Here is a 112,129-nt window from a genome sequence, read left to right as displayed (position 1 = left end):
ATCGCATGCGCATGCCGCCGCCATCGTTGTTGTCGTTGCTGCTGCTGGTCGCAGCCCCCGCCGCGCAGGCGCTGACGCCGCCGACGCTGCTGCCGATCGGGCAGTTGCGCCCGGGGCCGCAGGCGCAGGGCGTGGTGTTCGAGGGCGTGGTCACCGCGCGGGTGGAAGCCGGCGGCAGCGGCTACCTGGTGCAGGATGCCGGCGACGACGATCCGCTGACCGCCGACGCGCTGCTGGTGCGCGGCGATGCCGAGCGCGTCCTGGCACCGGGCGACCGCGTGCGGGTGTGGGGCGAGCTGGCGCCGCAGGCCGCCGCGTCGGCCAAGGCCGGCACGGCTTTCGTCGGGCGCAGCGTGCTGGAGCAGGGGCATACCGTGCTGGCACGGGCGCAGCCCTTGCCGCTGCAGGTGCTCGACGCGGCGCCGGCCGACTGGTCGGCGCTGGCCGGCATGCGCGTGCGCATCGCCGCGCCGCTGACCGTGGTCGACAACGATGCGCTGGGCAAGACCGGCGAACTGGGCGTGGCCTTCGGCGGACGCCTGTGGCAGCCCAGCGAGGTGGCCGCGCCCGGCAGCGCCGAGCAGGCGGCGGTGGTGGCCGACAACGCGCGGCGCGGGCTGCGCCTGGGCACGCTCGGTGCGCCGACGCCGACGCCGACGCCGACATCAACATCGGCAACGGCAACGGCAAAACTTCCGGACTATCTGGGGAGTGCCGCTGCACCGCCGCGCGCGGGCAGCACGGTCCAGGACGTGGAGGGCATCGTCGGCGGGGTGATCGATGGCGTGGCACGGCTGTACCCGACCGCCGCGCTGCAGCTGACGCCGCCGCCGGAACCGGCGCCGCCGCAGGTCGACGGCACCTTGCGCATCGCCGCCTTCAACCTGGAGAACTTCTTCAACGGCGACGGCCGTGGCGGCGGGTTCCCGACCTTGCGCGGCGCGCGCACGGCGGCCGAGTTCCAGGCGCAGCTGCGCAAGCTGGTGGCGACGATCCGCCCGCTGCAGGCCGACGTCGCCGCACTGATGGAACTGGAGAACGACGGCTACGGCCCGACCTCGGCGATCGCCAGCCTGGTCGACGCGCTCAATGTCGGCGGCGGCGACTGGCGCTTCGTCGACGCCGGGCGCGGCCCCGGCGACAACCCGATCCGGGTCGGGCTGATCTACCGCGCCTCGCGGGTGAGCCCGGTCGGCAAGCCGGCGATGCTGGAAGGCGGCCCGTTCGCCGAGCACAGCCGGGTGCCGCTGGCGCAGGCCTTCCGTCACGGCAGCGGCGCGCCGTTCGTGGTGGTGGCCAACCACTTCAAGTCGAAAGGGTGCGGCGAAGCCAGTGGCGACGATGCCGACCGCGGCGACGGCCAGGGTTGCTGGAACGCGACCCGCACCGAGTCGGCGCGCCGCCTGGACGCCTGGCTGCGCAGCGACCCCACCGGCACCGGCAGCACGTCCAGCGTGCTGCTCGGCGATTTCAACGCCTATGCGATGGAAGATCCGCTGCGCCTGCTGCGCGACGCCGGCTGGCGCGATGCGCTGCAGGAGGCGCGTGTCGCGCAGCCCTACAGCTTCGTCTACCGCGGCCTCAGCGGCCGGCTGGACCATGCCTTGCTGAGTCCGGCCCTGGCAGCGCGGTTGCGCGGCGCCGCCGAATGGCACGTCAACGCCGATCTGCCCGACAGCGACGGCTACCGCGAGCGCGATCTGCCCGGCCCGTGGCGCAGTTCCGATCACGATCCGTTGTTGCTGGGGTTTGATCTGTAGGCTGGGAGTGGGGAACTGGGAATGGGGAATCGGAAAAGCCGATTGTCGGCCTTCCTTTCCCCGTCCTCGATGTGTGGGACATTCCTGCTGGAGGCTCACGTCCTTCGCGAGGCGCACGACCGCCTGTTGTGAGTAGATGTGCTGTGTTTCAGGCCGGTCGCAGTGAGTGTCCGGTCTTACGCTTCACTGCCATCTCTTGAACGTTGCTTCTGTCCATTGTGCGCTGGTCGCACATGTGGCTTGGTGCTGGCCGAAGCTGTGAGATGTGGGTGTTCTCGCGCTAAGAAAGGCGACAGCCTTGTTGCTGTTGCTGTTGCTGTTGCTGTTGCTGTTGCTTTGGCATTTGCCGTTGTTTCTGCTGTTGCCGTTGCTTTGGCTTTTGATTTACCGGGTTCCCTTCCGCAGCGGCGGATGGACCGGGGAAACACCCGAAGGGCGGCGTACATGGATGTACGCCGTTCGCGGCAGGGGCAGGATGCCCCTTCCGCGAATCCCCGGTGCATCCGCGGACCCGGAGCGCGCAGCGCGGAGGGCGCAAGGCAGGGCGCGCTTTCTTTTGGTTACTTTTCTTTGCGCGAGCAAAGAAAAGTAACTCGCCCGAAAGGGCGAAAGCCTTTGCTGTTGCTCGAAGTTTGTGTGTCAGGCGAGAAGGTCTGTAGGAGCGGCTTCAGCCGCGACCAACGTAATCGGTCATGCATGTCGCGGCGTAAGCCGCTCCTACAATCCAGCGGCAGCCGCAGTAGCAGCAAATGCAAGAGCAAAGCTTTCGCCTTGCGGCGAGTTACTTTTCTTTGCTTGTGCAAAGAAAAGTAACCAAAAGAAAGCACACCCTGCCTCGCGCCCTCCGCGCTAACGCGCTCCGGGTCCGCGTCCATCACGGGGATCCGCGGAAGGGGCATCCTGCCCCTGCCGCGGACGGCGCACGTCCCTGTGCGCCGCCCCTTCGGGGTTTTTCCCCGCGATGGCCGCCGCTTCGGAAGGGAACCCGGTAAGTCAAAAGCCAGAGCAACAGCAACGGCAACAGCCAGCGCAACAGCCAAAGCCACGCTGCATCGCACCCTGATCGCCTCGAGCGAAGCGCGCTACACAGCGCGCCCCATGCTCAATGCCGACAACGCCGCCGGTGCCTGCGCCAGTTCCACATATGCGCACCGGCCAGGGCCAGACTGCCGCTCACCGTCATCGCGGTCTCGCTGGCCTCGTCGGGAATGCCGAAAGCGCCGGCCAACAGACCGAGCAGGCCCAGTGCCGCCAGCGTCCACAGCGGCCAGGGCAGCGCGTCGCGCCGGTGCCCGCGCCACAGCGCCAGCCCCGCCAACGGCGCGGCGATCGCCACGAACACCACGTGCACCCACTCGGCCTCGGCCCAGACGCCGAACAACGGCAGCGCCGCGGCCAGCAACGGCAACGCCAGGCAGTGCAGCAGGCACAGCCCGGACAACACCATCGCCGAGGCGTCGAAGAAGGATTGCGGCAGGGATTTCATGGACGGTCACTCCAATGCACAAAGTGTTATATAGTAACATTTCTAGCCCGCCACGCCTCCGCGCCGATGCCCGCCATGTCCACGTCCGCCGTTTCCGATTCCCGCCTTCCCGTCACCGTCCTGTCCGGCTTCCTGGGCGCCGGCAAGACCACCCTGCTCAACCGCGTGCTGCACAACCGCGATGGGCGCCGGGTGGCGGTGATCGTCAACGACATGAGCGAGGTCAACATCGACGCGGCGCTGATCCGCGACGGCGGTGCCGCGCTCAGTCGCACCGAAGAGACCCTGGTCGAGTTCAGCAACGGCTGCATCTGCTGCACCTTGCGCGACGACCTGCGCCAGGAGGTGCAGCGCCTGGCCGAGAGCGGGCGCTACGACTACCTGCTGATCGAATCCACCGGCATTTCCGAGCCGATGCCGGTGGCGGCGACCTTCGCCGTGCGCGACGCCGACGGCCGCGGCCTGGCCGACGTCGCGCGCCTGGACACCATGCTCACCGTGGTCGACGGGGTGAGCTTCCTGCGCGACTTCGGCTCGGCCGAGCGCCTGGCCGACCGCGGCCTGCAGGCCGGGGACGACGACGAGCGCGGGCTGGTCAACCTGCTGGTGGAGCAGATCGAGTTCGCCGACGTGATCGTCATCAGCAAGGCCGACCTGACCGATACGGTCACGCTCGACCGCACCCGCGCGGTGCTGCGCGCGCTCAACCGCGATGCGCGCATCGTCGAGGCCAGCCGCGGCGACGTGCCGCTGGAGCTGGTGCTGGACACCGGCCGCTTCGACTTCGTGCGCGCGCAGCTGGCGCCGGGCTGGATGCAGGCGCTGCGCGGCGAGCACGCGCCGGAGACCGAACAGTTCGGCATCGAAAGCTTCGTCTATCGCGCGCGCCGGCCGTTCCATCCGCTGCGCTTCGCGCGGCTGGCGCAGCGCGGGCTGCGCGACGTGATCCGCAGCAAGGGCTTCTTCTGGCTGGCCAGCCGCATGGACTGGGTCGGCGAGCTGTCCATCGTCGGTGCGGCCACCCAGACCCAGGCCGCCGGCTTCTGGTATGCGGCGCGCGAGCGCGTGGATCGCGGCCTGCTGGATACCCCGCTGGCGTTGCCGCCGTCGCCGCTGCCGTATACCGAGCTGGGCTGGCAGCGCCAGCAAACCGCGTGCTGGAACGCGCCGCCGCCGCAGGCCGAGGAGGTCGGCGATGCGCGCGAGTACGCGGCGCTGCGGGCGATGTGGCATCCGCTGTGGGGCGATCGCCGCCAGGAACTGGCGGTGATCGGCGTCGGCCTGGACGAGGCGCGGGTGCGTGCCGAACTCGATGCCTGCCTGCTCGACGACGCCGAACTGCGGCAGGGGCCGGTGGTGTGGCAGGGCTTGGAAGATCCGTTTCCGGTGTGGCGGCGCTGATGAGCCGGGAGTGGGGAATCGGGACTGGGGAATCGTGAGAGCGCGGTGCGGGCGCTGAGCGTTAGCCGCCTGCGCCCATCGCGATCAGGACGATCGCCGGCACCGCCAGCAGCAGGCCGAGGCGGTTCCAGCGGTTGGTGCGTTCGCCGAACACGGCGATGCCGAGCAGGGTGCCCAGGCCGATCACACCCAGGTTCATCGCCGCGAACACGCTGGCCGGGCTGTCCGGCAGGGCCTGGTGCGCGCGCACGTAGAACAGGATGTTGCCGAAGTTGAGCGCGCCCAGCAGCAGGCCGGCGCCGAGGTTGCGCCAGGACAACGGGGCGGTGCCGCGCAGGTGGCGCCACAGTTGCACGCCCAGCAGCAGCACGAAAGCCAGCGCGAAGGCGACCAGCAGCGAGGCGGCGAACGGCGTGCCGGCCTGGGCGATGCGCTTGAGCAGCACGTCGATCGCGGCGAAGCCGACCCACACCAGCAGCAGCCACGGCGTGGTGCGCGCGGTGCTGTGCGCGGCCGCCTGCGGCCGCTGCACGATGCCGACGATCGCCAGCAGGCCCAGCGCCAGGCCGGCCAGCTTGGCGCCGTTGGCGCGTTCGCCGAACCAGAGGAAGGCCGCCGCCAGCGACAGCAGCAGCGACAGCCGCTGCGCCGCGTCGGTGCGCACGATGCCGGCGTTGGCCACCGCGCGGCCCAGCACCAGGAACAGGCTCGGCAGCAACACGCCCAGCGCCAGCAGCGACACCCACGGCGTGTGCGCATCGCCCAGTGCGGCCAGCGGCGGCTGCAGCAGGGCGGCGCACAGCAGCAACGCCGCCAGGTAGTTCCAGGTCACCGCCTGGGCCAGGTCGATGCGCCGCTGCGGCGCCAGCTTCAGCAGCGCCGAGACCAGCACGCTGCACACCACACTCAACAGGACGAAGACCACACGCAGGATCCGGATCGGGAGGAAAAAGAACGCTGCGTGCACCGCTTCGGCATGTGGCCGCGACCCAGCCCCGCTATTATGACCGCATGACCTCTCCCGCTTTCCCCACCGCTTCCGGCGCGCTGACGCTGCAAGGCCCCGCCGGCCCGATCGAGGCCGCGGTCGATCTGCCCGACGCCGACGTCGCCGCGCTGCCGGTCACCGCCATCGTCTGCCATCCGCTGTCCACCGAGGGCGGCAGCATGCACAACAAGGTGGTAACGATGGTCGCGCGCGCGCTGCGCGAGCTGGGCGTGCGCGTGGTGCGCTTCAACTTCCGCAGCGTCGGCGCGTCTGCCGGCAGCTTCGACCACGGCGACGGCGAGCAGCAGGACCTGGCCGCGGTGGCCGCCTGGGTGCGCGATCAGCGTCCGCACGACGCGCTGTGGCTCGCAGGTTTCAGCTTCGGCGCCTACGTCTCGCTGCGCGCCAGCGCCGCGTTGCAGCCGCAGGTGCTGATCTCGATTGCGCCGCCGGCCGGGCGCTGGGATTTTTCCGGCATGGCGCCGCCGCCGCAGTGGCTGGTGATCCAGGGCGAGGCCGACGAGATCGTCGATCCGCAGGCCGTGTACGACTGGCTGGAGACCCTGGAGGCACAGCCGGAACTGGTGCGCATGCCCGACACCAGCCACTTCTTCCATCGCAAGCTGATCGACCTGCGTGGCGCGTTGCAGCACGCGGTCAAGGCCTGGCTGCCGGCGGCACAGGTGTGAGCGCGGCGGCATTGCCGTCGCAGCGCTACGCCGAGGGCGTGGCGCGCGGCGACTGGCGCGACGATCCGGCCCAGCACGCGGCGCTGGCCGAACTGGACCGCATCCATACCGCGATCGTGGACGGCGACCAGGAGGGCTGGCTGGACCGGCTGTCGGCGTTCTGGAAGAAGCCCGAGCCGGTGCGCGGCCTGTACTTCTGGGGCGGGGTCGGCCGCGGCAAGACCTTCCTGGTCGATCTGTTCTACGACGGCCTGCCGATCGCGCGGAAGTACCGCACGCATTTCCACCGCTTCATGCGCGGCGTGCACGAGCGCCTGCGCGAACATGCCGGGCAGAGCGATCCGCTGGCAAAGATCGCGCAGGAGTGGCGCAGCCGGCTGCGCGTGCTGGTGCTGGACGAGTTCTTCGTCACCGACATCGGCGATGCGATGCTGCTGTCGCGCCTGCTCGAGCGCCTGTTCGCCGAGGGCGTGACCCTGGTCACCACCTCCAACACCGCGCCGCAGAACCTGTACCTCAACGGCCTGCAGCGCGAGAGCTTCCTGCCGGCGATCGGCCTGCTGCAGACCTATTGCGTGGAGCTGTACGCCGAGGGCACCGAGGACTACCGCATGCGCGCGCTGACCCGTTCGCCGGTGTACCGCGCGCCGCTGGCCGAGGACAGCGATGCCTGGCTGGGCGAGCGCTGGGGCGCGCTGACCGGCAATGCCGAGGCGCGCCGCGGCAACATCGAACTGGAAGGGCGCAAGATCCCGGTGCGCGCGCGCGGCAAGAGCATCGTCTGGTTCGATTTCGTCGCCTTGTGCGAAGGCCCGCGCGGTCCCAGCGACTACATCGAGATCGCGCACGAGTTCACCACCGTGCTGCTCGGCGGCATCCCGCACTTCGACCGCATGAACGAGGACGCGGCGCGGCGCTTCGTCAACCTGATCGACGAGCTGTACGACCGCCACGTCAACCTGGTCTGCACCGCGCAGGATCCGCCGCCGCTGCTGTACACCGGCGAGCGCCTGGCCGGTGCGTTCGAGCGTACCGCCTCGCGCCTGATCGAAATGCAGAGCGCCGAGTACCTGGCGGCGGCGCACCGGGTCTGAGCGCAGGAGCGTCTGCGGACGCTCAGCGCACCGCGCCGGGCGCACACAGCCCGGCGACGAAGCGCGGCATCAGGCCCGCGCCGGCGATCTCTTCCAGATAGGCGGCCGCCGGGCAACTGGCGCCGCCTGCGCTGTGTGCGCAGCGGGCCGGCCCGGACGCGCCGTCCTGCGGCAACTGCCGGTCCATGGCCTGGCGCTGCGCCGCGGACAGCCCATCGCGAAACGTCTCCTCGGCATCGAGCAGATCGGCCGGGGTGAGCCGGTCGGTCGGCACGCCGGGGCACTGGCGACGGGTTTCCCGGACCAACGCGTCGGCGCCGGCACCGACCAGCACCGGGCCGTCGGGCAGGGTGTTGGGCACGGCCTTGGGCATGATGGGGGCAGCGCCGAGCGCGGCCAGCAGCAGGAACGATGCGCGCATGCGGAAGCTCCTCGAGTTGCGCGCAGCTTAGTCCTGCGTCGCTGTCAGCACGAGGGGAAGGGCGGCGCCCGCTTCAGCCAGGAGTCGGCAGGGCATAAATATCGCTTGCTATTGAATCGCGCGCTATGTAATGTAGTGCCCATGGACCGTACCTCTGCCCCCGACGCCACCGCCCTGCTGAAGCTGGATACCCAGCTGTGCTTCGCGCTGTATTCGGCCAACCTGGCCATGCACAAGCTCTACCGCGGGCTGCTGCGCGACCTCGGCCTGACCTATCCGCAGTACCTGGTGATGCTGGTGCTGTGGGAGCAGGACCAGCGCAGCGTCTCGGACATCGGCGAGAAGCTGTTCCTGGATTCGGCCACGCTGACCCCGCTGCTCAAGCGCCTGGAGGCGATCGGTCTGCTGACCCGCAGCCGCGCCGCCGAGGACGAGCGCCGCGTGCTGATCGCGCTGACCGCTGACGGCCAGGCGCTGCGCGCGCGCGCGCAGGCGGTGCCGGAAGGCGTGCTGTGCGCGGTCGCCTGCGACCTGCAGCAACTGACCCGGCTCAAGCACGACCTGGAAGAGGTCCGCGGCAAGCTGCAGGCCGCGGCCTGACCGATTCCCGTCCCGATCGCGCATTTCCCTCTACGCATTTCCCTCTACCCCATGGCGCCGCGGCGCCGCCCTCGAAGGAGAACCACCATGGCTTCACCGACCACCATCGCCTACACCGCCACTGCCACCGCCACCGGGGGCCGCGACGGCCGCGCCGCCACCCCGGACAAGGCGCTGGACGTCAAGCTGTCGACCCCGCGCGAACTCGGCGGCGCCGGCGGCGACGGCACCAACCCGGAGCAGCTGTTCGCGGCCGGCTACTCGGCCTGCTTCATCGGTGCGCTGAAGTTCGTCGCCGGGCAGGAGAAGGTGGCGCTGCCGGCCGAGACGAGCATCGAGGGTCATGTCGGCATCGGCCAGATCCCGGGCGGCTTCGGCATCGCCGTGGAACTGCGCATCGCCGCGCCGGGCCTGGAGCGTGCGACGCTGGAATCGCTGGTGGAAAAGGCGCACCAGGTGTGCCCGTACTCCAACGCCACCCGCGGCAACATCGACGTCAAGCTGGTCGTGCTCGACTGAGCCAGCGCGATGTCCGGGCCGGCGCCTGCGCCGGTCCAGGGCGACACACGACGGGCGGCCACTGGCCGCCCGTTCGCGTTGTGGGCGCCGCGCGTGTTGCCACGCACATTGAGACCACCCCGCGGGGGTGCAATAGTGTGAGCTTGATCAAATCGGGCGCGCCATGCTCAGTTCCGCCTACAACGCCGAGACCGTCGCCGCCTTCATCCAGGGCGCACGCCGTCTGCTGGTGCTGACCGGTGCCGGCATGTCCGCCGAGAGCGGGGTACCGACCTTCCGTGGCCAGGACGACAGCCTGTGGTCGCGCTTCGATCCCGAGCAACTGGCCACCGAGGACGCCTGGCGTGCCGACCCCGCCCTGGTCTGGGGCTGGTACCGCTGGCGCATGGCGATCGTGGCGCAGGCCCAGCCGCACGCCGGGCACCTGGCGCTGGCGCGCCTGGCCGAGGTCCGCCACACCACCCTGGTGACCCAGAACGTGGACGACCTGCACCAGCGTGCCGGCAGCGAGGTCGCCGCGCACGTGCACGGCCGGCTGTCGGCGCTGCGCTGCAGCGACTGCGGCCAGCCCTGGCGCGGCTTGCTGCCGCCGATCGACGTGCACACGCCCAGCCAGCGCCTGGTGCCGCCGGTGTGCGCGGCCTGCGGCGGCACGGTGCGCCCGGGCGTGGTGTGGTTCGGCGAGGCGCTGCCGGCGGCGGAGTGGGCGCGCGCGCAGAGCGCTGCCGACGCCGCCGACCTGGTGCTGGTGATCGGCAGTTCCGGCCTGGTCTATCCGGCCGCCAGCCTGCCGCTGCAGGCCAAGGAGCGCGGCGCCTGCGTGGTCGAGATCAATCCCGAACCCAGCGCGCTGTCGGCGCGCGCCGACCTGCACTGGCGCGACAGCGCCGCGGTGGCGCTGCCGTTGCTGCTGCAGCAGTGCATGGTGACCTGAGCGCGTTGCTGGCCGCAGTAACCACGCGCGGCGCTCAGCGCAGCGTGTGCAGGAACGCGTCCACCGCCGCGGTGTAGGCCGAGGGCAGGCCCAGGTCGCGGTTGATCTCGGCGTGGCTGGCATCCTGCGGCAGCACCTCGACGCGGATGCCGCGGGCGCCGGCCTTGCTGGCCAAGTGGCGCGCCTGCGCGCAGGCGTCGGCGCGGCGGCTGGAGCACACCGCCAGCAACGGCGGCGCGCTGGCGCCCATGACGTGGTAAGGCGAGGCGGCGATCCAGTCGCTGCGGACGCTGCCGAAGGCGCGGTCGTACAGCGGCAGATGCCGTTGCTGCATCACCTGCTCCACGTCCATCGCCGCACTGTCCAGCGCCACCGTGCCCAGCGGGCGGCGCGCCCCGGCCTGCGCCAGCAGGTCCGGCGACAGGTCCAGCAGACTCACCAGATGCGCGCCGGCCGAATGGCCCATCAACACCAGGCGCGCCGGGTCGGCGCCCCACTGCGGCGCCAGTTGCTGGATGCGCGCGACCGCGCGCGCCACGTCTTCTGCCTGCGCAAGCGGCGTGGCCTGCGGCAGCAGGCGGTAGTTCACCGACACCAGCACATGGCCCTGCGGCAGCCAGTGCGCGACCTTGTTGGCGGCCACGCCGGGGTTGTCCTTGTCGCCGTCGGCCCAGCCGCCGCCGTGCACCATCACGATCAGCGGCGCCTGACGTGCGCCGGCCGGCAGGTACACGTCCATGCGCTGCGCCGGGTCCGGGCCGTAGGCGACGTCGCGCAGCACCTGCGCGCCGGCGGGCAAGGGCGCGCGTGCGCCGTCGGCGCCGTCGCGCGTGGCCAGGCGCTGCAGCAGGCGGGCGCGCAAGCGCCCGTCCTGGGCGTGGACGGGGACGGCGAGCAACGGCAGCAGCAACATCAGGGCGAGCAGGCCGTGGGTGGGCGAGGGGCGTGACAGGCGCATGGGCGGATCACTCCATGGAGGACGGAGAGGAGGGGCGTGGCGCGGCCGACGCGTGCGGGCGTCGGCGCACGCCGGGTTCAGGCCGGGCGCAGATGCAGGATGGCGCACAGACCGTGTGGGGCGATGGGCTGCAGCAGCAACGCGCCGCGATGCTGGCGCGCGACGCGCTCGACGATCGCCAGGCCCAGTCCGCTGCCGCCATGGCCGCCGTGCACGAACGGCTGCGGCGCGCGTGCGGCCAGCGCCGGGTCCAGGCCGGGGCCGTGGTCGCGCACCTCGATGCGCCAGCCATCGCCGCCGTCGCCGTGCAGGCGCAACTGGAACGGCGCGGCGCCGTGCCGTTCGGCATTGCCGACGAGGTTGCCGAGCGCGCGCTGCAGCGCCAGCGGCCGCCCGTGCAGCGGTGCCTGCGCGGGCAGGACGGCCTCCCAGCCGGGCTGCGCCGCGCCCAGCGTCTGCCGGCAGAGGTCGGCCAGGTCCAGGGCCACGGCCGGTTCGTCGCGGCCGTCGCGGGCGTAGGCGATGAACTGCGCCAGGATCGCGTCGATCTCGCCGATGTCGCGCTCCATGCCCTCGCGCAGTTCCGGCTCCACCTGCGGCAGCAGCGCCAGCGCGTACTGCAGCCGGGTCAGCGGGGTGCGCAGGTCGTGGGAGATGCCGGCCAGCAGCAGCGCACGCTCGGCCGCGGCGTGGCGCACGTCGGCGCTGGCCGCGGTGAGCGCCTGCGCCAGCGCGGCGACCTCGCGCGGACCGCCGGTGGCGATCGGTGCGGCCTGTTCGCCGCGGACCAGGTGCGGCGCGGCCTGCGCCAGTTGCCGCAGCGGCCGCACCAGGCGCCGCGCGACCAGCGCAGCGGCCAGCCAGACCAGCAGCGCGCAACCGGCCAGCATCGCCACCGAGAACCGGCGCAGGCCGTGCTCGCGCGGCTGGCTGGAGAACGCCACCCACAGCGGGGTCGGCGTGGCCAGTTGCAGCCACAGGGTGCCGTCGGCATCGCGGCGCAGCGCGCGCCCGGGGCCGAGCTGATCGGCCGCGCGGCGCTGCATCGCGTCGGCCAGCGGGCCGGCGGCGCTGGCGGTGGGCGGCGCGCTGCGCAGTTGCAGGCCGGCCTCGCGCAACGCCGGCGTCAGCGCCGCGGCGGCCGGCGAGCGCTGCAGCGCCTCGGCGACATTGGCGAAACCGTGCAGCACGCGCAGTTGCTGCTGCGCTGCCGGCCGCAGCGCCAGTTCGCGGCCGAGCAGCAGCGCCAGCAGGCCGGCGCCGGCCAGCACCAGCGCGATCACCAGCGCCAGTTGCCCGAACAGGCTGCGCGGCCAGCCGCTGGCGCGGGAGGCAGGCGCGCTCATGCCTGCGGCCCCGGCGGCACGTACACGTAGCCCACGCCCCACACGGTCTGGATCAGCCGCGGCGTGCGCACGTCGTCCTCCAGCAGCTTGCGCAGCCGCGCCACGATCACGTCGATGCTGCGCCCCAGCGGCTCGTGTTCGCGGCCGTGCGCCAGGCTGGAGAGGCGGTCGCGGCTCAGCGGCTGCTGCGGGTGCCGCAGCAGCACCGACAGCACCGCGAACTCGGCGGTGGTGAGTTTCAGCGGTTCGCCGTCGCGGCGCAGCTCGCGCCGTCCCAGGTGCAGGCGGAAGCGGCCGAAGCCGATCTCCCCGCCGTCCGGCTGCGGCGCGCCGGCCCCGCCCGGGCGGGTACGGCGCAGCACCGCGCGGATCCGCGCCAGCAGCTCGCGCGGGTTGACCGGCTTGGGCAGGTAGTCGTCGGCGCCGATCTCCAGGCCGACGATGCGGTCGATCTCGTCGCCCTTGGCGGTCAGCATCACGATCGGGGTGGCGTCGCCCTGGCCGCGCAGGCGCCGGCAGATCTCCAGGCCGTTCTCGCCGGGCAGCATCAGGTCCAGCACCACCAGGTCGTAGTGGCCGCGCGCCAGCGCCTGCTGCAGCTGCACGCCGTCGGCCACCGCCTTGACCGCGAAGCCCTGGCTCTCCAGGTAGCGGCACAGCAGGGCGCGCAGGCGGTCGTCGTCGTCGACCAGCAGCAGGCGGGGAGCGGGCGCGGCATCGTCCATGGACGCCACTATCGGTTGCGCCGCGGCCCCGCGGCAACGGCCGCCGCGGCGCAACTGTAAGCGGATGTTTCCGCCGCGGCGTTCGGCAACATTTGCTGGCCGATGCGGCGCCCGCGGCGCCGGCGCCATGGCTACGGTGACGCTCGGCAGCACGCCGCTGCCGTCACCGGAGAACGCCATGTCGCTGTCCTGTCGCATCACTCCCTTGCTGCTGGCGCTGGCCGCCGGCGTCCTGGTCGCGCCCAGTGCACCGGCACGCGAACACACACGCACGCGCACCGCCGGCGGCACCGACGGCGTCCGCCACGCCGCCGTGCAGGCCAGCGCCAGCGGCGCGCACGGCAGCGTGCAGCGCGCCCGCCAATGGCAGGCCGACGGCCAGGGCAACGCCAGCGCGCGCAGCGCCGCTACCCGCACGACCGCCGCCGGCGGCAGCGCCACGCGCCAGGGCAGCGCCGAGCGCAACGCCGACGGCAGCGCCAGCCGCCAGGGCAGTGCCAGCGTCCAGCGCGCCGACGGTGCCAGCGCGAGCAGCAGCGGCAGCCTGGCCCGGGCCGCCGACGGCACGCTCAGCGGCAGCCGCCAGAGCAGCGTCGATGGCACGCGGGGCAGCTACCAGGGCAGCACCAGCGTGCAGGACGGCAGTGTCGTCCACACCGGGACCTGCACCGATGCGAGCGGCATCTTGGTGCCGTGCCGGCCGTAGGCGAGGGTGCGGTGTCGGGGGATGTTCGGGGGCAGGAATGCCCCTGTCCGCGGCCGACTTCACGACCCCGTCACGGCCGCGAACGGCCGCCGCGGCGGGACCGGAATCGGCCGTCGGCGGCAAACCGTTGCCAGGCTTAGGTTTTCGTAATTTCACCCATATTTAGCGTTGACGTCGCCGACCGACCCCACTATCTTGGGGTGGTCGGTTCCGGCGGCCCCAAGCCGCGGGATCAAAAGGGAAGCCGGTGCGGCGTGCCAACGCCAACTCCGGCGCTGCCCCGCAGCGGTAATTGGGAACGAACCCGTCATCCGCACTGAGGCGCCCGCCTTGGGAAGCGACGGGCTAGGAACCGGCCACGGCCGTTGCCCATCAGCCCGAAGACCTGCCGACAGCCGCGCGAAGCACACCGCGCGGCGCCGACCGCGCGCTCTCCGGGGGGAGAGGGTCGGTGCAGCGATGACCGCCCGCAGGCCCGGTGCCTGCGCCGTTTGCAGTCTTCGCGACACCGCCCGCCACCTGCGAACCCGGTCGGACCGCTGCCTGCGAGGGTCGGGCGGCCGCGTGCACCACGCTTGGAGACCTTCATGAGCCAGACCCACAGCCTGCCGGCCACCGCGTCCGTCGACGCCGCCGTCGACCCCACGACCGCTGCCGCCACTGCCCAGCCTGAGCCGACGGCCAGCAGCGAGCCGAGCAACGACCAGCGCGCCGTGACCTGGATCGTCAAGGACGGCGGCAACCGCCGCATGGCCTTCGACCGCTCGCGCCTGCAGCGCACCCTGGACCGGATCCACGCCGAGTTCCCGCAGCTGGACGTGAGCGACTACGAGCGCAAGGCCTTCGCCTTCATCGAGAAGAAGGAAAGCCTGTCGGCCGACGACATGGTCGACTACCTGATCCGCGAGGCCGAGTCGCGCGTGGACATCGCCACGCCGGAGTGGGAGTACTTCGCCGCGCGCCTGTACCTGGACCGCCTGTACAAGCGCGCCAGCAAGAACCGTTTCTACGATGCCGGCGAGAAGTACGGCTCCTACGTCGGCCTGCAGGAAAGCCTGGCCGACCGCGGCGTGTACTCGATCGACATCCTCAAGAACTACTCCAAGGACGAACTGGCCGAAGCCGGCCGCATGATCGATCCGGAGCGCGACAAGCTGTTCGCCTACAACGGCCTGTACCTGCTGGCCACGCGTTACCTGGCCACCGACAACTCGCGCAAGGTCTACGAACTGCCGCAGGAGCGCTGGCTGACCATCGCCCTGTACCTGATGCAGGACGAGAAGCCGCGCGAGCGCCGCATGCAGCTGGTCGGCGAGGCCTACTGGGCGCTGTCCAACCTGTACATGACCGTGGCCACGCCGACCCTGGCCAACGCCGGCAAAATCGGCGGGCAGCTGTCGAGCTGCTTCATCGACACCGTCGACGACAGCCTGCAGGGCATCTACGACTCCAATACCGACGTGGCGCGCGTGTCCAAGCACGGCGGCGGCGTCGGCGCCTACCTAGGTTACGTGCGTTCGTCCGGCTCGGCGATCCGCGGCGTGAAGAACTCCAGCGGCGGCGTGGTGCCGTGGATCAAGCAGCTCAACAACACCGCCGTGTCGGTGGACCAGCTCGGCCAGCGCAAGGGCGCCATCGCCGTGTACCTGGACATCTGGCACCGCGACATCGAGGCGTTCCTGGACCTGCGCCTGAACAACGGCGACCAGCGCCTGCGCGCGCACGACGTGTTCACCGCGGTGTGCGTGCCGGACATCTTCATGGAAGCGGTGGAGCGCCGCGGCGAGTGGTACCTGTTCGACCCGCACGAGGTGAAGGAGGTCAAGGGCTGGTACCTGCAGGACTTCTTCGACGAGAAGCGCGGCGAAGGCAGCTTCCGCGCCCGCTACGAGGAAGTGGTGGCCGACGAGCGCATCGGCCGCAAGGTGGTCAAGGCCATCGACATGTTCAAGCGGATCATGGTCAGCCAGCTGGAGACCGGCAATCCGTTCATGTTCTATCGCGACGAAGTCAATCGCATGAACCCGAACAAGCACCAGGGCATGGTCTATTCCAGCAACCTGTGCACCGAGATCCTGCAGAACATGAGCCCGACGCGGGTCATCCAGGAGATGATCAGCGGCGACCAGATCGTCACCACCAAGCAGGCCGGCGACTTCGTCGTGTGCAACCTGTCCTCGGTGAACCTGGGCCGCGCGGTCACCGCGCAGCCGGACCTGCTGTCGCCGGACATCCTGGAGCGGCTGATCCGCGTCCAGGTGCGCATGCTCGACAACGTCATCGACCTCAACGAGCTGCCGGTGCCGCAGGCCACCATCACCAACCAGAAGTACCGCGCGATCGGCCTGGGCACCTTCGGCTGGCACCACCTGCTGGCGCAGAAGGGCATCGACTGGAATTCGCCGGACGCCGAGGCGTACAGCGATTCGCTGTACGAGCGCATCAACTACCTGACCATCCAGGCGAGCCTGGCGCTGGCCAAGGAGAAGGGCGCGTACAAGGTGTTCAAGGGCAGCGACTGGCAGAACGGCGAGTACTTCACCAAGCGCGGCTACGACAGCGCCGAGTGGCAGGAACTGGCCGCGCAGGTGAGCGTGCACGGCGTGCGCAACGCCTGGATGGTGGCGGTGGCGCCGAACATGAGCACCGCGCAGATCGCCGGTTCCACTGCGTCGATCGACCCGATCTACAGCGCGTTCTACTACGAAGAGAAGAAGGACTTCCGCCGCCCGGTGGTGGCGCCGGGGCTGACCGTGGACACCTATCCGTATTACGAGAAGGGCGCCTACAAGGTCGACCAGTTCGCCAGCGTGCGCCAGAACGCGCGCCGCCAGCGCCACGTCGACCAGTCGATCAGCTTCAACTTCTACGTGCCCAGCGGCATCCGCGCCAGCACCCTGCTGGACCTGCACATGACCGCGTGGAAGGAAGGCCTGAAGACCACCTACTACGTGCGCTCCAACGACATCGACATCAGCGAGTGCGAGTGGTGCTCGAGCTGATCGCCGGCGTCTGACGCCCGCGCCGCGCGGCAGGCCGGTCCTGCCGCGCGCGTCCCGCATTCCCGCGCCGCCCGCCGGCGCCGTTCACCCGACTATCGAAGCACATCCATGGCCATCGCGCTCGACCGCATCAAGATCCTCGAACCGCTGCACCCCAACCGTTCCACCGGCATCATCAACGGCACCACCAGCGGCATCCTCAACTGGAACGACATCCCGTACCCGTCCTTCTACCGGGCGTACAAGGAGCTGTCGACCAACTTCTGGATCCCCGACGAAGTGGACATGAAGGGCGATGCCAAGCAGTACGGGGAGCTGTCGGCGCGCGAGAAGAACGCCTACGACTCGATCATCGGCCTGCTGGCCACGCTGGATTCGCCGCAGACGCGCTTCATCTACAACGTCGCCGAATACATCACCGACCCGGCCGCGCACGCCAACGCCGCGATCATCGGCCAGCAGGAAGTGATCCACAACGAGAGCTACTCGTACGTGCTGGCCTCGATCGCCGGCCTGGCCGACCAGAACCGCGTGTTCGAGATCGCGCGCACGCATCCGACCATCATCGCGCGCAACCAGCCGATCATGCAGGCCTACGACGACTTCATGCGCGAGAAGACCGCAGAGACCCTGCTGCGCTCGCTGATCCAGTCCTCGATCCTGGAAGGCATCAACTTCTATTCCGGCTTCGCGTATTTCTACAACCTGGTGCGGCAGAACCGCATGACCGGCACCGGCAAGATCATCAGCTTCATCAACCGCGACGAGCTGGCCCACACCAAGTTCATCAGCGAGCTGATCCGCGCCATCATCGGCGAGAACGCCGAGTTGCAGACCAACGAACTGACCGACTACGTGCACCAGGCCTTCGAGCATGCGATCCGCCTGGAGACCGAGTGGTCCTCGGAAGTGCTCGACGGCATCGAGGGCATCGACGTGGACGAGATGATCCAGTACGTGAAGTACCGCGCCAACAAGATGTCCGGCATGCTCGGCATCGAGAAGCTGTACAGCGGCGCCAGCGACAACGTGATGCCGTGGATCAAGGCCTACGCCGACAACTTCACCGAGACCAAGACCGACTTCTTCGAGATGCGCAACGCCAGCTACAAGAAGACCAACTCGGACAACGGCTTCGACGATCTGTAAGGAGCCGGGATTGGGGAATCGGGAATGGGGATTGGCAAAAGCAAACCCCGCCCTGACGAATCCCGAATCCCCATTCCCGAATCCCCGCCCCATGCACATCCTGCTCGCCTACGCTTCGCTCAGCGGCAACACCCGCGACGTCGCCCGCCGCGTGCATGCGCAGTGCGAGGCGGCCGGGCACGCGGTCACCTGGATCCACACCGACCTGCAGACGTTGCAGGGCGCGCTCGGCGACGCCGCGCGTGCGGCGGACTTCGACCTGCATCTGCTCGGCAGTTGGAGCGACAACGCCGGGCGCACGCCGGCGGAGATGAAGCGCTATATCGCCGAGCTGGTCGAGGCGGCCGGCAAGACGATCGAGGTGGCGGCGTTCGGCACCGGCGAAACGCAGTGGGGGCTGGAATACTACTGCGGGGCGGTCAAGCGCATCGCGCGGTTCTTCGACAGTGTTTATCCATTGCTGGAGATCGAGCAGATGCCGCATGGCGACCGCGACAACGCTGCGATCGACGCGTGGTGCGCGCAGGTGCTGGCGTTGCGCGCGGCGCGCGCGTCATTGGCAGGCGCAGTGCCGGTGGCCGCTGCCGAGCCGGTTTCCGCGGGCGCGGCTGGCTTCGCTGCGAGGGTATTGCCGTTGCCTGGCAGCGGCTGACGCCGTCGTCGTTCATCCGTTTTCCTGGCATCGCCGGCGTCCCCATCGCACGCCGGGCTTCTTCCGACATCAGACAAGGTTTCGTTCCATGCTCACCACCATCACCGTCTCCAGTGCCGAACAGTTCGCCGATGCCCTCGCCGCGCACCCGCGTGTGCTGGCCGATTTCAACAAGGACAACTGCCCCGGCTGCCGCATGCTCGACAAGTCGCTGGAGCGTTTCGCCGAGGGCGAGAGCGCGCAGGGCGTGACCCTGCTCAAGGTGAAGATGGAAGACGTGGGCGAGGAGTTCTTCCGCGCGCAGGGCCTGCGCCAGACGCCGACGCTGATGCTGTTCCGCCAGGGCGAGGAAGTGGCGCGGGTGCCAGGCTTCGTGCCGCCGGCCAAGATCGACGAAGCGGTGCGCACGCATCTGGGCTGAGCGCGTCGCGTTCCTCGTACCTCGTATCTCATAGGAGCGGCTTCAGCCGCGACGGGCTTCACCGATAGAGCTTATCGCTGCCAAAGCTCACTCTTGCGGTTGTGCTTGTCCGACGCGTAAATCAAGCAGCAACAGCAATAGCAATAGCAATAGCAACGGCTTTCGCCTTGCGGCGAGTTACTTTTCTTTGCTTGTGCAAAGAAAAGTAACCAAAAGAAAGCGCGCCCTGCCTTGCGCCCTCCGCGCTGCGCGCTCCGGGTCCGCGGATGCACCGGGGATTCGCGGAAGGGGCATCCTGCCCCTGCCGCCCTTCGGGTTTTTCCCCGGTCCATCCGCCGCTGCGGAAGGGAACCCAGTAAGTCAAAAACCAACGCAACATTAATAGCAAAAGCTATTGCGGATACCGCGCATACATACGTCATTGCATGGTGATGCGCCTGACCTCGGCACGCCGGCACAGCCACCTGTAAGCCACGCACAACCGCGCCTGCAGCTTCTTCGAAAACCAACGTCGTTGCGTGTCCACCGCGATCAACAGCCGACATGGGCTACCACGCGGAGCGCATTCGCTGGCGGACACTGGAATGACGCGGGCGTGCACTGCAGCGGCAGTCGCTTCGGCCTTTGCTGTTGCTTCGGCTTTTGACTTACCGGCCGGTTCCCTTCCGCAGCGGCGGCCAGTGCGGGGAAACACCCGAAGGGCGGCGTACATGGATGTACGCCGTCCGCGGCAGGGGCAGGATGCCCCTTCCGCGGATCCCCGTGCTGGACGCGGACCCGGAGCGCGTAGCGTGGAGGGCGCGTAGGCAGGGTGTGCTTTCTTTTGGTTACTTTTCTTTGCACAAGCAAAGAAAAGTGACTCGCCGCAAGGCGAAAGCCTTTGCTGTTGCTGTTGCTGCTGCTTGATTTACACGTCGGACAAGCACAGCCGCACGAGTGAGCGTTAGCAGCGATAAGCTCTATCGGTAAAGCCCTTCGGGGCTAAAGCCGTTCCTGCATTGCTGCTAGGGGAGTGCAGCCCCCTACCCACGCCTGCCCGCCGCATGCCCCTGCGCCAACTGCCACAGGTGGCGCACGATCGGCATCGCCTGTGCGGTGGCCGGCAGCGCGGCCAGGGCCAGGCGCGCCATCGGCACGCGGCCTTCGATGTCCAGGTAGCGCACGCCGGGCAACTGCACCTGCGCGGTCGAGGCGGGGACCACCGACACGCCCAGTTCGGCGGCCACCAGGTTGACGATGGACGACATCTGCGGCGCTTCCTGTTCGATCTTCAGCTCGAAGCCGGCCTGGCGGCAGGCATCGAGGATCTCGTCGTACAGGCTGGTGCCGAAGCTGCGCGGGAACAGGATGAACGGTTCGCCGGCCAACGCCGACAGCGGCGCGCGGCGGCGCCTGGCCAGGCGATGCGCCGCCGGGACGGCGATCTTCATCGGCTCGTCGGGCAGCTTGAGCAACTGCAGTTCCGAGGGCGTGGCCACGCTGTAGCGGATGAAGGCCGCATCCAGCCGCCCCTGCAGCAGCGCGGCGAGCAGGCCGGCGGTGTTGGTCTCCTCCAGCGCCAGGGTCACCGCCGGCCAGCCGCGGCGGAAGCCGCGTACCAGGGTCGGCACGATCGGGTTGAACGCGGCCGAGGCGGTGAAGCCGAGCCGCAGCACGCCGCTCTCGCCGCGTGCGGCGCGGCGTGCGGCATCGCCGGCGCGTTCCAGGTCGGCGAGCACGCGCCGGGCTTCGGTGCGGAAGGCGCGGCCGGCATCGGTGAGTTCGGCGCCGCGCGGCGTGCGCACGAACAACGGCGTGCCCAGTTCCTCCTCCAGTGCGCGGATCTGCTGGCTCAGCGGCGGTTGTTGGATGCCCAACTGCGCGGCGGCGCGGGTGAAGTGCCCGGCCTCGGCCACGGCCAGGAAGTAGCGCAGGTGGCGCAGTTCCATGTCATATCCAGAACATATGGAGAGTGGGGCGATCATATATTGGACGCCGGGTGACGGCAGGCGAATACTGGCCATCCGTTTTCCGCCGCGACCCACACCGTGAACGCCTCCAGCCAATGCCCGCCGGTGCACGCCGTGGACGATGCGCCGCTGTTGCGCATCCGCCTGGCGCTGTTCCTGGCCGGCTTCGCCACCTTCTCGCTGCTGTACAGCGTGCAGCCGCTGTTGCCCGAGTTCGCACGCGAGTTCGGGCTCAGCGCGGCGGCCAGTTCGCTGCCGCTGTCGCTGGCCACCGGCGGCCTGGCGATCGCGATCTTCTGCGCTGGCGCGGTGTCGGAAACGCTGGGACGGCGCGGGCTGATGTTCGTGTCGATCGCGCTGGCCGCGCTGCTCAACCTGCTGGCGTCGTGCCTGCCGCACTGGGGATCCCTGGTGGTGGTGCGCGCGCTGTCCGGCATCGCCCTGGGCGGCGTGCCGGCGGTGGCGATGGTGTACCTGGCCGAGGAACTGCCGGCGAGCCGGCTCGGCGCTGCCACCGGGCTGTATGTGGCCGGCAATGCGTTCGGCGGCATGGTCGGCCGCATCGGCATGAGCATGCTCACCGACCACTTCGACTGGCGCGTCGCGCTGGCCACGCTGAGCACGGTGGATCTGCTGGCCGCGGTCGGCTTCGTGTGGCTGCTGCCGCCGTCGCGGCACTTCGTGCGCCGCCAGGGAGTGAATCTGCGCTTCCACCTGCGCGCCTGGGGCGGGCATCTGCGCGATCGCCACCTGCCGTGGCTGTTCGCGATCCCGTTCCTGGCGATGGGCGTGTTCGTCAGCGTCTACAACTACGCCGGCTTCCGCCTGGGCGGGCCGGAGTTCGGGCTGAGCCAGAGCCAGCTCGGCATGATCTTCAGCGCCTACGTGTTCGGCATCGTGTCGTCCTCGGTCGCCGGCGCCGCGTCGGACCGGTTCGGCCGCGGCCCGGTGGTGCTGGCCGGCATCGCCATCGCGGCGCTCGGCGTGGCGCTGACGCTGGCGCATGCGCTGGTCCCGGTCATCGCCGGCATCGTGCTGCTGACCATCGGCTTCTTCGTCGCGCATTCGGCGGCCAGCGCCTGGGTCGGGCGCCTGGGCGGGCAGTTCAAGGGCCATGCCGCGTCGCTGTACCTGCTGGCGTACTACGCCGGCGCCAGCGTGATCGGCTCGCTCAGCGGCGCGGCGTGGCAGCACGGCGGCTGGAGCGCACTGGTCGCGTGTTGCCTGGTGTTGCTGGGCATCGGCCTGGTCGCCGCGCAGGTGCTGCGCCGCGGCGCCGACGACAGCCGCCCCTACGGCCGCTTCGGGCCGCATCCGCCGCGCGGCGAGTGAGCCGCCCTCCAACGAGCATTCCGCAATGCAGATCGACCATCTCGACCATCTGGTCCTCACCGTCGCCGACATCGACGCCAGCTGCGCGTTCTATGCGCAGGTGCTGGGCATGCGCGTGGTGACCTTCGGCGAAGGCCGCAAGGCGCTGGCGTTCGGCGCGCAGAAGATCAACCTGCATCGGCATGGTCACGCGTTCGACCCGAAGGCGCGGGTGCCCACGCCGGGCTCGGCCGATCTGTGCTTTCTCACCGCCACGCCGCTGGCGCAGGTGGCCGAGGAACTGCGCGCTGCCGCCGTGCGGATCGAGGACGGGCCGGTGCAACGCACCGGCGCCCGCGGCCCGATCCTGTCGCTGTACTTTCGCGATCCGGACGGCAACCTGATCGAGGTCGCCAACCCGTTGTGATGGGAGCCGCGTTGGCACCAGACCTGTGCCGTCCGCGCGCTGCCTGACCCTGACCCTGTGCCGCCGCCGGTCCGTCGTTCGTGCCGAGCGCTGTCCACACCTGCGGCAATCACAGGCCTTGTGTTGCCGGCCAGCACGCACTACATACAGCGGCACGGCCGCCGCAATGGCGCGCGCCTTCACACCGACGGGAGCCGCCTGATGTCGCAGTTGCTGCAGGATCACCCCGCGTCCGCACAGCCAGCGGCGTCCGCGCTGGAAGCGTTCGTCGACCGCCATCGGCGCCTGTTCGTGCTGACCGGTGCCGGCTGCAGCACCGACTCGGGCATTCCCGACTACCGCGACGCCGCCGGCGACTGGAAGCGTGCGCAGCCGGTGACCTACCAGGCCTTCATGGGCGAGCTGGCGACGCGGCAGCGCTACTGGGCGCGCAGCCTGCTCGGCTGGCCGCGCTTCGGCCATGCCCGGCCCAATGCCACCCATGCCGCGCTGGCGCAGCTGGAAGCGCGCGGCCAGGTCGAAGTGCTGCTGACCCAGAACGTGGATGGCCTGCACCAGGCCGCCGGCAGCCGCGCCACCATCGACCTGCACGGGCGTCTGGACGTGGTGCGCTGCATGGGCTGCGAGCGGCGCATGCCGCGCGAGGCGTTCCAGCAGCACCTGCTGCAGCACAACCCGCAGTGGGCGACGTTGCAGGCCGCGCCGGCGCCCGACGGCGATGCCGACCTGGAGGGCGAGGATTTCGCCAGCTTCGTGGTGCCGGCCTGCACGCACTGCGGCGGCGTGCTGAAGCCGGACGTGGTGTACTTCGGCGAGAACGTGCCGCGCGAGCGTGTGGCCAGCGCCTTCGCGCATCTGCAGCGCGCCGACGCGGTGCTGGTGGTGGGTTCGTCGCTGATGGTCTATTCCGGCTTCCGCTTCGTGCAGGCCGCGGCCAAGGCCGGCCTGCCGATCGCCGCGGTCAACCTGGGCCGCACCCGCGGCGACGATCTGCTGAGCCTGAAGCTGGAGCAGCCGTGCGCGCAGGCGCTGTCCTTCCTGCTGCCGGCGGCGGCGCGCGTTCCGAATCCCGGCACGAACTGATCCATCGGCAGTGGTTGATCGCGCCGCATGGCAGGAGTGCAATGGTCGCTTGCCGCGCCGCGCGCGGCGTTTCCATGGATCCGTATCGTGAGTCACTTGTTCTCGCCCCTCGCGCTGGGGCCGCTGTCGCTGTCCAACCGCATCGTGATCGCGCCGATGTGCCAGTACTCGGCCGAGGACGGCCGTGCCAGCGACTGGCATGTGCAGCATCTGGGCCAACTGGCGCAGTCCGGCGCCGGGTTGCTGATCCTGGAGGCGACCGCGGTGGAGCCGCGCGGGCGCATCAGCTACGCCGATCTGGGCCTATGGGACGACGCCACCGAGGCGGCGCTGGCCACGGTGTTGCGTTCGGTGCGGCGTTGGTCGCCGATGCCGCTGGGCATCCAGCTCGCGCATGCCGGGCGCAAGGCGTCCACGCACAAGCCCTGGGACGGCGGCGGCGCGATCGCGCCCGAGCAGCCGAACGGCTGGCAGACGGTGGCGCCGTCGGCGCAGGCATTCGCCGACGACGGCCCGTCGCCGCAGGCGCTGGACCTGGCCGGCATCGACGCCATCGTCGAGGCGTTCGTGGCGTCGGCGCGGCGCGCCGAGCGACTCGGCTTCGAGCTGATCGAATTGCATGCCGCACACGGCTACCTGCTGCACCAGTTCCTGTCGCCGCTGAGCAATCAGCGCGCTGATGCCTATGGCGGCAGCCTGGAGAACCGCATGCGCCTGCTGCTGCGCGTGCATGCGGCGGTGCGCGCCGCGGTGGCGCCGAGCATCGCGGTGGGCGTGCGCATCTCCGCCACCGACTGGGTCGACGGCGGTTGGGACCTGGCGCAGAGCGAGGCGCTGGCGCAGGCATTGCAGGCGCAGGGCTGCGATTATCTGCACGTATCCAGCGGCGGGCTGGACCGGCGTCAGCGCATTCCGGTGGCGCCCGGCTACCAGGTGCCGCTGGCCGAGGCGCTGCACCGCGCGGTGCGCATGCCGGTGATCGCAGTGGGCCTGATCACCGAGCCGCAGCAGGCCGAGGCCATCCTCGCCGAGGACCGTGCCGATGCCATCGCGCTGGCCCGCGGCATCCTCTACGATCCGCGCTGGCCGTGGCACGCGGCCGCCGCGCTGGGCGCGCGGGTACGCCCGTCGCCGCAATACCTGCGTTGCGAGCCGCATGCGGCGCGCGGCGTGTTCGACGCCTGACCGGCGCGCCGCGCGCGCTGGTGGCGTCCTCCATTTCGATTCCTTCAGGGAGCCTGCAATGACGACGATTGGATTTCTCGGCCTGGGCACGATGGGCCAGCCGATCGCGCTCAACCTGCTGCGCGCCGGCCATGCGTTGACGGTCTGGAACCGCAGCGCCGCGGCGGCGCAGCCCCTGCTCGAGGCCGGCGCGCAGCAGGCCGCGCAACCGGCCGATGCGGTGCGCGGGCCGGTGCTGTTCTCGATGCTGGCCGACGACACCGCGGTGCGCGAAACCCTGCTCGATCGCGGCGCGCTGGACGCGCTCACCGCCGGCAGCGTGCACGTCAACATGGCCACCATCTCGGTGACGCTGGCGCGCGAACTGCACGCGCTGCATGCCGAGCGCGGCGTCGCCTACCTGGCGATGCCGGTGCTGGGGCGGGTGGAGGTGGCCGCGGCCGGCCAGCTCAATTTGCTCGCCGCCGGCGACGCCGCGGCACTGGCGCGGGTGCAGCCCTTGCTCGACGTCATCGGACGCAAGACCTGGTATTTCGGCGCCGCCCCGGAACAGGCCAACGCGGTCAAGCTTGCCGCCAACCTGTGCCTGGCCAGCGCCATCGGCACCATGGCCGAGGCGTCGGCGCTGGTGCGCGGGCACGGCGTGGAAGCGGCCGATTTCCTCGACATGCTCACCAGCACCGTGTTCGCCGCCCCGGCCTACCAGACCTACGGCGGCATGATCGCCGAACAGCGCTACAGCCCGGCCGGCTTCAAGGCCACGCTGGGCCTGAAGGACGTGCGCCTGGCGTTGAACGCCGGCGAGACCCGGCACGTGCCGATGCCGCTGGCGGCGGTGCTGCGCGATGCCTTCATCGAGGCGATCGCGCACGGCGACGGCGACCTCGACTGGGCGGCACTGGCCAAGGTCGCCGCGCGCCGCGCCGGCCAGACCTGAAGCGCCGACGGATCTTCAGCGGACCTTGGCGGCGCATGCCGCACACTGCGCACCCGCTTGAGCCTGGCGCGCGCTTGCCGCTAAGGTGCGGCGATTTGCTGGCGCATCACAGGAGGATGCCATGAGTCCGAATTCGTCCGATCCCGGCGACAGAGCCCCGATCCAGCCACCGCGCGCGGTGGTGCGCGAGCCCGTGCCCGGGCCCGATCACCCGGAGCATCCGGACCATCTCCTGTACGCGCAGATCCGCGAGGGCGTGCATGCGCTGGACGCCGCCTGTGGGCGCGCGCCGGACGCGATCAGCGAGCGCATGGTGGCGCGGCTGCTGCCGCTGGCCAAGGAATACGGTTTCGACCAGGTCGACCACGTGGTGCTCAGCCGCGAGATCGGCGACGTGGAGGATGGTGAGAACGTGTTCCTGGTGCGCGGCGACCTGGACGATCCGGCGCACCTGCGTGCGCACATCACCACCCACGAAGCGGTCGGCATGTCGGTGGAGGATTCGCTGGCGCGCCTGGAGAAGGTCAACCGCCGTTTGGCGCTGCGCCTGCGCCCGGAGTGAGCGCAGGCGAGTGAGCAGCGTCCTGGGTGAGGCGTCAGCTTCGATCCTGTTTCCGGGTAAGCATGGCTGAGCCCCTCTCTCTCCGGGAGAGGGGTTGGGGTGAGGGTCCGGGCGCGCAGCGCATGCGGTGTTTCGACTGCACGAGGCTTCGCCCGAACCCTCATCCGCCCCTTCGGGGCACCTTCTCCCGAAGGGAGAAGGGAGCAATAAGCCCCTCTCCCCCGGGAGAGGGGTTGGGGTGAGGGTACGGGTCCCCTATCATCCGCAGATGCGCCATGACTACATCCTGACCCTGTCCTGCCCGGACCGCACCGGCATCGTCTACCGCGTCAGCGGCCTGCTGTTCGAGCACGGCTGCAACATCCTCGACGCGCAGCAGTTCGGCGACGAGGAAAGCGGCCGCTTCTTCCTGCGCGTGCACTTCGACGTGCCGGCCGACGGCGTCGTCGCCGCGGTGAAGCTGCAATTGGAGCCGCTGGCCGCCGACTACGCGATGGACTGGCAACTGCACGACGCGCGCCGCCGCGCGCGCCTGTTGGTGCTGGTCAGCAAGCAGGGCCACTGCCTCAACGATCTGCTGTTCCGCGCGCACAGCCGGCAGTTGCGGGTGGACATCGCCGCGGTGGCCTCCAACCATCCCGACTTCGCCGCGCTGGCCGGGTCCTACGGCGTGCCGTTCCACCACCTGCCGGTGAGTGCCGCCAACCGCGCCGAACAGGAAGCGCAGTTGCTGGCGCTGGTCGAGCGCGAACGCATCGACCTGGTGGTGCTGGCCCGCTACATGCAGATCCTGTCGCCGACCCTGTGCGCGGCCCTGGCCGGACGCGCGATCAACATCCACCACAGCTTCCTGCCCAGCTTCAAGGGCGCGCAGCCGTACCACCAGGCGCACGCACGCGGGGTCAAGATCATCGGTGCCACCGCGCACTACGTCACCGGCGACCTGGACGAAGGCCCGATCATCGAGCAGGACGTGGCCCGGGTGGACCACGCCATGACCCCGCGCGAACTGGTGCGCCTGGGCAGCGACACCGAGTCGCAGGTGCTGGCCCGCGCCGTGCGCCGTCACGTCGAGCATCGCATCCTGCTCAATGGGCATCGCACGGTCGTATTTCGGTGAGGCGGGGAGTGGGGATTCGGGAATCGGGAATGGGGAGCAGCAACAGCAACAGCAACAGCGGCTAAGCACCGGCTTGCCCTAATCCATGGTCGCGGTGCCGACCGTCTGCATCGACGATCATCCCCGCTCTCCAGTCACTGCACGGTGGCATTTCCGATGAAGCTGGGAATGGGGGTCGGGAATAGGGAAGGGGACCATCAGCAGCCGCAGCGCGGCGTTCGCTCTGCCGATTCCCCATTCCCGATTCCCCATTCCCAGCCCTCAACGCGCCGCGTTGGCGTTCATCGTCGCGTTGCGGCTGGCGTCCAGGTACTGCGCCGGATCGCGCATGCCGGTGGTGTGGCACTGGCCGGTGGTGTGGCCGCGGTTGACGCCGCCCGGCAGCTGGCCGTTGACCTGCTCCACGGTGCCGTCCTCCGGATCGCTCAGCACCAGGTCCGAGGCCGCATTGCAGTAGTCGTTGGTGTACCAGTTGGTCTTGGCGAAGGAGGTGGTGTAGTAGTTCACCAGCGCCCGCGCCGAGTTGGGGATGCCGGCCAGCCAGGCCTTGGCGCCGTCGTAGGTCAGGTCGTTGTTGGTGCCGCAGCCCACGCCGAACCACGAGCCCACCGTGGCCAGGATGCCGGCCAGGTTGGTGCCCTGGTAGGGGGTGCCCACCGACTGCATCACCCGCCCGCCGCTGGCGTTGTCCAGGCCGCTCCAGTAGTACACGTACAGATGCAGCGCGGCCATGCCGCCCTGGCTGTGCGCCACCGTGCCGAACGAGTTCCACTGGCTGCCGAACTGCGCCAGGCGCTGCGCGAACTGGTCGTTGCTGCGGTTCTGGTTGACGTCCAGGAACGCGGAGGCATTGGTGAACTGCGCCACCGGCCACACGCCGCCCGAGCAGTAGCCGTGCACCAGCACCAGGCGCTTGCCGGTGGCCTGCGCCTGCATGTCGGTGGTGGCGGCTGTGCTCAGCTGCGCCGGGCGCTCGCCCATGCGCATGCTCTCGTCGATCGCGCCGGTGCTACGCGCCACGCTGCTGCGGCGCAGCGCCGGCAGGGTCAGCGGCAACGTCGCGCGCGTGGCCAGCGGCACGAAGTTGTCCGGATCCTCCACGCGCAGGTTGCGCAGGGTGAACGGCGCACGCGCGCCGGCGCGGACGATCCAGCGTTCGTCCACGCTCAGCGGCAGGCGTCCGTCCTGCGGCGCGAGCATTCCGCCGAGCCAGGCCACCGGCACCGCGCTGCCGTCGCGGCCGGTGCCCCACAGTTCGCCGAGCACGCGGTAGTGCGTCGGCGCCTGGCCGCCGCCGATGCGCACCGGGATCGGCAGGGTCAGCCGGGTGCCGGGCTGTGCGCTGGCGACGACGGCATCGGCGGTGATGCGCAAGGTGGTGTCCAGCACCGGCAGCACGTGCTCGCTGGTGCGTACGAACGCCTGGCCGCCGGCGTCGTGACCATGCACCACCACCTGCGCGATGTAGGTGCCGGTGGCGGTCGCCGGGAAGTCGCCGGCATACACGCCATCGCCCGCGGCGCCGTCGCCGTGGCGGCCGTCGTCGGCCATCGGCCACTGGCTGACGGAGCCGTCCGGCGCGATCACGCGCAGTTGCGCGGTGTCGATGCGGCCGCTGCCGGCGCTACGCGCCAGCGACACGCCGCCTTGCGCATCGATGCCGCCGAGCAGGGCGGTCAGGCCGATGCGCTGGCCGCGCTGCAGTTGCGCGCGGTCGCTGGGATAGGACGCCAGTTGCGTGCGTGGATCGCCCTCCATCAGCACGTAGCCACGCTGCGCCGTGCTGCTGCCGTCGGCCTGCAGGGTCAGGGTCCAGTCGCCGTTGGCGGCGCTGTCCACGCGGTACTCGCGAGCCGGCAGTGCGGCGCCGCCGGCGCCCAGTTGGGTGGCCTTGGCGCTGGGCGCGAGCAGCGGCGTCGTGGCGGCGGTGCCCATGCGTGCGCTGGCCGTGGCCGGTGCGTTCAGCCGCGGCTGCCAATCGTGGTCGCCGGACAGCACCACGAAGCGCAGCTTGCCGTTCTCCACCGGCAGGGTGGTGTGCCATTGCGCCGGGCCGCCGCTGCGCGCGGCGGAGAATTCCACCGGCAGCAACGCGCTCTTGGACAGGATCGCCGCTTCCGCCGGGGCGGGTGCGCGCATCTGCGCGAACTCCTCGGGCGGTCCGGCCAGTTGTTTGGGAATCAGTTCGGCCGCGTGCAGCGCGGCGGCGGGGACGACGAGACACAGGACGCAGACGGCGGACAGGTTCGACAGCTTCGGCATGACGCGCTCTCCCTGGCGGTGCTGAGAAGCAGACGCACATGCCGGAGACCGCGACGCAGTGCGCCGCCGGCAGCACGTCGGCGAGGACGCAGCGCCCCCTCGCCACGCGTTCGCCTGCGGTTATAGCCAGCGCACATTGCCGGACAAAGACGCAATGCAGCAATGCGCGCCGAACTGGGATGCCGGACATGCTGCAAGCGCAGCGATGCCCGACGCACGTGGCGCCGGGCATCGCCAGGTCACGCCGCCTGCGCGTGCTGGCTGCGCAACTGCTGCGCCGCCGCCACCATCGCCTGCAGCGCGTTGCGGGTTTCCGCCCAGCCTCGGGTCTTCAGCCCGCAATCCGGATTGACCCACAGTTGCTGCGGATCCAGCACCGCACGCGCCTTCTCCAGCAACGCCACCATCTCCTGCGTGCTCGGCACGCGTGGCGAGTGGATGTCGTACACGCCCGGCCCGATCGCGTTCGGGTAGCGGAAGCGCACGAAGGCATCGAGCAGTTCCATGCGCGAGCGCGAGGTCTCGATCGAGATCACGTCCGCGTCCATCGCCGCCACCGCCTCGATGATGTCGTTGAACTCCGAGTAGCACATGTGGGTGTGGATCTGCGTGGCATCGCGCACGCCGGCCGCGGCGATGCGGAAGCATTGCACCGCCCAGTCCAGGTACGCCTGCCAGTCGGCGCGGCGCAGCGGCAGGCCTTCGCGTATCGCCGGCTCGTCGATCTGGATCACGCCGATGCCGGCCGCCTCCAGGTCGCGCACCTCGTCGCGCAGCGCCAGCGCGATCTGCCGGCAGGTCTGCGCGCGCTCCTGGTCGTCGCGCACGAACGACCACTGCAGCACCGTCACCGGCCCGGTCAGCATGCCCTTCATCGGCCGCTCGGTCAGCGACTGCGCGTAGGTGGTCCAGCGCAGCGTCATCGGCGCCGGGCGCTGCACGTCGCCGTAGATGATCGGCGGCTTCACGCAGCGCGAGCCGTAGCTCTGCACCCAGCCATGACGGGTGAAGGCGAAGCCGTCGAGCTGCTCGCCGAAGTATTCGACCATGTCGTTGCGCTCGAACTCGCCGTGCACCAGCACGTCCAGGCCCAGTTGCTCCTGCGCACGCACGCAGCGTTCGGTCTCGGCGGCCAGGAACGCGTCGTAGGCGGCATCGTCGAGCTTGCCGGCCTTGTGCTGCGCACGCGCCTGCCGCACCTGCTCGGTCTGCGGGAACGAGCCGATCGTGGTGGTCGGATACAGCGGCAGCCGCAGCGCCGCCTGCTGTGCCTGCCGGCGCTGCGCGTACGGCGACTGCCGGCGGCCGGCGTCGTCGGTCAGCGCGTCCACCCGCCGCGCCACCTCGGCGCGATGCACGCGCGCAGAGGCGCGACGGCTGGCCAACGCATCGCGCGCCGCGTCCAGCCCCGCCTGCGCCTGCGGCTGGTCGTCCAGCGCATCGGCCAGGGTGCGAAGTTCCTGCAGCTTCTGCCTGGCGAAGGCCAGCCAGCCGACCAGTTCGCGGTCCAGCTTGGTCTCCTGCTGCAGATCCACCGGCACGTGCAGCAGCGAGCACGATGGCGCCAGCCACAACCGCTCGCGGCCGACATGGCCGGCGGCGTAGCGTGCCAGGGTCAGCGCGTTGTCCAGCGGCGTGCGCCACACGTTGCGGCCGTTGACCAGGCCGGCCGAGAGCACGCGTCCGGCCGGCAAGGCCTGCAGCACCGCGTCCAGTTGCGCCACGCCGCGCACCAGGTCCACGTGGATGCCGTCCACCGGCAGCGCCATCGCCAGCTCGAGGTTGTCGCCCAACTCGCCGAAGTAGCTGGTCAACAGCAGCTTCGGCCGCGGCGCCTGCGAAAGGAAATCATAGGCGCGGCGATAGGCAGCGCGTGCGGCCTCGTCCAGGTCCAATACCAGCGCCGGTTCGTCGAGCTGCACCCAGCCAGCGCCGGCCGCATGCAGGCGCTGCAGCAATTCGGCATACACCGGCAGCAGGCTGTCCAGCAACGCCCAGCGGTCGCTGCCGTCCACGGTCTTGGACAGCGCCAGAAAGGTCACCGGCCCGATCAGCACCGGCCGGGTCTGGATGCCCTGCGCCTTGGCTTCCAGGAACTCCACCACCGGCTTGTCGCCGCGCAGGCGGAAGTGCTGGCGCCGCGCCAGCTCCGGCACCAGGTAGTGGTAGTTGGTGTCGAACCACTTGGTCATTTCCAGCGCGTGCAGGTCCAGGCCGTGTTCCTGCGTGCCGCGCGCCATCGCGAAGTAGCCGGCCAGCGGATCGGCATCGGCCAGCGCGCGGTAGCGTTGCGGGATCGCATCGAACAGGAACGCGGTGTCGAGCATCGCGTCGTACAGGCTGAAGTCGTTGCTGGGCGGCACGTCCACCCCGGCCTCGCGTTGCAGTTGCCAGTGGCGCAGGCGCAGCTCGCGTGCGGTGTCCTGCAGTTGCGCGCCGTCGATGTCGCGGCGCCAGTAGCGTTCCAGCGCCTGCTTGAGCTCGCGCCGCGCACCGATGCGCGGGAAGCCCAGATTGGTCACGATCGTCATGTTGCGTTTCCTCATTGCGTTCAAGGGCATTGAGGAACGAAGGAACCGCGCGCCGCGCGTCCCGTTCGCACGGACCGCCCGCCACGCCAGCGACCTTCGCCCCCGCGGGCGAACCGGTACCGCGCGGGCAGGCGGACGGCGCGGCGCGGCGCAAGGCCGGGTCGCGGTCCGGCCGCCTCCCCGCGGAGGCGCCAGGTCGAATCGGAGGACGCACGGTCCTCCGGCCGGGGCCGGTATTCGGGCTGATGGACACGCGCACCACGTTGGCTGCGCACCTACTGTCCGTCGCTTCCCAGGCCGGCATGCGCCGGCCCAGTGCCATTGACGGAGGTCGTTTCCATTCACCGCTGCGGGGCAGCTCCGGAATGGGCAGGCGCTTGCGGCGCCGGCCGTCACCGGATTCCCGTTTAAATTCATCCCTTCATCCGAATGAAGCGATGAATACCTTCGGCGAGCGCACGATAGGCCGGATGCGGCGGCGGGTCAAGCGCCAGTGCGTTTTTGTCGCTAGGTCCCGGCAGCGTCCATGGCGAACGTGTAAGCTGTTGATCCCTAAGCCAATGACTTGGCGCTGCGGCGAATGCCGGTGGCGCCCGTCCGCCGTGCCGATGACGCTTCCGCTCCCCGCCGCCGATCTCCCCGCGCGCTACGCCGCCTCGCTGCGCCTGTCCGTTGCGCCGATGATGGACTGGACCGACGGCTCCCGAATTCCTTTTGTTGGCGGGTAGTTACGGCATCCGTCGTTCGCCATTTTGCAAGCAGGTTGTGTCGCCCCCCTGTCTCCGCTTAGTCCGCTCGCCTTATAGTGACCTGAGGGGAGACCGCCATGACGAGTGCCGTTGCCAGCAACCTTGGGGATCAGGTAAGCCAGACAGCCGGAAGGTGCAGCGGCTTTGAGCCGACTGACGGGCAGGCATGAACGACTCGTCTCCGCTCCTGACCGAAGCCGACACCTGCCGCGAGTTCGTGACGCCGGCGCTGCAGCGGGTCGGATGGACGCAGGCGCCCTACGCCATCGGCGAGCAGCACCAGATCACCGCCGGTCGCATCCTTCTGATCGGTGGCAAGGCTCGTCGCGCCAAGCAGCGCCGTGCGGACTATCTGCTGTACTACCGCCGCGACTTCCCCATTGCCGTCGTCGAGGCCAAGGAGGCTGGCTTGCCAGCCGAGAATGGCGTCCAGCAGGCCCGCGAGTACGCCGAGATGCTCGGCCTGCGCTTCGCCTACGCGACCAATGGTCGCCGCATCATCGAAATCGACTACACCACCGGCACCGAGCGCGAGGTCGACCGCTATGCGACGCCCGATGAGTTGTGGAAGCGCCTGAACGGTGCGAATGGTCTTCCGGCCCTTGCCCAAGAGAAGTGGCTGGAACCCTACAACCTCACCTCCGGCAAGATCCCTCGCTACTACCAGGACGCGGCCATCCGCAGCGTGGTGGAGGCCATCCTGTCTGGCCAGAAGCGGGTACTGGTGACCCTGGCCACCGGTACGGGCAAGACCAGCGTGGCCTTCCAGGTCTGCTGGAAGCTCTGGAACAGCCGCTGGAACCGCGTGGGTGAGTACCGTCGCCCGAAGATACTGTTCCTGGCCGACCGCAACATCCTCGTCGATGATCCCAAGGACAAGGACTTCATCCATTTCGGTGATGCCCGCCACAAGATCTCCAGCGCCGACCCCAGCCAGGCGCGGGACATGTACTTCGGCATCTACCAGGCCCTCACCACGGCCAACGAAGACGTGTTCCGGCAATACGCCCCGGACTTCTTCGACCTGATCGTGATCGACGAGTGCCACCGCGGCTCCGCCCGCGACAGCAGCAATTGGCGCAAGGTGCTGGACTACTTCGCGCCGGCCGCGCATTTCGGCATGACTGCGACCCCGCTGCGCGAAGAGTCCCGCGACAGCTACGAGTACTTCGGCAACCCGGTCTACACCTACAGCCTGCGTCAGGGCATCGAGGACGGCTTCCTCGCCCCGTATCGCGTGCACCGGGTCATCACCACCGCCGATGCCGCCGGCTGGCGGCCGAGCAAGTATGAGTTGGATCGCTTCGGCCGCGAGATCCCGGACGAGGAGTACCAAACCAAGGACTTCGAGCGCGTCGTGGCTCTGCGTGCCCGCACGCAGGCAATGGCCAAGCACCTGTCGGACTTCATGCGTGGCACCGACCGCTTCGCCAAGACCATCGTCTTCTGTGTCGATCAGGAGCACGCGGCCGAGATGCGCCAGGCGCTGGTGAACCTCAACGCCGATCTCGTGCGCGAATACCCGGATTACGTCTGCCGCGTGACGGCCGATGAGGGCGCGATTGGGCTCGGCCACCTGGCCAACTTCCAGGATATCGATAAGCCCACACCGGCGATCCTGACCACCTCCCAGCTGCTGACCACGGGCGTGGATGCCGAGACGGTCAAGAACGTGGTCTTGGTCCGCGTGGTCGGCTCCCGGCCGGAATTCAAGCAGATCATCGGTCGTGGCACCCGCCTGCGCGTGGACTACGGCAAGGAGTTCTTCAACATCATCGACTTCACCGGAACCGCGACCCAGCACTTCGCGGATCCGGACTTCGACGGTGATCCTGCACGCATCGAGCAGGTGACCATCGACGACCAGGGCGAGGTTGTGGCCAGCGACGTGACTGAAGCGGAGCCGCCGCCGGAATACCCGCCCGTCGAGTCCGAGGATGATCCCGAAGCCGCCGAGATCATCGGTGAAGAATCCGATGAGCCGCGCAAGTTCTACGTGGACGGCGGCAAGGTCGAGGTCATCGGTCATCTCGTCTATGACCTGGACGCCGACGGCAAGAAGCTCCAGGTCGTGCGCTATACCGAGTACTCAGCACGCACGGTGCGTTCGTTGTTCCCGAGCCGCGACGAGCTGCAGTCGAAGTGGGCCCGTCCGGATACCCGTATCGAGGTGCTGCGCGAGCTCGCCGAGCGCCATATCAGCTTCGACGAGCTGGTCGCCTCTACCGGCTACCAGGACGCAGACGCCTTCGATCTGTTGTGCCATCTGGCGTGGAATGCTCCGCTGCTGACCCGCCGCCAGCGGGTCGAGCGGGCTCGCAAGCAAACCGAAGACCTGTTCTCGAGGTATGGCGAAACCGCTCGCGATATTCTGCGCTTGCTGCTCGACCGCTATGTCGAGCGCGGAGTCATCCAGTTCAACCGTTTGTCAGAGTTGTTGAAGGTGGATCCCTTCGACCGCTACGGCACCCCTTCCGAAATCGCAGATCGCCACTTCGGCGGCGTGCCCGCGCTGCGCGAGGCCGTCACCCGGTTGCAGGCGACGCTGTATCAGTAAGCAGAAGACGCAATGCGCCGTACCAAGAAAGCCAAGCCAGCCCAGACCACCGCCCAGCAACTTTCCGCTCTCATCAAGTCCGTGCGTCAGATCCTGCGCAAGGACAAAGGCCTAAATGGCGACGCCGATCGTCTGCCGCTGCTCACCTGGGTGATGTTCCTGAAGTTCCTCGATGACCTCGAAACCCGCAAGGAGGAAGAGGCGACGATGGACGGCATCGCCTATGAACCGCTGATCGAGGCACCCTACCGCTGGCGCGATTGGGCGGCACGGCCGGACGGCATCAACGGCGACGAGCTGCTGGCCTTCCTCAACCAGGACAAGGCGCCCGGCCCGGACGGCAAGCGCCGACAGGGCCTGTTCGCCTACCTGCGCTCCCTGGCCGACCGCGAAACCAACGGTGGGCAGCGCCGCGTCATCTCCAATGTGTTCAAGGGCGTGCAGAACCGCATGGTCAGCGGCTACCTGCTGCGTGACGTGATCAACAAGATCAACCAGATCCACTTCAACAGCAGCGAGGAGGTTCACACCCTCTCGCACCTGTACGAGTCGATGCTGCGCGAGATGCGCGACGCCGCGGGCGACTCGGGCGAGTTCTACACGCCGCGCCCGGTGGTGCGCTTCATGGTGCAGGTCACCGATCCGCAGTTGGGCGAAACCGTGCTGGACCCGGCCTGCGGCACCGGCGGCTTTCTGGTGGAGGCCTTCGACCACCTGAGTCAGCAGGTCAAGGGCGACACGAAGAAGCGCGAGCTGCTGCACCAAGCCACCCTGTATGGCCAGGAAGCCAAGCCGCTGCCCTACATGCTTGCGGAGATGAACTTGCTGCTGCACGGGCTGGAGGCGCCGCAGATCGCCTATGGCAACACCTTGGCACAGCGGCTCAACGAGATCGGCCATAACCAGCGCGTGGATGTGATCCTGACCAACCCGCCGTTCGGCGGCGAGGAGGAAGCGGGAATCAAGGCCAACTTCCCGCCCGACAAGCAGACCAGCGAAACCGCGCTACTGTTCCTGCAGTACATCATGCGCATGCTGCGCCACAAGGATGCACCCGTTTCTGCCCATGGCCGCCTGCGCAAGGCTGGTCGCGCCGAGCAGGGTGGTCGTGCCGCGGTGGTCGTGCCCAACGGCACCCTGTTCGGCGACGGCGTGGCCGCGCTGATCAAGGAGCAGTTGCTCAAGGAGTTCAACCTCCACACCATCGTTCGCCTGCCGCAGGGCGTGTTCTCGCCCTATACCGACATCCCGGCCAACCTGCTGTTCTTCGAGCGCGGCGGGCCGACCAAGGACATCTGGTACTACGAGATTCCGCTGCCGGAAGGCCGCAAGAAGTACTCGAAGACCGCGCCCATGCAGTTCGAGGAGTTCGACGCCTGCCGAAAGTGGTGGAACAAGCGCAAGGAGGGGCCGCAGGCGTGGAAGATCAAGGCCGCCGAGATTGCCAAGCGTGGCTACAACCTCGACCTAAAAAATCCGAATGCGAAGCAGGGGCTGGAGCATGTGGCTCCGGCCGAACTGGTCGCACGCATGCGGGATCATGATGGCGAAGTGCAGAAGCTGCTGAGCGAGATCGAGGCGCTGGTGGGCGAGGTGGGGGCGTGAGCGAGTGGCTCTGCGTGCCGCTGGGTGAGTTGCTATGCCGATCGGATGAACCTGCGGCACTCGTACCCAATGCTGAGTATCATGAGGTCACAATCCGCCTTTGGGGAAAGGGTGTTGTTAGTCGCGGGCTTGTTCGCGGCTCAGATGTGACTACCCCTCGTCGACTCGTACGCGCAGGGCAGTTGATCCTCTCGAAGATCGATGCCCGCAACGGGGCTCTCGGCATTGTCCCCCCCGAACTTGATGGCGCCGTAGTGAGCAATGACTTTCCGTCATACTCGATTGTCAACCCCGAACGATGCCTGCCGGAATTCCTCGGCATCCTGGTAAAGTCGCGGTCCTTCGTCGAACTGTGTAAAGCCTCCAGTGAGGGCACCACGAATCGGGTGCGGCTCAAGGAGGATCGCTTTCTTCGAAAAGGTATCGCACTGCCGCCGCTGCCCGAGCAACGGGCCATTGTCTCCCGCCTCGACACCCTGGCCGACAAGACCCGTCAACTGACGGCCCACCTTGATGCTGCCGAGGCCGATGCCGACCGCCTACTCGCCCAACAGTTCCGTGCCGCCATCGCCAACGCACCGCGCCGGGCGATGGCCGAGGTTGCGCCCTTGAAAAAGCGTCAGGTCGTGCTAGAGACCAGCAAGCGCTATCGCGAGGTGGGCGCACGTTCTTTCGGGAAAGGTCTGTTCTTCAAGCCTGACTTCGATGCCGCGGAGGTGACCTGGGAGAAGCCTGTCTGGATCAAGGCCGGCGACGTGGTTTTCAGCAATATCAAGGCATGGGAGGGCGCCATCGCGTTGGCCGGCGATGAGCATGACGAAGTTATCGCATCGCATCGCTACATCACCTGCGTGGCCAACCCTGAGCAACTGTTGAGTAGCTTCCTGCTCTATTACTTGCTTAGTCCAGAGGGCCTGGAAAAAATCGGTGAGGCGTCCGCAGGTACAGCAGATCGCAACCGTACCCTGAGCCTCAAGAAGCTCGCCAAGATCGAAATGCCCGTTCCCTCGCTTTCCACCCAGCAGGCCTTCGTGGATCTGCAAGCCATCGTCTCGGCGATCAAGGCCCGCCATGCCGCGATCCGCGAGGCCAATGCAGTCCTGTTGCCAGCGACTTTGGAGAGACTGTTTCCCGCTGAAGATCGCAGCCCGTGAGAACGGCTTCATGAACATGACAGTGCAGGAGAGGCGATGAGTAGGTCCCCGGAAGTGCTGCAGACATCATTGTTCGAAGAAGACTACCTGCTTCGCGAGCTCGGGCAGGTTGCTCACGTGCCTCAGGTGGCTTTGACCGAGCTGGTGGCCAACGCTTGGGATGCGGGTGCGTCGAGTGTCAAGGTCATACTCCCTTCCGAGATCGGCGGGACGCTTACGGTCGAAGACGACGGCCATGGTATGACGCCGGATCAGTTCAAGCGGCGATGGATGACCCTCGGCTACGACCGCGTAAGGCATCAGGGTGTGAACGTCGAATTTCCGCCTGGAGGGCCGGCACGGCCGCGCAAAGCCTATGGCCGCAACGGAGTAGGGCGGCACGGGATGCTTTGCTTCGGCGATGAATACGAAGTCGAAACATGGCGCGACGGAGTTCTGTCGATCTTCACCGTTGGCACTGAGTCCGGCCCGAGCCCATTTGTACTTCGCCGGGAGGACTCCGGTGTGCGCAGGGGAAGCGGCACTAGGTTGTCCGTGCAAGTGGCCCGCAAGTTGCCGAATGCGGACGAGATTCTGACGGTCCTGGCCGCAAGATTTGTCCATGACCCGGAGTTTGAGGTCCAAGTCAACGGAGTGGCTCGGACTGTGGCGGAGATTGAGGGCAAGGTCAGCGAGGAAAAAATCTCGCTTTCTGGTGGTCGCTCTGCCACGGTCATTGTGATCGACTCGACGCTTCTCAACCACTCATCAGTGCACCAGGGAATTGCCTTCTGGGTGCAGCATAGACTCGTCGGGACCCCTTCTTGGGCGATAGGTTCGGTAGCCAGCTTCGACGGGCGCACACGCTTTGCACGGCGCTACAAGATCATCGTGGACACCCACGGCTTAGATGATTACGTTGAGCGCGATTGGACAGGATTCAAGCGCGCTGAGCCGGTCGGCGAGCTGTTCAAGGCTACGGCCGGGCATATCGAACGGATAGCTCAAGACCTCGCTATAGAGGTCGTGGAGGAATCAACTGCCGATGCTCTCTCGCAGAACCGAGTTGCTTTGACATCTTTGGGGCGTGGTGCCCGAATGGAGGTCGCTGAGTTCACCAAGGCGATTGCGCAGGAGCATCCTACCGTTGCACCAGAGTTTTTGTCTGCTGCAGTCAAGGCGGTCATCAATCTGGAAAAGTCAAAGAGCGGTGCCGCGTTGCTTCAGAAGTTATCGACCCTCCCGCCGGATGATGTTGCGGGGCTTGATCAGCTTCTTGCCGAATGGTCGGTCAAGGACGCAATGCGAGTGCTCGACGAGATCGACAGCCGGCTGAGTGTCATTGAGACGATCAGAAGAGTGGCCGACGATCCGGACACAGACGAACTGCATACGTTGCATCCGCTTGTGCTGCGGTCACGCTGGTTGTTTGGTCCGGAGTTCGAATCAGAGGAATTCTGCTCGAATGCAACACTGCAGACGGTTGCTAAGCAACTGTTTCATAAGTCGGGAGGCCAGTTCATCAACGAGAAGAACCGGCCGGACATCGTCGTACTACCGGATAAGGTCACACTCCAGCTTGTAGGGATTGAGGCGTTTGATCCAATGGATCCGTCGCTTGTGAAGCTGCAGCATATTCTGTTGATTGAGCTGAAAAAAGGCGGGTTCAAGCTGACACGAAATGAGGTGTCTCAGGCCGATGGTTATGTGCAGGACATCGCCGCATCTGGCACCGTTGCGGGAACTCCGTTCGTGTCTGCCTGGGTTGTAGGGCAGTCAATTGCAGCCGGCGTGGCGACGGAAAAGAAGGTTGGTGATGCTAATCGCGATTACGGGCTCGTGCGTGCGACAACGTTTGCGGCCCTGGTCGATACGGCTAACCGTCGAATGATGAAGCTGAGAGACACTTTGGCGGCCCGCTATTCGGAGATTTCTACCGATGCGCTGATTGAGCGCGTGCTGGGGCAGCCAGACCAGACTGAGTTGGACGTTTTGCCGGCGGCATCGAGCAAGGCCAAGATCGCGTGATAACGATGGCCACGTCAGACTCGTGTCGGAAGCTGGAAGCTGGAAGCTGGAAGCTGGAAGCTGGAAGCCGGAAATGAACAGCCAGGAAAACGAAGCTTTCACGAAGCTCCTGCGAAGTGCCGTCGGCGAAGCGGAGAAACTCAAGTACCGCCCGACGCAGTTCAAGAAAATGCTGGATGCCTATGGCGGCTTTGATACGGTCAATCGGGTGCTGGCCAGCGGCAAGCCGTCGGACGGGTTTGCCCGACTCTGGGAGTTGGGCCACCTTGAGCTGACCTGCGAAGCCATCATCGTCGAAACTGAGTGGCGCAGGTACTTCGATGACGGTCTGGTGGCACGGGCCGAGAAGCTGTTGCGGGATGCGCACTATCCGTTCAAGCGCTTCAAGAGTACGGCTCGCGACGAGAAGCCCGGCGAAGAGACGCAGCAGGCGGCTTCAGCTTCGGAGACGGAAGATCAGGACTCGGACGAATCAGTTTCCGGGCCGTTGCCCGTCTCGAGCATGCGTATCAACGCTTTCTTTCGCGATGTGTTGCATGCGCCCGTTGCCAATGCTCGTTGGTCCTGGGGTTCGGTCGATGAGCGTACCCGTCGGGTTTTTCTTCGACTCTGGCGCATTGATATCGCCAGCTTCGATAGCCACCAGGTTATTCGAGTGTTGGGGCGCCTCTGGGCCACGCGTCCGGGGTGGAGTGAGCGGGTACGCCACCTCAAGCTGATCAGGAGCGGCTATGCCGCTTACGCCGTGGTGTGCGAAAAGGACAGTCCGGAAGCTGGCACGATTCGTGACTTTGATCACGCGAGTCTTCTGCGTCTCGGACGGGTGATCGACAAGGACGGCATGGTCTATCTGGAAATTGTCGAGGCCATCCCTGCCGCATCTATCACGGTTACCGGCGACCTCCCCGGCACGATCAGTGCGGATCTTCGGGAGGTCGAGGAAGCCGAAGTTAGCGCCACTACGCGTTCGGCACTTGTCGATGCCCGTTTGGGGCAGGGGAGGTTCCGCCGCGAACTCCTGCGGCGCTGGAACGGAGCGTGCGCTGTCACTGGTTGCCGGGTGGGCGCCGTGCTGCGTTCCTCACATTGCAAACCGTGGAGCGAATCAGACAATCGAGAGCGCCTCGACTCGAATAACGGGCTTGTCCTATCGGCAAATCTCGATGCACTTTTCGATGCTGGCCTGATCAGCTTCGACGATTACGGGAAAATGCTGCTGGCAGACGTACTCACCACGCAGGAGCGGAAGCAGTTAGGGTTGCCGGCAAGCCTCCTGAGAGCACCAGGCACCAAGCTAAGAATCTATCTGCAGTACCACCGAGACCATGTCTTCTTGAAGTAGTCGCGGTGATGGAGGAGGGGGGCACGTTGGATGTCCTCCAGCGTCCGGATCATGCTAGCGGCTAGTTCATCGATTGGCGAGCTCGAAGCCCTCTTCTCCAAGTCCGAAGTCTGATCTGCCGGCGGTGTGCTGTGGGCCTGCTCGGGTGGGTGTTTCATCATTGGGATGGCTCCTAGCGAATCACATCTACAGGTCGTTTCCCTTTACATAGAGCAGCATGAAGTACTTGAGCTCTTTTAGGCGTTCTTTTCTTGATGGTAAAACCCAAAGGAGCGATGAACGCACAGAAAAGAGCAAGCCACGCGGTGGCTTGTATTGCTGCCTTGGGTTCCAACCCCTTCGCCCATGCAACAGCTGAGGCTGTGACCACACCCGACGCAAAGATCAGGAATTTCTTGGCTGTTTCATTGCGGTGGTTTTCCAGGTCGATCTTCGCATCGATGAGATCGAAGAGGTTTTCGACATGATTTGGGGTCACAGACGCATCGGTAAGCCTTTTCTTAAACATCAAGAATCTGCTTTCCCGGTACCACTCCTTCTCTGGCGGGCCCAGCACGGTGCTGGCATCGCCATATTCCGATCTGAAGACGCGGCCTTTCATTTCTTCAATGATTAGGAAGAAAAAAAATTGCGCGAGCAGAATTGCTGCCATTGATTGCCAGTCGTCCAGGTGACGATGTGCCACCCGTGAGGTCGCGGCAATGAACGCCATCGCAGCAACGATGAAGCCAACACGCAACTTTATGCTCGAGAGGCGCCAGAGTTCCTTTGCATAGCTTCGCCGACTCGAGTGTTTAAAGAACGTCTCCCAGGTGATCTTCCATGCGTTCATTTGCTAGCTCCTAGTCATCAAGCCTTGAGGTTACGTCGGGTTGATCTCATGGGCTGCGCCATAGATCGGATCTGTCTCTCTGCCGAGACAGTTCTAAGTACCTCAATCTGCGGTCCCATCTGTGCATTTCTCAGGGGCTTATAGCCGCGCGAGCGCGATCCCCTCAGCGGGGTATACCTGCGGAAAACGGTCGTTCTCGCTGCACCATTTCGCGGCCGGCGGCGACAGTCACTCAATTAGCTCTATGATTCGGGCGTGATGCTTGCGGAGATCCCAGCCAAGGATCGGTTCGTGGTGCGCGATACGGTTACGTAGAACGCGGATTGGCGTGAGCGGCCCAGAGAAGCTTTTTTCGCTTCAATCCTTTAGGTGCAGTTGGGTCGGCGATCCTGTGGAGGGTCTGTTGCCACAGGGTTTCGTAGTCCTTGTTGAACATCGCCGTCCAGAAGCTGAAAGTGAGGCTGGCGACCACGCCACCCGCGGTCACGGGTTTCCCCGCCTGGACCAACTCCTCCATAGCCTTGGCAGCCTGCTCAGATTGGTGCGGAACTAGTAGGAGCCCTGCAGCTTCGCTATACCAATCCGCGCCCTTGGCCTCGGCGAGAACCGTGTGGATGCGATTGCGCAGCGCCACCTCCAGCGTCTGTAGCCGGCCAGTCGCTCGAGGTCGGCTTCCTTCGTCCGCCCCCAGGGCGTCAGATCCTTGATGTCTGTGCTGTACCACTCCAGCAGCTCGGTCAGGGTGGCTGCTTTGCCGACCGGTTCGCCGCGGGCGCGTTGCTGGTCTAGTTCGGCTTCGCGTCGGCGCATCCATTCGTTGGCGAGTTGGCGGCGATCGAAGGTCGCTGATTCCGAAACGATAGCCTTGCCATCGCGCTTGAGTCGGATGATGGCGATGTAACCTAGCGATCCGTTCTTCCGGCGGCGGGTCAGTATGGAGCCCATGTCCGGAGTGTAACAACGGCTCTCACGTTGCACCACGTGTTACATCTGGAGTCCGGAAACTGCCGAAATTGACCAATCATGAGCGCAACTGAGCGACAGGAAAAAACAAGTAACTCATTGGATTTGCGCGAAAAATCACGCTATGAGGCGTCCCTGCGTCTTTCTGTCGCCCCGATGATGGACTGGACCGACCGCCATTGCCGGGTCTTCCACCGGCTGCTGGCGCCGTCGGCGCGGCTGTACACCGAGATGGTGCACGCCAATGCGGTGGTGCTGGGCGATCGCGCGCGGTTGCTGGATTTCGATGCGTCCGAGCATCCGCTGGCGTTGCAGCTCGGCGGCAGCGAGCCGGCGCTGCTGGCGCAGGCGGCGCGGATCGGCCAGGACTGGGGCTACGACGAGATCAACCTCAATTGCGGCTGCCCGTCCGACCGGGTGCAGGCCGGGCGCTTCGGTGCCTGCCTGATGCGCGAGCCGGCGCTGGTCGCCGAGTGCGTGGCGGCGATGGTCGCGGCGGTGGACATTCCGGTCACGGTGAAGTGCCGGCTGGGCGTGGATCAGGACGACGACTACGCGGTGTTCCTGGCCTTCGTCGACCAGGTCGCCGCGGCTGGCTGCGGGCTGTTCGTGGTGCATGCGCGCAACGCCTGGCTGCAGGGCCTGTCGCCGAAGGAGAACCGCGAAGTGCCGCCGCTGCGCTACGACTGGGCGCACCGGCTCAAGCGCGAGCGGCCGCAGCTGCAGGTGGTGCTCAACGGCGGCCTGGCTGCGGTGGAGACGGCGCAGGCGCAGTTGCAGGCGGTGGACGGGGTGATGCTGGGCCGCGCCGCTTACCACGACCCCTACGTCCTGCACCGGCTGGACGCGGCCCTGACCGGCGCCGCACTGCGCCCGCGCGCCGAGTTGCTGCGCGCGCTACGTCCCTACGTCGAGGCGCGCCTGGCCGAAGGCCTGGCGCTCAAGCACATCACCCGGCACTTGCTTGGGCTGTTCCACGGCCAGCCCGGCGGCCGCGCCTTCCGCCAGGTGCTCAGCGAAGGGGCGCACCGCCCCGGGGTCGATTGGGCACTGCTGGAGCGGGCGCTGGCGGTCACCGACGGGGCGGCGCGCGCGGCGGCCTGAGCCGATCCAGGGAGCGTCTTCGGACCGTAGCTGCTGCGTGGCGGCTGGCCGTCATCGCCTCCGCGCGGAGGCATCCGACGACATGGCGGCCTGCTCGGTGGTGGACCCGGATCCCACTTTCCCCCTGCTCGTTCAGGGAGTCTGTTCAGGGTCTGGCGACTAGTCTCTGCCTGCCGGGAGACGCTCTGAAGCACTTGCCGAGGGCCTCTCCGGACCGCTGGCGCGGCCCTTGCATCGGCCTTCCACAGGTTCATTTGACTGAATGTTGCCCGTGGCGCCCGGAAAAGTTCAGACCGGATTCACCCCGAAAAATCAAGAATTTGCCTCGATTTCTCGAGGTCGCCGCCGTTCCCGCGAGGTGTCGCGCTTCACAAGTTTTGAACGTTTCCGATCAGTCCGTTAGGATGCCCGTCGTGACTTCTTCCGCTTCCCGCCACTACCGCTTCGCCGCTGTGTTCGCGCTCGCGCTGGCGTCGGTCGCGGCTGGCCACGGCCGTGCGCAGCAGCCGCCCATGCCGGGGGTGATGGCGCCGCCGGAGCGCGACGCGGGGCGTAATCGGGACTATGGCGGCAGCTCGCTGTCCGACGCGGTGCGTCGGGTGCAGCGCTCCACCGGGGGGCAGATCCTTGGCGCCGAGCGCGTGCCGTTCGACGGCCGCGACATCAACCGCGTCAAGTACATGGATGGCCGTGGGCGGGTACGCTACATGGACGATCCGCAGCCTGGCCGTGCGGCACCGCCGCGGGCGCCGCGGTCGGGCGAGCCTCCGGAGCCACCACGCGACGATCACCCGTGAGTCCGGATAGTTCGGTTCAGGTTCCACACACCGCCCCGGCCACCGGCCACCTGTAAGTTACTAGGGAGAGTTATGCGTATCCTTCTGGTCGAAGACGAAGCTCCGCTGCGAGAGACCCTGGCCGCTCGCCTGAAGCGCGAAGGTTTTGCGGTGGATGCGGCGCAGGACGGCGAGGAAGGCCTGTACATGGGCCGCGAAGTGCCCTTCGACGTGGGCATCATCGATCTCGGCCTGCCGAAGATGTCGGGCATGGAGCTGATCAAGGCGCTGCGCGACGAAGGCAAGAAGTTCCCGGTGCTGATCCTGACCGCGCGTTCCAGCTGGCAGGACAAGGTCGAAGGCCTCAAGCAAGGCGCCGACGACTACCTGGTCAAGCCGTTCCACGTCGAAGAGCTGCTGGCGCGCGTCAATGCGCTGCTGCGCCGCGCCGCCGGCTGGAGCAAGCCCACGCTGGAATGCGGCCCGGTCGCGCTGGACCTCGCGGCGCAGACCGTCAGCGTCAGTGGCAGCAACGTCGACCTGACCAGCTACGAGTACAAGGTGCTCGAGTACTTGATGATGCATGCCGGCGAACTGGTCTCCAAGGCCGACCTGACCGAGCACATCTACCAGCAGGATTTCGACCGCGACTCCAACGTGCTGGAAGTCTTCATCGGCCGCCTGCGCAAGAAGCTGGACCCGGACGGCGAATTGAAGCCGATCGAGACCGTACGCGGCCGCGGCTACCGGTTCGCGATTCCGCGCACCGAAGGCTGATCGCAGGCGCCGGCGAGCACACCGAGGAAGCGACCGCGTGGCGGCACGACCCAGGTGGTACAAGCGCTGGCGCCCGCGTTCGCTGCAGGCGCGCCAGCTGCTCGCCGCCAGCCTCAGTCTGCTGGCGTTCCTGGCCGCGGCCGGTTACGCGCTGGACCAGGCGTTCGCCGACACCGCGCTGAGCAACCTGCGCGAGCGCCTGAAGAGCTACGCCACCGCCTACGCCAACAACATCGACGTAGCCCGCGACGGCTCGCTGTACATCAACAACGACAAGCCGCCGCCGGACCCGCATTTCGACCGGCCCGGCAGCGGCCTGTACGCGCAGATCGTGATGCCCAACGAGCGCTGGATCTCGATGTCCAGCGAAGGTCCGCTGCCGCCCCGCGGCGGCATGCTCGAACCGCGCCAGGAGACCTTCGACGGCCCCTGGCCGATGACCCAGATCGACGGCAGCGAAGGCGAGGTCTACCGCTACGGCATCGGCCTGGCCTACGTGCGCCGCGACAAGGAAACCCCGGTCACCATCTACATCATGGAGGACACCCGCGCGCTGGGTGCGCAGCTGCGCGTGTTCCGCGGCCGGGTGTGGTTCAACCTCGGCGGCGCCGGCCTGATCCTGCTCGTGCTGCAGGCCTTCATCCTGCAATGGAGCCTGCGCCCGCTGCGCCGAGTGATCAACGAACTGACCAAGGTGCAGCGCGGCGAAGCGATGCGCATGGGCGATCGCCACCCGCGCGAACTGGAGCCGCTGACCGACAGCATCAACGCCTTCATCGAGAGCGAGCGCGAGAACCTGGACCGCCAGCGCAACACCCTGGCCGACTTGGCGCACAGCCTGAAGACGCCGCTGGCGGTGCTGCGCACCCAGCTCGACAGCGGTGCGCAGGGGCCGGAGCTGCGCGAAGAGCTGGACGTGCAGTTGCGGCGCATGAACAACCTGGTGTCCTACCAACTCGCGCGCGCCGCCTCCAGCGGCCACAAGCTGTTCGCCGCACCGTTGCCGATCGAGCCCAACGCGGAGGAGATCGTGCGCGGCCTGGAGAAGGTCTACGCGGCCAAGGGCGTGCTGTGCGAGTTCGACATCGAGCCGAGCGCGCGTTTCCATGGCGAGCCCGGCGACCTGCAGGAACTGCTCGGCAACCTGTTGGAGAACGCGTTCAAGTGGGCGCGCCGGCGGGTGCTGCTGAGCGTGCGCCCGGAGCCGGCCGCCGGCAGCCGCCGTGCCGGCCTGATCATCGCCGTGGAGGACGACGGCCCCGGCATCGCCCCGGAGGAAGTGGCGCACATCCTGCAGCGCGGCGTGCGCGGCGACGAGCGCGTGCATGGCCACGGCATCGGCCTGGCGATCGTGCAGGACCTGGTCAAGGGCTACCGCGGCGAACTGCAGGTGAGCCGCTCCGAGGAGCTGGGCGGGGCGCGCTTCCTGGTCACCCTGCCGCCGGGGTTGTAAGCCCCACAGCGCGCTCCTGTGCTGGTCTGGGACCGGCATCCCGCTGCACAGCGACGACCCGCGCCAATCGAGCGGCCGCGCGCGCCGCTGCAGTGCAGCAGCAGGTGAATCCCGTGCAAATGACCGGGAGGTTTCCGACAGAGGCTTAACGCGACTGGCGCGCAGCTGGCGATACTGCGCCGGTCTTCACGCCGCTTTTCGTCCAGGAGCCCCGCATGTCCGCATCCCGGCATCGTCCTGCAGCAACGCGTCTGCGCGTGCGCGGCCGGCGCGCGCTGCGCAATACCCAGCGGTTGCTGCTGTCGTTGCTGCTGGTGCTGTTCACCGTCGGCGCCATCGCTGCCACCGACAAGGTGCTCAAGCGCGACGATGCGCGCTGGCTGCAGTCGATGACCACCGGCCTGGACAGCGCCAGCGTGGCGCAGTTCGAGCGCGATGGCCGCAAGCGCTTCCTGCGCGAGCAACTGCAGGCCGACGGTGGCGATGCCGCCCTGCCGGCGCCGGTGCGCGCGCAACTGGACGGCTACGCGGCATTGCACACGCCGGTCCAGGAGTTGCTCAAGCAGCAGGCCGCCGCGCAGCAGGCGATCAAGGCGATGCCGGATGGCGATGCCAAGGTCGCGGCGAAGAAGGCCGCGCAGCAGCGCGGCGATCTGCTGCTGAACCAGGCACGCCAGGCGCAACTGCTGCGTTCCATCTACGCGCCGGATCAGCTGCGCGAGCAGATGGTGTGGTTCTGGCTCAATCATTTCAGCGTGTTCGCCGACAAGGGCCGCCTGCACTGGACCGTGGCCGACTACGCCGACAACGCGATCCGCCCGCACGCGCTGGGCAAGTTCTCCGACCTGGTGATGGCGACGCTGGAGAGTCCGGCGATGCTGGAGTACCTGGACAACGCGCAGAACGCCAAAGGCAAGGTCAACGAGAACTACGCGCGCGAGTTGATGGAACTGCATACCCTCGGCGTCGATGCCGGCTACACGCAGAAGGACGTGCAGCAACTGGCGCTGATCCTCACCGGCGTCGGCATCGCGCCGGTCGACCGCGACGGTCCGCCGAAGTTGCCGCCTGCGCTGCAGGCGCAGTATGTGCGTCGCGGTGCATTCGAGTTCAACCCGGCGCGGCACGAACCCGGCGACAAGACCTTGCTCGGCCAGCGCATCGCCGGCGGCGGCTTCGACGAGGTCGAGCGCGCGGTGCAACTGATCGTGCGCCAGCCGGCATGCGCGCATTTCATCTCGCGGCAGTTGGCCGAGTACTTCGTCGCCGACGATCCGCCGCCGGCGCTGGTGGAGAAGATGGCGCGCACGTTCCAGCGCAGCGACGGCGATATCGCGGCGGTGCTGCAGGTGATGTTCACCGCACCGGAGATGGCGGCCGGCGCGCCACACAAGTTCAAGGATCCGTACCGCTTCCTGGTCTCGGCGCTGCGCCTGGCCTACGACGGGCAGACCATCGTCAATCCGCAGCCGTTGCTGGGCTGGTTGAACCAGATGGGCGAGCCGAGCTTCGGACGGATCACGCCCGATGGCTGGTCGCTGCAGTCCAGTGCCTGGAACAGTTCCGGGCAAATGGCGCAGCGCTTCGAGATCGCGCGTGCGATCGGCAACGGCAACACCCAGCTGTTCACCGTCGAGGGGCAGCAGCGCGGCGGTTTTCCGCAACTGAGCACGCCGCTGTACTACCACGCGATCGAGCCGCAACTGAGCGACGCCACGCGCCAGGCGCTGGCGCAGGCGCGCTCGCAGCAGGAGTGGAACGGCTACCTGCTGGCCTCGCCCGATTTCAATTACCGCTGACCGCGGCCTTCGCCGCACGGAGATCCGCCATGCACCGTCGCCGCTTCCTGCTCGCGTCCGCCGCCGCCGCGGCCAGCCTGCCGTTCGCCGGGCGCCTGTTCGCCGCACCGGCGCCGTCGCCGCGTTTGTTGGTGGTATTCCTGCGTGGCGGCTACGACTGCAACAACCTGCTGGTCCCGTACGCGAGCGACTTCTACTACGCCTCGCGGCCGAGCCTGGCCATCGCCAGGCCGGATCCGGCCAATCCCAACAGCGCCATCGCGCTGGACACGCAGTGGGGCCTGAACCCAAGGCTGCGCGACACGCTGATGCCGCTGTGGACCGACAAGCAGCTGGCCTTTGTGCCTTTCGCCGGCACCGACGACCTGTCGCGCAGCCACTTCGAGACCCAGGACAGCATCGAGGCCGGGCAACCGGCCGGGCAGCGCAGCGACTACCGCACCGGCTTCCTGGCGCGGCTGTCGCAGGTGGCCACCGGCACGCCGTCGATCGCCTTCACCGACTCGCTGCCGCTGAGTTTCCAGGGCGGCGGCGACATTCCCAATCTCTCGCTCAAGCGCAATCCGACCCCGGCCTTCGACCAGCGCCAGGCCGACATCCTCGCCGGCATGTACCACGGCACCCAGTTGGCCAGTGCCGCGCACGACGGCCTGGCGCTGCGCCAGCAGGTCTCGCAGGCCCTGCGCGACGAGATGCAGCAGGCCAACCGCGGCGCCGCCAGCGCGCGCACCTTCGCCGACGAGACACGGCGCATCGCCACGCTGATGCGTGAGCGCTACCGGCTCGGCTTCGTCGATGTCGGCGGCTGGGACACGCACGTCAACCAGGGCAGCACCGACGGCGCGCTGGCCAACAACCTGGCCAACCTGTCCGAGGGGCTGTCGGCCTATGCCGAGGCGCTGGGGCCGGAGTGGCGCAATACGGTGGTGGTGGTGCTGTCCGAGTTCGGCCGCACCTTCCGCGAGAATGGCGACAAGGGCACCGACCACGGCCACGGCACCACGTACTGGGTGCTGGGCGGCGGGGTCAACGGCGGCCGCATCGCCGGCGAGCAGGTGGCGGTGAGCAAGGACAAGCTGTTCCAGGACCGCGACTATCCGGTGCTGACCAACTACCGCGACATGTTCGCCGGCCTGCTCGGCCGCATGTGGGGCCTGTCGCCGACGCAACTGCAGAAGGTGTTTCCGCAGGCGCATGCGCGGGATTTGAAGTTGGTGTGATGCGTTTTCCGCGATGGAGGGATTCGGGAAATGTCCTGTAGGGGCGGCTTCAGCCGCGACGGGTGCACTGTGGGAGGGACTTCAGTCCCGACGCGTGACGCGCTCGACTCCCCGTAACGCATGCGTTGTCGCGTTCATCGCGGCGACGTCTTGAAGCGATGCCTCAAGACGCGATGGCCGCTCAGTCCGCGGCAAACGGAGAGCGACCATAGAACCGCGCCAGATGCGCCGCCACTTCCGGCATCTCGCGTTGCAGCCGCTCTGGCGCGGAAAAGTGATATTCGCTGACCACCGCGAAGAATTCTTCCGGCGCTTCGGCGGCGTAGGCGTCGATCTCGCTGGCGCGGCCGCGGTCCACGCGCGCGCAGAAGGTATCGTAGCTGCGCTGGAAATCGTCGGCCCATTGCCGTTGCCACGTACGCGGCAGCAGCGGCGTGCCGTCCAGGGCGCCGTCGAGCACGTCGAGCTTGTGCGCCATCTCGTGCACCGCCACGCAGTAGCCGGCACGTGGATCGTCCAGGTCGGCCTGCACGTCGGCCCAGGACAGGATCAACGGGCCGCTGTCCCAGGATTCGCCGATCAGTTCGTCTTCCCACTCGTGCAGCACGCCGGCCGCGTCGACATGGCTGCGCTGCACGCGGAACGCGTCCGGGTAGACCAGCAATTGCGACCAGCCGCGCATGCCCTCGCTGCCGTACTCCAGCAGCGGCAGACAGCACAGTGCGGCGAGCAGGCCGCACTGCCGGGCATCCAGCTGCAGGCCGCCCAGCGGCGAGATGGTCTTGCGATGCAGGAATTCGCTGGCCAGCGTACGCAGGCGCTGTTCGCGCGGCGCATCCAGGGCGGCGACCCAGGCGCAGTCGCGGCGCACGGCCTGCCAGGTAGGGTCATCGATGGCGGCGGGTTTCGACCACAGCCCGCGCAGCCAGCGTGGAATCAGCGGAACATCCCCGGCAGGAAGCTGTGCCACTTCGGCATGCGCATGCGCGGCACCAGGTCGCTGTCGCTGCCGCCGCCGGTGGTGGTCGAGGCCGGCTTGCCGGTGGAGGCGGGCGCATGCAGCGCCGCGGGCGGGCGCGTCGGCGTGCTGTCGGCATCGGCCGCGTCGCCGTAGGTGCAGTCGGTGTGCGGCTTCTCCGCCAGCACGTTGGACGCGTGGGCGGCGGCGAGTGGCAGCAGCAACAGGAGCAGGCAGGGCAGGGAACGGCGCATCGTCGGCATCCAGGGCGAGCGGCGGTGAATCCCGATTCTAACGCGGTTTTCACCCAATGCAGGGCCCCGGCCCTGGGCGCCCGGGGGGCGTTGCCGCATACTTTTCGGTTAACGAGGGCGCGCCACTGCACGCCCAGGGGCGGAACGAGGCGATGGAACCGGCGTTGGACGAGCGCGAACTGTTGGCCAGGCTCAGCAAGGGGACCCTGTCCGGCGATGCCCTGGCGCGCGCCTGCGGGCTGACCCGGGCGGCGGTGTGGAAGCGCATTCAGGCGCTGCGCGCGGCCGGGGTGGAGATCGAGGGCCGGGCCGGCGAAGGCTATGGCCTGGCACGGCCGCTGGAACTGCTCGACGCCGCGTCGATCCGGGCCGGACTGAGCGGACCGGCGGGCGCCGAGCTGGCCGGGCTGGAGATCGCCTGGAGCCTGGTCTCCAGCAATACCACCCTGCTGCAGCGGCCGGCACCGGCGCAGGGCAGCGAGGTCCTGCTGGCCGAGCGCCAGACCGGCGGCCGTGGCCGCCGTGGCCGGGTCTGGGCGTCGCCGCTGGCGGCGCATCTGTACCTGTCGGTGGCGCGCAGCTTCCAGGGCGGGCTGGGCCGGCTGGGCGGCTTGAGCCTGGCGGCCGGCGTGGCCGTGGCCGAAGCCCTGCGTGCGGCCGGATTCGCCACGGTCGGGCTGAAGTGGCCGAACGACCTGCTGGCCGACGGGCGTAAGCTGGGCGGCCTGCTGGTGGAGGGCGGCGGCGAGTTCGCCGGGCCGGCGCGGGCCGTGATCGGCCTGGGCCTGAACGTGGCGATGCCGGCGGCCACCGCCGCGGACATCGACCAGCCGTGGACCGACCTGACGCGGCTGGCCGGCGGCGCGGTGTCGCGCAACGCGATCGCCGCGGCGGTGCTGTCGCAGCTGCTGCCGGCGCTGGCGCTGTTCGATGCGGAGGGACTGGCGCCGTTCCTGCCGCGCTACGCCGCGCTGGATCTGCTGGCCGGACGCGCCGTGCGCATCGACGATGGCGGCCAGGTGCGCGAAGGCACGGCCCTGGGGCTGGCCGAGGACGGCGCGCTGCGGGTGGCCTTCGCCGACGGCGAGCAGCCGGTGCACGCGGGCGACGTCAGCGTGAGGCCGGCATGAGCGACTGGCTGTTCGACCTGGGCAACTCGCGCTTCAAGTTCGCCGCGCTGGAACACGGGCAGGTGGGCGCGGTGCAGGCCTGGCCGCATGGTGCCGAGGCGATGGACGCGGCGGCGGTCGCGGCGCTGCCGCAGGGTGGCACCGCCTACGTTGCCAGCGTCGCCGCGCCGGCCCTGACCGCCACCGTGCTGGAGGCGCTGCGCAGCCGTTTCGCGCAGGTGCAGGTGGCGCGCACCGAGGCTGCCTGTGCCGGGGTGCGGATCGCGTACGCGCGACCGCAGGCCTTCGGCGTGGACCGGTTCCTGGCCCTGCTCGCCGCGCATGGCGGCGGCGACGTGCTGGTGGTGGGCGTGGGAACGGCGCTGACCGTGGACCTGCTCGACCGCGATGGCCTGCATCGCGGCGGCCGCATCGCGCCGTCGCCCACGGTGATGCGCCAGGCCCTGCAGCAGAAGGCGGCGCAGTTGCCGGCCGAGGGCGGCGATTACCACGAGTTCGCCGCCGACACCGCCGACGCCCTGGCCTCCGGCTGCGACGGCGCGGCGGTGGCGCTGATCGAGCGCAGCCTGCAGCAGGGCGAGGCCTTGCTCGGACGTCGACCGCTGCTGCTGCTGCACGGCGGTGGGGTGCCGCCGCTGTTGCACGCGCTGCCGCCGGCCGAGCAGCGCCCCGCCTTGGTCCTGGACGGACTGGCGCTGTGGGCGCAGGCGCACGCCGTGGCCGGTGCCGGTGCCGCCTGAGCGGGCCGGCGCAGGCGGCCGCGATGCGGCGCGGCGCGGCGTGGCGTGGCGTGGCGTGGCGAAGCGGACGTTGCGCCGAAGTCGCAACGTCCCACGCAGACGTCACTGTCTCTCCCAACGTGCATCGCACGCTCTAGAATCCGGCCATGCTCGTTCGCGCCCTGCTCGTCGTCCTGACCATCCTCAACCTCGGCGTCGCGGTGTGGTGGGCGATGCAGCCGCCGACGCCGCCCCCGGTGCCGATGCCGGCCGTGCCGGCCGGGGTGGCGACGCTGCAACTGGTCAATGAAGCGCCGGCGCCGGCTGCTGCGCCAACTGCGCCGACGGCCGCGCCTGTCGCCGCGCCAGCCGATGCGCAAGCGGACACCGCCGTCGCCGCCGATCCTGTCGAAGCGGTTCCGGCGCAGGCTGACGCACCGGCGGCTCCCACGACCGCCGCACCGTCCACTGCGCCCACGCCGCTCGCTGCCGTGCCTGCGCCCGCTCCAACCCAGAGCCAGGCCGAGCCTGCAGCGGCGCCCGCCGCCGCCGCGGCGGTGTGCCTGAGCGTAGGACCGTACCCGGACCGCGACGCGGCGCAGGCGGCCGTCGCCGCGCTGGCCCCGGGAGCGCCGCGTCCGCGCCTGCGCGAGGCCGCCGACAGCGACGCCACCAGCTTCCGCGTGATCCTGCCGACCATCGGCGGCGAAGACGGCCTCAGGCAGGCCACCGAGCGCATCGTCGCCGCCGGCATCCGCGACTATTACCCATTGCGCCAGGGCGATGCCGGCAATGCCATCGCCCTGGGCCAGTACCGCAGCCGCGAGGGGGCCGAGCGCCGCCGCCAGGAACTGGCCCGTGCCGGCTTCAACGCCGACCTGATCCCCAGCGGCGGCAGCGGCCAGTCGCGCTGGTGGCTGGACCTGCGCGCCGACTCCGCGGCGCAGGCCGCGACCTTGCGCCGCCAACTCGGCGCCGCGCGCCAGCGCACCGTGGACTGCGGCACGCTACGCTAGAATGCCGCGCCTGCCGGTGTTCGGCGCCGCGCCGTCGCGCGTGCCGAGTCCCGCGCCAGCAGGTAGACTGCCCCGGGCCCGCCCGCGGGCGTCTCCACCTTGCCGCTTTAGCTCAGTCGGTAGAGCAACTGTCTTGTAAACAGTAGGTCATCCGTTCGATTCGGATAAGCGGCACCATCGTCGATCCGCCTGCATCCGCAGATGTCCGCGCTGCGCCATCAATCCGCTGAAACAGCGGGTTTTTGCTTTCTGTCGCGTGCCCTCACGAACATCCGGTCGAGCAGGGAGCAACTGCGCGTCACGCGAGCAGGGTGTGGCGTGGCGGATGGCAACCACGCAGCAGCACACTCGCGAGGCAACAGCCGCTCAACCGAAGCGCGGTTGGATCGCCACGTGTTGTCGCGAGCTGCGCTACGGGCTTCGCGGCATGAGCAAGGACTGCGCGCGCGCGGAAAGCGGACAACCCTGCTGCTGCAAGAAGGCGATGGCCTCTCTGGTGCGCCGGAGCAGCCCGGTGTTCGCGATGAAGGTCGTCTTCGCTCCCTGGAACGCCAGCACGACGTTCTCGGTTCCCCATGCCTTCCGATAGTCCACGCTGGCGATCTCGCGGTACGGACGGGTGCGCGTGCGCAGCACGCGGTACTCCACGTGGTCCGCGTGCAGGATCAGCATGGGGTTGAGGCTGTTGTGCGCCCACGCGAACCAGGGAAGGAACGTGAGCCCGGCGAACGCGGCCTCCAGGGTCACGGTCAACGGTTTTTCCAAGGCGATCTCCAGAAACGGCGGAGCAGCTTAGTCAGCCACCGCCATCGACGTCCAACGGTGCGCCTCCGCTGCTGCGACGCGGCGAGTCGTGCCATGCCGGTCCCGCTAGACTGGGTCACTTTTTTTGGCTGGAGCGTATGCGCATGAAGTCGTCCTTTCTGCCGGTGTCCCTCATCGGCGTGCCTACCGACATCGGTGCGGGACATCGTGGTGCGCGCATGGGGCCGGAGGCGCTGCGCATCGCCGGCCTGCACGAGGCGCTGGCCAATCGCGGCGTGGAGGTGCGCGACATCGGCAACATCGATGGCCCGCGCAATCCCTGGCAGGCGCCGGTCGACGGCTACCGCCACCTGGACGAGGTGGTGGCCTGGAACCGCGCGCTGATGGAGGCCAGCTACGCCGAGCTGCGCGCCGGACGCATGCCGATCGTGCTCGGCGGCGACCATTGCCTGGGCATCGGTTCGATCACCGCGGTGGCGCGGTACTGCCGCGAACAGGGCCGCAAGCTGCGCGTGCTGTGGCTGGACGCGCATTCGGACTTCAATACCAGCGAGGTCACGCCGTCGGGCAACGTGCACGGCATGCCGGTGGCCTGCCTGTGCGGGCTGGGCCCGCAGGCGCTGACCGAGCTCGGCGGCAGCGCGCCGGCGCTGCGCCCGGAGCAGGTGCGGCAGATCGGCATCCGCTCGGTCGACCCGGACGAGAAGCGGCTGATCAAGCAGCATCGCGTGGACGTGTACGACATGCGCTACATCGACGAGATGGGCATGAAGCGGACCATGGAGGCGGCGCTGGACGGGCTCGACGCCGACACCCATCTGCACGTCAGCTTCGACGTGGACTTCCTCGACCCCAGCATCGCCCCGGGTGTCGGCACCACCGTGCCCGGCGGCCCCAACTACCGCGAGGCGCAACTGGTGATGGAGATGATCGCCGACAGCGGGCGCATGGCCTCGCTGGACATCGTGGAGCTGAATCCGGTGCTGGACCACCGCAACCTGACCGCGGAGCTGGCCGTGGACCTGGTGGAGAGCCTGTTCGGCAAATCGACCCTGATGCGGGACTGAGCGACGCGGGCTTACCCTGAATGGGTCGCCGGTTCATTCACGTGAAATCCACAGTCGTGACGGCAGATTCACCTCCAGACGGTAGCGCGGCGACGCCTATCGCCGCCCACCCCGACCACCTGCGATTGCCGAGGACGACCCGATGAAGCGACTGACCACCCTGTTGATGCTGACCCTGTTTTGCGCTGGTGTGCTGACCGGCTGCAACACCGTTGCCGGCGCCGGCAAGGACATGCAGAAGGCGGGCGAGAAGGTGGAAGACACCGCCAAGGATTGCAGCGCGGGCAAGTGCTGAGTTTCGCGCGGCCTGCGTGCCGCGTCCCATGACCAAGTAAGCAAGGAGTGAACCTATGAAGCGTACGTTTGCGTGGATGCTGCTGGCGATGTTCTCGGTGGGCCTGCTGGCCGGTTGCAACACCGTTGCCGGTGCCGGCAAGGACGTGCAGAAGGCAGGCGAGAAGGTCCAAGACGCCGCCAAGAACTGAGCCTCGTCTCGGTGACCAGAAACGGGTCGGCTTGCCGGCCCGTTTTTTTTTGCGCGGCTGCCGACCACCGCGTAACGGTTCACGATGCTCATGCATCGCTGACGCTGCGTTGATCGGTTCGCGACGCAGGCCGCGCAATGCTGCGCGGGCGGCGTACGGCGCCGCTTACACATCACGAGAGATGCCATGAACAAAGACATCATTGCCGGCAAGTGGACCCAGCTCAAGGGCAAGATCAAGGCGCAGTGGGGCGACCTCACCGACGACGACTTCGACGTCGCCGAAGGCAACACCCAGTACCTGGCCGGCAAGCTGCAGGAGCGCTACGGCTGGGCGCGCGATCGCGCCGAGAAGGAAGTGCACGCGTTCCGCGACGGCCTGGGCAAGGAATACCACGACTGAGGCGCACACCGCCGCAGCGTCGTCGATACGGGCCGCATTGCGGCCCGTGCTTTTTTGGTGCGCGGGACGCTCAGCGCTCCGGCGGATCGGGCACGTAGTCGCCGGGAAACGCGCTTGGCGCAACCGCCACGCGCCGCGGCGGCAGGTTCCGCGGCAGCACGCCGCGTGCGATCAGCCGTGCGCGGCTGTCGTAGCGCAGCTCGGTCCGTTGCATCGGCACGTCGCTGGCGCGCTCGAATTCTGTGACGCGCGAAGGCGACCATTCGCGCGCGCCGTGGCCGGTGCCCAGGCGCTGCTGCACGCGGGCAGCGGAGGTGCCTTCGCGTGCATACGTGCGTGCGTCCGCGGACGGTGCCGCCGCGAGGGGTGCGGCCGCACTGCGTTGCGGGGCGTCGGCGGCCGCTGCCGGTGCAGGCATTGCTTCCGGCGTCGGGACGCCGGGCGTTGCCGCGCGCGCGGCTGCGTTGGCAGCTCTCTCGGCGTCGACGCCTGCGTTCCCCGGGACGGTATCGGGCCATGCCCGCGCTTCGTCGAACACCGCCATGCCGATCACGCCGACGTTGCGCGGACGTCCGGTGCGTGCCGCATAGCTGTCCTCCAGGTCGGTGAACACGAACTGCGCCACGTCCTCGGACGATTTGCGCCACCCGGCGATCTCGGTTTGTTGCCACGGCGCCAGCACATAGCCGCGCTGGTCGCTGGCCGCGGTCTGGCCACTGACCGCGTTGACGCCGTCCACCGACAGCACCACCAGCACCCGCGCCCCGGTCAGGTTGGTCAGGCGCAGCGCGTAGCGGTGGCCGGGCGTGGCGGCGATCCAGCGCTCGCCGCGCCAGGCATGCGCGGGCAGCGGATCGTCGCCGGCATCGCGATCGATCACCTTCAGCTGCACTGCCGGCGCCGAGCTCGGTGGCGACGGCCATGGACGAAAGCCACACAGCCCGCCGATGCACAGCAGCGCGAAAGCGAGCACGGCGAGGGAACGGGAACGGCGGGGCAGGGAAGGAGCAGGAACGTGCATCGCGGCGACTCCAGGACGGGGACGCCGGATTGAACGCACCACGCGCCGGAACGGGGTTGTCGCGCAGCGGGTAAACTCGCCTGGTTTCCCCCTGACCGTCCATTCCGCATGACCACCCGCGTTCTCACCGGCATCACCACCTCCGGCACGCCGCACCTCGGCAACTACGTCGGCGCCATCCGCCCCGCGCTGCAGGCCAGCCGGCGTCCCGGCATCGAGAGCTTCTTCTTCCTGGCCGATCTGCACAGCCTGATCAAGGCGCAGGACCCGGCGCGGACCCAGCGTTCGACCCTGGAGATCGCGGCGACCTGGCTGGCGGCGGGCCTGGATCCGGCGCAGGTGTGGTTCTACCGCCAGTCGGATGTGCCGGAGACCAACGAGCTGACCTGGTTCCTGACCTGCGTCGCCGGCAAGGGCATCCTCAATCGCGCGCACGCCTACAAGGCGGCGGTGGACAAGAACCGCGCCGACGGCGAGGACGACGATGCCGGGGTCACCGCCGGCCTGTTCATGTATCCGGTGCTGATGGCCGCCGACATCCTGCTGTTCAAGGCGCAGCATGTGCCGGTGGGCCGCGACCAGATCCAGCACATCGAGATGGCGCGCGATTTCGCGCAGCGCTTCAACCACGTCTACGGCCGCGAGCACTTCGTGCTGCCCGACGCGCTGATCGACGAGCAGGTGGCGACGCTGCCCGGGCTGGATGGGCGCAAGATGAGCAAGAGCTACGACAACACCATTCCGCTGTTCGCCCCGCGCGAGGAGCTGAAGAAGCGGGTGTTCGCCATCGTCACCGATTCGCGCGCGCCCGGCGAGTCGAAGGAGACCGAGGGCTCTGCGCTGTTCCAGCTGTACCAGGCCTTCGCCAGCGCCGAGGAGACGGCCGCGTTCGCGCAGGCGTTCGCCGCCGGCATCGGCTGGGGCGAGGCCAAGCAGCAGCTGTTCGAGCGCATCGATGCCGAGATCGCGCCGATGCGCGTGCGCTACGAGGCGCTGATGGCGCGTCCGCAGGACATCGAGGCGATCCTGCGCGACAACGCGCAGCGCCTGCGCGAACGCTATGCGATCCCGTTCCTGGCCGAGCTGCGGCACGCGGTGGGCCTGCGCGATCTGTCGGCGCAGGGCGATGGCGCTACCGAAGCGGCGACGGCCAAGCAGGCGCTGCCGAGCTTCAAGCAGTACCGCGAGGCCGACGGCCAGTTCTACTTCAAGCTGCTCGATGGCGAGGGCGTGCTGCTGTTGCAGAGCGGCGGCTTCGCCTCGCCGCGCGATGCCGGGCAGACCATCGCTGCGCTCAAGCAGGCCGCACAGGCCGAGGCGCTGCAGGCGGCGCCGGTGACCCTGGAAGCAGCGGCCGAGACGGTGCTGGCGGCGCTGGCGCGGCTGCGCGAGGCGGGCTGAGCGCTGGCGCGCGGCGGTCCGTCTTAGGGTCGGCTTCAGCCGCGACAGGCATTCCTAGGAATGCTTGTCGCCTAGGAATGCCTGTCGCGGCTGAAGCGGCTCCGACAGGGCGGCACTAGCCTTGTCGAAGGATTGCATTGTGGGAGGGACTTCAGTCCCGACGACGGAGGGTGTCAGGCGGCGCTCGGCTTCGCTTGTCGCGGCTGCATGACGGTCGACTCCTACAGACAAATGACGCGTCCCATCGCGACATCCGAAGCGCGTGTGTTTGCCGGCCGCATGCAGTCGGGACTGAAGTCCCTCCCACAATGGGCTGTCGGGTCTGCGGCGTTTCCGTTATTCGTTCTCATCCGGCCCTTGCCGCCCGGCACTGGCAGCATCCTCCATACCGCCTAGAATGGAGCTTCGCCCAGCCACGCTTCTGCGCCATGCCACGCGATCCCAGCATCCATCTCGTCGATACCGGCTTCCAGCGCGCGCAGTTCGATGCCGCCTACCTGATCGTGGAGAACGGGCGCGGCGCCTTCGTCGACTGCGGCACCAGCCATGCCGTGCCGCTGCTGCTGGACGCCCTGGCGCAGGCCGGTCTGGCGCCGGCCGACGTGGACTGGCTGATCCTCACCCACGTGCACCTGGACCATGCCGGCGGTGCGGGTGCGCTGCTGCAGCACCTGCCGAACGCGCGTCTGCTGGTGCATCCGCGCGGTGCGCCGCACATGATCGATCCGGCGCGGCTGATCGCCGGCGCCACCGCGGTGTACGGCGAGGCGGAGATGGCGCGCAGCTACGGCAGCATCGTGCCGGTACCGGCGGAGCGCGTGGTGGTGGCCGAGGACGGCCATCGCCTGTCGCTGGCCGGGCGCGAGCTGTTGTGCATCGACACCCCCGGGCACGCCCGCCATCACCTGTGCGTGTGGGACGCACGCAGCCGCAGCTGGTTCAGTGGCGACACCTTCGGCCTGTCCTACCGCGAACTGGACAGCACGCGCGGTGCGTTCGCGATCCCGACCTCGTCGCCGGTGCAGTTCGAGCCGGAAGCGATGCAGGCCTCGATCCAGCGCATGCTCGGCTATGCGCCGCAGACGCTGTACCTCACCCACTACGGTCCGGTGGAGGGCGCCGAGACGCTGGCGGCGGAGCTGCTGGAGCAACTGGAGGCGATGGTGGCGATCGCGCGCGGATGCGACGGCCGTTCCGACCGCCATCGCTGCCTGGTCGCGGCGCTGACCGCGCTGTATCTGGAGCGGGCGCGGCTGCATGGCTGTCCGCTGGACGATGCCGGCGTGGAGCGCGTGCTGCACATGGACATCGAACTCAATGCGCAGGGCCTGGCCTGCTGGCTGGATCGTCCCGAGCGCTGAACGGCGGCCGGTTTCGCGCAAGCGAATGCGTCGCCGTGCTGTCTCCGCACGACGCCATTCTCTACACTGTGCGGCCCGCTTGTTGCCAGGTCGTGACCGTGAACCCGATGCGCATGTTGCTGCTGTCCGCTTCCCTGTTCATGGGAGGTGCGGCACAGGCAGCTAACGATGCGCTGGCCGGCGATGCGGGCGGCGACGCCGATGCCTTGGAGCGGCATGCCTTGCCGGCGAACAGCGATTCCTCCGAGGCCCGTGGTCCGGCGATGCCGGGCTGAGCGACGCCGGCCGAGCGAGATGCGAGTGCCATCAGAGCACGTTGGCTGCGCAGTGCCAGGGCCGTTGGCCGGCGACACGCGCGGTTGCGCTGGGTGCGCGGGAGAAGGAGATCTTCGCGGGTGGCGCAAGGCCACGCGTAGAAGCGGCTTCAGCCGCGACGGGGCGTGACCGGCAATGCCTGTCGCGGTTGAAGCCGCTCCTGCGAGAGAACAACGCTGTGTTCGGCAAGGCTGCGAAAAGCGCGCGCTAGAAGTGGCCTGAAGCCGTTTCTACCGTGCCAGGTGCGTGCGGGTGCCGCAGGCGACCATGCCGCACTGCTCAGGCAGTGGTGTCGATCAACCCGCCGACGATGCCCTGATTGAGCAGGTCGCCGCTGACCGTGCCGCTGAGGCTGGGATCGGACTGCAGCAGCGACGACAGCTGCGGGGTCAGGCCCTGGCTGCTGAAGACGCCGGAGGCGTTGTACAGGCCCGGGGTCGACGGCGGCGCGGTGATGGTGCCGAGCAGGCCCTGGTCGTATGTCTGCGTGGCCTGATCGAGGGTGGGGTAGGGCGCGGTGCCGGTCGAGGTCGACGCGCCGGCGGTCGAGGTGGAAGTGCCGGCAGAGGAGGTCGAGGCCGCATCGCTCGGGCCGGCGCTGACGATGCTGTTGAACAGCCCGGCCGCGTTGTAGGTCAGGCCCGTGTCGGCCGGGATGGTTCCCGCGAGGCCGCCGAGGCTGAAGATCACCGAGGCCTCGCCGGACAATTCCACCGCCTGCTGCACCGCGGCCGGATCGTTGCTGGCCACGATCGGGTTGCCGGCTTGAGCCGAACCGCTGGAGGCACTCGCTGCGGAAAAGCCATAGGGCGACGTGCCATAAGGCGTGACGGTGCCGAGCGGCGACAGTGCGGTATCGATGGCCATGGCAGTGCGCAGCGAGCAGGTGTGTGTGCGTACAGATACGCCCGTGCGGCTGAACCGTCTCTTAGGTTTTTCGGGGGCTGCGGAGCGCCGGAGCGGGCTGCAGTTGCGCTGTCATGGACGTCGGCTGATCGGTGGAAACTTCAGGGGTCAGAACTGCATTGAGCAGCACACTCCTTGCGCGAGGCCGGTCTCGTTTCTTCGGCCAGAGCGCGGCGCGGGTCGGCCATGCGCAGTGGCGGCAGCTGACGCGACCTGATTGAGATCCTTCATCTGCTGCGCGTTGCTGGTCTGGCTGTTGGCGCGCCCACGCGGACCTGCAGCGCCGCGGCCTGGTGATCACGGTGGAGCGCCGGGCGCCGCTGGCGGTGGCTGCGGTGCCAGTGTGGATGCCCGTGCGGCACCCGACGCATCGTCGCGCCAGCGGCTCATCACTGCCTCGTCGCGCCGACGCGACCTCGAGGCAGTCGGCGCTTTCAGCGCGATGGACGGCGTGGCTTGGCAGGTTTGCAGGGGTACCGTTTGGCCAGGGCCTGCGCGACCAGGTCGCTGGCGCGTTCGTCCAGGCGCGTATCGGGCAGCGCGACGAGATCGGCGACCAGGGCCTGCACATCCGGTGGACCGGACTGGCCGGCCGGTCGGCACCATCGCGCGCCCTCGCTGCCGGCCGCGATGCCGAGCATGTAGGCGGCCGCCGTGCGCGAGGACACCATGACCCGCAGTTCCTGCGGTTGCTGCGGACCCAGGTCGTCTGCCAGCGAGCCGTCCAGCGGGGCTTCCAGCAACTGATGTCCGTTCAAGTCCCAGGGTCCGGCAGGCGGGCGTGCCGCGCTGTTGCTGCCCAGCGCCGCCAGCAGGGGCAGCGCGAGCCAGGTGCGGTGTGATGTCATCCACGACTCCTTTCTAGACGAGTGGTCTGCACGCCGCGGCGGTGCGCCGCGCGCGGGCGATAGGGCTTGCGCACAGACCAGGTGCTCTAGAATAGCGCCCCTGCTGTCTCTGGCGCCGTCCGATGCCTTCTGCTCCTGTCGCCGCTGCGCCTGCGCGCGGCGGCTTCGTCGTTCTCGCCCTGTTCCTGGTCTATGTCGTCTGGGGCTCGACCTATCTGGCGATCCGCTTCGCCCTGGAAGGCGGCGCGCCGCCGTTGAGCGTGGTCTCCGGCACGCGCTTCGTGATCGCCGGCAGCGTGCTGTACGCGGTGCTGCGCTGGCGCGGGGTGGCCGCGCCCACGCGCGCGCAGTGGCGGCCGCTGGCCACGCTCGGCGCGCTGATGCTGGTCTGCGGCAATGGCCTGGTGGTGCTGGCCGAGCGACAGGTGTCCTCGGGGCTGGCGGCGGTGGCGGTGGCCTCGGTGCCGCTGTGGATGGCGCTGTTCGGCACGTTGCGCGGCCACCACGCCAGCCGCGGCGAATGGTTGGGCATCGTGGTCGGCTTCGCCGGCGTGGTGTGGCTCAACGCCGGCAGCAGCCTCAATGCCAGCCCGCTGGGCCTGGTGCTGCTGTTGATCGCGCCGGTCGGCTGGGCGTTCGGCTCGGTGTGGTCGCGCGGGCGCGATCTGCCGATGCCGTTCATGGCCGCCGCGGGGCAGATGCTGTGCGGCGGGGTGATGCTGGTGGCGATCGGCCTGCTCAGCGGCGAACGCCTGCATACCCTGCCAAGCGCACAGGGGATGCTGGCGGTGGCCTACCTGTGCGTGTTCGGCTCGATCGTCGCCTTCACCGCCTACGTGTGGCTGCTGCAGAACGTACGCCCGGCGCTGGCCGGCAGCTATGCCTACGTCAATCCGGTGATCGCGGTGGCGCTGGGCAGTTGGCTCGGCAGCGAACGCTTCAGCGCCAGCGATTTCGGTGCGATGGCGGTGATCCTGGCCGGCGTGGTGGTGATCACCGTGGCGAGGACCCGGCGATGACCGCGGTCGCCGCGCAGGAGGCCCGGCGCGGCCTGTGGATCACCGCGGCGACCTTCGCGCTGTGGGGCGTGGTGCCGGTGTACTGGCACCTGCTGCAGGCGGTGCCGTCGCCGCACATCATCGCCCACCGCATCGTCTGGAGCACGCTGCTGGTGGTGGCCTGGCTGGTGTACAGCGCACGCCTGCAGTGGTGGCGGCGCATTGCCGCGCAGCCGCGCGCGCTGGCCACGCTGGCGCTGAGCAGCGTGGCGATCGCCTTCAACTGGGGCCTGTACATCTGGGCGGTCAATGCCGGCCACGTGATCGAGACCAGCCTGGGCTACTTCATCAATCCGCTGGTCAACGTGCTGCTCGGGGTGCTGGTGCTGCGCGAGCGGCTGCGTCCGCTGCAATGGCTGGCGGTGGCCTGCGCCGCGCTGGGCGTGGCCTGGCTGACCGTCGACGCCGGCACGCTGCCGTGGATCGCGCTGGGCCTGGCCGGCTCGTTCGGGCTGTACGGCCTGTTGCGCAAGCTGGTGCAGGTGGATGCGGTGGCCGGGCTGGGGGTGGAGAGCCTGTACCTGTTCCTGCCGGCGCTGGGCTTCGTGCTGTGGGGCGAGGCCGGCCACGGCGGCGGCTTCGTCGGCGGCTGGGGCTGGCGCAACGACCTGCTGCTGGCATTCGGCGGCGTGGTGACCGCGGTGCCGCTGATCGGTTTCGCCTACGGCGTGCGACGCATCCCGCTGTCGCTGGTGGGGCTGCTGCAATACATCGCGCCAAGCCTGCAGCTGCTGCTGGGCGTGTGGTTCTTCCGCGAGCCGTTCGACGCGGGCAAGGCGATCGGCTTTGCCGCCATTTGGATCGGCTTGCTGTTGTTCGCCGGCGAGAGCTTGTGGCGGCGAGCGGGGATTAGGGATTAGGGATTCGCAAGAGCAGAAGCAGCGCAGCCCGCTGTTACGAATCCCCAATCCCGACTCCCCCGGCTTAGCCGCGGCTACCGCTCGCGGCCGGCCCACCGGTCAGCTGCAGCTCGGGGTCAGCACGCGGCGGCAGCGGCTGCGGGCAGCGGCCGCCGTGGCTCGGCGACTGCAGGTCGGCGAACCAGTCCTCCACGGTCGGCGCCAGCAGGTCCAGCCGCATCGGCAGGCTCAGGTGGTTCTCGCCGGGCATCTCCAGGTAGTGCGCGCGCGGGGCGTCCAGCGCCAGCAGGCGGCCGTGCGCCACCGGGATGTGCTGGTCGGCGCTGCCGTGCAGCAGCAGCACGCAGGCCGGTGCGGCGCGCGCGGCGGCGGTGACGTCGACCTGGTCCAGGTTCAGCGCCAGGCGCTGGTTGGCGTTGGCGATCACCGCATCCAGGTTCTGCCCGCCGTAGCGCCAGCGCGCCAGGTCCATCGCCGCGCTGGCCATCCAGCCGCGCGGGCGGCTGGCGAGCATGTGCGGGATCATGTCGCGGATGCCGCGGCCGGCGTTGGCGAAGGATTCCATCGCGACCACGCCGTCGACCTGGTCGCCGAGCTTCTGCGCGGCGAACAGCGCGGTGGCCGCGCCGTAGGACACGCCGAACAGGTACACCGGGCCCTGCACCTCGCCGCTGGCGCGCAGGGCGCGGATCACCGCGACCACGTCGTCGGACTCGCGGGTGCCGTAGCCGGCCGGGCCGCCGCCGGAGCGGCCGTGGTTGCGCAGGTCGATGCTGATGCTGCGGTAGCCGGCCTGGGCCAGGTCCAGCGACCACGGCAGCAGCGAGTCGCCGTCCATCATCCAGCCGTGCAGCAGCACCACGGTGCCGCGCGGGGCCATGTGCGTGGTCGGCGCCGGGGTGGCCACGTCCATGGCGAAATCGGCGTGCTCGTGGCCGCTGGCATCGCGGCCGGCGTGCTCGTAGCGGTAGCGCATGTGGTAGTCGCCCGGGTCGATGGCGCGCCAGAAGATCGGGATGCCGCCGGGCACCACCACGTGGCCGCTGCGGTTGGGCAGGGTCGCCAGCAGGCTCTGGATACGCTCCTCGTCCATCAGCGGCGACACGCCGCCCGGCGCGACCAGGCGGTCGCTGAGCGAGGTGGAGGAGCAGGCGCTCAGCCACAGGCTGGCGCAGAGGACGAGCAGCAGGCGCAGGCGCGAGGACATGGGCGTGGCGGCGTGGAACCAAATGGCCGCGCAGGCTAGCGCCTCGGCGGCGGCCGTTCTACCGCGTTTCGATGACGGAACGATGACGCGTCAGCCGCCATTGGGCCGGGCCGGGACACGGGTCCCGGCCCGGCGCGTTCAGCCCTGGCGCTACAGCGCGCGCAGGGCGGTGGTGATCGGCAGCCGCGCCGCGCGCAGCGCCGGGAACAGGCCGCCGACCAGGCCGATGCCCAGCGCCCACTTCAAGCCGGTCCACAGCAGCGGCGGGGACACCTTGAACTGGAACACCACCTGGCTGAAGTTGCTGCCCAGGGTGGAGACGCTGTAGCCGTTGAAGATCGCCCAGGCGATCAGCCCGCCCAGCACGCCGCCGAGCAGCGCCAGCAGCATGGTCTCCAGCATCACCGCCACCACCACCGGCAGCCCGCGGAACCCCAGCGCGCGCATCGTGGCGATCTCGCGGGCACGGGTGGCGACCGCCGCGTACATGGTGTTGAGCGCGCCGAACACCGCGCCGATCGCCATGATGGTGCCGATGAAGGTGCCCAGGACCTCCAGGACCTTGCTGAGGTTGCCGCCCTGCTTGCGGTAGTACTCGCGGGTGGTGAACACGTCCAGCTTCAGCCGCGGGTCGGCGTCCATCGCCGCCTTGAACTGGCGGAAGCCGTCCTGGCCCTGGGTGCGCACGCTGATCGACTGGTAGGCGCTGCGGTTGTAGGTGGTGGCCAGGGTCTGGGTGTCGGTCCACAACTCCGAGTCGTGCGCGTCGCCGCTGGCGAACACGCCGACCACGGTCCAGGCCTGGTTGCCCAGGGTCAGGGTCTGGCCGAGCTGCAGGCCGCGGAACTGCGATTGCGCGCCCTTGCCGACCACGATCTCGCGCAGGCCCGGTTGGAAGCGACGGCCCTGCAGGAGCTTGACCTTGTCGTGCACCGCCCAGCCCTGCTCGCCGACGCCGCGGAACTGCGCGTTGACGTCGGTGCCGTCGGACTTGGACTGCAGGTTCACCACCTGCGACAACTCCGGCGAGACCAACGGGCGGTTGTCGGCGCCGCGCGCCACGCCGGCCAGGCTGGCGATCAAGGGCACCTGGTCGCGGGTGATGACCGAGTTGGTCTCGGCCTGCGAGCCGCCGCGCAGGACGATGGCGGTGGTGTCGTCGCCGGTGCTGTCCAGAGTGGCCTGGAAACCTTGGCCCATCGCCAGCATCGCCACCAGCACGCCGACCACGCCGGCGATGCCGACCACGATCACCGAACTGGCGCCCCAGCGCTGCGGCAGGCTGGCGATGCCGATGCGCGCGGCGGCCAGCGACAGCCGGCCGCTGCGGGTGACCAGCAGCAGCACGGCGAGCACCGCCACCAGCGCCAGCACCAGGAACCAGGGCAGGGCGATCCAGATTCCCAGGCACAGCGCCAGCGCCGCGATCGCCAGGACATTCCATAACCATTGCATCTTCATTGCGTTGTTCCTCGGGTCTGCGTCGCCGTCCGTGGCATCGCTGTGCTGGAGAGAGGGGGCGGGCTCAGCGCCCGGCCAGGGCGTCGACGATCTTCAGCCGCTGCGCGCGCAGCGCCGGCAGCAGGCCGACCACCACGCCGATGACCAGCATCAGCGCCGCGCCGATCAGCCAGGTCTGCAGCGGTACCGCGTGCACCGGCAGTGCGCCGCGGCTGGCGCTGGCCAGCACCGGGATCGCCGCCGCCGCCAGCGCCATGCCGAGCAGGCCGCCGAGCACGATCAGCAGCACCGACTCGACGATCACCAGGGTCAGCACCGTGCGGTCCTGGAAGCCCAGGGTCTTGAGCGTGGCCAGTTCCGGAATGCGTTCGCGCACCGCCTGCGCCATGGTGTTGCCGGTCAGCAGCACCAGGGTGAAGAACACCGCGCCCATGATCGAGGTGACGATCAGGCCGATGTCGGCGAACTGCTTGACGAAGGCCTGCTGGAATGCCGACTCGGTCTGCGACTTGGTCTCGTGGTCGGAGTTGGCCGACAGCGCATCGATCGCCTGCGCCACGCGCGAGGCGTGCTCGGGATTGTCCAGCCGCACCGTGTACCAGCTGACCTTGCCCTTGATGTAGTCGTTGCTCTCGTCGAAGTATTTCCAGTTCATCATCAACTGGTTCTCCGCCTGCACGTTGGCGCGGTCCTTGGCGCGGAAGATCGCCTTCAGTTCCAGCGGCCAGTCGTTGCTGCCGCCGCGCGGGAAGATGGTGGCCTGCAGCGGGATCACGTCGCCGACCTTCCAGCCGTTCTTCTTCGCCAGCGCCTCGCCCACCGCCGCACCGGTGCGGGTGTCGCGGAACGCCTTGAGCTGCTCCGGCGGCACCACGTACTCGCTGTACACGTCGAAGAAGTTCGGCGCCACCGAGAAGTTGGGGAAGAAGTCCTTGGGATCCTTGTAGATGCCGCCGAACCACATCGCATAGGTCACGTCGCGCACGCCCGGCACGCTGCGGATCTGCGCTTCCAGGCGCACCGGCAGCGACTGGGTGATCGACAGACGCGAGGCCACGACCAGGCGGTTGACCCCTTCCACCGAGCCGCCGGCGGTGAACGCGACGCGCACCGAGTCGAGCAGGCCGAACAGCAGGAAGGCGACGATCACCGAGAACAGGGTCAGCACTGTCCGCGTCTTGCTGCGGAACAGTTGCGCCCAGATCAACGAAAAATACTTCATGGCATCGCCTCGCTCAGTGCGCGGCCGGCGCGTCGGCCAGCTCGCCCTTGTCCAGGTGCACGGTGTGGGTGGCGTACTCGGCGGCCTTGGGGTCGTGGGTGACCATGACGATGGTCTTGCCGTGGCTGCGGTTGAGTTCCTGCAGCAGGCTCAGCACGTCCTCGGCCGAACGCCGGTCGAGGTCGCCGGTGGGTTCGTCGCAGATCAGGAAGGTGGGGTCGGAGACGATGGCGCGGGCGATGGCCACGCGCTGCTGCTGGCCGCCGGACAGTTCGCTGGGCTTGTGGTTGCGGCGCTCGGCCAGGCCGACCAGGGTCAGCGCGATCTCGGCATTGCGCTTGCGCTGGGCGGCGCTGAGCGAGGTCAGCAGCAGCGGCAGTTCGACGTTCTTCTGCGCGGTGAGCATCGGCATCAGGTTGTAGAACTGGAACACGAAGCCGACGTGGTGGCTGCGCCAGGTGGCGAGCTGCCCGCCGCTCATGCGGTCGATGCGCTGGCCTTCGATCTCGATCTCGCCGCCGCTGGGCGAATCCAGCCCGCCGATCAGGTTGAGCAGGGTGGTCTTGCCGGAGCCGGACGGACCCATCAGGGCGACGAAGTCGCCACGGGCGATATCCAGGTCGATGCCGTGCAGGACCTGGACTTTCTCGGGGCCGCGCTGGTAGGTCTTGGTGACGTTGCGCAGGGTGACGAGGGTGGACATGGTGGTGTTCCTGGCGGTGGACGAGGTGGAGGCGATGCGGTCGCCGGTGGGCGAGGGGTTTACCGTTGCGGTTGCGGTTGCGGTTGCAAGTGCAGTTGTTGCTGTTGCTTCTGTTGTTGCTGTTGCTGTTGCTGTTGTTCTTGCTTTTGACTTGCCGGGTTCCCTTCCGAAGCGGCGGCCAGCGCGGGGAAAAACCCGAAGGGCGGCGTACATGGATGTACGCCGTCCGCGGCAGGGGCAGGATGCCCCTTCCGCGGATCCCCGGGCTGGACGCGGACCCGGAGCGCGTTAGCGCGGAGGGCGCGTAGGCAGGGTGTGCTTTCTTTTGGTTACTTTTCTTTGCACAAGCAAAGAAAAGTAACTCGCCGCAAGGCGAAAGCTTTGCTCTTGCACTTGCTGTTACGGTGACGACCGCTGGATCGTAGGAGCGGCTTCAGCCGCGACATGCATGACCAATTACGTTTGTCGCGGCTAACGCCGCTCCTACAGTTTTTCTCATCGGACACAAAAGCTTGGAGCAAAGGCTTTCGCCCTTTCGGGCGAGTTACTTTTCTTTGCTCGCGCAAAGAAAAGGTAACCAAAAGAAAGCGCGCCCTGCCTCGCGCCCTCCGCGCTACGCGCTCCGGGTCCGCGGATGCACCGGGGATTCGCGGAAGGGGCATCCTGCCCCTGCCGCGAACGGCGCACATCCATGTGCGCCGCCCTTCGGGTTTTTCCCCGGTCCATCCGCCGCTGCGGAAGGGAACCCGGTGAATCAAGAGCCGAAGCCAAGAAACAGCAACAGCAGAGCAACAGCAGAGCAAGAGCAGAGCAAGAGCAGAGCAACAGCAGAGCAAGAGCAAGAGCAAGAGCAAGAGCGGTGTGACGGCGCTGGGCGCAGTTGAAAAGCGACTACATCAAGTGCGACATCGGGTGCTGACACAATTTGCAGCACACCATCGCGCACTACTGCGCAGCGGCCTCCGCCGTCTTCACCTGCATGCCGGCACGCAAGGCCTCCGGCGGATCCAGCACCACCGTGTCGCCGGCGGACAGGCCGGACAGTACCTGGCGGTCGTCGCCCAGGGCGATGCCGGTCTTCAGCGCGCGCTGCTCGACCGTGTTGTCCTCCTTGACCGCGAACGCCACATCCTGGCCGGCGCGCTTGACGATCGCCGCGCCCGGCACCCGCACGCCCTGCGGCGTGTGCTGCGCCTGCGGCTGCGGCGCCTCCAGGAAACTGACCCGCACGCCCATCTCCGGCACGATCCGCGCGTCCTTCTGCTTCAGCGCCACGCGCACCTTCACCGTCGCCTTGCCGCGGTCGGCGGAGGGGATGATCGCGATCACCTCGGCCGGGATCTTCCAGTCCGGATACGCGTTGAGCGTGGCTTCCACCGGCATGCCCGGCTTGACCCGGCCGATGTAGGACTCGCCCACCTCGACCTCGATCTCCAGCGAATCCATGTCGACGATGGTGCCGATGCCGGTGCGGGTGAAGCCGCCGCCGGCCGACAGCGGCGAGACGATCTCGCCCGGCTGCGCCGCCTTGGCGGTGACCACGCCGGAGAACGGCGCACGCACGATGGTGTTGTCCACGTTGAGATCGGAGATCGACAACTGGTTGCCGGCCACCGCCACGTTGCGTTGCGCGTTCTGCAGCTGCGCACGCAGGGCATCGCGCTGCGCCACCGCCTGCTCGTACTGCGAGCGCGAGACCAGTTGCTGGCCGGCCAGGGTCTGCAGCCGCTGCGCGTCGGCATCGGCCTGGCGCACCTGCGCCTGCATGTTGGCGACCAGGCTGCGTGCCGCGTCCAGTTGCGAGGCCGACAGCACCCGTTGCGCGTTGGCGTCGATCGGATCCAGCGTCGCCATCACCTGGCCTTCCTCCACGCGCATGCCTTCCTCGATGCGCACCTCGCGCACCTTGCCGGTGATCTTGGCCGAGACCGTGGCCATGCGCCGCGCCACCACGTAGCCGCTGGCGTCCAGCACCGAGGCGCTGCTGCTGCCGGGGGCGATCGCCACCACCGCGGCGGTGCGGACCTCCAGCGGCTTGCTGCGGCCGAACAGCCACCAGCCGCCGGCGCCCAGGGCGAGCAGCACCACCAGCAGCACCACGGCGATCCACAGCCCGCGCCGCGACGGCGGCTCGCTCGGCGGCGCCTTGCGGTCGATACGGAGTTCCTTGAGCAGGTCGGAGGAAGTACTCATCGTGTCCTTGAACGAAACGGTCGGCGCGCTGCAGTGTGCGAGCCACCGGCCGCCGTGGGCATGGCCGGAAGTCACTTTCTGCGATGCGCTGTAGCGGGAGAACGCCGCCCCTCGGCGTGGATCGCAGCATGCGGCAATCGTGCGGGGGCTGCCAGTGACAGATGTCATCCACTGCAGCTGACGCGCCGCACTGGGCGGCGACTCTGCCGCGGCGCAGCCTAGGCACTCCCTGCCACCACCGGAGTGTCCCATGCCCGATCACGATGCGTTGCCGCTGGCGCAGCTCAGCGGCGTCCACAAGCGCTACGGGACGCTGGTCGCGCTCGACGGCGTCGACCTGCAGCTGCGACCCGGCCAGTTGCTGGCGCTGCTGGGCGCCAACGGCGCCGGCAAGAGCACCGCGGTGAGCCTGCTGCTCGGGCTGCAGACGCCCGACGCCGGCAGCGTGCGCCTGTGCGGGCAGGATCCGCGGGCGCTGGCCGCACGCCGCCAGGCCGGGGCGATGCTGCAGACCGCCGGGCTGCCGGACACCCTGCGCGTAAGCGAACTGCTGCTGCAGGCGCGCGGTTATTACCCGCAGCCGCGCAGCGTCGCCGACTGCGTGGCGCTGGCCGGGTTGGACGGGTTGATGGCACGCCGCTACGGCCAACTGTCCGGCGGCCAGCAGCGCCGCGTGCAATTCGCGATGGCGATCTGCGGGCGGCCGCGGGTGCTGTTCCTGGACGAGCCCAGCACCGGCCTGGACATCGAGGCGCGGCAGGGCCTGTGGCGGGCGATCCGCGAACTGGTCGCCGATGGCTGCGCGGTGCTGCTGACCACGCACTATCTGGAAGAGGCCGAGGCGCTGGCCGACCGGGTGGCGGTGCTGCAGCGCGGCACGCTGATCGCCGAGGGCAGCGTCGCCGAACTGCGTGCGCGCTTCGAGCAATGCACCATCCGCTGCCGCAGCGCGCTGCCGGCGGCGCAGGTGGCGCAGTGGCCACAGGTGCGTCGCGCCGAGAGCCGCGACGGGGTGCTGGAGCTGGTCGCCGAGCCGGCCGAGCCGGTGGTGGCGCGGCTGCTCGCCAGCGATCCGGCGCTGACCGCGCTGGAAGTCCGCCGGGCCGGCCTCGCCGACGCCTTTCTCGCCATCACCCGTGCGGAGGCCGCATGAACCCGACCGATCTTTCCGTTGCCTCGCCGGCGGCCGCCTGGTCGCTGCGCGACCAGTTCGCGCTGCTGCTGCGCGAAATCCGCTACGAAGTGTTGCGCTGGCTGCGCACGCCGTCGTTCGCCTTGCCCACGCTGCTGTTCCCGCCGCTGTTCTACCTGCTGTTCGGCGTGCTGCTCAATCATGGGCGCCACGACGCGGCGGTGTACCTGATGGCCAGCTACAGCGTGTTCGGGGTGATGGCGCCGGCGCTGTTCGGCTTCGGCGTCGGCCTGGCCCTGGACCGCGAACGCGGCCTGCTGGCGCTGAAGCGGGCGATGCCGGTGCCACCGCTGGCGCTGCTGCTGGCGCGCACTGCGCTGGCGATGGCGTTCGCGCTGGCGATCGGGGTGCTGCTGCAGGCGCTGGCCGCCGTGCTCGGCGGGGTGATGCTGACGCCGGCGCAGCGGATCGGGTTGCTGCTGGTCGACGTGCTGGGCACGCTGCCGTTCTGCGCGATCGGGCTGGCGCTGGGCGCTTATGCCGGCGGCAGCGGTGCGCCGGCGCTGGTCAACCTGATCTACCTGCCGATGGCGTTCCTGTCCGGGCTGTGGATCCCGCTGCAGTTGCTGCCGGCATGGCTGACCACGCTGGCGCCGCTGTGGCCGTCGTATCACCTGGGCCAGTTGGCGCTGCGCGTGGTCGGGCAGGGCGACGGTCACGGCAGTGCCGGCCATGTCGCCGCACTGCTGGCGGTGACCGTGGTGTTCTACGCGCTGGCGCAGCGGCGCCTGCGCCGCGGCTGATGGCACGCCGCGCCGATCCCGGCGTTGCCGCGCGGTTTCGCGCGCCGGCGCCTTCGCTAAGCTATGCGCTGCGGCGGCCGTGCCGCCCTGGGAGCCCGACGTGATCGCCTTGCTGCACGCCTCGCCCGACTCGCTGATCGCCCGCCGCATCGGCTGGAGCTCGGCCAAGCCCAGCACCCACTGGTTCGTGTGGCTGTCGCTGGTGTGGTCGATCTGGCTGTTCGTCACTCCGCTGTACGAGCCGTACTACTTCCGCAACTGGTTCCCGCCGACGCTGGCCAGCTATCTGATGTTCCTGGCCTTGTACTACGTGGCCTACTACCGCCACCGGCGCTACCTGCCCTGGTGCGTGGCCGGCATGGCGGCGCTGGCGTTCGTGGTGCTGCCGTACAACCCCGGCGCGCAGTGCTACATCATCTATGCCTGCGCCTTCCTGGCGTTCTGCTTCGAGCCGAAGCGGGCGGTGGCGGCGATGCTGCTGGTGCTGGCCTCGTTCGCATTGGCCTGGACGATGCGCGGCTGGTCGCCGCTGTACATGGTCAGCGCGGTGGTGGTCGGCCTGTCGGTGGGGCTGATGAACATCAGCTTCGAGCGCCGTGCGCGCGGCGAGGCGCAGCTGCGCCTGAGCCACGAGGAAGTGCGGCGCCTGGCGGCGGTGGCCGAGCGCGAGCGCATCGGTCGCGACCTGCACGACCTGCTCGGCCACACCCTGTCGCTGGTGGCGCTGAAGTCGGACCTGGCCACGCGCCTGCTCGCCCATGACGCCGCCGCGGCGCAGCGTGAGATGGAGGAAGTGGGCCAGGTGGCACGCGAGGCGCTGAGCCAGGTGCGGCGTGCGGTCAGTGGCATCCGCGCGGCGCAGCTGGCGGCGGAGATCGCCTCGGCCAAGCTGCTGCTGGAGTCGTCGGGGGTGACCTTCCGCTACCAGGTCGAGGCCTTGCCGCCGTGCCCACAGCTGGAGACGGTGTTCGCGCTGGTGCTGCGCGAGGCCGCCACCAACATCCAGCGCCACGCGCGTGCCAGCCACGCGCAGTTGCGGCTGTGGTGCGAGCGCGGCCAGGCCCTGCTGGAACTGCGCGACGACGGCCGCGGCGGCGCGCTGCAGCCGGGCACCGGGCTGAGCAGCATGCGCGAGCGGCTGGAGGCGGTGGGCGGCAGCCTGCGCATCGCCTCCGAGCGCGGCCTGGGCACCTGCCTGGTCGCCGCCGCGCCCTTGCCGCGGGTCGAGGCGGCGATGGCGGATGCCGCGCCGGCGGCGCGGATGCAGTCCCCGGTGGACCAGGACGCCGCGCTCGGCTGAGCGCCGGCCCGGCCCGGGCACTACAATGGGCCGACAAGGACCGGGGGGTGCCGTGATTCGTTTAGTGCTGGCGGAGGACCAGGCGATGGTGCGCGGTGCGCTGGGCGCACTGCTGGGCCTGGAAGCGGATCTCGACCTGGTCGCCAGCGCGGCCGACGGCGAAGCCGCCTGGCGCGCGCTGCAGGCGCATGCGCCGGACCTGCTGGTCACCGACATCGAGATGCCCGGCCTCAGCGGCCTGGAGCTGGCCCAGCGCATCCAGCGCCAGCAACTGCCGGTGCGCGTCATCATCGTCACCACTTTCGCCCGCCCCGGCTTCCTGCGCCGCGCCCTGGACGCCGGGGTCGGCGGCTACCTGCTCAAGGATGCGCCGCCGCAGCGGCTGATCGAGGCGATCCGCCAGGTGCACCGCGGCGGCCGCGCGATCGACCCGGAACTGGCGCTGGAAGCCTGGTCCGAGGCCGACCCGCTCAACGACCGCGAGCGCCAGGTGCTGCGTCTGGCCGGCGAGGGCGCCTCGGCCGGCGACATCGCCACGCAGTTGGGGCTGTCGTCGGGCACGGTGCGCAACTACCTGTCCGAGGCGATCGGCAAGCTCGGGGTCGGCAACCGCATCGAGGCGGCGCGGCTGGCCCGGCAGAAGGGCTGGCTGTGACGCGGCGCGCGGTTCGGCCTGAAACTTGCATGGCTCCCTGCGCTTGACTGCGCAGCGCAGTGCAGGGCGCGCGCGGCCTTCCTTCCTCCCATTGGCCAACGCCATGCCCTCCACCACGATCAACCGCTATGGCGTGCCGCTGGCCCTGCTGCTGCTGTTGGGCATCAGTGGCGGCGTGCTGGTGGGCAGCGAGCGCTTTCTCGCCGATGCGGCCGCGGTGCAGCGCAGCCACCGGGTCATTGCCGAGATCAACGGCCTGCAGCTCAACCTCGCCGACTGCGATGCCTCGCTGCGCGGCTTCCTGCTGCTGGACAGCCGAGAACACCTGGCCGATTTCCGGGCGTGCCAGCGCGCGCTGCCGCCGCGGCTGCAGCAACTGGCCACGCTGCTGCAGGGCAACCCCGCGCAGCAGCAACGGCTGCAGGAGGTCCAGGCGCAGATCGAGGCGCGCATGCGCGACAGCGCGCTCGCCGTGGCCCGCTTCCAGGGCAGGGCGGCAGGCATGCGCAAGCCGGACCCGGAGCGCGCCCGCCAGGGCCGTCTGATGTCGCAGGCGATCCGGCGCAACACCGACAGCCTGGTGCGCAGCGAGCGCGCGGCGCTGGCCAGCAGCGCCCGCTCCACCGCCGCCAACGCCGACCTGCTGCGCCGGCTGGCGGTGATCGGCATCCCCACCGTGTGTGCGCTGACCCTGGGCCTGTACCTGCTGCTGCGCCGCGAGATCGGCCGCCGCAGCCAGGCCGAGCAGCGCGGTCACCATGCCAATGCGCTGCTGGTGGGCACCGTGCAGCAGATGCAGCGCACCGAACAGGATCTGCGCACGCTCAACCGCTGCAGCCGCGGACTGCAGAGCTGCGTGCAGCAGGACGAGGCGGTGGAGGTCGCGCGGCAGGCGCTGGAGCGCCTGCTCGGCGACGCCGGCTGCAGCGTGTACTGCACCGACGCGGCGGGCGAGCAGGCGGTCTGTGTCGCGCACTGGGGCGAGGATGCGGTGTGCGCGCCGTCGCTGTCGCTGAGCGGCTGCGAAGGCCTGCGCAGCCGCGCCACCCAGATCCAGCGGCCCGGCGCCGCGCCGGCCTGCGCGCACGCCGCCGGCGTGGCACGCCATGGCACCTGCGTACCGATGATGGTGCAGGGCGAGCCGCTGGGGCTGATCCATCTGTCCAGCCGCGATCCGACCCTGCTCGAGCGCCTGCCCCTGGTCGAGGTGGTGGCCGAACAGCTGGCGATGGCGCTGCACAACCTGCAGTTGCGCCAGCGCCTGCGCACGCAGTCGATCCGCGATCCGTTGACCGGGCTGTACAACCGCCGCTACCTGGAAGAATCGCTGGTGCGCGAACTGGCGCGCTGCGAGCGCCGTGAGCAGCCGCTGGCGCTGATGATGCTGGATCTGGACCACTTCAAGGCGCTCAACGACCGCCTTGGTCATGCCGGCGGCGATGCCTTGCTGGCCGCGTTCGGTCAGTTGCTGGCCGGGCTGGTGCGGCCGGAGGACATCGCCTGCCGCTACGGCGGCGAGGAGTTCACGGTGATCCTGCCGGGCGCCGCCGCCGACGTGGCGCAGCGCCGCGCCGAGCAGATCCGCGCCGCGGTGGCGAACCTGCAGGTGCAGCACCAGGGTCAGGCGCTGCCGCCGGTGACCGTGTCGATCGGCGTGGCCGCTTATCCGGACCACGGCCGCAGCACCGAGGAACTGCTGCGCTGCGCGGATGCGGCGCTGTACCGCGGCAAGCGCAGCGGCCGCAACCGGGTCGCTGCCGCTGGCGACGCACCGCTGCGCATCGCCGAGGCCTAGGCCGGCTCCATCCCGTGCATGCAGTGCCGCGGTCGCGCGCCTGCGCCGCGGCCGTGCCAGCGTCAGCACCCGCGCGCGGCCTGCCGGCTCAGAACGACCAGCTGAAGCTCAGCGTGCCGTTGCGCGGTTCGCCCCAGGCACCGTCGCCGTAGATCTGCGCGTAGTAACGCTTGTCCAGCAGGTTGTTGAGGTTGAGCTGCACCGAGAAGGCCGGCGACAGGCGGTAGCGCGCGAAAGCGCTGACCAGCGCGCCCGTCCGCCGACAAGTGTAACGGCGGCCCGGGGCCGGGACCATGTCGGGAGCGACACAAACGCGTGGCATCGCCCGGGAGACAGGCCGCACCGCACTGGCCGAATCGACATGCGCGTGCCGGCGCTAGCGTGCGCAGCGCGGGACGCACGCGCTGCGTCCCGCGTGTCGTGTCGTGGGTGGACTACGCCTTGTCGCGTGGCGCTGCAGGCGTCGCCGCGCCGCGCGCCATGCTCGAGAACACGCCATCGCGGCGTACCCAGGCATGGAACAGCGCCGCGCACAGGTGCGCCAGCACCGTGGCGAACAGCAGGTAGGCCAGCCAGCCGTGCGCGCTGCGCAGCCAGGCATACAGCGCCGGGCTGTGCGGCGCGATCGGCGGCAATTGCACGCCCGGCCACAGCACGATCGGGTAGCCGCCGGCCGAGAGCATCGACCAGCCCAGCAGCGGCATCGCCAGCATCAGCGCGTACAGCAGCCAGTGCGAGGCGTGCGCGGCAGCCTGCTGCCAGCGCGGCAGGTCGGCCGGCAGCGGCGGCGGCCGGTGCCGCAGGCGGTTGCCCAGGCGCACCAGCACCAGCAACAGGATGGCGATGCCCAGCGGGCGATGCAGGTTCAGCAGCCAGGGCCGCTGCGACACCGAGGCGACCATGCCCACGCCGACGAACAGCATGGTCAGGATCATCGCCGCCATCAGCCAGTGCAGCACGCGCGCGAGTGGGTTGAAGTGCGCGGAGCGGTCGTCGCGGTTCATTGCGCACCTCCGTGCGGCTTGCCGGTCGCATTGCCGGTCGCATCGGGCGCCTGGCCGCGGGCGATCTCGCGCTCGCGGCGATTGAAGGACTGCGAGTACACCGCCGAGCGCGCGGCCAGGATCGGATCGTCGGAGCCGGCGATGCCGTGCGGCAGGATCAGCGGATCGTAGTTGAGGTCGCGGCACGGCCCGGTGGCCTGCGGCTCGGCATGGTCCAGCACCAGGGTGCCGGCGACCACCTGCTGGCGGTCCTGCGGCCACGGCTGCGAGGGATCGTCGACCGGGTCGCCGGGCGCGGCCACGGTCAGCACCAGATCCCAGCGCAGCGGACCGCGCGCCAGCCGCGCCTGCAGGTCGTCGCTGAGGAAGTCGGCGTCGGCCTTGGCGCGTTGCTCGGCCGACAGCGGCGCGAACGGGGTCTGCGGGCGCATCGACCAGCGCACCGCATGTGTGCTGCCGTCGGCGGCGGTGAAGCGGAACGCGTTGACGCCGTTGTACTGGGTGTTGGCCCAGCTGTTGGACCATGGTGCGGTCTTGGCCCACTCCTGGAACTTCTTCGCCTCCGGGTAGCGCTGCAGGAACGCCGCCATCTTCGCAGGGTCCGGCTTGCCGGTGGCCGGATCCGGCCGCGCGGCCAGCGTCTGCGCCATGAAGCCCTCGGTGCTGGCGACCACGAAGAACGGGAAGCTGTTCATCGCCGTGCGCCATTCCTGGCCGTCGTCGCTGCGCAACTGCAGCGCCATGCTGCGCACGCGGGCGGTGCCGTCGGCGCCATGCGGGTCGCCGCCGCCGATCGACAGGCGGCCCAGCACCGGCACCGAGGATTGCGCGAACACCCGTGCCGAGGACAGCGCGCTGCCCTGGCCGTTGCCCTCGAAATGGCCGCTGACGCACACGCCCTTGCTGTGCGCACGGCGGAAGCCCGGATGCGGCGGGCCGCCGGCTTCGATGGCGTCGGTCATGCGCTGCGCGGTCAGCCGCTGCGGGCCGCCGAGCCAGCCGGCGCTCCAGGCGAAGGCGGCGGCGAGTGCCGCGGCGATCGCGGCGATGCCGGCCAGCGCCAGCCAGGGCCGCCGCGGCGGCGGCGTGGGATCGGGACGGGACATGGGGCAGCTCCTGTGGCGAAGGCGAGGGGAGGGACGCGGTCGGGCGCGCGGCAAGCGCTAGCAGACACGGTCGGGCATGAACGCAGTGCAGTGGCGGCGGGCTGCGCGTGGGACTGGCCGTCGCAGCGTGCCATGGCCGGGCAGGCCGACCACGGCGGCGTCATCGGCGCTGCGCATAGAATCGCCGCATCTTGCGGGCAGGGAGTCGGCGATGGCCGGTGCGATCGGATTGGTGCTGTTGGGGCTGGCGTTCCTGGCGCTGGGCGGGGACTCGATCGTGAAGGCGGCCTCCGGCCTGGCCCAGCGCTGCGGTGCCTCGCCGTTCGTGGCCGGCTTGCTGCTGGTGGCCTTCGGCACCTCGCTGCCGGAACTGGCGGTCAACGCGCGCGCCTACGCCGCCGGCGCGCAGGACCTGGCGTTGGGCAACGCGATCGGCAGCAACCTGGCCAATCTCGGCCTGACCCTGGGCCTGGCCGCGCTGGCGGCGCCGCTGCTGCTGCGCACGCGCCTGCTGCCGCCACTGCTGGTGCTGCTGACCCTGGCGACGCTGGCGCTGATCGGCTTCGGCCTGGATGGCGCGATCTCGCGCGCTGAGGGCGTGGCGCTGCTGCTGGCCTTCGTCGGCGTGGTCGCCTTCCTGCTGCTGCGCGCGCGGCATGAACCGGCCGCGCGCCAGCTTGGCGTGTCCGGCTACGCGGTGACCCGCACCGGGCTGGTGCTGAATCTGCTGCGCCTGCTGATCGCCCTCGTGCTGTTGAACGCCGGCGCCAACCTAGTGGTGGAACACGCGCCGCGGCTGGGTGCGGCCTGGGGCCTGTCGCCGCTGCTGGTCGGCCTGCTGCCGGTGGCGATCGGCACCGCGCTGCCGGAAGCCGCCGCCGCGGTGGCCGCCGCGCGCCGGGGCCAGGGCGACATGGTGGTCGGCCATGTGCTGGGCTCGAGCCTGTTCAACCTGCTGGTGGTGATCGGCGGCATGGCGGCGCTGCGGCCGCTGCCGTTGCCGGCCTCGTTCGTGCGCCTGGAACTGCCGGCAGCGATCGCGCTGGCGGCGGTGCTGTACCCGATGCTGCGCGGCGACATGCGGTTGAGTCGCGGCGAGGGCGCGGTGCTGCTGGTGGCGTTCCTGGCGTGGGTGGGACTGGAGTTGGCGTTGGTGGCGTGAGTGCCGAGAGTGGGGAATCGGGAATCGGAAAAGCCGCTCCTGCGCAGACCCGCGCGCTCAGCGCTCCTCCGGCTGCTCCGGCGGCGGCAGCCCTTCCTGCTCGGCGTGGTCGCTGCCCGGCACCTGCGGGCGCTGTTCCAGCATCAGCGACAGCGCCGCCTTGGCCATCATGTGCGCGCTGATCGGCGCGGTGATGAACAGGAACGCGGTGATCAGCAACTCGCGCGGCTGCGGGTCCTGGCCCAGGAACAGGTGGTAGCCGACCGAGGCCAGCAGCACGCAGCCCACGCCCAGGGTGCTGGCCTTGGTCGGTGCGTGCAGGCGCTTGAAGAAGTCCGACAGCTTCACCAGCCCCAGCGCCCCGACCAGGATGAAGAAGCAGCCGACGATCAGCAGCAGCGACAGCCCGACCTGCAGCACGCCGATCATTCGACGATGTCCCGGCGCAGCACGAACTTGCTCAGCACCACGGTGCTGCCGAAGCCGAGCATGGCGATGATCAGCGCCGCCTCGAAATACACCGGCGAATCCAGGTACATGCCGAACAGCATCAGTTCGGCGATCGCGGTCACCGACAGCGTGTCCAGCGCCAGGATGCGGTCGGGCACGGTCGGCCCGCGCAGCAGCCGCCACAGCGCCAGCAGCATCGCCAGCGCCACCACGTGCATGCACACGACGATCGTGGTCTCGATGAACATGTGGCTGGTCATGGGAAGATCTCCATCAGCGGCGCTTCGTAGCGCGTCTTGATCTGCCGGATCACGGTCTCGGCATCGTCCAGGTGCAGCACGTGCACCAGCAGGTACTTGCGGTCGTCCGACAGCGCCGCCGACACCGTGCCCGGGGTCAGGGTGATCATGCTGGTCAGCGCGGCGATGCCGTGGATGTTGGCGATGTCCAGCGGCACCCAGATGAAGCCGGGGTGGATGCGTTTCTCCGGACCGAGCACCTGCAGCGCCACCACCACGTTGGAGCGCACGATGTCCCAGGCCGCCACGCACAGCATCTTCGGCACCGGGCGCAGCGAGCCGATGCGCGCGAACTCGCGGTCCAGGCGCGCGGCGAACAGCGGTACCGCCACGCCCAGCACCGCGCCCAGCAGCACCTGGCCGAGACTGAAGCTGTCGCTCATCAGCAGCCAGAACGCGGTGACGGTCAGGCTCAGCGGCCAGGACGGGAACAGGCGGCGCGACCAGGGACGGGCGGACATGTCAGGGCTCCCGCAGGATCGGCGCGGTGCCGCGCAGCTGGGTGGTGTAGTCGGCCGGTCGCAGCAGTTGTGCGGCGGCGGCCTCGCTGTAGCGCAGCAGCGGCCCGGCCGCCACGGTCATCGCCACGCCGTAGCCGAGCAGCAGCACGGTGGCGGCGGTTTCCAGCGGCCGTGCCGGCGCCTTGCGCGGCGCCGGGCGCGGCAATTCCACGGTGCCGTCCTCGGCCGTGTCCTGGTCGCCGGGCACGCGCCAGAACAGGCGCACGCCGCCGCGGGTCAGGCCCATGATCACCATCAGGCTGCTGAGCAGCACCGCGGCCCACACCGGCGCGGTCAGCCCGCCAGGCGTCGCGCTCAGGATCGCCACCTTGGCCAGGAAGCCGGACAGCGGCGGCAGCCCGGCCACCGAGATCGCCGCGATCAGGAACAGCACGCCGGGCACGGTCTTGCCCGGCAGCGGCGCGATGATCTCCTTGCGGTCGCTGGCGCCGCCGCGGCGACGCCGGATCAGGTCGGCGATCATGAACAGCGCCGCGGCGACGAAGCTGCTGTGCGCCAGGTAATACAGCCCGGCGCCGAGCGTGCCGGCTGAGTCCAGCGCGAAGGCCACGAACAGCGTCGCCGCCGACACGATCACCAGGTAGCCGATCAGCACCCGCAGGCGCACCGCCGCCAGCACCCCCAGCGCGGCCAGCAGCAGCGTCGCCAGGCCCAGCCACAGCAGCCAGTCGCGGCCGTAGCCGTCCAGCGCCTGCGCCTGGCTGCCGAGGATCAGCGTGCTCACCCGCAGCACCGCGTACAGGCCGACCTTGGTCATGATCACGAACAGCGCCGCCACCGCCGCCGGCGCGCGCGCATAGGTTTCCGGCAGCCACAGGTACAGCGGCAGCAGCGCGGCCTTGGCGCAGAACACCAGCAGCAACAGGCCGAACGCGGCCTTGATCAGCGCCACGTTCTGCGGCGGCGCCTGCGCCACGCGCTGCGACAGCTCGGCCATGTTCAACGAACCGAGCAGCGCGTACAGCAGGCCCAGCGCGATCAGGAACACGGTGGAGGAGGTGACGTTGAACACCACGTAGTGGAAGCCCACGCGCAGGCGCAGGCCACGCCCACCGCTGAGCAGCAGGCCGTAGGAGGCGATCAGCATCACCTCGAAGAACACGAACAGGTTGAACACGTCGCCGGTCAGGAACGCGCCGTTGAGGCCGACCAGCTGGAACTGGAACAGCGCATGGAAATGCGGCGCGCGCCGGTCCCAGCCGGCGCAGGCGTGCAGCAGGCAGGCGCTGGCGAGCAGGGTGGTGGTCGCCAGCATCCATGCCGACAGGCGATCGGCCATCAGCACGATGCCCAGCCGCGAGGGCCAGTCGCCGAGCAGGTAGGCGTGGACCTGGCCGTCGCTCACCTGCACGCACAACGCCAGCACCGCCGCGGCCAGCGCCGTCATCGCGGTCCACGCCACCGCGCGGCGCACCTTGCGGCCGTAGCGGCGGTGCTCGGCGAACAGCGACAGTGCCGCGCCGAGCAAGGGGATCAGGATCGGCAGGATCAGCAGATGGGTCATGGCGCCTCCCCGTCGGCGGGGTCGGGGTCCGGGCGCGCATCGACGTGGTCGCTGTGGTTGTCGCCGCGGCTGCGCATCGCCAGCACGATGCTCACCGCGGTCATCGCGAAGGCGATCACGATCGCGGTCAGCACCAGCGCCTGCGGCAGCGGATCGGCGTGCTCGGCCAGGGTCGGGGCGATGCCGTCGCGCAGCACCGGCGCCTTGCCCTGCACCAGCCGGCCGCCGGCGAAGATCAGCAGGTTGGTGGCGTAGGACAGCACGGTCATGCCCAGGATCACGTCGAAGCTGCGCGCGCGCAGCAGCAGGTACACGCCCACCGCGGTCAGCACCCCGATCGCGCTCGCCAGTGCCAGTTCCATCAGTGCATCTCCCCGGTGATGGGCGAACGCCGCGCCGGGTCGATCTGCCCGCGCTGCGAATCGCGGGTGCGCGAGGGCTTGATCGTGCCCATCATCGACAGCGTCAGCATGGTGCCGCCGAACACCACCAGGTACACGCCGGTATCGAAGACCAGCGCGCTGGCCAGCGGGACCGTGCCGATCAGCGGCAACTGCAGATCCAGATGGCCGCTGGTGAGGAACGGCACGCCGAACAGCATCGAGGCCATGCCGCCGAGCGTGGCCAGCAGCAGACCCAGGCCGATGCAGCGGATGTAGTCGAAGCCGAAGCGCGACTCCACCGAGGCCGCGCCCTGGATCACGTACTGCATCAGCAACGGCACCGCCAGCACCAGCCCGGCGATGAAGCCGCCGCCGGGCGCGTTGTGGCCGCGCAGGAACAGGAAGATCGACACGGTCAGGGTCAGCGGGAACATCAGCTGCGCCAGGTCGGCCGGCACCGGCAGCTTGATCGGCGGCCCGGGCATCACCTTCTCCGGTGCCATCCGCGCGCGCCGCAGCAGCGCATGCACCACCAGCGCGGCGATGCCGAACACGGTGATCTCGCCGAAGGTATCGAAGCCGCGGAAGTCCACCAGGATCACGTTGACCACGTTGCGGCCGTAGGCCTCCGGCAGCGCGCGCTGCAGCAGCTCGCCGGCCATCGTCGTCGCCGGCCGGGTCATCACCGAATACGCCAGCAGCGCCATGCCGCCGCCGGCGACGATCGCCAGGGCCGCATCGCGCCAGCGCCGCCAGCGCCGCGGTTCCGGCGGCGAGGCCTTGGGCAGGTAGTTCATGCCCAGCAGCATCAGCACCAGGGTCACCATCTCCACCAGTAACTGGGTCAGCGCCAGGTCCGGCGCCGACAGGAACACGAATACCAGGCTCACGCCCAGCCCGCTGCCGCCCAGCACCAGCACCGCCAGCAGCCGCTGCCGGTACAGGAACAGCGTGGACAGCGCGCAACTGAGGATCAGCAGCCACAGGCCCCAGCCCAGCAGCGGCATCCCCTGCGGCGCCGGCCACTGCTGCCACAGCGGCGGCGCGTGCAGCAGCGGCGCGGCCACGACGACCACCGCGGCCAGCACCAGCCAGCGCAGGCTGCGCTGCAGGCTGCCGTTGGCGAGCAAGCGGGTAAAGCGGGCGGCCACGCCGAACAGGGTCTGCACGTGCCAGTGGAACACGCGCTTGCCCAGCGAGCGGCGCACCTCGGTGTACAGCGCGGTCAGCCGGCGCAGCCCGAAATACAGCGCGACGCCGCCGACCACGCCGGCGATGCTCATCGCCAGCGGTGCGTTCCAGCCGTGCCAGACGGCCAGGCTGTAGTCGGGCAGGGCGTTGCCGAGGATCGCGCCGGCGGCGCTGCGCAGCACCGGCGCCACGGTCAGCGCCGGCACGATGCCGACCGCCACGCACACCAGCACCAGGATCTCCACCGGAATCTTCATCCAGCGCGGCGGCTCGTGCGGCATCGTCTGCAGGTCGCGCGGGCCCTTGCCGAAGAACGTCTCGTAGACGAAGCGCAGGCTGTAGGCCACGCCGAACACGCCGGCCAGCAGTGCCGAGGTCGCGGTGAACACGCGCATTGCCGCCGGGCCGTCGGCGCCCAGCGCCTCGGCGAAGAACATCTCCTTGGACAGGAAGCCGTTGAGCAGCGGGATGCCGGCCATCGACAGCGAGGCGGTGATCGCCAGCGCGCTGGTGATCGGCATCCAGCGGCGCAGGTTGCCGAGCCGGCGCATGTCGCGGGTATGAGTCTCGTGGTCGATGATGCCGGCGGCCATGAACAGCGAGGCCTTGAACACCGCGTGGTTGAGGATGTGGAACACGCCGGCCACCACCGCCATCGGCGTGGACAGCCCGAACAGCATGGTGATCAGGCCCAGGTGCGAGATCGTCGAATACGCCAGCAGGCCCTTGAGGTCGTGCTGGAAGATCGCGAACCAGGCGCCGGTGAGCAGGGTGATCGCGCCGATGCCGCTGACCGTGTAGAAGAACAGGTCGCTGCCGGCCAGCGCCGGATGCAGCCGCGCCAGCAGGAACACGCCGGCCTTCACCATCGTCGCCGAGTGCAGGTACGCCGACACCGGGGTGGGCGCGGCCATCGCGTGCGGCAGCCAGAAATGGAACGGGAACTGCGCGCTCTTGGTGAAGATGCCGAGCAGGATCAGCCCCAGCGCCCATGGATACTGTGGGCTGGCGCGGATCACGTCGCCGGCGGCGAGCACCGCGTCGAGCTGGTAGCTGCCGACGATACGCCCCAGCAGCAGCACGCCGCCGAGCAATGCCAGGCCGCCGCCGCCGGTGATCACCAGGGCCATGCGCGCGCCGTCGCGCGCGTCCTGGCGGTGCGACCAGAAGCCGATCAGCAGGAACGAACTGATGCTGGTCAGTTCCCAGAACACCATCAACAGCAGCAGGTTGCCGGCGATCACCATGCCCAGCATCGCGCCCATGAACAGCAGCAGATAGGCGTAGAAGCGCGCCGCGTTCTCGCACGCGCTGAGGTAATAGTGCGCGTACATCACCACCAGCGCGCCGATCGCCAGCACCAGGCCGGCGAACATCCAGGCCAGGCCGTCCAGGCGCAGCGAGAACTGCAGGCCGATCTGCGGCAGCCAGGCGTGGTCGGCACGGACGATGCCGCCGTCGAGCACCGTGGGCGTCAGCGCGCCGAGCACCGCCAGGCCCGCCAACGGCGCCAGCGCCGCGGCCCAGGCCAGGGTGGCGCGCGAGCGGTGGCGCAGGGCGACGACGGCCGCCGCCATCAGAAACGGCAAGGCCAGCAGGAGGTCGAGGGCTGGGATCATGCAGGGAATACGAGATTCGCGAGCAGGAGCCCGAGTGTAACAGGCGCGTCACGGCGGTGGCCGGCGCGGGAACGGAAGGCGTGCACGGTCATGCCGACAGCGTAGCGGTGCGTAGGTGATGCGCTTGCGAGTGCGGGTGGGAGGGGAGCGATCGAACGCTGGCGCTGCGCGATGCGCCACACGCCACGCGGCGCGCGCTTTGCGTGTGGCGCAAGCATCGCCATGGGTGAGCGCGTTCTGCAGCGCATCGCGCGTCGCTCTCCATCCGGGTGCTGGTGCGTGCGGCCCGGGCCAGGTCGCCGGTGCGCTTGGCGATCGTTGGCGGCTGCGTGTGTCCGCGCCACGCGTCGCCTTGTCCGCCTCCACCAGCCGTTGCATGCCGTGCAGCGTGCGGATGCCGCGTGATTCCAGCCGCAAACGGCGGCGCACGCACTATCCTGTGTCGATGACCGATTCGCTCGCCGCTGCCTCCGCTTCTCCGACGACCGTCGCGCCACCGCGCATCGCGCTGGTGTTCGGCGGTAGCGGCCAGATCGGCGACCGCCTGCTGCACCGCCTGCTGGCCGACGGGTGGGAGGTGCATGCCTACTCCCGGCAGGCGCGCGCGGCGCACCCCGGCCTGCACTGGCATGCCGGCGAACTCAGCGCGCTGCAGGCGCCCCCGGTGGCGGCCGACGTGGTGTTCAGTTGCGGGCCGCTGGACGCCTTCGCCGACTGGTATCGGCGCGCCCCGGTCGCCGCCGCGCGCGTGGTCGCCTTCGGCTCCACCAGCCTTGAGGTCAAGCGCGACTCGCTGGACGCCGCCGAACGCGACGTCGCCCGGCGCCTGCGCGAGGCCGAAGCCATCGTGTTCGCGGTGGCCGCCGAACGCGGCGCGGCGGCGACGGTGTTGCGGCCGACCCTGGTCTACGGCGCCGGCCGCGACCGCACCCTCAGCGCGATCGCGGCACTGGCGCGGCGCACCGGCTGGTTCGTGCTGCCACGCAGCGCCAGCGGCCTGCGCCAGCCGGTGCACGTGCAGGACCTGGCCGACGCGGCGCTGGCGGTGCTTGCGCATCCGGCGACGCACGGGCGCAGCTACGCCCTCGGCGGCGGCGAGACGCTGACCTACCGCGAGATGGTGCGCCGGGTGCTGGCCGCGCTGCGGCCGCCGGCGCGGCTGCTATCGCTGCCACATGCAGCGTTCGCGTTGGCGCTGACGCTGGCCCACGCCTGCGGCCGCCTGCAGGGCATGAACCGCGCCGCGCTGCAGCGCATGCGCGAGGACCTGGCATTCGATCTGCAACCGGCGCAGCAGGATTTCGGCTACGCGCCGCGCGCCTTCGCGCCGGATGCGGCGATGTTGGGCCTTGAGGCCGGGGACACGGCGCAGTAGGGCTGACACGGCGTCGCGTCCTCGCTGGCGCGATGCGGGCAGCGCGTAGGCGCGGCGGGTGGAGGAATCCCGGCAGCGCCTGCGTCCGCCTGGCGATGCGCGGTGGTGTTGCTGGCCGCGCTCAGTAGCGCCAGTGCATGCGCCGGTACAGCTTGGCCAGCACCCAGGCCGGGCCGATCAGCAGATAGGTCAGATCGGTGAGGAAGCTGGGTCGATGGCCTTCCAGCGCATGTCCGATGAACTGCGCGATCCAGGCCACCACGAACACGCCGATCGCCAGCCACAGCAGCCCCTGCAGGCCCAGGTGCGCTTCCAGCAGCCGGCACAGGCAACCGCAGAAGAAGAACGCCGCCAGCATGCCGTAGCCCAGCGGGCGCGACAGGCGGTTGTAGTACATCCATGCCGCGAACATGCCCAGCGCCGCCCACAGCCCGCTCTGGAACCAGGTGCCGCCGACCGGGATGCACCACAGCAGGGCCACCACCGACCACAGGATCGCCGGCACCGCGACCACGTGGATGCGCTGGTTGGCGGCATTGCGGTGATCGTCGGAATAGCTGGCGAAATAGCGGTCGATCGGGCGCGCGTAGGCGGTGGTATCCATCTTCCCTCCCAGGAACCGCTCCAGCATAGCGCCATCGCCGGCGCGATGCGGAGACACCGGTGTGCGTGGGGCGAGGGACGTCGTGCGGTGCGGTTGCCGGCCACGCGCTCCGGCGGCGACCTGCGATGGCGTTTGGCGGTGCCTGCTGCTGGCGTCCTCGCTGCGCAGAGGGCGGCGAGATGCCGCAATGCTGGGGAACGCAGTGCCGGGGAAAAGAGCGATCGCGCCACACCGGCGCGATCGCTCCATCACGCCTGCACTCAGGCGCGCGCCATGCTCCTGTTCGTCTCCTGCTGCTGCTCGCGCTGCACCGTTTCCTGCTGCTGCGCGGACTGGCGGGCCAGCTGCGCGCTGGTCTGCTCCAGCGGCGGTGCCGGCTGCTGCAGGTCCACCACCGCACGGAAGCCCGGCGTGGTCCCGGCGACGAAGGCCGTTTCACCACGCATGCTGACTTCCTTCAGCTTGTCCGGGTGGTCGATCCCGGCCTGCTTGGCCTGCAGGGTGAGGTTGGCCACGGCTTCGTTCGACAGCTTGGCGTGTTGCGGATCGGCCTGCTTGGCGGCGCGATCGGCCTCCGTGCGCATCTTGTCGTACAGCGGCGTATCCGGATGTCCCGGCTCGCCGAGCTGCGGGCCTTTCTGGGCCTGCTCGGCGGCCGCCAGCCCGGCCCGGGTGTCGCGGCCGACGATGCCGTCCTGGGTGAGGCCGCGCTGTTTCTGCAGGGCCGTCACCGCTTCGTGGGTGTTGTCGCCGAAGCGGCCGTCCTCGGCCAGCGGGCGGCCTTGCGCGTCGCGGATGCCGAGGCGATTGAGTTGCTGCTGCAACTCGCGCACTTCCGAGCCGTGGTCGCCCTGGCGCAGCGTGCCGTTGCCGCGCTGGGCCTGATCGCGCGCAGACGCGTCGACCTGCTGGCCGCGGTTCCACCACGTCTCCGGGCTGACGGCCTTCCCGTTCGCATCGTGCATCTGGTAATGCACGTGCTGGGCATACTGGCTCGCCCCATTCGGGCCGCGTCCGCCCATGGTGCCGATCGGATCGCCGGCACGCACGGTATCGCCTTCTTTCACCGAGCGCGAATCCAGATGCAGGATTTCGTGCGAGTTGCCCTGCGCGTCACGGATCTTCACCGTGCCGTACTGGCCGCCGGAGAAGGTCACCGTGCCGGAGATCGGCGCGTGCACCGTCGGGTGCTGCCGGTTGATGCCGGTCTGGCCGCCTTCGTAGTTGAAGTCGGTGCCGCCGTGCGGGCCACGGGCGCGCTGTTCGCCATAGTGCCCGGTGATGTGCGGATCGACCTTGCCCTGGCTGGGCAGCATGCGTTCCATGGTCTGCTGGAAGTTGCTGTGAGACGCCCCTGCGTTGGCGGTCGCCGGACGATGGCCCTGCGTGGGTGCAGCCACGGGCTCACCCAGCCGTCCCGCTGCCAGGTTCTGCATCAACTCGGGTGTCAGCGTTCGTTGCCAGTGTTCGAAACGCCTCTCGCGATCCGCCAGGCCGTTCGGTGGGTTGGCGCCGTTGATGGTGGCACCCGCGTTTTGGACGCTGTTGCGCTGCTCCTCGGGAACTTTCTGCTGCCAGTACCAAGTGGCGATGCGCGAGGCGTTCTCGGGCTGAGATGCCAGTTCTGGCCGATTGACCAGATCCAGCCCCAACGCCTCGCCAGCCGCGCGGTACTGCGCCTTGCCGGTCAATTGCATGTAGCCACGGCCGTGATACAGATAGCCGTCTCCCGGCTGATCGTTGCCGAGATCCCGTCGATTGCCGTACATGAGTTCGCCGAGCCGTTCGGGTCGTCCCCTGAGCGCCTCGACGCGCGCGCTTTCGAGCGCCTCTGGCCCTTCGCGCAACGCAGAACGCACATTGGCCGTGATCTGTCCGATTCCCTTGGTGTAATTGAAGCTTTCCTCGAGCCTGGAAAGTCCGCCGGACTCATGGCCCACCTGCGCCATGAAATTCGCCAGTTCCCTGGGCTGTGTGATGCCGGCCGCGTAGGCGGCGCGGAGCATCTGGTTCTCTCTGTCTGTTGCCATGGTGTAGCTCCTCATTTCTCAGCAACGTGATGGACGGACCATCCATGTCCGCGGAAACCATTACTTCCCTTTAATTCTTGTCTGGTGCGCCCTCTTCCAGTGGGGCGACCTTGGGTAGCTTGGCGGGGTCGAAATCCGCGAATGCCACCTGCCCGAAATCTTTGGCCGTCAGTTCCAATTGCTTATGTTGTTCTGATTGCGTATCGGTGAGTTCGCGTACCACCTTGTCCAGCAGCCAGGTTTTGCTGTCGGGCGCATAGCGGAAAGTGAAGTCGTCAGCCCAGCGCTCGCGCGAGCCGCCCGAGATGGAGATGGTGAATTGCCCTTTCTCGATCCGCGAAAACGCATAAGGATCGCCGGCCATGCCGCCGCAGTTCGCGCATGGGACGATATGCGCATTCTCCGCGGCCTTGTGCAGCTCTCCACGTTCATTCTGGGTCAGCAGGATCACCGTTCTTGGCGCGCCCTGACCCAACTTCTCGCCAGCGGGCGATGGGGGGGAAACGACCAGTAATGCATCTGACCTACCGGTGCCGGTGAGGTCGCCCCGGAGCGTGTCCACGGCCTCCATGCCAGCAGGAACGAAGGATGCGACATTTTGCACAGGAGCACTCCCTTGCTGGTTGGCGGTGGCGTTCTGCCCCTGGTTTTGCTGACTAGGGGAGGGAGACTGCTGCGGGGTGTCTCGCATGTCGGCAGACTTGCCGTCCGCGGGCGCACCTCCGCAGGCTACCAATGCCAGGGCGAGGAGAGGCGAAGAGAACTTCAGGAAATGCACGCGAATTCCTCTTTTAGGTTCAATTTCCACCCAGTGAGGCGGGCATATACGTACTGCTCCGCAGTTTCTGGGCGCGAGTGTTGGATAGACGGCGGACGTTTGTGGCGCGATAGGTGGGACGGCGCTGCGCTGGCGAAGAAGCATCCATGCGGGTCTCCTGTGGCCGCGACTACAACGCCTGATCGTCGACCTTCACCAGCGTCCAGCACGGCTTCTGCTCGAACTGGTAGACCTGCTGGTCGCCGGTATCGGGGGTGCGCACCATGACCTGCCGGCCCCCGGCGTTCTGCGTTACCACGACCTCGCGCCCGCCCTTGCGAGCGGCCTCCAGATTAGGGATCACCGGCCATTCGACTTCGGCCAACGGCACGTTGCGGGTCACCGGTGCTGGCTCCGGCTGCGCGTCCGGGTCGATGTGGATCATCGTCAATGGGTTCGCGGTGGCCTTTTCCTGGACCGCGATGTCGGCGCTGAAGCGCTTGAGGAAGGCATCGAAATCGGCGTCCTGGCAACGCGGGGCGGCTGCGGCAGGTGCGGCCTGCGCGGGCGCGGCCGTCGCCGCGGCCACCGTGGAGCCAGCCGGTTGCGCCTTGCACGCGACCAGGGCCGCGGCCAATGCCAGGGACGTCAGAATGGGGCGTGCGATAGCCAACGGATCCTCCTGATCGGGTCGGGCGGGCAATCGCCCTTCGGGCGGGTGAGTTTAGTTCACCAGGATCATCATGTCGTGAAGCCGAACCGGGACATTGTCGGGGATCTACCGGCAGCGAACGTCAGGGCTGTAAGCAGCGCGGCGAAATAAGCAGCGTGGCGAAAGGATCACAGTCCATTCGAGAACACATCCAGCTTCCGCGGTTCGATCCATCCTTGCGCACAATCGCCTTCAGGACGCGCATTGCCTGCAATGGTGCAGTGTTTGCCCTGTTTGCGCTGTGTCACGAAGTCGATTGGGCGCTCGCCATACTGATTGCAAATGGGCTTGCCGTTGCATGCGCCGACGCTGGCGGGAGGGACGGCGACCACGTAGTAGTAGGCTGCCTGTTGACCCGCATGCGCGGTCGCCAGAATGCAGACGAACTGTCCATCCGAAAGCTTGGCGGTGACCTGCACCTTGCTGCCGGTGACGGGTAGGGCATCCAGAAGTGTCGCGTCGCGTTCGGCCACGCCTGCGAAGTTTCCGTCTGCGCCACAGTCTGGAGACACGTCGACGTCGTAGAAATCGCCAGCGTCCATGTTGCCCGCTACGCAGCCGTTGCCCTTGGCCGCATTCTCACAACGAAGGTGCAAGGACTCGGCCAGTGCTGCAACGCCGTCATCCTGATGGGCCGTCTGCGATGCGGTGGACGCGCGAACGGGGGCGGCCTTGTCCGAAGATGCAGTGCGAGCGGATGCGTCAGCGGCGGGACTTGCGGTTGTCGACGCGTCGGTCTGCCTAGGGCTGCAGGCAGCCAGCGCCATGAAAAGCGTGAGGGCTGCAAAAAGCGGGGGCGAACTAGCCAACGGATCCTCCTGATCGGGTCGCGCGCACGAGCGCTCGCGCGCGTGCCGGAGTCTAGCCGGCCAGGATGCTCCGGGTCGTGAATCAGCGGGCATGGCGGTCGGTGCCCGCAAGGTGGCCGCCTTCCGCGACCACCCGTGACGCGCCGGGCATCCGGCGCGCTGCCCCACACTCAGTCCACCGAAATCCCCGCCAACCGCTGCAGCGCCTCGGCGTACTTGGCGCGGGTGCGGTCGATCACGTCCTGCGGCAGGCGCGGGCCGGGCGCGGTCTTGCCCCAGTCCAGCGTCTCCAGGTAATCGCGCACGAACTGCTTGTCGTAGCTCGGCGGGCTGGTCCCGACTTCGTACTGGTCGGCCGGCCAGTAGCGCGAGGAGTCCGGGGTCAGCATCTCGTCCATGATGTACAGGCGGCCGTCGGCGTCGGTGCCGAACTCGAACTTGGTGTCGGCCAGCAGGATGCCGCGCTCGGCGGCGAAGTCGGCGGCGAAGCGGTAGATGCGCAGGGTGGCGTCGCGCACGCGTTCGGCCAGCTCCGCGCCCACGGTCTTGACCATGGCGTCGAAGTCGATGTTCTCGTCGTGATCGCCCACCGCGGCCTTGGTCGACGGGGTGAAGATCGGTTCGGCCAGCTTCTCGGCCTGGCGCAGGCCGTCGGGCAGCTCGATGCCGCTGACCTTGCCGGTGCGCTGGTAGTCCTTCCAGCCGCTGCCGATCAGGTAGCCGCGGGCGATGGCTTCCACCGGCACCGGCTTGAGCTTGCGGGTCACCACCGCGCGCTTGGCGTACAGGGCCTTGTCCACGCCCTCGGGCAGCACCGCGGCCACGTCGATGCCGGTGAGGTGGTTGGGCATCAGGTGCTCGGTCTTCTTGAACCAGAAGTTGGAGACCTGGCACAGCATCTCGCCCTTGCCCGGGATCGGGTCGGGCAGCACCACGTCGAAGGCGGAGAGACGGTCGGTGGCGACCATCAGCAGGTAGTCGCCGGGCGGCGCGTCGGCCGGCAGGCGCTCGCGGGGAATATCGAACACGTCGCGGACTTTGCCGCGGTGGCGCAAGGGCAGGCCGGGCAGATCGGATTGCAACAGCGTGGTGGACACAGGCACTCCTACGGACTTCGCAATGGCGACCGTCCCGGGACCCGGCGGGCCCGCGGCGGACGGCGGGCCGCGTAGTGTACGGCCGGAATGCCCCGCTGTGCCGTAAAATGGCCGGCCCTGACGCCGCGCCCGCCCTTGCCCCATGCCCTGGTACGGAAAACTGCTCGGCGCCATCGCCGGGGCCCTGCTGCTGCGGCCCACGCCGGTGCTGGGCGCGTTGATCGGGCTGCTGATCGGGCACGCCTTCGACGCCGACTGGTTCAAGCTGTCCCAGCGCGAGGATCCCTACCGGGAACTGGGCCTGACCCGCGACGCCACCGACGCCGAGATCGAACTGGCCTATCGCCGGCTGATGTCCCAGTACCACCCCGACAAGGTCGCCAGCGCCAGCCCCGAGTTGCGCGCCCGCGCCGAGAAGAAGGCCAGCCAGCTCAACACCGCCTACGACCGTATCCGCACCCTGCGCAAGCGCTGAGATCCCGCCATGTCCGACTGCATCATCTCCCCGTCCATCCTGTCCGCCGATTTCGCCCGCCTCGGCGAGGAAGTGGATGCCGTGCTGCGCGCCGGCGCCGACTGGATCCACTTCGACGTGATGGACAACCATTACGTGCCGAACCTCACCATCGGCCCGATGGTCTGCCAGGCGCTGCGCAAGCACGGCGTCACCGCGCCGATCGACGTGCACCTGATGGTGGAACCGGTGGACCGGCTGATCCCGGATTTCGCCGAGGCCGGCGCCAGCATCATCAGCTTCCATCCCGAGGCCAGCCGCCACGTGCACCGCAGCATCCAGCTGATCAAGTCGCACGGCTGCAAGGCCGGCCTGGTGCTCAACCCGGCCACCCCGGTGGACATCCTCGACTGGGTGCTGGACGACCTGGACCTGGTGCTGGTGATGTCGGTCAACCCGGGTTTCGGCGGCCAGGCCTTCATTCCCTCGGCGCTGGACAAGCTGCGCGCGATCCGTGCCCGCATCGACGCCAGCGGCAAGCCGATCCGGCTGGAGATCGACGGCGGGGTCAAGCCGGACAACATCGCCGCGATCGCCGCCGCCGGCGCCGACACCTTCGTTGCCGGCTCGGCCATCTTCAACGCGCCGGACTACGCCGAGGTGATCACGCAGATGCGCGCCGCGGTGGCGGGGCGCTGAGATGGCGGCGCTGCACATCCGCCCGGCGGTGGCCGACGATGCGGCGCTGATCCTGCGCCTGATCCGCGACCTGGCCCGCTACGAGCGCGCCGAGGACGCGGTGCAGACCGACGAGGACGGCCTGCGCGCGACCCTGTTCGGCGCCGATGCCCGCGCGCAGGCGCTGATCTGCGAGGCCGACGGCCAGCCGATCGGCTACGCGGTGTACTTCTACAACTACTCCACCTGGCTCGGCCGCAACGGCCTGTACCTGGAAGACCTGTATGTGGACCCGGCGCACCGCGGCGTCGGCGCCGGCAAGGCGCTGCTGCAGCACCTGGCGCGGCAGGCGGTGGCCAAGGGCTGCGGCCGCTTCGAATGGTCGGTGCTGGACTGGAACCAGCCGGCGATCGACTTCTACGAAGCGGTCGGCGCCCGCGCGCAGGACGAGTGGACCGTCTATCGCCTGCAGGGCGAGGCGCTGGCCAGGTTCGCGGCCGGCTGAGCGGCGCCGGACGGCCAAAAGAAAAGAACCGCACCGTCGCCGGTGCGGCCCCTGGGAGAGAAATCGGAGGCTGATCCTGCCTCCATCCGTCTTCCTTGCTATGGCCTTCCATGTTCCGGACGCACGGTGACGTGCGTATGACAGCGCACGCGTCTTGGATTCACGCATCGCGCATGCCCCGCCCGTTAGCCTGGGCGCCTCACCCCGGGATGGTTCGCATGGCTGCAGCGCATTGGCGTCTGATCCTCAACGGCAAATCGGCCGGCGACGAGGCGTTGCGCGAGGCGGTCATGGCCATGCGTGCGCGCGGCGTGGCGTTGCAGGTGCGGGTGACCTGGGAGCAGGGCGATGCCGAGCGCTACGTGGCCGAAGCGGTGGCGGACGGTGCTGCGTGCATCGTCGCCGCCGGCGGCGACGGCACTCTCAGTGAGGTCGCCACGGCGCTGGCGCATCGCCCGGAACCGGGCGACGCGCTGCCGGCCCTGGGGCTGGTGGCGCTGGGCACGGCCAACGATTTCGCTACCGCGACCGGTATCCCCCTGCCGCCGCTGGAGGCACTGGAGCTGATCGCCCGCACGCCGGCGCTGCCGATCGACCTGCTGCGCATCGAGGCCGAGCACGGCCCGCACTGGTGCGCCAACGTCGCCAGCGGCGGCTTCGGCACCCAGGTCACGGTGGAGACCGACGAAGGCCTGAAGAAGATGCTCGGCGGGCTGGCCTACCTGGTCACCGGCATGAGCCGGCTGGGCCGGATCGATCCGATCCGGGCCCGCTTCGAAGGGCCGGACTTTGCCTGGGAAGGCGATTTCATCGCGCTCGGCCTGGGCAACGGCCGCCAGGCCGGTGGCGGCCAGGTGCTGTGCCCGGACGCGCTGCTCGACGACGGCCTGCTCGACCTGACCCTGGTGCCGGAGCTGACCGGCGAGGTCGCCGCGACCCTGGGCACCCTGGTGACCTCCGGCAAGCAGGCCGCGCTGGAGCGGGTGGCGGTGCGCGCGCGCCTGCCGTGGCTGCGGATCGAAGCGGCGCAGCCGCTGACCCTGAACCTGGACGGCGAGCCGGAAACCTCGCGCCACTTCCGCATCGACTGCGTGCCCGGGCGCCTGCGCATGCATCTGCCGCCCGACTCGCCGCTGCTGCAGGCGCCAGAGCGCTAACCGCAGGTCGAGGGCCAGCCCGAAGGCCGGCGCCCATGTGGGAGGGACTTCAGTCCCGACGCGCTGTCCTTACCGATCTCCGCAACACCGCGCTCGGTCGCGCCGTGGCAGGACGAACACGACGGATCACGGACGGGTGCGATGCGCGCCGAACAGCGCGCCCGAAGTCACGCGCCGCCTCCTGTGGGAGGGACTTCAGTCTCGACGCGACGCCCTCGCCGACCGCTTCCGCACCGCACTCGATTGGTCGCGCCTGCAACCGTTGCCAGTCGCCGCAGTTGCGGTAAAGTAGCCGCCGTGTCCAGCCTGACGACCCCGCGTTCCTTCACTTCCGCTCGCCGTGCGTGGCGATGGTGGCCTGCAGCCGTCGTCCGCCCTGTCACCGAGTCCCGGAAGGAAAGCCGTCTTGATTACCCGCGAGCAGTTCCAGCGCTACGCCGCTGAAGGTCACACCCGCATCCCCGTCGTCCGCGAAGTGCTGTCCGACCTGGACACGCCGCTGTCGGTCTATCTCAAGCTCGCCGACGCCCCGCATACCTACCTGTTCGAATCGGTCGAAGGCGGCGAACGCTTCGGGCGCTACTCGATCATCGGCCTGCCGGTGCGCCGCGTGTACACCTTCCGCGGGCACACCCTGGAGGTGCGCGACCATGGCGAGCTGATCGAGCGCCGCGAGGTCGCCGATCCCTTCGCCGAGGTCGAGGCGCTGCGCGCCCAGCATGTGGTGCCCAAGCTGGCGGGCGTGCCCGGCTTCACCGGCGGCCTGGTCGGCTGGTTCGGCTTCGAGTGCATCGGCTACATCGAGCCGCGCCTGGCCGGCGCGGTGGCACGCGACGAACTGGACACGCCTGACATCCTGCTGATGCTGTCCGAGGAAGTGGCGGTCTTCGACAACCTCAAGGGCCGCCTGTACCTGATCGTGCACGCCGACCCGGCCGAAGCCGACGCCTGGGAGCGCGCGCAGGCACGCCTGGATGCGCTCACCACGACGTTGCGCCAGCCCGGCGCCGGCTACCCCGCGCCGCTGGCGCGCGACGTGCTGGACGAGAGCGACTTCGTCTCCGGGTTCACCCGCGAGGGCTTCATCGCCGCGGTGGAGAAGTCCAAGGACTACATCCGCGCCGGCGACATCTTCCAGGTGGTGCTGAGCCAGCGCCTGAGCGTGCCGTTCACCGCGCGCCCGGTGGACGTGTACCGCGCGCTGCGTGCGCTGAACCCCTCGCCCTACATGTATTTCCTCGATGTCGGCGACACCCAGGTGGTCGGTTCCTCGCCGGAGATCCTGGTGCGGCTGGAGAACGGCCAGGTCACCGTACGCCCGATCGCCGGCACCCGCCCGCGCGGCAAGACCCCGGAAGAGGACCAGGCACTGGAGGCGGAACTGCTGGCCGATCCGAAGGAGCGCGCCGAGCACCTGATGCTGATCGACCTGGGCCGCAACGATGCCGGCCGGGTCTCGCAGGCCGGCAGCGTCGCCGTCGGCGAACGCTTCGTGATCGAGCGCTACAGCCACGTCATGCATATCGTCAGCGAAGTCACCGGCACCCTGCTGCCCGGCCTCAGCTACGCCGACGTGCTGCGCGCCACCTTCCCTGCCGGCACCGTCAGCGGCGCGCCGAAGATCCGCGCGCTGGAAGTCATCCGCGAGCTGGAGCCGATCAAGCGCAACGTCTACGCCGGCAGCATCGGCTACCTCGGCTGGCACGGCGACGCCGACACCGCCATCGCCATCCGCACCGCGGTGATCAAGCACGGCCGCCTGCACGTGCAGGCCGGCGCCGGCATCGTCTACGACTCCGATCCGCAGACCGAATGGGACGAGACGATGAACAAGGGCCGCGCGCTGTTCCGTGCGGTCGCCGAAGCGGCGAAGGGGCTGTGAACGCCGCCGCATCGCCGCGGATCGGCTTCCGCAACGACTACAGCGAAGGCGCGCATCCGCGCGTGCTCGCCGCGCTGGCCGCCGCCAGCGCCGAGCAGAATGCCGGCTACGGCCTGGACCGGCACAGCGCGCGCGCCGCCGAACTGATCCGTGCCGAGATCGGCTGCACCGACGCCGACGTGCACTTGCTGGTCGGCGGCACCCAGACCAACCTCACCGCCATCGCCGCGTTCCTGCGTCCGCACCAGGCGGTGATCGCTGCGGCCTGCGGCCACATCGCCACCCACGAGACCGGCGCGATCGAGGCCACCGGCCACAAGGTGCTCACCGTTGAGGCGGCCGATGGCCGGCTCACGCCGGAGCGGATCGCGCCGCTGCTGGCCGAGCACGGCAACGAGCACCTGGTGCAGCCGCGGTTGGTCTACGTGTCCAACACCAGCGAGGTCGGCACGATCTACCGCAAGCACGAACTGCAGGCCTTGCGCGCGTTCTGCGACTCACACGGCCTGCTGCTGTTCCTCGACGGCGCGCGCATCGGCAGCGCGCTCACCGCCGCGGGCAACGATCTGACGCTGGCCGATGTCGCCGCGCTCACCGATGCGTTCTACATCGGCGGCACTAAGAATGGCGCGCTGCTCGGCGAGGCGCTGGTGATCCTCAAGCACGGGTTGAAAGCGGATTTCCGCTACCTGCTCAAGCAACGCGGCGCGCTGCTGGCCAAGGGCATGGTGCTGGGCACGCAGTTCGCCGTGCTGTTCGAGGACGGCCTGTTCTACGAACTGGCCGCGCACGCCAACCGCATGGCCGCGCGGCTGCGCGAGGGACTGGCCACGGCCGGTGCGCACTTTGCCTCGGACTCGCCGACCAACCAGCTGTTCGTGATCCTGCCCGCCGCGGACGTCGAGACGCTGGCACAGCGCTACGACTTCGAGCGCTGGCAGGTGCTGGGCGACGGCCGCTGGGTGATCCGCTTCGTGACCTCGTGGGCGACGCAGGCCGATGCGGTCGACACGTTGATCGCGGATTTCGCCGCGCTTTGTGTGTTCCCAAAGGTCCAAAATCCGTCGACGGCAGCGGAATCAAGTTGTGGCTGAGATATCAATTCGATTTGAAGCGTCGATTGGACTCAACAAGGAGATGGTGCGTCAGTTTTCTGTGCGCTACGAATCGGTAGTCACTACTAGGGGCCTTGCTGACCCTCGGGAGCGGATGTCAGTGAAAGCTGTGGATTACGCGATTGAGTTGCATGGGTCTATCGCGCATTTGTTCGCGATTGGGAGGCGCGGCTCCGCTGCTGCTTTATTGCGTGCGTTACTAGAGAGTTCGTTGAATTGTCTCTATCTTTTGCATCTTTCAGATTTGGAATATGCAAGGAAACTTGATTTGGGTGAGTCGACATTGCCTGATTCTTCTTCAAAGGTATTTGATGCATGTGCTCGTCTGCCCTTGATTGGTGACTACATCAAAATGGTTGTTGGTTCCAAAGGAAATAGGGAGCAGATGGAGTACTTTCATAAGCTCGCCCATGGGGACACCGAGCAGTTGAATAGGCGGAAGTTCGACCATCAAGAAGCTGCTTTCAAAGATGAAGAGGTGCGGGGATTTCTTTTGATGGCTGATTTCCTGCTGCTTGCAGTAATGGACACTTTTTCTCATGCAGTAGGGGATATGGATTTTGGAAATGAAATTCGAGCTAGGCGAAATGAGTTGATAGATATTTATCATGTCCAAGTGCCTGAGGATGATCCCCGTTCGCCTGCTCCAGTTTGGAGGGTGTAGGGTTTAATCGTGGTAGTAAGTGTGTGTTGCGATAGATGGTAATTATGCTGCTCAATATTATGAATGGTGTGCCTCCATGCTGCTGATGCTGGATAACTACGACAGCTTTACCTACAACCTCGTGCAGTACCTGCAGGCGCTCGGCGCCGAGGTCAAGGTGGTGCGCAACGACGCGCTCAGCGTGGACGAGATCGAGCGCCTGGCGCCCGAGCGCATCGTCATCTCGCCGGGGCCGTGCACGCCGAACGAGGCGGGCGTGTCGCTGCAACTGATCGAGCGGCTGGGCCAGCGCACGCCGATCCTGGGCGTGTGCCTGGGTCACCAGAGCATCGGCCAGGTCTATGGCGGGCAGGTGGTGCGTGCCGGCACCATCATGCACGGCAAGACTTCGCGCATCCGTCACGAAGGCCGCGGCGTGTTCGCCGGCCTGCCGGACCGCTACGAGGCCACCCGCTACCACTCGCTGGTGGTGGAGAAGACCACGCTGCCCGACTGCCTGGAAGTGACGGCCTGGACCGAACACGACGACGGCACGGTGGAGGAGATCATGGGCCTGCGCCATCGCCAGTTCCCGGTCGAGGGCGTGCAGTTCCATCCCGAGTCCATCCTCACCGAGCATGGCCACGCCTTGCTGAAGAACTTCCTGGAGCGCTGAGCGCGCCGCGCCGGCGCCGCCCGCCTTCCGCCACTGCCGGACCCTGCCGATGCACGAGCGCACCGACGCCTTCCACTTCTACGAGCCGGCCAACGGCCACGGCTTGCCGCACGATCCGTTCAACGCCATCGTCGGGCCGCGGCCGATCGGCTGGATCGGTTCGCGTGGCGCCGACGGCGTCGCCAACCTGGCGCCCTACAGCTTCTTCAACGCCTTCAACTACGTCCCGCCGATCGTCGGCTTCGCCAGCATCGGCTGGAAGGACAGCGTGCGTAACATCGAGGCCACGGGCGAGTTCACCTGGAACCTGGCCACGCGGCCGCTGGCCGAGGCGATGAACGCCAGTTCCGCCGCGGTGGCGCCGGAGGTGGACGAGTTCGCGCTGGCCGGCCTGACCGCCGCGCCCTCGCGCCTGATCGGTGCGCCGCGGGTGGCCGCCAGCCCAGTCAGCTTCGAATGCCGGCTCAGCCAGCTGCTGCCGCTGCAGAGCGCACGCGGCGAGCCGATTCAGACCTGGCTGGTGCTGGGCGAGGTGGTCGGCGTGCACATCGCCGAGCACGCCCTGCACGACGGCATCTACGACCCGGCCGCGGTCGCCACCCTGCTGCGCGCTGGCGGCCCGGCCGACTACTTCGAGGTGCTGGCGCAAGGGCGTCTGCGCATGTCGCGGCCGACGCAGGCGCGCTGAGCGCATCACATGCAAAACAGAAAAACAAAAAAGCGCATCCAGTACTGGAATTCATTGTCCATGCTTGTCGCCTGCATCTCATTAAGTGGTTGCGGCAATGATCGCTTGCCCGCATCTGTGACTGGTTACAATCACATGAGCGATTGGAGCATCGAGAGATTTACAGTCGACGGCGCAAGTGGACCCAACCTTTCGCCCGAGGAAGGGGGCGGGAAATTTTCATGCTGTGCGTCCATTCCAAGGCGTTGGCATCCGGGAATGAAGGTCAAGATCCAATGGGCCTATGACACCACGCAAAATGGCCCGCAGCCCCCATCGCCGCAAGAAGCAATTGTTGATCTACCCCAATATCCAAGCCAAGGCGGGGATATTCAAGTGCATTTTTATCCAGGTCATAAAGTCAAGGTAGTCATTTCGGAATATGGCATTGGACACCCTCTTTACCCCATGAGCGAAGAAGATAAACGCCCCTGGGAAACCCGAAAAGATCTACTTCTTCCCCAGCTACGAGCAGCTCCTCTCCCATGACCATCACCCCCCAACAAGCCCTGCAACGCACCATCGAGCACCGCGAGATCTTCCACGACGAGATGGTCGGGTTGATGCGGCAGATCATGCGCGGCGAGGTATCGCCGATGATGACCGCGGCCATCCTCACCGGCTTGCGGGTCAAGAAGGAGACCGTGGGTGAGATCGCCGGCGCGGCGGTGGTGATGCGCGAGTTCTCGCGCACCGTGCCGGTTGCCGACCGCACCCACATGGTCGACATCGTCGGCACCGGCGGCGACGGCTCGCACACCTTCAACATCTCCACCTGCGCGATGTTCGTGGCCGCGGCGGCCGGCGCCAAGGTCGCCAAGCACGGCAACCGCAGCGTCTCCTCCAAGTCCGGCAGCGCCGATGCGCTGGAGGCGCTGGGCGCGGCGATCGAACTGCAGCCCGAACAGGTGGCGCAGGCATTGGCGGCCACCGGCATCGGCTTCATGTTCGCGCCCGTGCACCATCCGGCGATGAAGGTGGTGGCGCCGGTGCGGCGCGAGATGGGCGTGCGCACCATCTTCAACATCCTCGGCCCGCTGACCAACCCGGCCGGCGCGCCGAACATCCTGATGGGCGTGTTCCACCCCGACCTGGTCGGCATCCAGGCGCGCGTGCTGCAGGAACTGGGCGCCGAACGCGCGCTGGTGGTGTGGGGCCGCGACGACATGGACGAACTCTCGCTCGGCGCCGGCACCCTGGTCGGCGAGCTGCGCGACGGCCAGGTCCGCGAGTACGAGGTGCACCCGGAGGATTTCGGCATCGCCATGTCGGCCAGCCGCAACCTCAAGGTCGCCGACGCCGCCGAATCGATGGCGATGCTGCGCGCCGTGCTCGATAACGTGCCCGGCCCGGCCCTGGACATCGTCGCCTTCAACGCCGGCGCGGCACTGTACGTGGCCGGCCTGGCCGAGGACATCGGTGCCGGCATCGCCCTGGCGCGTGCGGCCATCGCCGATGGGCGTGCGCGGGCGAAGCTGGAGGCCTACGTGGCCTGCACCCGCGGCCTGGCCGGGCTGGACTGAACCGCCTTCGCCAGCGCCCGATCCCGGTTCTCACCCGCGACACCCTGCATCGCCGATAATCCGGCCATCCCCCAGGATTCCCACCGCATGAGCAGCGACATTCTCCGCACCATCCTCGCGCGCAAGGCCGACGAGATCGCCGAGCGCAGCGCGCGCGTGCCGCTGGCCGAGCTGGTCGCCCGCGCCGAGGCCATGCCGCCCACCCGCGGCTTCGCCCGCGCGCTGCAGGCGGCCATCGCCAACGGCGACCCGGCGGTGATCGCCGAGGTCAAGAAGGCCAGCCCGTCCAAGGGCGTGATCCGCCCGGACTTCCACCCGGCCGACATCGCGGTCAGCTACGAGTTCGGCGGCGCCGCCTGCCTGTCGGTGCTGACCGACGAGGACTTCTTCCAGGGCCACGACCGCTATCTGCAGCAGGCGCGCGATGCCTGCACCCTGCCGGTGCTGCGCAAGGATTTCACCATCGATCCGTACCAGGTGTACGAGGCGCGCACGCTCGGCGCCGACTGCATCCTGCTGATCGTGGCCGCGCTGGACGACCTGCAACTGGCCGAGCTGTCGTCGCTGGCGCTGCAGCTGGGCATGGACGTGCTGGTGGAAGTGCACGACATCGACGAACTGGAGCGCGCGCTGCAGGTGCCGGCGCCGCTGATCGGCATCAACAACCGCAACCTGCGCACCTTCGAGGTGTCGCTGCAGACCACCTTGTCGATGCAGGACGCGGTGCCGCGCGATCGCCTGCTGGTCACCGAAAGCGGCATCCTCGGCCCGGATGACGTGGCGCTGATGCGCGGCGCCGGCGTGCACGCGTTCCTGGTCGGCGAGGCGTTCATGCGCGCCGAGGAACCGGGCGAGGCGCTGCGCCAGCTGTTCTTCGCGGCATGAGCGGGCAGGACGCCAGTCCGTATCCGCTGCCGCGCGCCGATGCGCCGCTGGTGGTATTCGATTTCGACCACACCCTGTACGACGGCGATTCCGGCAGTCACCTGTTCGCCTGGCTGATCAAGCGCAATCCGCTGCGCCTGGCCGCCGCGGTGCTGGCCACCCCGTTGCTGGGGCCGCTGGTGGCGATGCTGCCGACCCGCCGCACCGGCATTTCCGGCTACGTCTGGATCGCCAGCTTCGGCCTGCGCCGCGCGCGCGAGTTCAACCGCATCATCGACCAGTACGTGCTGCAGCATCAGGCGCAGATCCGCCAGCGGCTGCTGCCGCAGGCGCTGGACGTGTTCGCCCGGCACCGCGCCGCCGGCGATCGCGTGGTGGTCGCCACCGGCGCGCCGCCGGAACTGGCGCGCGCCATCCTCGGCTTCGTCGCGCACCAGGACGTGCCGGTGGTCGGCAGCCTGATCGGCCCGCGCCTGGGCGCGGTCACCGCCACGCGTCACTGCCACAACGAGGAAAAGATGCGCATGCTGCGCGAATTGGGTTACGGCGAGATCGCCATGGCCTATTCCGACAGCACCGCAGACCTGCCGCTGTTGCAGGCCGCGGCCGCGCCGGTGGTGGTCAACCCCAAGCACGGCGCGGTGGCGGTGTTCCGCCGGCTGCTGCCGTCCGGCACGCCGATCCTCAACTGGGGCTGCCGCGACCGCGCCGGCGACGCTGGCGGTTCCCGCTAGGGCGCGCCGCGGCGGGGAAGGCCGGCGTCAGCCGCCGGCAGACCCGCGGTAAGCGCTGTCGCTGCCCACCAGCGCATGGTGCAGCGGCGCGACCCATTGCCCGCGGTCGATGTCGTAGGCGCCGAAGCTACCCTCGAATTCCCAATACGCCCAGGCGAAATGGCGTTTCTCGGCGGCGTTGACCACCGCCACCGTCCAGGCCAGGCGATCGGCCGGCGGCGCCTGCTCGTAGGCACCGAACTCGCCCAGCAGTACCTGCCGATGGTGCGCCTTGGCCCAGGCCGCGATGCGGTCGAACTCGCCGTAGAGCTTGGTCCGGTCGGCCGCGCTGCCCCAGCTCACGCCGGTGTGGTCGCGGATGTCCGCCGGGGCCCACGGCGCGCCCTGGTGGGTGAAGCGGAACGGGTTGTAGTAGTGCACGGTGACCAGCAGGTGCGCATCGTCCTCGGGCAGGCGCAGGCTGTCGAGCGCGGTGAAGGAATTGCTGCTGGCCGGGCCCACCACCACCGTGCGGGTCGGATTGTCGCGACGGATGATCTGCAGCGCATCGTGCAGCAGGTCGTTCCACACCGCGCTGGTCATCTGGCCGTTGGGCTCGTTGAGGATCTCGAACAGCACCGACGGCGGCGCGTGGCGATAGCGCGGGGCCACCTGGCTCCAGAACGCCAGCAACTTGGTCCGGCACACCGCCGCGTCGGCCGCGCAGGGGTGGAAGTCGTGTTCGTCCAGGATCACGTTCAGGCCCGCGGCGGTGGCCTGGTCGACCACCGTATCCAGCGTCTTCAGCCAGGTCGGGTCGAGCCGGTTGTCCGCGTCCATGTGCGCGAACGCCTGCAGGTTGACCCGCACCGTGCGGAAGCCGCCGTCGCGGATCGTGCGGTACAGCGGCGGGCGGAAACGCGCCTTCGCCGGGTCGTTCCACAGCGGGTCGTAGCCGAGGATGTTGACCCCGCGCCCGAGCCGGGCGAAGGCGTCGTCGGCCTGCGCGCGCGGCGCCGGCAGCACCAGGCACAGCAAGGCCAGGAAGAGCGGAAGGGCACGGCGCATGGCGGTCTCGCGGGGCAGGGGAGAGGCGAGACGCGCGGCCGTCGGCGGCTGCGTCCCGGCCGCGATCATCGCGCGGCCCGCCCCGGCAAAAGCGAACCCGGCCTGACCGCAGATCGGGTCACCAGCGCAACGGCTTCAGGCGCCGCGGAGACCGCCTTTGCGAATCCCCAATTCCGACTCCCAAATCCCGGGCCTCACCCCAACCACCGATACAGCGCCCCGCCCACCTGATACAGGCTGATGCCCAGCACCAGCAGGCCCACCGCCACCAGCACCCAGCGCTCGCGCACGCGCTTGACCAGCAGCGCCGCCAGCGGCGCGGCGAGCATGCCGCCGACCAGCAGGCCGAGCACGATGTCCAGGTGCTGCACGCCCATGGTCAGCAGAAAAGTCAGCGAGATCGACAGCGTCACCAGGAACTCGGCGGCGTTGACTGTGCCGATGGTGGTGCGGGCCTGGCCGCCGTGGGCGAGCAGGGTCGAGGTCGCCACCGGGCCCCAGCCGCCACCGCCGCTGGCGTCCAGCAGGCCGGCGACGAAGCCCAGCAGCGGCACCCGCCGCACCTCGCGGCGCGGCAGCGCACGGCCGGCCGCGCGCAGCAGGATCAGCACCGCCAGGGCCAGCAGATACAGATAGACGAAGGGGCGGATCAGCTCGCCCGGCAACTGGGTCAGCACGTAGGCGCCGGCGACCCCGCCGACCATGCCCGGCAGCGCCAGGCGCAGGAACAGCCGCTTGTCGACGTTGCCCAGGGCCAGGTGCGACAGGCCCGAGGCGCCGGTGGTGAACACCTCGGCGCTGTGCACGCTGGCGCTGACCACCGCCGGCGGCAGGCCCAGGCTCAGCAGGACCGAGGACGAGACCAGGCCGAACGCCATGCCCAGCGCGCCGTCCACCAGCTGGGCGGCCAGGCCGACCAGCACGAACCAGTAGAAGGTCTCGCTCAGCACCATCGTGCCGGGCCTATCGACCCATGGCGGTCAGCGCGCGCCGTACAGCACCACGGTCTTGCCGCGGGCGTGCAGGATGCCGTCGACCTGCAGCTTCTTCAGCACGCGGCCGGCCATCTCGCGCGAGCAGCCGACCAGTCGCGCCAGTTCCTGCCGCGACACGCGCAACTGCATGCCCTGCGGGTGGCTCATCGCCTCCGGCTCCTGGGCCAGGTCGTGCAGGGTGCGCACGATGCGGTCGGTCACGTCCAGGAATGCCAGGCGGCTGGCCTTGCGCGAGGTGTCCAGCAGGCGCTTGGACAGCTGCACGCCGATCGCGTACAGCACCCGCGGCGCATCGGACGACAGCGAGCCCAGGAACAGCTGGTGCAGGCGCTCGTAGCTGATCTCGGCCAGTTCGCAGGGCGTACGGGTGCGCAGGATCACCTCGCGCTGGTCGGACTCGATGAACAGGCCCATCTCGCCGACGAACTCGCCGCTGCCGAAATAGCCCAGCACCAACTCGCGGTCGTCATCTTCCTCGGCGATGATGCTGACCGAGCCGCTGACCACGTAGTACAGGGTGCCGGCCGGATCGCCTGGCCTGAACACGTCCGTCCGCGCCGGATAGCGGCGACGGTGGCTGTGGGCCAGGAAGCGGTCGATGGTGGCGGTGTCCAACGTCAAAGGACTTGGAGCGATGCGCACAGGTGCTGCAGTGGATGTGTTTCCGGGGCTCATGGCGGCTTCGCTACGGCGTAATTCCCGAAGCTTAACGGGACGCGTTCGCGGCGGCAAACAAGAGACGGACGCCACGTTTCGCAGCGCGGCCATTTGGCTCATAATTGATTGGCTTTCCCCCCGACCCACTTCCAGAGGATCCACGCCGTGGTCAAGCCGTTGCCTCGCCTGAGGCTGCAAGGTTTCAACAACCTCACCAAGGCGTTGAGCTTCAACATCTACGACGTCTGCTACGCGATCTCCGAAGAGGAGCGCCAGCGCTACATCGAGTACATCGACGAGCAGTACGACGCCGACCGCCTGACCCAGATCCTCACCGATGTGGCCGAGATCATCGGCGCCAACATCCTGAACATCGCGCGCCAGGACTACGATCCGCAGGGCGCTTCGGTGACGATCCTGATCTCCGAGGAGCCGGTCATCGACAAGAAGGCGGCGGGCAAGGAGATCATTTCCGACGCCGTGGTCGCGCACATGGACAAGAGCCACATCACCGTCCATACCTACCCGGAAACCCATCCGCAGCACGGTATCGCCACGTTCCGCGCCGACATCGATGTCGCCACCTGCGGCGTGATTTCGCCGCTGAAGGCCCTCAATTACCTGATCGAGAGCCTGGAATCGGACATCGTGATCATGGATTACCGCGTGCGCGGCTTCACCCGCGACGTGAAGGGCAAGAAGCACTACATCGACCACAAGATCAACTCGATCCAGAACTTCCTGGCCAAGAACGTCAAGTCGCGCTACGAGATGTTCGACGTCAACGTCTATCAGGAGAACATCTTCCACACCAAGATGCACCTGAAGGACTTCGACCTGGACCAGTACCTGTTCGAGGAAAAGGCCAAGAATCTCTCGTTCAAGGAGCGCATGCGCATCGAGGCGCTGCTCAAGCGCGAGATCGAGGAGCTGTTCCACGGGCGCAACCTGTCCGAGTAAGCGCTCCACACCGGCGGGACGGCCCGCCCGCAGCACGCGCTGCGACCCCTGCCGACGGCGGCCCGATGTGCAGACATCGGGCCGTTTTCGTTTTCATTTGTCTACGGAGAAAGACAATGCCCTGGATCTACCTGCTGCTCGCCGGTCTGTTCGAGATCGGCTTCGCCCTCGGCCTGAAGCACAGCGAAGGCTTCACCCGGCCGTGGCCGACCGTGGCCACCCTGGCCGGTGCGGGCCTGAGCCTGTGGCTGCTGACCCAGGCGCTCAAGCACATCCCGCTGGGCACCGCCTATGCGATCTGGACCGGGATCGGTGCGCTGGGCACGGCGGTGCTCGGCATCGCCCTGTTCGGCGACAGCGCCTCGCCGGCGCGGTTGGCCTGCATCGGCCTGATCGTGGTTGGGGTGATCGGCCTGAAGCTGGTCGGGCACTGAGCGCAGCCCGCGCGCGCGTGGGCCTCAGGCGGCGGCGATGCGGCGCCGGGTCAGCACCCGGCCGATCAGCAGCCGGTGCGCGACCACCGCCAGCAGGGCGGCGATCGACAGCGCGATCAGCGCGCGGGTGAACACGCTGCCGAGGTTGCCGGCGTGCTGCAGCTGGTCCAGGCGCCCGAAGCGTGCGGGATCGGCATTGGCGTAGGCGATCTCGACCGTGGCGCCGTCCAGTAGCAACGGCGCGGCTTCCGCGCCGCTGGCCTCGAAGGCGCCGCTGTGCAGGCGGCCCTTGCTCTCGAACACATAGTGGAAGCGGTAGCGCACCAGTGGCTCGGTCTGCACGCCGAAGGCGCCGTCGGCGATCACCGGGACGGTGGCGACGGAATGGTCGCGCAGGATCGCGCTGGCCTGGCGGTAGTCGCCGAGCAGGTGATGCAGCAGGGCGCCGCCGCCGATCGCGAACAGGGTCGCGAACAGCAGGCGCGACAACCAGCGGGTCCGGGGCGATGGCAGATGGGGCGAGGATGCGGGCATGACAGTCTGCAGGCGGAGCGCACGCGGGCGCGACTCGGCACGGGTACATCGGTGGCTGCGGCACATGGCGATACCGCAGCCGGAACGGCGTGCGCCGACGTGGAATCAGTCAGCGTTCGTTCACTTTAACGCGATCGGCCCGGCAATGCCAGCCGGGGTCGCATCGGCCCGACCGGCGGGCGGCTACAGCCGATAGGCGACGGCCTTCATCAGTCGCGAGGCGGCGGCCATGACCGTGGGGATCGGCGGCGGCAGGCGTCGTGCCCCGGCCTGTTCGGCATGTTCGGCGTGGCGGGCCTCGTCGGCCTTCATCACCTTCAGCACGTCGCGGCTGCGCAGGTCCGCCGGCGGCAGGGTCTGCAGGTGTTCGTCCAGGTGCGCCTCGACCTGGCGCTCGGTCTCGACCACGAAGCCCAGGTTCCAGCCGTCGCCGCGCAGCCCGGCCAGGGTGCCGATCGCGTAGCTGCCGGCGTACCACAGCGGATTGAACAGGCTGGGGCGGCTGTCCAGCTCGCGCAGCCGCGCCGCGCACCAGGCCAGGTGGTCGGTCTCTTCCTGCGCCGCCTCCAGCAGGTGCGCACGGGTGGCCGGATCGCGCGCGACCGCGGCCTGGCCGAAATACAGGCCCTGCGCGCAGACCTCGCCGACGTGGTTGATGCGCATCAGGCCGGCGGCATGGCGGCGCTCGTCCGGCGCCAGCACCACATCGGCGGTGGCCGCGGCCGGGTAGGGGCGCTGCGCCGGCGGGTCGCCGAATACGGTCTCCAGCGCGCGCTGGGCCTCGACCAGGGCGCGATCGAGCGGGGAATGCTGGCGGCTGGCGGTCATGGGGGAAGCCCGGAAGCAGTGGGGATCCCGATTTTCGCCCCCGGCCGGCGCACTGCCAAGCGCGCCGCCTGCCCGATCTCCGCCGGTCATGGGTGGACTTGCGCCGGCCGGCCGGGCCGCGTAGAATTTCGCCTCTTGCGTTTTTGCAATTCACAACGCGTGGCAAAGTTCCGGCCGTTCGCTGCAGGAATCCGCCCGACCAACCGAGTCTGATCATGAGCACCTTCACTGCTAAGTCCGAGACCGTCCAGCGCGACTGGTATCTCGTCGACGCCGCCGGCAAAACGCTGGGCCGGCTTTCCACCGAACTGGCCCGCCGCCTGCGCGGCAAGCACAAGCCGGTCTACACCCCGCACGTCGATACCGGCGATTACCTGGTGGTGATCAACGCCGAGAAGATCGTCGTCACCGGCAACAAGCTCAAGGACAAGAAGTACCACCGCTTCACTGGCTACATCGGCAACCTGAAGACCGAGAGCCTGGAGCAGGCGCTGGAGCGCCACCCGGAGCGCGTGATCGAAATCGCGGTCAAGGGCATGCTGCCCAAGGGCCCGCTGGGCCGCGCGATGTACCGCAAGCTCAAGGTCTATTCCGGTGCGGAGCATCCGCACGCCGCTCAGCAGCCGCAGGTTCTGGATATCTAATCATGGCGATTTCGCAAAACTACGGCACTGGCCGCCGCAAGTCCTCCACCGCCCGCGTGTTCCTGCGCAAGGGCACCGGCAACATCTCCGTCAACGGCCGTCCGCTGGACGAGTTCTTCGGCCGCGAGACCGCGCGCATGATCGTGCGCCAGCCGCTGGAGCTGACCAAGAACACCGAAAGCTTCGACATCCTGGTCACCGCCACCGGCGGCGGCACCACCGGCCAGGCCGGTGCGATCCGTCTGGGCATCGCCCGCGCGCTGGTCGAGTACGACGAAACCCTGAAGACCGAGCTGCGCAAGGCCGGCTTCATGACCCGCGACGCCCGCGAAGTCGAGCGTAAGAAGGTCGGTCTGCACAAGGCCCGTCGCGCCACCCAGTTCTCCAAGCGCTGATCCATCGCGCCTGGCGTGGGCTCCCTTGGGAGCCCGCTGGGGACCAAGCAAAAGCCCGGCTTCGGCCGGGCTTTTGTCGTTTGGGTTTGGTGGGTGCGTCGGCCGATGCACCAGCAGTTGTCGCGGATCAGCCTCGCTGGATCTGCGTGCGGTGCGCGGGTGATCGCCGGCCTAGTCGGAGGTCCGGATTCGCTACTGGCTTTTGCTATCCAGGCTTCCGGATCGCGCGTCTTGCTGGCCGATGGCAATTCATCCGGGCCACACCCGTTGCCGGCGACTCGCATCCCATCTGGTGGAGTAGCCCCCTTGGAGTCCAAGGGGGCGCGCCGACAGGCGCGGGGATGTGGAGGCGGAAGGGCTGGGGCCCGCGCCTTGCGCAGCAAGGCGCGGGGCGCAGGCGCTTTGCGCCTGCGCGAACCCGCAGCCAAACACACAAAAAA

Annotated in this window: 107 protein-coding genes, 1 tRNA gene, 2 pseudogenes and 2 riboswitches; of the genes and pseudogenes, 68 read left to right on the top strand and 42 right to left on the bottom strand. The window is 68.8% G+C overall.

Translation table 11 applies throughout. The annotated features are described in order from the left end of the window. The first annotated feature begins 5 nt into the window (after positions 1–5). Together CEK68_RS07555 and CEK68_RS20955 are read left to right on the top strand one after the other, a co-directional pair. A complete protein-coding gene (locus tag CEK68_RS07555) occupies positions 6–1,760 on the top strand; it encodes an ExeM/NucH family extracellular endonuclease (protein WP_152239023.1) in 1,755 nt (584 codons plus the stop codon). A 298-nt stretch (positions 1,761–2,058) separates the two neighbouring features. Next, complete coding sequence (locus CEK68_RS20955; RefSeq protein ID WP_193314133.1) at positions 2,059–2,352, top strand: hypothetical protein; 294 nt, start codon at positions 2,059–2,061, stop codon at positions 2,350–2,352. Positions 2,353–2,862: 510 nt separating this feature from the next. Here the strand turns inward: CEK68_RS20955 and CEK68_RS07540 are convergent. Further along, on the bottom strand, positions 2,863–3,246 hold the full coding sequence (locus tag CEK68_RS07540; RefSeq protein ID WP_152239021.1) for a MerC domain-containing protein: 384 nt from the start codon (positions 3,244–3,246) through the stop codon (positions 2,863–2,865). A gap of 75 nt (positions 3,247–3,321) precedes the next feature. Between CEK68_RS07540 and CEK68_RS07535 the strand changes: the two genes are divergently transcribed. Then, the gene (locus CEK68_RS07535; protein ID WP_026144243.1) at positions 3,322–4,647 is read left to right on the top strand and encodes a GTP-binding protein; all 1,326 of its coding nucleotides are present in this window, start codon (positions 3,322–3,324) and stop codon (positions 4,645–4,647) included. A gap of 61 nt (positions 4,648–4,708) precedes the next feature. Here the strand turns inward: CEK68_RS07535 and CEK68_RS07530 are convergent, their stop codons facing one another. Next, positions 4,709–5,572 (bottom strand): EamA/RhaT family transporter, encoded by an 864-nt coding sequence (locus CEK68_RS07530; RefSeq protein ID WP_152239020.1) that lies wholly within the window; start codon positions 5,570–5,572, stop codon positions 4,709–4,711. Positions 5,573–5,658: 86 nt separating this feature from the next. On the opposite strand from CEK68_RS07530, the gene CEK68_RS07525 reads away from it, so the two are divergent. Together CEK68_RS07525 and zapE are read left to right on the top strand one after the other, a co-directional pair. Continuing rightward, positions 5,659–6,324, top strand: coding sequence for an alpha/beta family hydrolase (locus CEK68_RS07525; RefSeq protein WP_152239019.1), 666 nt, complete (start codon positions 5,659–5,661; stop codon positions 6,322–6,324). Beyond that, positions 6,321–7,418 (top strand): cell division protein ZapE, encoded by a 1,098-nt coding sequence (gene zapE, locus CEK68_RS07520; RefSeq protein ID WP_043093670.1) that lies wholly within the window; start codon positions 6,321–6,323, stop codon positions 7,416–7,418. Before CEK68_RS07525 ends, zapE begins: the two co-directional genes overlap by 4 nt. Before the next feature lie 22 nt (positions 7,419–7,440). On the opposite strand, the gene CEK68_RS07515 is transcribed toward zapE, so the two are convergent. Beyond that, positions 7,441–7,839, bottom strand: a complete 399-nt coding sequence (locus CEK68_RS07515; protein WP_152239018.1) for a hypothetical protein — start codon at positions 7,837–7,839, stop codon at positions 7,441–7,443. Positions 7,840–7,980: 141 nt separating this feature from the next. Here CEK68_RS07515 and CEK68_RS07510 point away from each other — a divergent pair, with 141 nt between their 5' ends. The 3 genes from CEK68_RS07510 (at position 7,981) to CEK68_RS07500 (ending at position 9,892) form a co-directional block, all read left to right on the top strand. Next, the gene (locus CEK68_RS07510) at positions 7,981–8,439 is read left to right on the top strand and encodes a MarR family transcriptional regulator (protein WP_017908250.1); all 459 of its coding nucleotides are present in this window, start codon (positions 7,981–7,983) and stop codon (positions 8,437–8,439) included. 87 nt (positions 8,440–8,526) lie between these two features. Further along, positions 8,527–8,958 (top strand): organic hydroperoxide resistance protein, encoded by a 432-nt coding sequence (locus CEK68_RS07505; RefSeq protein ID WP_017908249.1) that lies wholly within the window; start codon positions 8,527–8,529, stop codon positions 8,956–8,958. Positions 8,959–9,121: 163 nt separating this feature from the next. Then, entirely contained in the window at positions 9,122–9,892 is a 771-nt protein-coding gene (locus CEK68_RS07500; RefSeq protein ID WP_148827227.1) for an NAD-dependent deacylase, read from the top strand. A gap of 34 nt (positions 9,893–9,926) precedes the next feature. Here the strand turns inward: CEK68_RS07500 and CEK68_RS07495 are convergent, their stop codons facing one another. The 3 genes from CEK68_RS07495 to ompR form a co-directional block, all read right to left on the bottom strand. After that, entirely contained in the window at positions 9,927–10,850 is a 924-nt protein-coding gene (locus CEK68_RS07495) for an alpha/beta hydrolase (protein ID WP_152239017.1), read from the bottom strand. A gap of 77 nt (positions 10,851–10,927) precedes the next feature. Beyond that, entirely contained in the window at positions 10,928–12,196 is a 1,269-nt protein-coding gene (locus tag CEK68_RS07490) for an ATP-binding protein (RefSeq protein ID WP_152239016.1), read from the bottom strand. Continuing rightward, positions 12,193–12,921 (bottom strand): two-component system response regulator OmpR, encoded by a 729-nt coding sequence (gene ompR, locus CEK68_RS07485; RefSeq protein ID WP_152239015.1) that lies wholly within the window; start codon positions 12,919–12,921, stop codon positions 12,193–12,195. Before ompR ends, CEK68_RS07490 begins: the two co-directional genes overlap by 4 nt. Before the next feature lie 127 nt (positions 12,922–13,048). On the opposite strand from ompR, the gene CEK68_RS07480 reads away from it, so the two are divergent. The 5 genes from CEK68_RS07480 (at position 13,049) to CEK68_RS07460 (ending at position 18,851) form a co-directional block, all read left to right on the top strand. Next, positions 13,049–13,627, top strand: coding sequence for a hypothetical protein (locus CEK68_RS07480; RefSeq protein ID WP_226977803.1), 579 nt, complete (start codon positions 13,049–13,051; stop codon positions 13,625–13,627). 188 nt (positions 13,628–13,815) lie between these two features. Then, a riboswitch (cobalamin riboswitch) is annotated at positions 13,816–14,035 on the top strand. Positions 14,036–14,214: 179 nt separating this feature from the next. After that, the gene (locus CEK68_RS07475; protein ID WP_017908331.1) at positions 14,215–16,629 is read left to right on the top strand and encodes a ribonucleoside-diphosphate reductase subunit alpha; all 2,415 of its coding nucleotides are present in this window, start codon (positions 14,215–14,217) and stop codon (positions 16,627–16,629) included. 108 nt (positions 16,630–16,737) lie between these two features. Then, complete coding sequence (locus tag CEK68_RS07470) at positions 16,738–17,778, top strand: ribonucleotide-diphosphate reductase subunit beta (RefSeq protein WP_010340146.1); 1,041 nt, start codon at positions 16,738–16,740, stop codon at positions 17,776–17,778. A gap of 91 nt (positions 17,779–17,869) precedes the next feature. Next, positions 17,870–18,430 carry a flavodoxin gene (locus CEK68_RS07465; protein WP_152239014.1) on the top strand — a complete coding sequence of 187 codons (561 nt, stop codon included), beginning with the start codon at positions 17,870–17,872 and terminating at the stop codon, positions 18,428–18,430. An 88-nt stretch (positions 18,431–18,518) separates the two neighbouring features. Beyond that, a complete protein-coding gene (locus CEK68_RS07460) occupies positions 18,519–18,851 on the top strand; it encodes a thioredoxin family protein (protein ID WP_017911175.1) in 333 nt (110 codons plus the stop codon). A 1,022-nt stretch (positions 18,852–19,873) separates the two neighbouring features. Here the strand turns inward: CEK68_RS07460 and CEK68_RS07455 are convergent. Further along, positions 19,874–20,779 (bottom strand): LysR family transcriptional regulator, encoded by a 906-nt coding sequence (locus CEK68_RS07455; RefSeq protein WP_152239013.1) that lies wholly within the window; start codon positions 20,777–20,779, stop codon positions 19,874–19,876. Between the two features lie 99 nt (positions 20,780–20,878). Between CEK68_RS07455 and CEK68_RS07450 the strand changes: the two genes are divergently transcribed. From CEK68_RS07450 to purU, 7 genes are all read left to right on the top strand, one after another. Beyond that, positions 20,879–22,132 (top strand): MFS transporter, encoded by a 1,254-nt coding sequence (locus tag CEK68_RS07450; protein ID WP_152239012.1) that lies wholly within the window; start codon positions 20,879–20,881, stop codon positions 22,130–22,132. A 25-nt stretch (positions 22,133–22,157) separates the two neighbouring features. Further along, positions 22,158–22,538 (top strand): VOC family protein, encoded by a 381-nt coding sequence (locus CEK68_RS07445; protein WP_152239011.1) that lies wholly within the window; start codon positions 22,158–22,160, stop codon positions 22,536–22,538. 201 nt (positions 22,539–22,739) lie between these two features. Next, positions 22,740–23,621 (top strand): NAD-dependent protein deacetylase, encoded by an 882-nt coding sequence (locus CEK68_RS07440; RefSeq protein WP_152181578.1) that lies wholly within the window; start codon positions 22,740–22,742, stop codon positions 23,619–23,621. A 27-nt stretch (positions 23,622–23,648) separates the two neighbouring features. Continuing rightward, positions 23,649–24,806, top strand: coding sequence for an NADH:flavin oxidoreductase/NADH oxidase (locus tag CEK68_RS07435; RefSeq protein ID WP_193314132.1), 1,158 nt, complete (start codon positions 23,649–23,651; stop codon positions 24,804–24,806). 58 nt (positions 24,807–24,864) lie between these two features. Further along, entirely contained in the window at positions 24,865–25,743 is an 879-nt protein-coding gene (locus CEK68_RS07430) for an NAD(P)-dependent oxidoreductase (protein WP_152239009.1), read from the top strand. A 121-nt stretch (positions 25,744–25,864) separates the two neighbouring features. Continuing rightward, positions 25,865–26,305: an XVIPCD domain-containing protein gene (locus tag CEK68_RS07425; RefSeq protein WP_017908683.1), complete on the top strand. Its 441-nt coding sequence runs from the start codon at positions 25,865–25,867 to the stop codon at positions 26,303–26,305. Positions 26,306–26,573: 268 nt separating this feature from the next. Further along, complete coding sequence (purU, locus tag CEK68_RS07420) at positions 26,574–27,425, top strand: formyltetrahydrofolate deformylase (RefSeq protein ID WP_152239008.1); 852 nt, start codon at positions 26,574–26,576, stop codon at positions 27,423–27,425. A 261-nt stretch (positions 27,426–27,686) separates the two neighbouring features. Here the strand turns inward: purU and CEK68_RS07415 are convergent, their stop codons facing one another. Next, positions 27,687–29,687: a choice-of-anchor X domain-containing protein gene (locus CEK68_RS07415; protein ID WP_152181582.1), complete on the bottom strand. Its 2,001-nt coding sequence runs from the start codon at positions 29,685–29,687 to the stop codon at positions 27,687–27,689. Between the two features lie 239 nt (positions 29,688–29,926). Further along, positions 29,927–32,218 carry a 5-methyltetrahydropteroyltriglutamate--homocysteine S-methyltransferase gene (metE, locus tag CEK68_RS07410; protein WP_152239007.1) on the bottom strand — a complete coding sequence of 764 codons (2,292 nt, stop codon included), beginning with the start codon at positions 32,216–32,218 and terminating at the stop codon, positions 29,927–29,929. A gap of 210 nt (positions 32,219–32,428) precedes the next feature. Beyond that, positions 32,429–32,682: riboswitch (cobalamin riboswitch) on the bottom strand. 451 nt (positions 32,683–33,133) lie between these two features. Between metE and CEK68_RS07405 the strand changes: the two genes are divergently transcribed. The 5 genes from CEK68_RS07405 to CEK68_RS07385 all read left to right on the top strand — a co-directional run bounded on the left by CEK68_RS07405 (position 33,134) and on the right by CEK68_RS07385 (position 41,632). After that, positions 33,134–35,524 carry a DEAD/DEAH box helicase family protein gene (locus CEK68_RS07405; protein ID WP_152239006.1) on the top strand — a complete coding sequence of 797 codons (2,391 nt, stop codon included), beginning with the start codon at positions 33,134–33,136 and terminating at the stop codon, positions 35,522–35,524. A gap of 12 nt (positions 35,525–35,536) precedes the next feature. Then, a complete protein-coding gene (locus CEK68_RS07400) occupies positions 35,537–37,129 on the top strand; it encodes an N-6 DNA methylase (protein ID WP_152239005.1) in 1,593 nt (530 codons plus the stop codon). Continuing rightward, positions 37,126–38,283: a restriction endonuclease subunit S gene (locus tag CEK68_RS07395; RefSeq protein WP_152239004.1), complete on the top strand. Its 1,158-nt coding sequence runs from the start codon at positions 37,126–37,128 to the stop codon at positions 38,281–38,283. Before CEK68_RS07400 ends, CEK68_RS07395 begins: the two co-directional genes overlap by 4 nt. Before the next feature lie 36 nt (positions 38,284–38,319). Beyond that, positions 38,320–40,290 (top strand): ATP-binding protein, encoded by a 1,971-nt coding sequence (locus CEK68_RS07390; protein ID WP_152239003.1) that lies wholly within the window; start codon positions 38,320–38,322, stop codon positions 40,288–40,290. A 73-nt stretch (positions 40,291–40,363) separates the two neighbouring features. Next, positions 40,364–41,632, top strand: a complete 1,269-nt coding sequence (locus CEK68_RS07385) for an HNH endonuclease (RefSeq protein ID WP_193314131.1) — start codon at positions 40,364–40,366, stop codon at positions 41,630–41,632. Positions 41,633–41,804: 172 nt separating this feature from the next. Here CEK68_RS07385 and CEK68_RS07380 read toward each other — a convergent pair whose 3' ends face one another. Continuing rightward, positions 41,805–42,464, bottom strand: a complete 660-nt coding sequence (locus CEK68_RS07380; protein ID WP_152239001.1) for a hypothetical protein — start codon at positions 42,462–42,464, stop codon at positions 41,805–41,807. Between the two features lie 549 nt (positions 42,465–43,013). Next, the gene (locus CEK68_RS20950; RefSeq protein ID WP_193314130.1) at positions 43,014–43,409 is read right to left on the bottom strand and encodes a hypothetical protein; all 396 of its coding nucleotides are present in this window, start codon (positions 43,407–43,409) and stop codon (positions 43,014–43,016) included. 78 nt (positions 43,410–43,487) lie between these two features. On the opposite strand from CEK68_RS20950, the gene dusA reads away from it, so the two are divergent. From dusA to CEK68_RS07345, 6 genes are all read left to right on the top strand, one after another. After that, on the top strand, positions 43,488–44,531 hold the full coding sequence (gene dusA / locus CEK68_RS07370) for a tRNA dihydrouridine(20/20a) synthase DusA (protein WP_152239000.1): 1,044 nt from the start codon (positions 43,488–43,490) through the stop codon (positions 44,529–44,531). Positions 44,532–44,944: 413 nt separating this feature from the next. Further along, a complete protein-coding gene (locus CEK68_RS07365) occupies positions 44,945–45,328 on the top strand; it encodes a hypothetical protein (protein ID WP_039726258.1) in 384 nt (127 codons plus the stop codon). Between the two features lie 72 nt (positions 45,329–45,400). Continuing rightward, entirely contained in the window at positions 45,401–46,084 is a 684-nt protein-coding gene (locus tag CEK68_RS07360; RefSeq protein ID WP_003469280.1) for a response regulator transcription factor, read from the top strand. A gap of 82 nt (positions 46,085–46,166) precedes the next feature. Beyond that, positions 46,167–47,537 carry a sensor histidine kinase gene (locus CEK68_RS07355; RefSeq protein ID WP_193314135.1) on the top strand — a complete coding sequence of 457 codons (1,371 nt, stop codon included), beginning with the start codon at positions 46,167–46,169 and terminating at the stop codon, positions 47,535–47,537. Between the two features lie 215 nt (positions 47,538–47,752). Next, positions 47,753–49,336 carry a DUF1800 domain-containing protein gene (locus tag CEK68_RS07350; RefSeq protein ID WP_051064879.1) on the top strand — a complete coding sequence of 528 codons (1,584 nt, stop codon included), beginning with the start codon at positions 47,753–47,755 and terminating at the stop codon, positions 49,334–49,336. 29 nt (positions 49,337–49,365) lie between these two features. Further along, the gene (locus tag CEK68_RS07345) at positions 49,366–50,556 is read left to right on the top strand and encodes a DUF1501 domain-containing protein (protein ID WP_152238999.1); all 1,191 of its coding nucleotides are present in this window, start codon (positions 49,366–49,368) and stop codon (positions 50,554–50,556) included. Between the two features lie 181 nt (positions 50,557–50,737). On the opposite strand, the gene CEK68_RS07340 is transcribed toward CEK68_RS07345, so the two are convergent. Next, complete coding sequence (locus CEK68_RS07340) at positions 50,738–51,526, bottom strand: M90 family metallopeptidase (protein ID WP_152238998.1); 789 nt, start codon at positions 51,524–51,526, stop codon at positions 50,738–50,740. After that, positions 51,493–51,777, bottom strand: a complete 285-nt coding sequence (locus tag CEK68_RS07335) for a hypothetical protein (protein ID WP_017917075.1) — start codon at positions 51,775–51,777, stop codon at positions 51,493–51,495. The genes CEK68_RS07340 and CEK68_RS07335 overlap by 34 nt, the downstream gene beginning before the upstream one ends. Before the next feature lie 143 nt (positions 51,778–51,920). On the opposite strand from CEK68_RS07335, the gene birA reads away from it, so the two are divergent. From birA to CEK68_RS07315, 4 genes are all read left to right on the top strand, one after another. After that, entirely contained in the window at positions 51,921–52,898 is a 978-nt protein-coding gene (gene birA / locus CEK68_RS07330; protein ID WP_152238997.1) for a bifunctional biotin--[acetyl-CoA-carboxylase] ligase/biotin operon repressor BirA, read from the top strand. After that, positions 52,895–53,638 carry a type III pantothenate kinase gene (locus CEK68_RS07325; RefSeq protein WP_152238996.1) on the top strand — a complete coding sequence of 248 codons (744 nt, stop codon included), beginning with the start codon at positions 52,895–52,897 and terminating at the stop codon, positions 53,636–53,638. Before birA ends, CEK68_RS07325 begins: the two co-directional genes overlap by 4 nt. Before the next feature lie 146 nt (positions 53,639–53,784). Further along, positions 53,785–54,633, top strand: coding sequence for an SPOR domain-containing protein (locus tag CEK68_RS20945; RefSeq protein WP_193314129.1), 849 nt, complete (start codon positions 53,785–53,787; stop codon positions 54,631–54,633). 101 nt (positions 54,634–54,734) lie between these two features. Continuing rightward, a tRNA-Thr gene (locus tag CEK68_RS07315) sits at positions 54,735–54,810 on the top strand. A 234-nt stretch (positions 54,811–55,044) separates the two neighbouring features. Here the strand turns inward: CEK68_RS07315 and CEK68_RS07310 are convergent. Continuing rightward, positions 55,045–55,398, bottom strand: coding sequence for a hypothetical protein (locus CEK68_RS07310; RefSeq protein WP_226977802.1), 354 nt, complete (start codon positions 55,396–55,398; stop codon positions 55,045–55,047). 143 nt (positions 55,399–55,541) lie between these two features. Between CEK68_RS07310 and rocF the strand changes: the two genes are divergently transcribed. The 4 genes from rocF (at position 55,542) to CEK68_RS07290 (ending at position 57,352) form a co-directional block, all read left to right on the top strand. Continuing rightward, on the top strand, positions 55,542–56,465 hold the full coding sequence (gene rocF, locus CEK68_RS07305; RefSeq protein ID WP_026144365.1) for an arginase: 924 nt from the start codon (positions 55,542–55,544) through the stop codon (positions 56,463–56,465). Positions 56,466–56,607: 142 nt separating this feature from the next. Next, positions 56,608–56,760, top strand: coding sequence for an entericidin A/B family lipoprotein (locus tag CEK68_RS07300; protein WP_017908941.1), 153 nt, complete (start codon positions 56,608–56,610; stop codon positions 56,758–56,760). A 55-nt stretch (positions 56,761–56,815) separates the two neighbouring features. Next, positions 56,816–56,950, top strand: coding sequence for an entericidin A/B family lipoprotein (locus CEK68_RS07295; protein WP_026143575.1), 135 nt, complete (start codon positions 56,816–56,818; stop codon positions 56,948–56,950). A 186-nt stretch (positions 56,951–57,136) separates the two neighbouring features. Then, positions 57,137–57,352, top strand: coding sequence for a CsbD family protein (locus CEK68_RS07290; protein ID WP_043093613.1), 216 nt, complete (start codon positions 57,137–57,139; stop codon positions 57,350–57,352). A 70-nt stretch (positions 57,353–57,422) separates the two neighbouring features. Here CEK68_RS07290 and CEK68_RS07285 read toward each other — a convergent pair whose 3' ends face one another. Beyond that, positions 57,423–58,325 carry a hypothetical protein gene (locus CEK68_RS07285; RefSeq protein ID WP_152238995.1) on the bottom strand — a complete coding sequence of 301 codons (903 nt, stop codon included), beginning with the start codon at positions 58,323–58,325 and terminating at the stop codon, positions 57,423–57,425. A 156-nt stretch (positions 58,326–58,481) separates the two neighbouring features. Between CEK68_RS07285 and CEK68_RS07280 the strand changes: the two genes are divergently transcribed. The 3 genes and pseudogenes from CEK68_RS07280 to CEK68_RS21460 form a co-directional block, all read left to right on the top strand. Next, positions 58,482–59,774: a tryptophan--tRNA ligase gene (locus CEK68_RS07280; protein WP_152238994.1), complete on the top strand. Its 1,293-nt coding sequence runs from the start codon at positions 58,482–58,484 to the stop codon at positions 59,772–59,774. A gap of 428 nt (positions 59,775–60,202) precedes the next feature. After that, complete coding sequence (locus CEK68_RS07275; RefSeq protein ID WP_152238993.1) at positions 60,203–61,135, top strand: MBL fold metallo-hydrolase; 933 nt, start codon at positions 60,203–60,205, stop codon at positions 61,133–61,135. 107 nt (positions 61,136–61,242) lie between these two features. Then, positions 61,243–61,353: pseudogene (locus CEK68_RS21460) on the top strand (peptidase); the annotation flags it as partial. 376 nt (positions 61,354–61,729) lie between these two features. On the opposite strand, the gene CEK68_RS07265 reads toward CEK68_RS21460, so the two are convergent. Continuing rightward, the gene (locus CEK68_RS07265) at positions 61,730–62,317 is read right to left on the bottom strand and encodes a hypothetical protein (protein WP_152238992.1); all 588 of its coding nucleotides are present in this window, start codon (positions 62,315–62,317) and stop codon (positions 61,730–61,732) included. A 473-nt stretch (positions 62,318–62,790) separates the two neighbouring features. Beyond that, the gene (locus tag CEK68_RS07260) at positions 62,791–63,204 is read right to left on the bottom strand and encodes a Rap1a/Tai family immunity protein (RefSeq protein WP_152238991.1); all 414 of its coding nucleotides are present in this window, start codon (positions 63,202–63,204) and stop codon (positions 62,791–62,793) included. 122 nt (positions 63,205–63,326) lie between these two features. On the opposite strand from CEK68_RS07260, the gene yedA reads away from it, so the two are divergent. Continuing rightward, positions 63,327–64,223: a drug/metabolite exporter YedA gene (gene yedA / locus CEK68_RS07255; RefSeq protein ID WP_017914929.1), complete on the top strand. Its 897-nt coding sequence runs from the start codon at positions 63,327–63,329 to the stop codon at positions 64,221–64,223. Further along, complete coding sequence (rarD, locus tag CEK68_RS07250; protein WP_152238990.1) at positions 64,220–65,122, top strand: EamA family transporter RarD; 903 nt, start codon at positions 64,220–64,222, stop codon at positions 65,120–65,122. Before yedA ends, rarD begins: the two co-directional genes overlap by 4 nt. A gap of 64 nt (positions 65,123–65,186) precedes the next feature. Here rarD and CEK68_RS07245 read toward each other — a convergent pair whose 3' ends face one another. The 5 genes from CEK68_RS07245 to CEK68_RS07220 form a co-directional block, all read right to left on the bottom strand. Continuing rightward, positions 65,187–66,329 (bottom strand): alpha/beta fold hydrolase, encoded by a 1,143-nt coding sequence (locus tag CEK68_RS07245; RefSeq protein WP_017908951.1) that lies wholly within the window; start codon positions 66,327–66,329, stop codon positions 65,187–65,189. 150 nt (positions 66,330–66,479) lie between these two features. Further along, positions 66,480–67,790 (bottom strand): ABC transporter permease, encoded by a 1,311-nt coding sequence (locus CEK68_RS07240; protein ID WP_152236644.1) that lies wholly within the window; start codon positions 67,788–67,790, stop codon positions 66,480–66,482. A gap of 64 nt (positions 67,791–67,854) precedes the next feature. After that, positions 67,855–69,012, bottom strand: a complete 1,158-nt coding sequence (locus CEK68_RS07235; RefSeq protein WP_152238989.1) for an FtsX-like permease family protein — start codon at positions 69,010–69,012, stop codon at positions 67,855–67,857. A 13-nt stretch (positions 69,013–69,025) separates the two neighbouring features. Then, a complete protein-coding gene (locus tag CEK68_RS07230; RefSeq protein WP_152238988.1) occupies positions 69,026–69,715 on the bottom strand; it encodes an ABC transporter ATP-binding protein in 690 nt (229 codons plus the stop codon). 945 nt (positions 69,716–70,660) lie between these two features. Next, complete coding sequence (locus CEK68_RS07220) at positions 70,661–71,908, bottom strand: efflux RND transporter periplasmic adaptor subunit (protein ID WP_152238986.1); 1,248 nt, start codon at positions 71,906–71,908, stop codon at positions 70,661–70,663. Between the two features lie 250 nt (positions 71,909–72,158). Between CEK68_RS07220 and CEK68_RS07215 the strand changes: the two genes are divergently transcribed. The 5 genes from CEK68_RS07215 (at position 72,159) to CEK68_RS07195 (ending at position 77,593) form a co-directional block, all read left to right on the top strand. Then, positions 72,159–73,061 carry an ABC transporter ATP-binding protein gene (locus CEK68_RS07215; protein ID WP_152238985.1) on the top strand — a complete coding sequence of 301 codons (903 nt, stop codon included), beginning with the start codon at positions 72,159–72,161 and terminating at the stop codon, positions 73,059–73,061. Next, complete coding sequence (locus CEK68_RS07210) at positions 73,058–73,843, top strand: ABC transporter permease (RefSeq protein WP_152238984.1); 786 nt, start codon at positions 73,058–73,060, stop codon at positions 73,841–73,843. The genes CEK68_RS07215 and CEK68_RS07210 overlap by 4 nt, the downstream gene beginning before the upstream one ends. 100 nt (positions 73,844–73,943) lie before the next feature. Continuing rightward, a complete protein-coding gene (locus CEK68_RS07205; RefSeq protein WP_152238983.1) occupies positions 73,944–75,143 on the top strand; it encodes a sensor histidine kinase in 1,200 nt (399 codons plus the stop codon). Between the two features lie 52 nt (positions 75,144–75,195). Further along, a complete protein-coding gene (locus CEK68_RS07200; protein ID WP_026143841.1) occupies positions 75,196–75,798 on the top strand; it encodes a response regulator transcription factor in 603 nt (200 codons plus the stop codon). 103 nt (positions 75,799–75,901) lie between these two features. Then, a complete protein-coding gene (locus tag CEK68_RS07195) occupies positions 75,902–77,593 on the top strand; it encodes a diguanylate cyclase (RefSeq protein WP_017908336.1) in 1,692 nt (563 codons plus the stop codon). Between the two features lie 88 nt (positions 77,594–77,681). Here the strand turns inward: CEK68_RS07195 and CEK68_RS07190 are convergent. The 3 genes and pseudogenes from CEK68_RS07190 to CEK68_RS07180 all read right to left on the bottom strand — a co-directional run. Beyond that, positions 77,682–77,852, bottom strand: a pseudogene (locus CEK68_RS07190) (TonB-dependent receptor); the annotation flags it as partial. Positions 77,853–78,027: 175 nt separating this feature from the next. After that, positions 78,028–78,597 (bottom strand): cytochrome b, encoded by a 570-nt coding sequence (locus CEK68_RS07185; protein WP_152238982.1) that lies wholly within the window; start codon positions 78,595–78,597, stop codon positions 78,028–78,030. Then, positions 78,594–79,703 (bottom strand): catalase family peroxidase, encoded by a 1,110-nt coding sequence (locus tag CEK68_RS07180; protein WP_152238981.1) that lies wholly within the window; start codon positions 79,701–79,703, stop codon positions 78,594–78,596. The genes CEK68_RS07185 and CEK68_RS07180 overlap by 4 nt, the downstream gene beginning before the upstream one ends. A gap of 211 nt (positions 79,704–79,914) precedes the next feature. Between CEK68_RS07180 and CEK68_RS07175 the strand changes: the two genes are divergently transcribed. Beyond that, positions 79,915–80,865 (top strand): calcium/sodium antiporter, encoded by a 951-nt coding sequence (locus CEK68_RS07175; RefSeq protein ID WP_152236633.1) that lies wholly within the window; start codon positions 79,915–79,917, stop codon positions 80,863–80,865. A gap of 57 nt (positions 80,866–80,922) precedes the next feature. On the opposite strand, the gene CEK68_RS07170 is transcribed toward CEK68_RS07175, so the two are convergent. The 6 genes from CEK68_RS07170 to CEK68_RS07145 are packed head-to-tail and all read right to left on the bottom strand — an operon-like array spanning position 80,923 to position 86,832. Next, complete coding sequence (locus tag CEK68_RS07170; protein WP_017908202.1) at positions 80,923–81,294, bottom strand: Na+/H+ antiporter subunit G; 372 nt, start codon at positions 81,292–81,294, stop codon at positions 80,923–80,925. Further along, complete coding sequence (locus CEK68_RS07165; protein ID WP_017908201.1) at positions 81,291–81,575, bottom strand: K+/H+ antiporter subunit F; 285 nt, start codon at positions 81,573–81,575, stop codon at positions 81,291–81,293. Before CEK68_RS07165 ends, CEK68_RS07170 begins: the two co-directional genes overlap by 4 nt. Further along, on the bottom strand, positions 81,572–82,075 hold the full coding sequence (locus CEK68_RS07160) for a Na+/H+ antiporter subunit E (protein ID WP_010341382.1): 504 nt from the start codon (positions 82,073–82,075) through the stop codon (positions 81,572–81,574). The genes CEK68_RS07165 and CEK68_RS07160 overlap by 4 nt, the downstream gene beginning before the upstream one ends. 1 nt (position 82,076) lies before the next feature. Continuing rightward, positions 82,077–83,639: a monovalent cation/H+ antiporter subunit D gene (locus tag CEK68_RS07155; RefSeq protein ID WP_152238980.1), complete on the bottom strand. Its 1,563-nt coding sequence runs from the start codon at positions 83,637–83,639 to the stop codon at positions 82,077–82,079. Continuing rightward, entirely contained in the window at positions 83,636–84,001 is a 366-nt protein-coding gene (locus CEK68_RS07150) for a Na+/H+ antiporter subunit C (RefSeq protein WP_017908199.1), read from the bottom strand. The genes CEK68_RS07155 and CEK68_RS07150 overlap by 4 nt, the downstream gene beginning before the upstream one ends. After that, positions 84,001–86,832 carry a monovalent cation/H+ antiporter subunit A gene (locus tag CEK68_RS07145; protein ID WP_152238979.1) on the bottom strand — a complete coding sequence of 944 codons (2,832 nt, stop codon included), beginning with the start codon at positions 86,830–86,832 and terminating at the stop codon, positions 84,001–84,003. Before CEK68_RS07145 ends, CEK68_RS07150 begins: the two co-directional genes overlap by 1 nt. Before the next feature lie 445 nt (positions 86,833–87,277). Between CEK68_RS07145 and CEK68_RS07140 the strand changes: the two genes are divergently transcribed. Then, on the top strand, positions 87,278–88,207 hold the full coding sequence (locus CEK68_RS07140) for an NAD-dependent epimerase/dehydratase family protein (protein WP_152238978.1): 930 nt from the start codon (positions 87,278–87,280) through the stop codon (positions 88,205–88,207). 121 nt (positions 88,208–88,328) lie between these two features. On the opposite strand, the gene CEK68_RS07135 is transcribed toward CEK68_RS07140, so the two are convergent. The 6 genes from CEK68_RS07135 to CEK68_RS07110 form a co-directional block, all read right to left on the bottom strand. Next, positions 88,329–88,811 carry an Mpo1-like protein gene (locus CEK68_RS07135; RefSeq protein WP_152236627.1) on the bottom strand — a complete coding sequence of 161 codons (483 nt, stop codon included), beginning with the start codon at positions 88,809–88,811 and terminating at the stop codon, positions 88,329–88,331. Positions 88,812–89,071: 260 nt separating this feature from the next. After that, positions 89,072–90,841, bottom strand: a complete 1,770-nt coding sequence (locus CEK68_RS07130) for a peptidoglycan-binding protein (RefSeq protein WP_152238977.1) — start codon at positions 90,839–90,841, stop codon at positions 89,072–89,074. A gap of 70 nt (positions 90,842–90,911) precedes the next feature. Further along, the gene (locus tag CEK68_RS07125) at positions 90,912–91,445 is read right to left on the bottom strand and encodes a hypothetical protein (RefSeq protein ID WP_152239025.1); all 534 of its coding nucleotides are present in this window, start codon (positions 91,443–91,445) and stop codon (positions 90,912–90,914) included. 343 nt (positions 91,446–91,788) lie between these two features. Further along, positions 91,789–92,271, bottom strand: coding sequence for a hypothetical protein (locus CEK68_RS07120; protein WP_152238976.1), 483 nt, complete (start codon positions 92,269–92,271; stop codon positions 91,789–91,791). Positions 92,272–92,438: 167 nt separating this feature from the next. After that, positions 92,439–93,119, bottom strand: a complete 681-nt coding sequence (locus tag CEK68_RS07115; RefSeq protein WP_226977800.1) for a hypothetical protein — start codon at positions 93,117–93,119, stop codon at positions 92,439–92,441. A 170-nt stretch (positions 93,120–93,289) separates the two neighbouring features. Further along, the gene (locus CEK68_RS07110) at positions 93,290–94,216 is read right to left on the bottom strand and encodes a phosphoribosylaminoimidazolesuccinocarboxamide synthase (RefSeq protein WP_017910178.1); all 927 of its coding nucleotides are present in this window, start codon (positions 94,214–94,216) and stop codon (positions 93,290–93,292) included. 142 nt (positions 94,217–94,358) lie between these two features. On the opposite strand from CEK68_RS07110, the gene CEK68_RS07105 reads away from it, so the two are divergent. From CEK68_RS07105 to CEK68_RS07045, 13 genes are all read left to right on the top strand, one after another. After that, entirely contained in the window at positions 94,359–94,691 is a 333-nt protein-coding gene (locus CEK68_RS07105) for a DnaJ domain-containing protein (RefSeq protein ID WP_010341396.1), read from the top strand. 9 nt (positions 94,692–94,700) lie between these two features. Then, a complete protein-coding gene (rpe, locus tag CEK68_RS07100) occupies positions 94,701–95,369 on the top strand; it encodes a ribulose-phosphate 3-epimerase (RefSeq protein WP_017910179.1) in 669 nt (222 codons plus the stop codon). Between the two features lies 1 nt (position 95,370). Then, positions 95,371–95,853, top strand: a complete 483-nt coding sequence (locus CEK68_RS07095; RefSeq protein ID WP_152238975.1) for a GNAT family N-acetyltransferase — start codon at positions 95,371–95,373, stop codon at positions 95,851–95,853. A 218-nt stretch (positions 95,854–96,071) separates the two neighbouring features. Further along, complete coding sequence (yegS, locus tag CEK68_RS07090; protein WP_152238974.1) at positions 96,072–97,010, top strand: lipid kinase YegS; 939 nt, start codon at positions 96,072–96,074, stop codon at positions 97,008–97,010. A 406-nt stretch (positions 97,011–97,416) separates the two neighbouring features. Continuing rightward, positions 97,417–98,892 carry an anthranilate synthase component I gene (gene trpE, locus CEK68_RS07085; RefSeq protein ID WP_026144605.1) on the top strand — a complete coding sequence of 492 codons (1,476 nt, stop codon included), beginning with the start codon at positions 97,417–97,419 and terminating at the stop codon, positions 98,890–98,892. Beyond that, complete coding sequence (locus tag CEK68_RS07080; protein WP_152238973.1) at positions 98,889–99,986, top strand: aminotransferase class I/II-fold pyridoxal phosphate-dependent enzyme; 1,098 nt, start codon at positions 98,889–98,891, stop codon at positions 99,984–99,986. The genes trpE and CEK68_RS07080 overlap by 4 nt, the downstream gene beginning before the upstream one ends. Next, complete coding sequence (locus CEK68_RS07075) at positions 99,979–100,671, top strand: hypothetical protein (RefSeq protein WP_152238972.1); 693 nt, start codon at positions 99,979–99,981, stop codon at positions 100,669–100,671. The genes CEK68_RS07080 and CEK68_RS07075 overlap by 8 nt, the downstream gene beginning before the upstream one ends. Before the next feature lie 76 nt (positions 100,672–100,747). Continuing rightward, complete coding sequence (locus tag CEK68_RS07070; RefSeq protein WP_017913955.1) at positions 100,748–101,326, top strand: aminodeoxychorismate/anthranilate synthase component II; 579 nt, start codon at positions 100,748–100,750, stop codon at positions 101,324–101,326. Between the two features lie 49 nt (positions 101,327–101,375). Then, the gene (locus CEK68_RS07065; RefSeq protein WP_152238971.1) at positions 101,376–102,014 is read left to right on the top strand and encodes a flavin reductase family protein; all 639 of its coding nucleotides are present in this window, start codon (positions 101,376–101,378) and stop codon (positions 102,012–102,014) included. A 9-nt stretch (positions 102,015–102,023) separates the two neighbouring features. Next, the gene (locus tag CEK68_RS07060; RefSeq protein WP_152238970.1) at positions 102,024–102,542 is read left to right on the top strand and encodes a DUF3304 domain-containing protein; all 519 of its coding nucleotides are present in this window, start codon (positions 102,024–102,026) and stop codon (positions 102,540–102,542) included. Further along, a complete protein-coding gene (gene trpD, locus CEK68_RS07055; protein ID WP_152238969.1) occupies positions 102,539–103,576 on the top strand; it encodes an anthranilate phosphoribosyltransferase in 1,038 nt (345 codons plus the stop codon). The genes CEK68_RS07060 and trpD overlap by 4 nt, the downstream gene beginning before the upstream one ends. An 87-nt stretch (positions 103,577–103,663) precedes the next feature. Continuing rightward, entirely contained in the window at positions 103,664–104,461 is a 798-nt protein-coding gene (gene trpC / locus CEK68_RS07050) for an indole-3-glycerol phosphate synthase TrpC (protein WP_017910188.1), read from the top strand. After that, positions 104,458–105,195, top strand: a complete 738-nt coding sequence (locus tag CEK68_RS07045; RefSeq protein ID WP_152238968.1) for a haloacid dehalogenase-like hydrolase — start codon at positions 104,458–104,460, stop codon at positions 105,193–105,195. Before trpC ends, CEK68_RS07045 begins: the two co-directional genes overlap by 4 nt. A 27-nt stretch (positions 105,196–105,222) precedes the next feature. Here the strand turns inward: CEK68_RS07045 and CEK68_RS07040 are convergent, their stop codons facing one another. From CEK68_RS07040 to crp, 3 genes are all read right to left on the bottom strand, one after another. Next, on the bottom strand, positions 105,223–106,242 hold the full coding sequence (locus CEK68_RS07040) for a glycoside hydrolase family 5 protein (protein WP_226977799.1): 1,020 nt from the start codon (positions 106,240–106,242) through the stop codon (positions 105,223–105,225). Between the two features lie 194 nt (positions 106,243–106,436). Further along, on the bottom strand, positions 106,437–107,195 hold the full coding sequence (locus tag CEK68_RS07035) for a sulfite exporter TauE/SafE family protein (RefSeq protein WP_017913961.1): 759 nt from the start codon (positions 107,193–107,195) through the stop codon (positions 106,437–106,439). A gap of 27 nt (positions 107,196–107,222) precedes the next feature. After that, positions 107,223–107,912: a cAMP-activated global transcriptional regulator CRP gene (gene crp / locus CEK68_RS07030; protein ID WP_010341415.1), complete on the bottom strand. Its 690-nt coding sequence runs from the start codon at positions 107,910–107,912 to the stop codon at positions 107,223–107,225. 147 nt (positions 107,913–108,059) lie between these two features. On the opposite strand from crp, the gene speD reads away from it, so the two are divergent. Together speD and CEK68_RS07020 are read left to right on the top strand one after the other, a co-directional pair. Continuing rightward, positions 108,060–108,854, top strand: a complete 795-nt coding sequence (gene speD / locus CEK68_RS07025) for an adenosylmethionine decarboxylase (RefSeq protein ID WP_017910332.1) — start codon at positions 108,060–108,062, stop codon at positions 108,852–108,854. Positions 108,855–108,970: 116 nt separating this feature from the next. Beyond that, positions 108,971–109,288 (top strand): multidrug efflux SMR transporter, encoded by a 318-nt coding sequence (locus CEK68_RS07020; protein ID WP_152238966.1) that lies wholly within the window; start codon positions 108,971–108,973, stop codon positions 109,286–109,288. Between the two features lie 24 nt (positions 109,289–109,312). On the opposite strand, the gene CEK68_RS07015 is transcribed toward CEK68_RS07020, so the two are convergent. After that, positions 109,313–109,777, bottom strand: coding sequence for a hypothetical protein (locus tag CEK68_RS07015; RefSeq protein WP_017910330.1), 465 nt, complete (start codon positions 109,775–109,777; stop codon positions 109,313–109,315). 228 nt (positions 109,778–110,005) lie between these two features. Further along, positions 110,006–110,650, bottom strand: coding sequence for a 2-polyprenyl-3-methyl-6-methoxy-1,4-benzoquinone monooxygenase (gene coq7, locus CEK68_RS07010; RefSeq protein WP_048489304.1), 645 nt, complete (start codon positions 110,648–110,650; stop codon positions 110,006–110,008). A gap of 215 nt (positions 110,651–110,865) precedes the next feature. Between coq7 and rplM the strand changes: the two genes are divergently transcribed. Further along, positions 110,866–111,294, top strand: coding sequence for a 50S ribosomal protein L13 (rplM, locus tag CEK68_RS07005; RefSeq protein WP_010341420.1), 429 nt, complete (start codon positions 110,866–110,868; stop codon positions 111,292–111,294). Positions 111,295–111,296: 2 nt separating this feature from the next. Beyond that, complete coding sequence (rpsI, locus tag CEK68_RS07000) at positions 111,297–111,689, top strand: 30S ribosomal protein S9 (protein WP_010341421.1); 393 nt, start codon at positions 111,297–111,299, stop codon at positions 111,687–111,689. Positions 111,690–112,129: the final 440 nt, after the last annotated feature.

It is taken from the genome of Xanthomonas sp. LMG 12461 (genome assembly GCF_009192935.1).
GTDB lineage: Bacteria > Pseudomonadota > Gammaproteobacteria > Xanthomonadales > Xanthomonadaceae > Xanthomonas_A > Xanthomonas_A sontii.
Note: the sequence above shows the minus strand (reverse complement) of the source record. Positions and strands in the feature narration are given on the sequence as shown.

Bases quoted from the DNA above. Each gene is read 5' to 3' on its own strand.
- CEK68_RS07555 (WP_152239023.1), top strand. From the start codon at position 6: ATGCGCATGCCGCCGCCATCGTTGTTGTCGTTGCTGCTGCTGGTCGCA.
- CEK68_RS07540 (WP_152239021.1), bottom strand. From the start codon at position 3,246: ATGAAATCCCTGCCGCAATCCTTCTTCGACGCCTCGGCGATGGTGTTG.
- CEK68_RS07535 (WP_026144243.1), top strand. From the start codon at position 3,322: ATGTCCACGTCCGCCGTTTCCGATTCCCGCCTTCCCGTCACCGTCCTG.
- CEK68_RS07525 (WP_152239019.1), top strand. From the start codon at position 5,659: ATGACCTCTCCCGCTTTCCCCACCGCTTCCGGCGCGCTGACGCTGCAA.
- CEK68_RS07515 (WP_152239018.1), bottom strand. From the start codon at position 7,839: ATGCGCGCATCGTTCCTGCTGCTGGCCGCGCTCGGCGCTGCCCCCATC.
- CEK68_RS07510 (WP_017908250.1), top strand. From the start codon at position 7,981: ATGGACCGTACCTCTGCCCCCGACGCCACCGCCCTGCTGAAGCTGGAT.
- CEK68_RS07505 (WP_017908249.1), top strand. From the start codon at position 8,527: ATGGCTTCACCGACCACCATCGCCTACACCGCCACTGCCACCGCCACC.
- CEK68_RS07500 (WP_148827227.1), top strand. From the start codon at position 9,122: ATGCTCAGTTCCGCCTACAACGCCGAGACCGTCGCCGCCTTCATCCAG.
- CEK68_RS07495 (WP_152239017.1), bottom strand. From the start codon at position 10,850: ATGCGCCTGTCACGCCCCTCGCCCACCCACGGCCTGCTCGCCCTGATG.
- CEK68_RS07490 (WP_152239016.1), bottom strand. From the start codon at position 12,196: ATGAGCGCGCCTGCCTCCCGCGCCAGCGGCTGGCCGCGCAGCCTGTTC.
- ompR (WP_152239015.1), bottom strand. From the start codon at position 12,921: ATGGACGATGCCGCGCCCGCTCCCCGCCTGCTGCTGGTCGACGACGAC.
- CEK68_RS07480 (WP_226977803.1), top strand. From the start codon at position 13,049: ATGGCTACGGTGACGCTCGGCAGCACGCCGCTGCCGTCACCGGAGAAC.
- CEK68_RS07475 (WP_017908331.1), top strand. From the start codon at position 14,215: ATGAGCCAGACCCACAGCCTGCCGGCCACCGCGTCCGTCGACGCCGCC.
- CEK68_RS07470 (WP_010340146.1), top strand. From the start codon at position 16,738: ATGGCCATCGCGCTCGACCGCATCAAGATCCTCGAACCGCTGCACCCC.
- CEK68_RS07465 (WP_152239014.1), top strand. From the start codon at position 17,870: ATGCACATCCTGCTCGCCTACGCTTCGCTCAGCGGCAACACCCGCGAC.
- CEK68_RS07460 (WP_017911175.1), top strand. From the start codon at position 18,519: ATGCTCACCACCATCACCGTCTCCAGTGCCGAACAGTTCGCCGATGCC.
- CEK68_RS07455 (WP_152239013.1), bottom strand. From the start codon at position 20,779: ATGGAACTGCGCCACCTGCGCTACTTCCTGGCCGTGGCCGAGGCCGGG.
- CEK68_RS07445 (WP_152239011.1), top strand. From the start codon at position 22,158: ATGCAGATCGACCATCTCGACCATCTGGTCCTCACCGTCGCCGACATC.
- CEK68_RS07440 (WP_152181578.1), top strand. From the start codon at position 22,740: ATGTCGCAGTTGCTGCAGGATCACCCCGCGTCCGCACAGCCAGCGGCG.
- CEK68_RS07435 (WP_193314132.1), top strand. From the start codon at position 23,649: ATGGCAGGAGTGCAATGGTCGCTTGCCGCGCCGCGCGCGGCGTTTCCA.
- CEK68_RS07430 (WP_152239009.1), top strand. From the start codon at position 24,865: ATGACGACGATTGGATTTCTCGGCCTGGGCACGATGGGCCAGCCGATC.
- CEK68_RS07425 (WP_017908683.1), top strand. From the start codon at position 25,865: ATGAGTCCGAATTCGTCCGATCCCGGCGACAGAGCCCCGATCCAGCCA.
- purU (WP_152239008.1), top strand. From the start codon at position 26,574: ATGCGCCATGACTACATCCTGACCCTGTCCTGCCCGGACCGCACCGGC.
- CEK68_RS07415 (WP_152181582.1), bottom strand. From the start codon at position 29,687: ATGCCGAAGCTGTCGAACCTGTCCGCCGTCTGCGTCCTGTGTCTCGTC.
- metE (WP_152239007.1), bottom strand. From the start codon at position 32,218: ATGACGATCGTGACCAATCTGGGCTTCCCGCGCATCGGTGCGCGGCGC.
- CEK68_RS07405 (WP_152239006.1), top strand. From the start codon at position 33,134: ATGAACGACTCGTCTCCGCTCCTGACCGAAGCCGACACCTGCCGCGAG.
- CEK68_RS07400 (WP_152239005.1), top strand. From the start codon at position 35,537: ATGCGCCGTACCAAGAAAGCCAAGCCAGCCCAGACCACCGCCCAGCAA.
- CEK68_RS07390 (WP_152239003.1), top strand. From the start codon at position 38,320: ATGAGTAGGTCCCCGGAAGTGCTGCAGACATCATTGTTCGAAGAAGAC.
- CEK68_RS07385 (WP_193314131.1), top strand. From the start codon at position 40,364: ATGAACAGCCAGGAAAACGAAGCTTTCACGAAGCTCCTGCGAAGTGCC.
- CEK68_RS07380 (WP_152239001.1), bottom strand. From the start codon at position 42,464: ATGAACGCATGGAAGATCACCTGGGAGACGTTCTTTAAACACTCGAGT.
- CEK68_RS20950 (WP_193314130.1), bottom strand. From the start codon at position 43,409: ATGGGCTCCATACTGACCCGCCGCCGGAAGAACGGATCGCTAGGTTAC.
- dusA (WP_152239000.1), top strand. From the start codon at position 43,488: ATGAGCGCAACTGAGCGACAGGAAAAAACAAGTAACTCATTGGATTTG.
- CEK68_RS07360 (WP_003469280.1), top strand. From the start codon at position 45,401: ATGCGTATCCTTCTGGTCGAAGACGAAGCTCCGCTGCGAGAGACCCTG.
- CEK68_RS07350 (WP_051064879.1), top strand. From the start codon at position 47,753: ATGTCCGCATCCCGGCATCGTCCTGCAGCAACGCGTCTGCGCGTGCGC.
- CEK68_RS07345 (WP_152238999.1), top strand. From the start codon at position 49,366: ATGCACCGTCGCCGCTTCCTGCTCGCGTCCGCCGCCGCCGCGGCCAGC.
- CEK68_RS07335 (WP_017917075.1), bottom strand. From the start codon at position 51,777: ATGCCGACGATGCGCCGTTCCCTGCCCTGCCTGCTCCTGTTGCTGCTG.
- birA (WP_152238997.1), top strand. From the start codon at position 51,921: ATGGAACCGGCGTTGGACGAGCGCGAACTGTTGGCCAGGCTCAGCAAG.
- CEK68_RS07325 (WP_152238996.1), top strand. From the start codon at position 52,895: ATGAGCGACTGGCTGTTCGACCTGGGCAACTCGCGCTTCAAGTTCGCC.
- CEK68_RS20945 (WP_193314129.1), top strand. From the start codon at position 53,785: ATGCTCGTTCGCGCCCTGCTCGTCGTCCTGACCATCCTCAACCTCGGC.
- rocF (WP_026144365.1), top strand. From the start codon at position 55,542: ATGAAGTCGTCCTTTCTGCCGGTGTCCCTCATCGGCGTGCCTACCGAC.
- CEK68_RS07300 (WP_017908941.1), top strand. From the start codon at position 56,608: ATGAAGCGACTGACCACCCTGTTGATGCTGACCCTGTTTTGCGCTGGT.
- CEK68_RS07295 (WP_026143575.1), top strand. From the start codon at position 56,816: ATGAAGCGTACGTTTGCGTGGATGCTGCTGGCGATGTTCTCGGTGGGC.
- CEK68_RS07290 (WP_043093613.1), top strand. From the start codon at position 57,137: ATGAACAAAGACATCATTGCCGGCAAGTGGACCCAGCTCAAGGGCAAG.
- CEK68_RS07280 (WP_152238994.1), top strand. From the start codon at position 58,482: ATGACCACCCGCGTTCTCACCGGCATCACCACCTCCGGCACGCCGCAC.
- CEK68_RS07275 (WP_152238993.1), top strand. From the start codon at position 60,203: ATGCCACGCGATCCCAGCATCCATCTCGTCGATACCGGCTTCCAGCGC.
- CEK68_RS07265 (WP_152238992.1), bottom strand. From the start codon at position 62,317: ATGGCCATCGATACCGCACTGTCGCCGCTCGGCACCGTCACGCCTTAT.
- CEK68_RS07260 (WP_152238991.1), bottom strand. From the start codon at position 63,204: ATGACATCACACCGCACCTGGCTCGCGCTGCCCCTGCTGGCGGCGCTG.
- yedA (WP_017914929.1), top strand. From the start codon at position 63,327: ATGCCTTCTGCTCCTGTCGCCGCTGCGCCTGCGCGCGGCGGCTTCGTC.
- rarD (WP_152238990.1), top strand. From the start codon at position 64,220: ATGACCGCGGTCGCCGCGCAGGAGGCCCGGCGCGGCCTGTGGATCACC.
- CEK68_RS07245 (WP_017908951.1), bottom strand. From the start codon at position 66,329: ATGTCCTCGCGCCTGCGCCTGCTGCTCGTCCTCTGCGCCAGCCTGTGG.
- CEK68_RS07240 (WP_152236644.1), bottom strand. From the start codon at position 67,790: ATGAAGATGCAATGGTTATGGAATGTCCTGGCGATCGCGGCGCTGGCG.
- CEK68_RS07235 (WP_152238989.1), bottom strand. From the start codon at position 69,012: ATGAAGTATTTTTCGTTGATCTGGGCGCAACTGTTCCGCAGCAAGACG.
- CEK68_RS07230 (WP_152238988.1), bottom strand. From the start codon at position 69,715: ATGTCCACCCTCGTCACCCTGCGCAACGTCACCAAGACCTACCAGCGC.
- CEK68_RS07220 (WP_152238986.1), bottom strand. From the start codon at position 71,908: ATGAGTACTTCCTCCGACCTGCTCAAGGAACTCCGTATCGACCGCAAG.
- CEK68_RS07215 (WP_152238985.1), top strand. From the start codon at position 72,159: ATGCCCGATCACGATGCGTTGCCGCTGGCGCAGCTCAGCGGCGTCCAC.
- CEK68_RS07210 (WP_152238984.1), top strand. From the start codon at position 73,058: ATGAACCCGACCGATCTTTCCGTTGCCTCGCCGGCGGCCGCCTGGTCG.
- CEK68_RS07195 (WP_017908336.1), top strand. From the start codon at position 75,902: ATGCCCTCCACCACGATCAACCGCTATGGCGTGCCGCTGGCCCTGCTG.
- CEK68_RS07185 (WP_152238982.1), bottom strand. From the start codon at position 78,597: ATGAACCGCGACGACCGCTCCGCGCACTTCAACCCACTCGCGCGCGTG.
- CEK68_RS07180 (WP_152238981.1), bottom strand. From the start codon at position 79,703: ATGTCCCGTCCCGATCCCACGCCGCCGCCGCGGCGGCCCTGGCTGGCG.
- CEK68_RS07175 (WP_152236633.1), top strand. From the start codon at position 79,915: ATGGCCGGTGCGATCGGATTGGTGCTGTTGGGGCTGGCGTTCCTGGCG.
- CEK68_RS07170 (WP_017908202.1), bottom strand. From the start codon at position 81,294: ATGATCGGCGTGCTGCAGGTCGGGCTGTCGCTGCTGCTGATCGTCGGC.
- CEK68_RS07165 (WP_017908201.1), bottom strand. From the start codon at position 81,575: ATGACCAGCCACATGTTCATCGAGACCACGATCGTCGTGTGCATGCAC.
- CEK68_RS07160 (WP_010341382.1), bottom strand. From the start codon at position 82,075: ATGTCCGCCCGTCCCTGGTCGCGCCGCCTGTTCCCGTCCTGGCCGCTG.
- CEK68_RS07155 (WP_152238980.1), bottom strand. From the start codon at position 83,639: ATGACCCATCTGCTGATCCTGCCGATCCTGATCCCCTTGCTCGGCGCG.
- CEK68_RS07150 (WP_017908199.1), bottom strand. From the start codon at position 84,001: ATGGAACTGGCACTGGCGAGCGCGATCGGGGTGCTGACCGCGGTGGGC.
- CEK68_RS07145 (WP_152238979.1), bottom strand. From the start codon at position 86,832: ATGATCCCAGCCCTCGACCTCCTGCTGGCCTTGCCGTTTCTGATGGCG.
- CEK68_RS07140 (WP_152238978.1), top strand. From the start codon at position 87,278: ATGACCGATTCGCTCGCCGCTGCCTCCGCTTCTCCGACGACCGTCGCG.
- CEK68_RS07135 (WP_152236627.1), bottom strand. From the start codon at position 88,811: ATGGATACCACCGCCTACGCGCGCCCGATCGACCGCTATTTCGCCAGC.
- CEK68_RS07130 (WP_152238977.1), bottom strand. From the start codon at position 90,841: ATGGCAACAGACAGAGAGAACCAGATGCTCCGCGCCGCCTACGCGGCC.
- CEK68_RS07105 (WP_010341396.1), top strand. From the start codon at position 94,359: ATGCCCTGGTACGGAAAACTGCTCGGCGCCATCGCCGGGGCCCTGCTG.
- rpe (WP_017910179.1), top strand. From the start codon at position 94,701: ATGTCCGACTGCATCATCTCCCCGTCCATCCTGTCCGCCGATTTCGCC.
- CEK68_RS07095 (WP_152238975.1), top strand. From the start codon at position 95,371: ATGGCGGCGCTGCACATCCGCCCGGCGGTGGCCGACGATGCGGCGCTG.
- yegS (WP_152238974.1), top strand. From the start codon at position 96,072: ATGGCTGCAGCGCATTGGCGTCTGATCCTCAACGGCAAATCGGCCGGC.
- CEK68_RS07070 (WP_017913955.1), top strand. From the start codon at position 100,748: ATGCTGCTGATGCTGGATAACTACGACAGCTTTACCTACAACCTCGTG.
- CEK68_RS07065 (WP_152238971.1), top strand. From the start codon at position 101,376: ATGCACGAGCGCACCGACGCCTTCCACTTCTACGAGCCGGCCAACGGC.
- CEK68_RS07060 (WP_152238970.1), top strand. From the start codon at position 102,024: ATGCAAAACAGAAAAACAAAAAAGCGCATCCAGTACTGGAATTCATTG.
- trpD (WP_152238969.1), top strand. From the start codon at position 102,539: ATGACCATCACCCCCCAACAAGCCCTGCAACGCACCATCGAGCACCGC.
- trpC (WP_017910188.1), top strand. From the start codon at position 103,664: ATGAGCAGCGACATTCTCCGCACCATCCTCGCGCGCAAGGCCGACGAG.
- CEK68_RS07045 (WP_152238968.1), top strand. From the start codon at position 104,458: ATGAGCGGGCAGGACGCCAGTCCGTATCCGCTGCCGCGCGCCGATGCG.
- CEK68_RS07040 (WP_226977799.1), bottom strand. From the start codon at position 106,242: ATGCGCCGTGCCCTTCCGCTCTTCCTGGCCTTGCTGTGCCTGGTGCTG.
- CEK68_RS07035 (WP_017913961.1), bottom strand. From the start codon at position 107,195: ATGGTGCTGAGCGAGACCTTCTACTGGTTCGTGCTGGTCGGCCTGGCC.
- crp (WP_010341415.1), bottom strand. From the start codon at position 107,912: ATGAGCCCCGGAAACACATCCACTGCAGCACCTGTGCGCATCGCTCCA.
- CEK68_RS07020 (WP_152238966.1), top strand. From the start codon at position 108,971: ATGCCCTGGATCTACCTGCTGCTCGCCGGTCTGTTCGAGATCGGCTTC.
- coq7 (WP_048489304.1), bottom strand. From the start codon at position 110,650: ATGACCGCCAGCCGCCAGCATTCCCCGCTCGATCGCGCCCTGGTCGAG.
- rplM (WP_010341420.1), top strand. From the start codon at position 110,866: ATGAGCACCTTCACTGCTAAGTCCGAGACCGTCCAGCGCGACTGGTAT.
- rpsI (WP_010341421.1), top strand. From the start codon at position 111,297: ATGGCGATTTCGCAAAACTACGGCACTGGCCGCCGCAAGTCCTCCACC.